At 65.8% G+C, this 107785-nt stretch carries 103 protein-coding genes and 1 pseudogene; 50 read left to right on the top strand and 54 right to left on the bottom strand.

Annotated features, from left to right (window positions below):
• A pseudogene (locus C563_RS0117620) lies at positions 1-269 on the bottom strand (L-talarate/galactarate dehydratase); the annotation flags it as partial.
• Positions 270-419: 150 nt separating this feature from the next.
• Here C563_RS0117620 and C563_RS0117615 point away from each other — a divergent pair.
• A complete protein-coding gene (locus tag C563_RS0117615; RefSeq protein ID WP_018763396.1) occupies positions 420-1349 on the top strand; it encodes an NADP-dependent oxidoreductase in 930 nt (309 codons plus the stop codon).
• Positions 1350-1364: 15 nt separating this feature from the next.
• On the opposite strand, the gene C563_RS0117610 is transcribed toward C563_RS0117615, so the two are convergent.
• Positions 1365-2075, bottom strand: a complete 711-nt coding sequence (locus C563_RS0117610) for a TetR/AcrR family transcriptional regulator (RefSeq protein ID WP_231369923.1) — start codon at positions 2073-2075, stop codon at positions 1365-1367.
• A 138-nt stretch (positions 2076-2213) separates the two neighbouring features.
• Between C563_RS0117610 and C563_RS0117605 the strand changes: the two genes are divergently transcribed.
• Both C563_RS0117605 and C563_RS0117600 read left to right on the top strand, forming a co-directional pair.
• Complete coding sequence (locus tag C563_RS0117605) at positions 2214-3605, top strand: flavin monoamine oxidase family protein (protein ID WP_018763394.1); 1392 nt, start codon at positions 2214-2216, stop codon at positions 3603-3605.
• 66 nt (positions 3606-3671) lie between these two features.
• Positions 3672-4154 carry a pyridoxamine 5'-phosphate oxidase family protein gene (locus tag C563_RS0117600; RefSeq protein WP_018763393.1) on the top strand — a complete coding sequence of 161 codons (483 nt, stop codon included), beginning with the start codon at positions 3672-3674 and terminating at the stop codon, positions 4152-4154.
• A 21-nt stretch (positions 4155-4175) separates the two neighbouring features.
• On the opposite strand, the gene C563_RS0117595 is transcribed toward C563_RS0117600, so the two are convergent.
• Complete coding sequence (locus tag C563_RS0117595) at positions 4176-4784, bottom strand: DUF6919 domain-containing protein (RefSeq protein ID WP_018763392.1); 609 nt, start codon at positions 4782-4784, stop codon at positions 4176-4178.
• Positions 4785-4844: 60 nt separating this feature from the next.
• Positions 4845-5486 carry a hypothetical protein gene (locus C563_RS0117590; protein WP_231369922.1) on the bottom strand — a complete coding sequence of 214 codons (642 nt, stop codon included), beginning with the start codon at positions 5484-5486 and terminating at the stop codon, positions 4845-4847.
• A gap of 154 nt (positions 5487-5640) precedes the next feature.
• On the opposite strand from C563_RS0117590, the gene C563_RS0117585 reads away from it, so the two are divergent.
• Complete coding sequence (locus C563_RS0117585) at positions 5641-6021, top strand: VOC family protein (protein ID WP_018763390.1); 381 nt, start codon at positions 5641-5643, stop codon at positions 6019-6021.
• A 3-nt stretch (positions 6022-6024) separates the two neighbouring features.
• Here the strand turns inward: C563_RS0117585 and C563_RS0117580 are convergent, their stop codons facing one another.
• Complete coding sequence (locus tag C563_RS0117580) at positions 6025-6429, bottom strand: DUF5997 family protein (protein ID WP_026265045.1); 405 nt, start codon at positions 6427-6429, stop codon at positions 6025-6027.
• Between C563_RS0117580 and C563_RS0117575 the strand changes: the two genes are divergently transcribed.
• Both C563_RS0117575 and C563_RS0117570 read left to right on the top strand, forming a co-directional pair.
• The gene (locus tag C563_RS0117575) at positions 6392-7213 is read left to right on the top strand and encodes a LysR substrate-binding domain-containing protein (protein ID WP_018763388.1); all 822 of its coding nucleotides are present in this window, start codon (positions 6392-6394) and stop codon (positions 7211-7213) included. The two genes, C563_RS0117580 and C563_RS0117575, sit on opposite strands and share 38 nt — an antisense overlap.
• Positions 7214-7341: 128 nt before the next feature.
• Positions 7342-7875, top strand: coding sequence for a MarR family winged helix-turn-helix transcriptional regulator (locus tag C563_RS0117570; RefSeq protein WP_018763387.1), 534 nt, complete (start codon positions 7342-7344; stop codon positions 7873-7875).
• A 46-nt stretch (positions 7876-7921) separates the two neighbouring features.
• Here C563_RS0117570 and C563_RS0117565 read toward each other — a convergent pair whose 3' ends face one another.
• The 9 genes from C563_RS0117565 to C563_RS0117525 form a co-directional block, all read right to left on the bottom strand.
• Complete coding sequence (locus C563_RS0117565; protein ID WP_018763386.1) at positions 7922-8260, bottom strand: hypothetical protein; 339 nt, start codon at positions 8258-8260, stop codon at positions 7922-7924.
• Positions 8261-8269: 9 nt separating this feature from the next.
• Positions 8270-9520 carry a D-arabinono-1,4-lactone oxidase gene (locus tag C563_RS0117560; protein ID WP_018763385.1) on the bottom strand — a complete coding sequence of 417 codons (1251 nt, stop codon included), beginning with the start codon at positions 9518-9520 and terminating at the stop codon, positions 8270-8272.
• Between the two features lie 59 nt (positions 9521-9579).
• Positions 9580-10428, bottom strand: coding sequence for a pentapeptide repeat-containing protein (locus tag C563_RS0117555; protein ID WP_018763384.1), 849 nt, complete (start codon positions 10426-10428; stop codon positions 9580-9582).
• A gap of 183 nt (positions 10429-10611) precedes the next feature.
• Positions 10612-12384 (bottom strand): amidase, encoded by a 1773-nt coding sequence (locus tag C563_RS0117550; protein WP_018763383.1) that lies wholly within the window; start codon positions 12382-12384, stop codon positions 10612-10614.
• Positions 12381-13481 (bottom strand): agmatine deiminase family protein, encoded by a 1101-nt coding sequence (locus C563_RS0117545; protein ID WP_018763382.1) that lies wholly within the window; start codon positions 13479-13481, stop codon positions 12381-12383. Before C563_RS0117545 ends, C563_RS0117550 begins: the two co-directional genes overlap by 4 nt.
• Before the next feature lie 49 nt (positions 13482-13530).
• A complete protein-coding gene (locus C563_RS0117540) occupies positions 13531-14241 on the bottom strand; it encodes an alpha/beta fold hydrolase (protein WP_018763381.1) in 711 nt (236 codons plus the stop codon).
• Between the two features lie 44 nt (positions 14242-14285).
• Positions 14286-15449 (bottom strand): ribosome small subunit-dependent GTPase A, encoded by a 1164-nt coding sequence (rsgA, locus tag C563_RS0117535; protein WP_018763380.1) that lies wholly within the window; start codon positions 15447-15449, stop codon positions 14286-14288.
• Between the two features lie 287 nt (positions 15450-15736).
• Entirely contained in the window at positions 15737-16777 is a 1041-nt protein-coding gene (locus C563_RS0117530; protein ID WP_018763379.1) for a hemolysin family protein, read from the bottom strand.
• Entirely contained in the window at positions 16770-18131 is a 1362-nt protein-coding gene (locus tag C563_RS0117525; RefSeq protein ID WP_018763378.1) for a hemolysin family protein, read from the bottom strand. Before C563_RS0117525 ends, C563_RS0117530 begins: the two co-directional genes overlap by 8 nt.
• A gap of 247 nt (positions 18132-18378) precedes the next feature.
• Between C563_RS0117525 and C563_RS0117520 the strand changes: the two genes are divergently transcribed.
• Positions 18379-19530, top strand: a complete 1152-nt coding sequence (locus C563_RS0117520; RefSeq protein ID WP_026265040.1) for a GGDEF domain-containing protein — start codon at positions 18379-18381, stop codon at positions 19528-19530.
• A gap of 24 nt (positions 19531-19554) precedes the next feature.
• Here the strand turns inward: C563_RS0117520 and C563_RS0117515 are convergent, their stop codons facing one another.
• The 7 genes from C563_RS0117515 to C563_RS0117485 all read right to left on the bottom strand — a co-directional run bounded on the left by C563_RS0117515 (position 19555) and on the right by C563_RS0117485 (position 26782).
• A complete protein-coding gene (locus tag C563_RS0117515; RefSeq protein ID WP_018763376.1) occupies positions 19555-20670 on the bottom strand; it encodes a Gfo/Idh/MocA family protein in 1116 nt (371 codons plus the stop codon).
• On the bottom strand, positions 20655-21353 hold the full coding sequence (locus C563_RS0117510) for a ThuA domain-containing protein (RefSeq protein ID WP_018763375.1): 699 nt from the start codon (positions 21351-21353) through the stop codon (positions 20655-20657). Before C563_RS0117510 ends, C563_RS0117515 begins: the two co-directional genes overlap by 16 nt.
• A gap of 50 nt (positions 21354-21403) precedes the next feature.
• Positions 21404-22408: a sugar phosphate isomerase/epimerase family protein gene (locus C563_RS0117505; RefSeq protein WP_018763374.1), complete on the bottom strand. Its 1005-nt coding sequence runs from the start codon at positions 22406-22408 to the stop codon at positions 21404-21406.
• Positions 22409-22443: 35 nt separating this feature from the next.
• A complete protein-coding gene (locus C563_RS0117500; protein ID WP_018763373.1) occupies positions 22444-23634 on the bottom strand; it encodes a Gfo/Idh/MocA family protein in 1191 nt (396 codons plus the stop codon).
• Positions 23635-23648: 14 nt separating this feature from the next.
• Positions 23649-24461, bottom strand: coding sequence for a carbohydrate ABC transporter permease (locus tag C563_RS0117495; protein WP_018763372.1), 813 nt, complete (start codon positions 24459-24461; stop codon positions 23649-23651).
• A gap of 92 nt (positions 24462-24553) precedes the next feature.
• Positions 24554-25456, bottom strand: a complete 903-nt coding sequence (locus C563_RS0117490) for a carbohydrate ABC transporter permease (RefSeq protein WP_018763371.1) — start codon at positions 25454-25456, stop codon at positions 24554-24556.
• A 6-nt stretch (positions 25457-25462) separates the two neighbouring features.
• Positions 25463-26782: an extracellular solute-binding protein gene (locus C563_RS0117485; RefSeq protein ID WP_018763370.1), complete on the bottom strand. Its 1320-nt coding sequence runs from the start codon at positions 26780-26782 to the stop codon at positions 25463-25465.
• 294 nt (positions 26783-27076) lie between these two features.
• On the opposite strand from C563_RS0117485, the gene C563_RS0117480 reads away from it, so the two are divergent.
• Positions 27077-28117, top strand: coding sequence for a LacI family DNA-binding transcriptional regulator (locus tag C563_RS0117480; RefSeq protein WP_026265037.1), 1041 nt, complete (start codon positions 27077-27079; stop codon positions 28115-28117).
• A 100-nt stretch (positions 28118-28217) separates the two neighbouring features.
• Here the strand turns inward: C563_RS0117480 and C563_RS0117475 are convergent, their stop codons facing one another.
• From C563_RS0117475 to C563_RS0117450, 6 genes are all read right to left on the bottom strand, one after another.
• Complete coding sequence (locus C563_RS0117475; RefSeq protein WP_018763368.1) at positions 28218-29078, bottom strand: phosphogluconate dehydrogenase C-terminal domain-containing protein; 861 nt, start codon at positions 29076-29078, stop codon at positions 28218-28220.
• 1 nt (position 29079) lies between these two features.
• Entirely contained in the window at positions 29080-29880 is an 801-nt protein-coding gene (locus C563_RS0117470; RefSeq protein WP_018763367.1) for a sugar phosphate isomerase/epimerase family protein, read from the bottom strand.
• Positions 29877-30689, bottom strand: a complete 813-nt coding sequence (locus C563_RS0117465; protein ID WP_018763366.1) for a triose-phosphate isomerase family protein — start codon at positions 30687-30689, stop codon at positions 29877-29879. The genes C563_RS0117470 and C563_RS0117465 overlap by 4 nt, the downstream gene beginning before the upstream one ends.
• Positions 30673-31143 carry a ribose-5-phosphate isomerase gene (locus C563_RS0117460; RefSeq protein ID WP_018763365.1) on the bottom strand — a complete coding sequence of 157 codons (471 nt, stop codon included), beginning with the start codon at positions 31141-31143 and terminating at the stop codon, positions 30673-30675. The genes C563_RS0117465 and C563_RS0117460 overlap by 17 nt, the downstream gene beginning before the upstream one ends.
• Complete coding sequence (locus tag C563_RS0117455) at positions 31140-32882, bottom strand: dihydroxyacetone kinase family protein (protein ID WP_018763364.1); 1743 nt, start codon at positions 32880-32882, stop codon at positions 31140-31142. The genes C563_RS0117460 and C563_RS0117455 overlap by 4 nt, the downstream gene beginning before the upstream one ends.
• 93 nt (positions 32883-32975) lie before the next feature.
• Positions 32976-34340: an MFS transporter gene (locus C563_RS0117450; RefSeq protein ID WP_018763363.1), complete on the bottom strand. Its 1365-nt coding sequence runs from the start codon at positions 34338-34340 to the stop codon at positions 32976-32978.
• Positions 34341-34568: 228 nt separating this feature from the next.
• Between C563_RS0117450 and C563_RS0117445 the strand changes: the two genes are divergently transcribed.
• Positions 34569-35312 (top strand): FadR/GntR family transcriptional regulator, encoded by a 744-nt coding sequence (locus C563_RS0117445; protein WP_018763362.1) that lies wholly within the window; start codon positions 34569-34571, stop codon positions 35310-35312.
• Between the two features lie 9 nt (positions 35313-35321).
• Here the strand turns inward: C563_RS0117445 and C563_RS0117440 are convergent, their stop codons facing one another.
• A complete protein-coding gene (locus C563_RS0117440; RefSeq protein ID WP_018763361.1) occupies positions 35322-35726 on the bottom strand; it encodes a DUF1003 domain-containing protein in 405 nt (134 codons plus the stop codon).
• A 3-nt stretch (positions 35727-35729) separates the two neighbouring features.
• A complete protein-coding gene (locus C563_RS0117435; protein ID WP_018763360.1) occupies positions 35730-36839 on the bottom strand; it encodes a LacI family DNA-binding transcriptional regulator in 1110 nt (369 codons plus the stop codon).
• 172 nt (positions 36840-37011) lie between these two features.
• On the opposite strand from C563_RS0117435, the gene C563_RS0117430 reads away from it, so the two are divergent.
• The 5 genes from C563_RS0117430 to C563_RS0117410 all read left to right on the top strand — a co-directional run bounded on the left by C563_RS0117430 (position 37012) and on the right by C563_RS0117410 (position 41791).
• Complete coding sequence (locus C563_RS0117430) at positions 37012-37869, top strand: ABC transporter substrate-binding protein (RefSeq protein WP_018763359.1); 858 nt, start codon at positions 37012-37014, stop codon at positions 37867-37869.
• Between the two features lie 109 nt (positions 37870-37978).
• Positions 37979-38767, top strand: a complete 789-nt coding sequence (locus tag C563_RS0117425) for an amino acid ABC transporter permease (RefSeq protein ID WP_018763358.1) — start codon at positions 37979-37981, stop codon at positions 38765-38767.
• Entirely contained in the window at positions 38764-39546 is a 783-nt protein-coding gene (locus C563_RS0117420; RefSeq protein WP_018763357.1) for an amino acid ABC transporter ATP-binding protein, read from the top strand. The genes C563_RS0117425 and C563_RS0117420 overlap by 4 nt, the downstream gene beginning before the upstream one ends.
• Entirely contained in the window at positions 39546-40589 is a 1044-nt protein-coding gene (locus C563_RS0117415; protein WP_018763356.1) for a Gfo/Idh/MocA family protein, read from the top strand. The genes C563_RS0117420 and C563_RS0117415 overlap by 1 nt, the downstream gene beginning before the upstream one ends.
• 80 nt (positions 40590-40669) lie before the next feature.
• Positions 40670-41791: an NAD(P)/FAD-dependent oxidoreductase gene (locus tag C563_RS0117410; protein ID WP_018763355.1), complete on the top strand. Its 1122-nt coding sequence runs from the start codon at positions 40670-40672 to the stop codon at positions 41789-41791.
• An 80-nt stretch (positions 41792-41871) separates the two neighbouring features.
• On the opposite strand, the gene C563_RS0117405 is transcribed toward C563_RS0117410, so the two are convergent.
• On the bottom strand, positions 41872-43371 hold the full coding sequence (locus tag C563_RS0117405; RefSeq protein WP_018763354.1) for a SulP family inorganic anion transporter: 1500 nt from the start codon (positions 43369-43371) through the stop codon (positions 41872-41874).
• Between the two features lie 184 nt (positions 43372-43555).
• On the opposite strand from C563_RS0117405, the gene C563_RS0117400 reads away from it, so the two are divergent.
• Positions 43556-43978, top strand: a complete 423-nt coding sequence (locus tag C563_RS0117400) for a MerR family transcriptional regulator (protein ID WP_018763353.1) — start codon at positions 43556-43558, stop codon at positions 43976-43978.
• A gap of 86 nt (positions 43979-44064) precedes the next feature.
• On the top strand, positions 44065-45681 hold the full coding sequence (gene mptB / locus C563_RS0117395; protein ID WP_018763352.1) for a polyprenol phosphomannose-dependent alpha 1,6 mannosyltransferase MptB: 1617 nt from the start codon (positions 44065-44067) through the stop codon (positions 45679-45681).
• Here mptB and C563_RS0117390 read toward each other — a convergent pair.
• Together C563_RS0117390 and C563_RS0117385 are read right to left on the bottom strand one after the other, a co-directional pair.
• Complete coding sequence (locus C563_RS0117390; protein WP_018763351.1) at positions 45678-46934, bottom strand: glycosyltransferase 87 family protein; 1257 nt, start codon at positions 46932-46934, stop codon at positions 45678-45680. The two genes, mptB and C563_RS0117390, sit on opposite strands and share 4 nt — an antisense overlap.
• 28 nt (positions 46935-46962) lie before the next feature.
• Positions 46963-48306, bottom strand: coding sequence for a glycosyltransferase family 87 protein (locus C563_RS0117385; RefSeq protein ID WP_018763350.1), 1344 nt, complete (start codon positions 48304-48306; stop codon positions 46963-46965).
• A 305-nt stretch (positions 48307-48611) separates the two neighbouring features.
• On the opposite strand from C563_RS0117385, the gene C563_RS0117380 reads away from it, so the two are divergent.
• From C563_RS0117380 to C563_RS0117370, 3 genes are all read left to right on the top strand, one after another.
• Positions 48612-48815 (top strand): hypothetical protein, encoded by a 204-nt coding sequence (locus C563_RS0117380; RefSeq protein WP_018763349.1) that lies wholly within the window; start codon positions 48612-48614, stop codon positions 48813-48815.
• Positions 48816-48949: 134 nt separating this feature from the next.
• Positions 48950-49822, top strand: coding sequence for an NAD(P)-dependent oxidoreductase (locus C563_RS0117375; protein ID WP_026265030.1), 873 nt, complete (start codon positions 48950-48952; stop codon positions 49820-49822).
• A 200-nt stretch (positions 49823-50022) separates the two neighbouring features.
• Positions 50023-51393, top strand: a complete 1371-nt coding sequence (locus C563_RS0117370) for an MFS transporter (RefSeq protein ID WP_026265028.1) — start codon at positions 50023-50025, stop codon at positions 51391-51393.
• A gap of 126 nt (positions 51394-51519) precedes the next feature.
• Here the strand turns inward: C563_RS0117370 and C563_RS0117365 are convergent, their stop codons facing one another.
• Entirely contained in the window at positions 51520-52320 is an 801-nt protein-coding gene (locus C563_RS0117365) for an IclR family transcriptional regulator (protein WP_018763346.1), read from the bottom strand.
• Positions 52321-52440: 120 nt separating this feature from the next.
• Between C563_RS0117365 and C563_RS0117360 the strand changes: the two genes are divergently transcribed.
• The 8 genes from C563_RS0117360 (at position 52441) to C563_RS0117325 (ending at position 59641) form a co-directional block, all read left to right on the top strand.
• Positions 52441-52944 carry a tripartite tricarboxylate transporter TctB family protein gene (locus C563_RS0117360; protein WP_018763345.1) on the top strand — a complete coding sequence of 168 codons (504 nt, stop codon included), beginning with the start codon at positions 52441-52443 and terminating at the stop codon, positions 52942-52944.
• Between the two features lie 2 nt (positions 52945-52946).
• Positions 52947-54449 carry a tripartite tricarboxylate transporter permease gene (locus C563_RS0117355; RefSeq protein WP_018763344.1) on the top strand — a complete coding sequence of 501 codons (1503 nt, stop codon included), beginning with the start codon at positions 52947-52949 and terminating at the stop codon, positions 54447-54449.
• Positions 54450-54497: 48 nt separating this feature from the next.
• Positions 54498-55505 (top strand): tripartite tricarboxylate transporter substrate binding protein, encoded by a 1008-nt coding sequence (locus tag C563_RS0117350; protein ID WP_018763343.1) that lies wholly within the window; start codon positions 54498-54500, stop codon positions 55503-55505.
• A 23-nt stretch (positions 55506-55528) separates the two neighbouring features.
• On the top strand, positions 55529-56155 hold the full coding sequence (locus tag C563_RS0117345; RefSeq protein WP_018763342.1) for a methyltransferase: 627 nt from the start codon (positions 55529-55531) through the stop codon (positions 56153-56155).
• A gap of 45 nt (positions 56156-56200) precedes the next feature.
• Positions 56201-56980, top strand: a complete 780-nt coding sequence (locus C563_RS0117340; RefSeq protein ID WP_018763341.1) for an NAD(P)-dependent oxidoreductase — start codon at positions 56201-56203, stop codon at positions 56978-56980.
• 79 nt (positions 56981-57059) lie between these two features.
• Complete coding sequence (locus C563_RS0117335; RefSeq protein ID WP_018763340.1) at positions 57060-58397, top strand: TRAP transporter large permease subunit; 1338 nt, start codon at positions 57060-57062, stop codon at positions 58395-58397.
• 9 nt (positions 58398-58406) lie between these two features.
• Positions 58407-58664, top strand: coding sequence for a hypothetical protein (locus C563_RS0117330; protein WP_018763339.1), 258 nt, complete (start codon positions 58407-58409; stop codon positions 58662-58664).
• Positions 58661-59641 (top strand): cyclase family protein, encoded by a 981-nt coding sequence (locus C563_RS0117325; RefSeq protein WP_018763338.1) that lies wholly within the window; start codon positions 58661-58663, stop codon positions 59639-59641. Before C563_RS0117330 ends, C563_RS0117325 begins: the two co-directional genes overlap by 4 nt.
• A gap of 131 nt (positions 59642-59772) precedes the next feature.
• Here the strand turns inward: C563_RS0117325 and C563_RS0117320 are convergent, their stop codons facing one another.
• Complete coding sequence (locus C563_RS0117320; protein WP_018763337.1) at positions 59773-60345, bottom strand: MOSC domain-containing protein; 573 nt, start codon at positions 60343-60345, stop codon at positions 59773-59775.
• 56 nt (positions 60346-60401) lie between these two features.
• Between C563_RS0117320 and C563_RS21575 the strand changes: the two genes are divergently transcribed.
• Positions 60402-61373, top strand: a complete 972-nt coding sequence (locus C563_RS21575) for an alpha/beta hydrolase (RefSeq protein WP_018763336.1) — start codon at positions 60402-60404, stop codon at positions 61371-61373.
• An 82-nt stretch (positions 61374-61455) separates the two neighbouring features.
• Here the strand turns inward: C563_RS21575 and C563_RS0117310 are convergent, their stop codons facing one another.
• The 3 genes from C563_RS0117310 to C563_RS0117300 form a co-directional block, all read right to left on the bottom strand.
• Entirely contained in the window at positions 61456-63846 is a 2391-nt protein-coding gene (locus C563_RS0117310; protein WP_018763335.1) for an excinuclease ABC subunit UvrA, read from the bottom strand.
• A 92-nt stretch (positions 63847-63938) separates the two neighbouring features.
• Entirely contained in the window at positions 63939-64358 is a 420-nt protein-coding gene (locus tag C563_RS0117305) for a VOC family protein (RefSeq protein WP_018763334.1), read from the bottom strand.
• Positions 64355-64804 (bottom strand): helix-turn-helix transcriptional regulator, encoded by a 450-nt coding sequence (locus C563_RS0117300; RefSeq protein ID WP_026265025.1) that lies wholly within the window; start codon positions 64802-64804, stop codon positions 64355-64357. The genes C563_RS0117305 and C563_RS0117300 overlap by 4 nt, the downstream gene beginning before the upstream one ends.
• A 258-nt stretch (positions 64805-65062) precedes the next feature.
• Here C563_RS0117300 and C563_RS0117295 point away from each other — a divergent pair, with 258 nt between their 5' ends.
• The 6 genes from C563_RS0117295 to C563_RS0117270 all read left to right on the top strand — a co-directional run bounded on the left by C563_RS0117295 (position 65063) and on the right by C563_RS0117270 (position 74413).
• Positions 65063-65449: a CBU_0592 family membrane protein gene (locus C563_RS0117295; RefSeq protein ID WP_018763332.1), complete on the top strand. Its 387-nt coding sequence runs from the start codon at positions 65063-65065 to the stop codon at positions 65447-65449.
• A gap of 93 nt (positions 65450-65542) precedes the next feature.
• Positions 65543-68860, top strand: coding sequence for a DUF5107 domain-containing protein (locus tag C563_RS0117290; protein WP_043424391.1), 3318 nt, complete (start codon positions 65543-65545; stop codon positions 68858-68860).
• The gene (locus C563_RS0117285; RefSeq protein ID WP_018763330.1) at positions 68857-70173 is read left to right on the top strand and encodes a cellulase-like family protein; all 1317 of its coding nucleotides are present in this window, start codon (positions 68857-68859) and stop codon (positions 70171-70173) included. Before C563_RS0117290 ends, C563_RS0117285 begins: the two co-directional genes overlap by 4 nt.
• A gap of 10 nt (positions 70174-70183) precedes the next feature.
• Positions 70184-72520, top strand: coding sequence for a beta-galactosidase (locus C563_RS0117280; RefSeq protein WP_018763329.1), 2337 nt, complete (start codon positions 70184-70186; stop codon positions 72518-72520).
• Between the two features lie 30 nt (positions 72521-72550).
• Positions 72551-73438 (top strand): helix-turn-helix transcriptional regulator, encoded by an 888-nt coding sequence (locus tag C563_RS0117275; protein WP_231369921.1) that lies wholly within the window; start codon positions 72551-72553, stop codon positions 73436-73438.
• An 87-nt stretch (positions 73439-73525) separates the two neighbouring features.
• Positions 73526-74413, top strand: coding sequence for an SDR family oxidoreductase (locus tag C563_RS0117270; RefSeq protein ID WP_018763327.1), 888 nt, complete (start codon positions 73526-73528; stop codon positions 74411-74413).
• A 25-nt stretch (positions 74414-74438) separates the two neighbouring features.
• Here C563_RS0117270 and C563_RS21570 read toward each other — a convergent pair whose 3' ends face one another.
• The 4 genes from C563_RS21570 to C563_RS21560 form a co-directional block, all read right to left on the bottom strand.
• Positions 74439-74969 carry a YbhB/YbcL family Raf kinase inhibitor-like protein gene (locus tag C563_RS21570; RefSeq protein WP_018763326.1) on the bottom strand — a complete coding sequence of 177 codons (531 nt, stop codon included), beginning with the start codon at positions 74967-74969 and terminating at the stop codon, positions 74439-74441.
• Positions 74970-75351: 382 nt separating this feature from the next.
• Positions 75352-75729: a cyclophilin-like fold protein gene (locus tag C563_RS21565; RefSeq protein ID WP_018763325.1), complete on the bottom strand. Its 378-nt coding sequence runs from the start codon at positions 75727-75729 to the stop codon at positions 75352-75354.
• 25 nt (positions 75730-75754) lie between these two features.
• Positions 75755-76657, bottom strand: a complete 903-nt coding sequence (locus C563_RS0117255) for a helix-turn-helix transcriptional regulator (protein WP_018763324.1) — start codon at positions 76655-76657, stop codon at positions 75755-75757.
• A gap of 65 nt (positions 76658-76722) precedes the next feature.
• Entirely contained in the window at positions 76723-78063 is a 1341-nt protein-coding gene (locus C563_RS21560; RefSeq protein ID WP_081624206.1) for an MFS transporter, read from the bottom strand.
• Positions 78064-78332: 269 nt separating this feature from the next.
• Between C563_RS21560 and C563_RS0117245 the strand changes: the two genes are divergently transcribed.
• A complete protein-coding gene (locus tag C563_RS0117245; protein WP_018763322.1) occupies positions 78333-78998 on the top strand; it encodes an SDR family NAD(P)-dependent oxidoreductase in 666 nt (221 codons plus the stop codon).
• 208 nt (positions 78999-79206) lie between these two features.
• On the top strand, positions 79207-80163 hold the full coding sequence (locus tag C563_RS0117240) for an aldo/keto reductase (protein ID WP_196803366.1): 957 nt from the start codon (positions 79207-79209) through the stop codon (positions 80161-80163).
• A gap of 103 nt (positions 80164-80266) precedes the next feature.
• Here C563_RS0117240 and C563_RS0117235 read toward each other — a convergent pair whose 3' ends face one another.
• From C563_RS0117235 to C563_RS0117215, 5 genes are all read right to left on the bottom strand, one after another.
• Entirely contained in the window at positions 80267-81037 is a 771-nt protein-coding gene (locus C563_RS0117235; protein WP_018763320.1) for an SDR family NAD(P)-dependent oxidoreductase, read from the bottom strand.
• 211 nt (positions 81038-81248) lie between these two features.
• Positions 81249-81743 (bottom strand): DUF6644 family protein, encoded by a 495-nt coding sequence (locus C563_RS0117230; protein ID WP_018763319.1) that lies wholly within the window; start codon positions 81741-81743, stop codon positions 81249-81251.
• On the bottom strand, positions 81736-82500 hold the full coding sequence (locus C563_RS21555; RefSeq protein ID WP_018763318.1) for a hypothetical protein: 765 nt from the start codon (positions 82498-82500) through the stop codon (positions 81736-81738). The genes C563_RS0117230 and C563_RS21555 overlap by 8 nt, the downstream gene beginning before the upstream one ends.
• An 11-nt stretch (positions 82501-82511) precedes the next feature.
• Positions 82512-83378 carry an SDR family NAD(P)-dependent oxidoreductase gene (locus tag C563_RS21550; protein WP_196803365.1) on the bottom strand — a complete coding sequence of 289 codons (867 nt, stop codon included), beginning with the start codon at positions 83376-83378 and terminating at the stop codon, positions 82512-82514.
• A 213-nt stretch (positions 83379-83591) separates the two neighbouring features.
• A complete protein-coding gene (locus tag C563_RS0117215) occupies positions 83592-84158 on the bottom strand; it encodes a cyclophilin-like fold protein (RefSeq protein ID WP_018763316.1) in 567 nt (188 codons plus the stop codon).
• Between the two features lie 235 nt (positions 84159-84393).
• Here C563_RS0117215 and C563_RS0117210 point away from each other — a divergent pair, with 235 nt between their 5' ends.
• The 6 genes from C563_RS0117210 (at position 84394) to C563_RS0117185 (ending at position 91108) form a co-directional block, all read left to right on the top strand.
• Positions 84394-85512 (top strand): alpha/beta hydrolase, encoded by a 1119-nt coding sequence (locus tag C563_RS0117210; RefSeq protein WP_018763315.1) that lies wholly within the window; start codon positions 84394-84396, stop codon positions 85510-85512.
• 87 nt (positions 85513-85599) lie between these two features.
• A complete protein-coding gene (locus C563_RS0117205; RefSeq protein ID WP_018763314.1) occupies positions 85600-86457 on the top strand; it encodes an aldo/keto reductase in 858 nt (285 codons plus the stop codon).
• Positions 86458-87375: 918 nt separating this feature from the next.
• Positions 87376-88263: an aldo/keto reductase gene (locus tag C563_RS0117200; protein ID WP_018763313.1), complete on the top strand. Its 888-nt coding sequence runs from the start codon at positions 87376-87378 to the stop codon at positions 88261-88263.
• Positions 88264-88265: 2 nt separating this feature from the next.
• Positions 88266-89165 (top strand): helix-turn-helix transcriptional regulator, encoded by a 900-nt coding sequence (locus C563_RS0117195; protein WP_018763312.1) that lies wholly within the window; start codon positions 88266-88268, stop codon positions 89163-89165.
• Positions 89166-89242: 77 nt separating this feature from the next.
• Positions 89243-90094: an aldo/keto reductase gene (locus C563_RS0117190; protein WP_018763311.1), complete on the top strand. Its 852-nt coding sequence runs from the start codon at positions 89243-89245 to the stop codon at positions 90092-90094.
• Between the two features lie 27 nt (positions 90095-90121).
• Complete coding sequence (locus C563_RS0117185; protein ID WP_018763310.1) at positions 90122-91108, top strand: aldo/keto reductase; 987 nt, start codon at positions 90122-90124, stop codon at positions 91106-91108.
• Between the two features lie 395 nt (positions 91109-91503).
• On the opposite strand, the gene C563_RS0117175 is transcribed toward C563_RS0117185, so the two are convergent.
• Positions 91504-92418, bottom strand: coding sequence for an AraC family transcriptional regulator (locus tag C563_RS0117175; RefSeq protein WP_018763308.1), 915 nt, complete (start codon positions 92416-92418; stop codon positions 91504-91506).
• A gap of 269 nt (positions 92419-92687) precedes the next feature.
• Between C563_RS0117175 and C563_RS0117170 the strand changes: the two genes are divergently transcribed.
• From C563_RS0117170 to C563_RS0117140, 7 genes are all read left to right on the top strand, one after another.
• Positions 92688-94037, top strand: a complete 1350-nt coding sequence (locus tag C563_RS0117170; RefSeq protein WP_018763307.1) for an ABC transporter substrate-binding protein — start codon at positions 92688-92690, stop codon at positions 94035-94037.
• 61 nt (positions 94038-94098) lie between these two features.
• The gene (locus C563_RS0117165) at positions 94099-95067 is read left to right on the top strand and encodes a carbohydrate ABC transporter permease (RefSeq protein WP_018763306.1); all 969 of its coding nucleotides are present in this window, start codon (positions 94099-94101) and stop codon (positions 95065-95067) included.
• A complete protein-coding gene (locus C563_RS0117160) occupies positions 95064-95999 on the top strand; it encodes a carbohydrate ABC transporter permease (RefSeq protein WP_018763305.1) in 936 nt (311 codons plus the stop codon). The genes C563_RS0117165 and C563_RS0117160 overlap by 4 nt, the downstream gene beginning before the upstream one ends.
• Positions 96000-96037: 38 nt before the next feature.
• Positions 96038-97099, top strand: a complete 1062-nt coding sequence (locus C563_RS0117155) for an NAD(P)-dependent alcohol dehydrogenase (RefSeq protein ID WP_018763304.1) — start codon at positions 96038-96040, stop codon at positions 97097-97099.
• Positions 97100-97144: 45 nt separating this feature from the next.
• On the top strand, positions 97145-98146 hold the full coding sequence (locus tag C563_RS0117150; protein WP_018763303.1) for a carbohydrate kinase family protein: 1002 nt from the start codon (positions 97145-97147) through the stop codon (positions 98144-98146).
• Positions 98147-98189: 43 nt separating this feature from the next.
• On the top strand, positions 98190-99632 hold the full coding sequence (locus tag C563_RS0117145) for a mannitol dehydrogenase family protein (protein WP_051083573.1): 1443 nt from the start codon (positions 98190-98192) through the stop codon (positions 99630-99632).
• Positions 99633-99637: 5 nt separating this feature from the next.
• Positions 99638-100207, top strand: a complete 570-nt coding sequence (locus C563_RS0117140; protein ID WP_018763301.1) for a hypothetical protein — start codon at positions 99638-99640, stop codon at positions 100205-100207.
• Between the two features lie 352 nt (positions 100208-100559).
• On the opposite strand, the gene C563_RS21955 is transcribed toward C563_RS0117140, so the two are convergent.
• From C563_RS21955 to C563_RS0117115, 6 genes are all read right to left on the bottom strand, one after another.
• Entirely contained in the window at positions 100560-100919 is a 360-nt protein-coding gene (locus C563_RS21955; protein WP_155845210.1) for a hypothetical protein, read from the bottom strand.
• Between the two features lies 1 nt (position 100920).
• Positions 100921-101148 carry a hypothetical protein gene (locus C563_RS22500; protein ID WP_155845209.1) on the bottom strand — a complete coding sequence of 76 codons (228 nt, stop codon included), beginning with the start codon at positions 101146-101148 and terminating at the stop codon, positions 100921-100923.
• 759 nt (positions 101149-101907) lie between these two features.
• Positions 101908-102894 carry a ketopantoate reductase family protein gene (locus C563_RS0117130; RefSeq protein ID WP_018763300.1) on the bottom strand — a complete coding sequence of 329 codons (987 nt, stop codon included), beginning with the start codon at positions 102892-102894 and terminating at the stop codon, positions 101908-101910.
• A 28-nt stretch (positions 102895-102922) separates the two neighbouring features.
• Positions 102923-103714 (bottom strand): HpcH/HpaI aldolase family protein, encoded by a 792-nt coding sequence (locus C563_RS0117125; RefSeq protein ID WP_018763299.1) that lies wholly within the window; start codon positions 103712-103714, stop codon positions 102923-102925.
• 30 nt (positions 103715-103744) lie between these two features.
• Positions 103745-105196, bottom strand: coding sequence for an aldehyde dehydrogenase family protein (locus tag C563_RS0117120; RefSeq protein WP_018763298.1), 1452 nt, complete (start codon positions 105194-105196; stop codon positions 103745-103747).
• Positions 105197-105236: 40 nt separating this feature from the next.
• Positions 105237-106061 (bottom strand): SDR family NAD(P)-dependent oxidoreductase, encoded by an 825-nt coding sequence (locus tag C563_RS0117115; RefSeq protein WP_018763297.1) that lies wholly within the window; start codon positions 106059-106061, stop codon positions 105237-105239.
• A 354-nt stretch (positions 106062-106415) separates the two neighbouring features.
• Here C563_RS0117115 and C563_RS0117110 point away from each other — a divergent pair, with 354 nt between their 5' ends.
• Positions 106416-107255: a hypothetical protein gene (locus tag C563_RS0117110; protein ID WP_018763296.1), complete on the top strand. Its 840-nt coding sequence runs from the start codon at positions 106416-106418 to the stop codon at positions 107253-107255.
• 180 nt (positions 107256-107435) lie between these two features.
• Here the strand turns inward: C563_RS0117110 and C563_RS0117105 are convergent.
• Positions 107436-107785 (bottom strand): IclR family transcriptional regulator domain-containing protein (locus C563_RS0117105; protein ID WP_018763295.1); only part of this gene is annotated, 350 nt, incomplete at its 5' end.

The raw sequence follows: 107785 nt of genomic DNA, 5'->3' as shown, positions 1-107785 counted from the left end.
ATCCTGGCGATGTCGTTGGGGTCCTCGCCGATCAGGCCCTCGGCGACCTCTTTGGCGTGGGCGTACTGTGCCGGTCCGCCGGCCCGTTTGGAGTAGCTGAAGCCGATGCCCGAATGCCCGAGTTCGGTGGTGATCTCGGCGAACAGGAAGACCACCTCGGTCATGGGCTTCTGCCGGCCGGTAAAGACTTTGGCGTCGCTGATGGGGACAGTGAGCGGCAGGCGTGCGGTGGACAGCTTGACGTGCCGGATCAGATCGACAGTACTCATTGATACTCCTAGGGGCGTGACTGGGCTCCATCGCCCACCTCTTTAGGATATAAGTTGATAACTTGTATTACAAGTTTGGGCTTTTGTTGTACTCACCACTCCGGGATCGCGGCAGGAATAGCGCCGGGCTGCGGTGCTGTTGACCCAGGCATGAAAGCAATTACCTACAGCGAATACGGCAGCCCCGACGTCCTTGAGCTCACCGAGCAGCCCATGCCGAAGGTGGGTCCGGGAATGGTCCTGGTCAAGGTGAAGGCGGCTGCAGTCAATCCGGTGGACTGGAAGATCATGGCGGGTTACCTGGATGCGGCCATGGACCTGCAGTTCCCGGCGATCCCGGGATGGGATGTGGCAGGCGTGGTGGAGTCGGTGGGAATCGATTCCCGGCAGTTCAAACCCGGCGACGAAGTGATCGCCTACGGGCGCAAGGACTACGTCCACGGCGGCAGCTTCGCCGAATACATTGCCTTGCCCGAAAGGCTCTTGGCGCGGAAACCCGCCGCCCTTGACTGGAACGGGTCCGCAGGCCTTCCGCTGGCGGGCTTGACTGCCTACCAGGTGCTGAACCGCCTTGGCCTCAGCGCAGGCGAGACCGTACTGATCCATGGCGGCGCCGGCGGCGTGGGATCCCTGGGCATCCAGATTGCCGTGGCGCTGGGCGCCGAAGTCATTGCGACGGCGTCGGAAAAGAACCACGATTTCCTCCGCTCCCTGGGCGCGCACCCCGTCACGTATGGTGACGGTCTTGCCGACCGGGTCCGGTCCCTGCGGCCCGGCGGGGTGGACGTGGTTGCCGATTTTGTCGGCGGCAACCTGGCGGCCACCCTCGACGTGCTTGCAGAAGGCGGACGGCATGCTTCGATCGCCGACAGTGACGTTGAAGAGCATGGCGGCACCTGGATGTGGGTCAGCCCTGTCGGCGCCCAGCTTCAGGAACTGGCGGACCTGGTGGATGAAAGGAAGATGCGGGTGGAGGTTGCCGAGGTGTTTCCCCTGGCCCGGGCCGCGGACGCATTCCGGCTCAACATGGAGGGGCATACCCGGGGCAAGATCGTGGTGACGGTGGATCACACAGTCTGAGTCCGCAACTGCCCGTTATTTCCTGATTGCGCCGAATCCTGCAATCAGCGCCTCGAGTCCGAGGCGGAAGGCGGTGTCGGCCGGGCGGCCGCGTTCCTGCCCGGCCGAGGCCTCCTGCCCTGATGCCGAATGTCTCACGGCCGCCGTGAAATAGGGCGTGGATTCCGCCATTGAACCGGCGTCGAAAATGTCCTCGGGCGCCGTGACGTCGTAGGCGGAGCCGAAGATAAAGGACTCCAGTGCCACGATGGAGGGTACGATCCGGTCCTGGGGAAAGCCGGCGTCCGAAAATCCCTTGCTGACGGTCTCGTACATGGCGAGGGTCTGCGGGGCATCCGTCACAGGCAGGACGGCGATGACGGGAATCAGCGGGGTGTGTTCTGCAAAGACATCCCGGTAGCTCCAGGCCCAGGTGCGCACGGCGTCTTCCCAGCTGCTGCCGCCGAATCCGGAGACATCCACCAAGGACATCAGATGGTCCTCCACCAGGAGCAGCACGTCGTGCTTGGACGCCACGTGGTTGTAGAGGGCGGACGGCGCAACGTCCAACACCTTGGCGAGGGCGGCCATGGTCAGCCCGTCATAGCCTTTGCGGCTGACCAGCTTCAGCGCGGCCGAGGTAATCCCCGCTTTGTCCAAGACCGCCGCCGACGGCCTGCCCGCCCGCCTCTTCTGCGCGCCCCCGCTGGTGGCGGCGCGTCCCTGTGCGGCTGATAGTGCCGGCATTCCTGCCCTTTCGTCGGTGGTCTCCAGCATTATTCCATCCGGGACTTCCGCTCCCGGATGCCACCGGTTATAGTTCTACTAAATGAATGCCATTCATTTAGTGGTTTCCATCACTAGGGAAGCCGAAGAGAGGACATCATGCTGAACCTGAACCGCGACGTCGTGGTCGTTGGAGCCGGGCCGTCCGGACTCACCGCCGCCCGTGAACTGAAGAAGGCCGGCCTCACCGTCGCCGTACTTGAGGCCCGCGACCGCGTGGGCGGCCGCACCTGGACGGACACCGTGGACGGCGCCATGCTCGAGATTGGCGGCCAGTGGGTTTCCCCGGACCAGACCGCCCTCCTGGAACTCCTCCGGGAACTGAACCTGGAGACCTACCCGCGCTACCGCGACGGCGAGTCCATCTACATCGGCGCGGACGGCACCCCCGTGCGCTACACCGGCGACTCCTTCCCCGTGGACGCGGACACCGCCGTCGAAATGGACCGCCTGGTGGCCCTCCTGGACGGCCTGGCCGCCGAGATTGGCGCCACGGAACCGTGGGCCCACCCGAAGGCCCGCGAACTGGACACCATTTCCTTCCATCACTGGCTGCGGCAACACTCGGCCAACGAGGAAGCCTGCAAGAACATTGGCCTCTTCATCGCGGGCGGCATGCTCACCAAGCCGGCCCACGCCTTCTCCGCCCTGCAGGCGGTCCTGATGGCCGCCTCCGCCGGCTCGTTCACCCACCTGACGGACGAGGACTTCATCCTCGACCGGCGCGTGGTGGGCGGGATGCAGCAGGTTTCGCTGCTTCAGGCGCAGGAACTGGGCGACGACGTCGTCCTGGACTCCCCGGTGCGCACCATCAACTGGGAGCAGGATGCCGACGGCGGCTACCGGGTCGCCGTCGAGTCTGACCGCGCTACCGTCAACGCCCGGTTTGTGGTCATGGCCGTGCCGCCCAACCTCTATTCCCGAGTCTCGTTCAACCCGCCGTTGCCGCGCCGCCAGCACCAGATGCACCAGCACCAGTCCCTGGGCCTGGTCATCAAGGTCCACGCCGTCTACGCCACTCCTTTCTGGCGGGACAAGGGACTTTCGGGTACCGGCTTTGGGGCGGATGCTTTGGTGCAGGAGGTCTATGACAACACCAACTACGGAGATTCCCGCGGCACGTTGGTGGGCTTCGTCTCGGATGAGAAGGCGGACGCCGTCTTTGAGCTCAGCGCCGACGCCCGGAAGAAGGCCATCCTGGAATCCATTGCCGGCTTCCTTGGCGACGAAGCCCTGGCTCCGGAGGTTTACTACGAGTCCGACTGGGGCTCGGAGGAGTGGACCCGGGGCGCCTACGCTGCCAGCTACGACCTGGGCGGCCTGCACCGTTACGGCAAGGACCAGCTGGCACCCGTGGGTCCTATCTACTGGTCCTCGTCCGACCTGGCCGCGGAAGGCTACCAGCACGTCGACGGTGCCGTCCGCATGGGGCGCCTGACCGCCGCGCGCATCGCCGAGGTGGCGAAGGTTCCGGTTGCCGCCGGCTGGTAAATAAGCATGCTTACTAATAGGCTGGCGGCGGGGAGCGTCCCCGACTTCAGACGAACGAGGTGAGGCATGACTGACGCGCAGAGCATCAGCAAGGTTACTGAGATCATCAACGATGCCAAGATCGGGATGGTCACCACCATCAACGAAGAAGGCGCCCTCGTCAGCCGGCCGCTGGCAGTCCAGGAGGTCATGGACGACGGCGATATGTGGTTCTTCACCGGCCTGGGCACCTCGCAGGTGGCGCACGTCCGGGCAGATCCGCGCGTCAACGTCGCCTTTGGCAAGAACACCGAATGGGTTTCCGTTGCCGGAACCGCCGAGGTGGTCACGGACCGGGCCAAGATCCACGAAATGTGGAACCAGGTGGTCGAGGCGTGGTTCCCCGACGGTCCGGACACCCCCGAAGTGTGCCTGCTCCGGGTCGAATCGGACTCCGCGGAGTACTGGACCAGCCCGGGTGGCACTGCGGCCACCGTGCTGCAGTGGGTGAAGTCTAAGGTCACCAACAGTCGGATGAGTGTTGGCGAGAGCGGAACCGTGGAGCTTTAGCAGAACCAGGGGGCGGAGCGGCTACGGCTGCTCCGCCCTTTTCAACGCCTGCAGGACTGCCGGCAGCAGCACGTCATTGCGGCCCCACAGCGGATCCAGGATCTCCACGTACCAGGAGTCCGCGAGGAGCAGGGCCAGGGCATCGTTGGTTTCCACGGCCCAGTCCCGGATCTGTTCCTCTTCCACCGGGTTTTCGCTGGAGCCGAGGACCGTGGTCACTTCCGATCCGGCGATGGTCACGGGGATGGCTGCGCTGCTGGCCTCGCCAGGCGCGTGCGCCACCGTCACCAGTTCGGTGCGGGTGGACAGCGCCAGCAGTTCACCAGCGGTGGCCGCACTGCAGAAGCCCGTGACGTATTCGCGTTGCGCCGCCGCACCGTCCCGGATGCCCGGTTGGGATTCCTTGGTGAAGAGGCCGTGCCGGTTCAGCTCTGCCAAGGCCCCGGCGATGGGCCTGGTCTCGTCGTCGGAGCCCGGGGCAAAGTGTCCGGGCTGGTAGGAACTACCGCCCTCCAGCCACCGGGCCGTCAGTTCCCCGGCGGCCTCAAGGGTAGTGGCTTGGCGCCAGACTCCACGGTCCTCCAACAGCCGGCCGAACTTGTCACGGACGGGCACTTCCTCAGGCTTCATCTTCGGATGCTATCGCCGGGGCGGCGGCCCGATCCACCGCCCCCGACACAGCAGTTAACCTCAGCCGGCCTGGTCGGCCGGCTGGCGGGATGGAATTCCGGCCGCCCGTTCGGCCGCCCGTTCGGCCGCCCGTTCGGCCGCCGCCAGGGTCGCCGCCAGGCTCCCGACGGCGTCCGGGTACGTCGCGTGCGCGGCAGTGCGCAGCTGGTCCGCCGTGCGCATCGCCTTGATCAGGGCGGAGGTCTCCGGCAGGCGCACGTCCGTCAGGGCGGGGTAGTCGATCATGCTGGCCGGATCGAGCTCATAGCGGCGCCAGCGGAGCAAAAGCTCGTCATGCCGAGCCGTCGCCGCCTGATGGGCAGAGAGCTGCCGGCGGTGCTCACGGCGGCCCGCATGCCAGGCCAGGTACCGGGGGGTGGCGTGGTGGGCGGCAATTCCCGCGGCCACCGCCGCGCCCGCCATGACAAGCCCGGACCAGGGGGACACCATCGCAGGGATGATCAACGCCGGAAGTGCAACGCACGAGCCCAGGAAAAGGTCCCAGAACAGCTGGTCCGGCACCTCGGCGGCGCGGCCCTTGGGTCCCAGTGCCCGGCGTCGTACGGCAAAAACTGTGGCGGCCACGCTGGCAACCAGGACCGGACCACACAACAGGACCGCCCACGCACCTTGATGCAGTCCCTGGAACAGGAATTGGTCCATGGCTGACATTGTGCACCTCCAGCGCCCGCAGGCCCCGGCCGGAACGCCCGGGCTGGTCATTCCATTGCATCGTCTTCCGGGCACCGCGTCAATGGCGTCAGGGAATGGCCACAGGGGGTACTGCAAAGCATCGGGAGGTGGGTAGCGTGGACCCATGCGTATCAAAATGTGCAGCATCCATGTCCAGGATCCCGCAGCGGCCCATGCCTTCTACACGGGGACCCTGGGCTTTGACACGCTCATGGCCATGCCTGAGTACAACCTCTACATCATCAAGGACCCCGGCGCGGACGACAGTTCCACGGGGTTGCTCCTGGAGCCCAGCGACAACCCGATCGGCGCGGACTACATGAACGCCGTGCGCGAAGCGGGCCTGCCCGCCATCGTCTTCGGCGTCCCGGACGTCCAGGCCGAATTCGAACGGCTGACGGCGGCCGGCGTCAGCTTCAAGACGCCGCCCACCACGGATCCCTTCGGCACCAGTGCCGTGTTCGACGACGGCTGCGGCAACTACATCCAGATCCACCAGGACTGAGGGCTACTCCGCCTTCGCGCGGTCCTTCTTGGCCTGCTTTTTCGCCGCCTCTTCCTTGACCCGCTGGGCCTCGGCGCGGACGGCAGCGTGCGTGGAACGCTCGGTGACCAGCCATTGTGGCGGTGCCTGCAGCAGGGCGGTGATTTCCGCCGTCGTAAGCGCTTCCTCCACGCCGCCGCGGGCAAGGCCGCTGATGGACACGTTCAGCTTCTGTGCCACCACCGGGCGGGGGTGCGGGCCGTTGCGGCGGAGCTCGGCGAGCCACTCCGGCGGGTTGGCCTGGAGCTCGGCGAATTCCTCGCGGGTGATGGTTGAATCCTGGAACTCCTGCGGCGCAGCAGGCAGGTAGATGCCAAGTTTCTTGGCAACGGTGGCCGGCTTCATGGACTGGGAGTTTGCAGAGGTCATGCTTCAAGGGTATCCGGGCGGCGGGTACTGTGAAGACGTGCCCGCCGACAATACCCCTGCCCCTGACGCCCCGGACGCCGTTGCCGGCGCAGAGCCGCGGATGCTTCGCATCTCCTACGTGGCAGGAGTGACGCCCGGTAAGTGGATCCGCCGGTGGGAGGAGCGGATGCAGGATATTCCGCTGCGCGCATCCATGGTTGACGACGGCGACCAGCTGGAGGTGCTTCGCGACGGCAGGGCGGACATGGCCTTTGTCCGGCTTCCGGTGGACCGGAACGGCCTCAATGTCATCCCGCTGTATGAGGAGCAGCCCGTGGTGGTGGCCCCCAAAGGCCACGAGATCTCCGTGTTCGAGGAAGTGGCGCTTGCCGACCTGGAAGAGGAATCGATCCTGGATGTGGCTTCATTGGGTGGACCGGAGGCGGCGCTCCAGGTGGTTGCCACCGGCGCCGGGCTGGTGATCCTCCCCATGCCGGTGGCGCGCCACCTCAACGTCAAAGACACGGTGGCGCGGCGGCTGACCGGGTTGGACGGGACGGAAATCGGGCTGGCCTGGCCTGTTGACGCCACGGACGAGGTCCTTGAAGAGTTCATCGGCATCGTCCGCGGGCGCACTGCCCACAGTTCGCGGCAGCCCTCTGCCCAGCCGGTCAAGGAAAAGAAGGGTCCCAAACCGGACCGGCGGGGAACCGGCACCAAAAAAGCCCCGAAAGTGGCCCAGCGCTATGCTCCCAACCCGGACAAGGGCCGTGGCAGGGGATCGCGGAAAAAGGGCAAAAGATAATCATTCACGGGTCCGTCGCGGCCAAATAATAAGTCTACTTGCGAATATGTTGCTAAGCATGCTTATTGTAGGAGGGTAGCGACGCGGGGTGACCAGCACCTTGCCACCTGCAGGAAGGCCGCGGCCCGATGACCAGCAACCTCGATCCTGATGCCCGGAGCAGTTACCGCCTGATCGCGTTGGCGGCGCGCCTGATCCAGCGGCGCCAGGACGATGCCTTGGCCCACCTTGGCCTCACCCGTGCCGCCGTCATTGCCCTGGAAGGGTTGACGGAGGGTCCGCTGAACCAGGAACAACTTGCCGAGGAAATCCGGGTCCAGAGCCAGACGCTGGGCCGGGTCCTCCTGCGGCTCGAAGCCGCCGGCCTGATTACCCGGACCCGCCAGGTCACGGACCGCCGGCAACTAAAGGTGGAACTGACGGATGCGGGCAGTGCCGCGGTCGAAGCCGCACGGGAAGCGGAGGTCAACGCCTACCCGCGCGACTCCGATATTTCGTGGAAAGCCCTCCGCGAGGAGCTGACGAAGTTCGTCCACGCGGTCCCGCCGGGCCATGACTCCGGAGTGGTCCCCTTCGCGCCGCCCGAACACCGTGCGGGGCACCGCGGCCAGGCCAGCCGTGCCGGCGGCATGCGCGGCTGGGACCAGCCCCGGCAGAACTGATCACACGCGGGGAGCGTGCCGAACGTCCGCGGAACCCTCGTGCTGGTCAGGCCGGGCAGGCGTCCTTGAGGGCCTTGACCGAGTCCGCCGGCACCTGGTCCCCGGATGCAGCCACGTCGCCGAGCGGCGTCGTGATTTCCGCCGGGACCCCGGCCTCCCGGGCCGCGGACACCAACCCTGCCAGCGCTTTCTTATCGTCCACGCTAACAAGTCCGTCCTGGACCCTGGCGCAGATCTGCTTGGTGACCTCCTGGGCAACGGCGGAGGCGGCCTGGGAAGCGGCGGCGCTGGCCGCGTTGCCGGCCGCGTCCCCTGCCGCGGCGCATCCGGTCAACAATAAAGCTGCGGACAGGACGGCGGTGAGGGCTGCGTGGCGGCGGATCATGGTTCCAGACTACCGGCGGGCGGGAACCCCCAGGATGCCGTCCAGCAGCCCATTCCGGAATTTGCCCTCCGGATCGTGCCCGGCGGCGAAGGCCCGGAAGTCTGCGAAGCGCGGATAGAGCTTCTCCCAGTCGTAAGCGTCCGCGGAAAACAGCTTTCCCCAGTGCGGCCTCGCCCCGAAGGGCCGCAGGGCTTCTTCAAGGACCGGAAGGAAAGCCTCCACCTCGGGTTGCATCGGCTTCCAGGTAAAGTGCAAGGCCACGCTCGGCTGCCGGAAGAACGGGCTGAGCCAAAACTCATCGGCGGCGCCGGTGCGGATCTCCGAGACAAAGAGCAGGGGTGCGAGCTCGTCCGCGAGGGCCCGGACCGCCTGGAGGGCCGCGGGGGCCTGCCCGATGGGCAGGATGAACTCGCTTTGCAGCTCGTCCCCGTTGCTCGGCGTGAATTCATGGCGGAAATGCGGCAGACGGTCCAGCCAGGGCCCGGGCTGGTCCAGCTGGAGGGTGCAGTTCTCGGCAGACATGTCCGGCAGTGGATGGCGCGGGCGCTGGGCCGGTGTGGCGCCGTACAGGTTGGCCAGCGGCTCTTCCCCGTCAAGGGCTTTGAGCCAGACCTGGTTGACGGTGTCACCGGCATAGTCCGTAAAGAGGCTGACGCTGTAGGCGCTGGACACGATGGCGGTGAAGTCCTCCAGCGCGGCATCCCACGGAAGGTCTTCCAGGACGCGCTGGCGCATGCTGAAGCTTGGCCGTACCGCCAGTTCCAGCCCGGTGACGATGCCGAGGGCACCCATGCCCACCACGCTGGCCAGGAAGTCGTCCCCGTCCTTCCGGGACAGCGTGACCTGCTCGCCCGAGGCCCGAACCATGTCGATCGATTCCACGGCGCCGGCCAGTGCGGGGTTGTTGACGCCGGAACCGTGGGTGCCGGTCTGCACCGCGCCGGCTACCGAGATGTGCGGCAGTGATGCCATGTTGTGGATGGCAAGGCCGGCCTCTTCCAGCTTCCGGCACAGGGCACCGTAGCTCACCCCGCCGCTGACCCGGACCGTTGAACGGTCCGCACCCACCTCCACCTGCTGGGGGAGTGCATCGAGGAGGACGTGCATGCCGTCCGTGTCGCCGACGCTGTTGAATGAGTGCCGTGACCCCAAGGCCTTCACCCGCGTCGATCCGGCGACGATAGCAGCCAGTTCGCTGACCGATTCCGGCCGCCGGACATCAGCGGAGGAGTATTGGAGGTTTCCTGCCCAGTTCTTCATTGAGTGGCTTTCGCTTGGTGTTGGGGTCATCCCACTGTCAGCGCTAACAAAGTGGGCTGTCAAGGCACTTCCGGTGTGCGGGCGGCGGCCCGCCAGTGTCCGGGCCGTCCGATACCCGCCGGGAGGCTCGTGGCCGCGCTGCCCCGCGCCGCGGCAACCTGCGCCTGGGTGAGGAACAGCGCTCCCGCCAGGTCGGCGTCGTCCAGCCTTGCATCCCGCAGGTCGGCGCCCAGCAGGTCCACAGCCGTCAGGTCCGTGCCGCGCAGGTCGGCGGCGATCAGGCAGGCCCCGCGCAGGTCCGCACCGCTCAGCTGCCAGCCGCGGAGGTCGGCGCCTGCCAGGTCGGCACTTGGAGCCAGGTGGACAACGCGCGGATCGGAGTCGAAGTAACCTGCGCGGACCTCCTCGCTGACCTCCCGCAGAACCGCGCCAACACTCTCATGGAGGGACCCGACGTCGGCTGCAAGGACCGTTTCGAGGCTTCCACCGGCGATTCTCTGTACGAGGCTGTGTACCTGGCCCACCTCCCGTGCCGTTTCCGGGCTGTAAGCAAGCGACTCCGCCCGGTCCAGTTGCCAGAGCATTTCGTGGAGCTGCCGCAGGACCTTGAAGGCGGTAAACATGTCCTTGGCCGACCGGGGGTCCTCCCGCCAGCTGGTCCCTCCGAAGAGCCGCTGGCTGACGGCCTGGCCGGCACCGAAGCAGTCAAAGGCCGTGCAGCCCGCGAACCCGCGGGCGCGCAGGCTGCGGTGGATGGTGCAGGAGAAGTCGCCTGCCAGGTTGGGGCACGGGGTGGCTGGCGGCTTGTCGATGGCAAAGTCCGCGGAGCGGGTGAATCCGAAGGCGGTGCAACACAGTGCAAAGCACTGGGTGCAGTCAGGTGTGAGGCGTGGGGTGGTGGGTTCCATGGGGGCTCCCTGGGGTGGTTCCGATAAGGGTGCGGAAAGGAAGGGAACCCGGGTTCGGGTTCCCCTCCGGGACGCACGGAATCACCGTTCCTGTACGGAAGGACAAGAACTGCCGGCAGCGGGATGTCACTGGGAATGCATGAAAGTCACTGCGACCAGAATAGCCACTGCGGGCCTGCTCCGTCAGGAGGTCCCTGTATCTCCTGCCTGCGTGGTGCGCGGCGGCGGGACGCGGCGGCTGCCGGTGGTTTCGAAGGCCGCGGCCAGCTGGAGCAGGTCCGTGTCGCTGTACGCTTTGCCGGCGATGGTCAGGCCCACGGGCATGGCAAGGTCAGCCGCGACTCCCATCGGGACCGTGACCGTGGGGATGCCCAGGTGCCGGGGGACCAGGTTTCCGTTGGCCACCCACACGCCGTTGCGCCACGCGATGTCTGCGGAAGCCTCGTTGCTGTCGGCATCGGCGGGTGCAACGTCGGCAGCTGCCGGGAACACCACGGCATCCAGTCCCAGCCGGTCCATCCATTCCTCCAGGTCGACGCGCCGGGTTTCCTCCAGCCCCGCCAATCCTTCGGGCAGGTGCGGAATATCGGCCAGGACTGGAACGCCGTACTCCCGGATCCAGGCGGGATAGTCGCTGATGTCGTCATCGAACCCGTCGTAGCGGTCCGGCAGCGAACCTTCAGGGGCTGGGAAGATGGCGGAGCCGTCCACGTCAGACAGGCGGTTCAGCCGCGGATCACCGTTGGCATCAAGGAAGTCATTCCACGCCCAGGCTGACAGGTCCACGATCTCCCGCCGCAGATACTCCGGGGACACGAATCCCCGCGTGGCGATGGTGGGCGCGCCCGGCCGGTCCCCTTCGTAGTTGGACACCACGGGGAAGTCCACTTCGATGACCTCCGCACCTGCGGCCTCGAGGTCCTGCCGGGCTGCGTTCCAGAGGTCCAGCACCGAGTCCCGGGTATTGATCCGCTGCCCCGTGGGACCACCGATGCCCGGATGGTCCGACGTCCCGGCGTCGGGATCGGCGTTGATGTACATCCGGGGGATACCCAGCCGCTTGCCCGCGAGGACGCCGGCTGCTGCGGAAGCGTCCGGCACGGCCAGCTCAACGTACGACGGCGGGCGGACACTTGATGCCTTGGGTACCGGCACCCACGGCTGGACGCGCCAGAAATCCCCGCGTGCCTCGGCGTCGTCCGCCACCACGACGTCCAGGACTTCGAGCAGGTCGGCCATGGTCCGGGCGTGCGGAACCACCACGTCCATGGTGGGCACCAGGGGCCAGTTTCCGCGGACGGAAATGACCCCGCGCGAGGGGGTATAGGCACACAGGGCGTTGTTGGACGCCGGGGCGCGACCGGAGGACCAGGTCTCTTCCGCGAGGCCGAACGCCGCGAAACTGGCGGCGGTGGCGGTCCCGGAGCCGTTGGACGAACCTGACGCGAAGGCGGCCGTGAGGTAGTCCGCGTTGTATGGGCTTTCTGCCCGGCCGTAGACCCCGCGCTGCATCCCGCCGTTGGCCATGGGAGGCATGTTGGTAAGCCCGATCAGGACTGCGCCGCCGGCCCGGAGCCGTTCAATGGTGAAGGCGTCGCGCTGCGCCACCAGGTCCTTGAACGCCGGGGAACCGGCGGCCACGGTGAGGCCGCGGACCTGGTAACTGTCCTTGGCCGTGTAGGGGATGCCGTCCAGCGGGCCCAGCGTGAAGCCGGCCGCCCGGCGCCGATCGGACGCCTGCGCCTCGGCCACCGCCGCAGGGTTCATGACCACCATGGCATTTAGACATATGCCTGATGAGTCATATTTTCGGATCCGCTCCAGGTACAGCTCCACCAGCTCCTCGCTGGTGACCTCGCCGGACTCGAGCGCCGCACGCAGCCGGCTGATGCCGGCCTCGACGACGTTGAACGGGCGGGCTGCGGGCGCGGACTTTTGCTCCTCGACCAGTTTCACGCGGCCTCCTCCCTCGGGGCAGGCTGCTGCTGGGTGATGCAGTGAATGCCGCCGCCGAAGGCGAAGATGTCGCGGGCGTCCACCAGTTCCACAGTTCGGCCCGGGTACGCGCGCTCGAGGATGCCTGCGGCGATGGCGTCGTTGGGATCATCGAAGCTGCACAGCACCACCACGTCGTTAGCCACGTAGTGGTTGATGTAGGACCAGTCCACCCAACCTTCGTCGTCCTTGAGGGTTGTGGGCGCGGGAACGTCGATAATGCGCAGCGGCCGGCCCTGGGCGTCCATTTGGCCGGACAGGACCGCCTTCAGTTGGAGATAGACGGCGTGATCCGGGTGTGCGGGGTCGTCTTGGCGGTGAAGCAGGATGGTGCCGGGTCCAGCGAAGGTTGCCACGATGTCCACATGGCCGCGGGTGCCGAATTCGTCGTAATCGCGCGTGAGTCCGCGCGGCAGCCAGATGGCCTTGCTGGTCCCCAGGGCCGCGGAAACCTCCGCTTCCACGGAGTCCTTGGTGGCGCCGGGGTTGCGGCCGGGATCAAGCTGGACGGTCTCGGTCAGCAACACTGTCCCCTCACCGTCCACGTGGAATCCGCCGCCCTCGTTCACCAGTGGACTTGTCCGGACGGGGACGCCGGTTGTGGCGGCGACGGCCTTTGCCACTGCTTCGTCGTTGCCCCAGGCTGCCCATTCCTGGGCGCCCCAACCGTTGAAGATCCAGTCCACGGCGGCCACTGATCCGTCCGGTTGGTGTACGAAGGTGGGTCCGCTGTCCCGAAGCCAGGCGTCATCGAGGGGGACCTCCACGATGTCGATGCCCGTGCCGAGCCATTCCCGTGCGGCCGTGGCGTCCCGGGGATCGGCCACCACGGTGACCGGCTCGTACCTGGCAATGGTCTGTGCCACCCTGGTCCACGCGGCGCGGGCGCGGTCAAGGGTGGGGCTGCCTGTTGGACCGAAGGTTTCGTTGGGTGGCGGAAATGCCATCCAGGTGCGCTGGTGGGCCTCCCACTCGGCGGGCATCCCGGTGGTGGCGGAGGGCGAAACGTGGTTGGGGGCGGCGGTGGCCCCAACGGCGGTCGAATAAATGAATGACATTCATTTATTATGGAGAGGCGGATGTGTCGTGCGCAAGGGTTACGCCGATTCAGTCCATGCCTGACCGGTCAACTGCCGCCAGGATGGCACGTGCCAGTTCCGCCGGCTTGGTGAATTGCGGCCAGTGGCCGGTGGGCAGGTCGACATAGTCGACGTCGTGGACCCGCGCCAGCTCGGCGACGAACGGACTGCCGGCCGCGATCCACTCCCTGAGCAGGGCCGCGGGAAACTCGCACGCAATCACAGTGGCGGGCACGGCGTAGCGGCGCTCGTCATGCAGGTGCTGCCTGCCGTAGGCCACGCCCCGCGGTTCGGGAATGGCGCGTGCGCGGAAGGCCCGGCGGAGCCCGTCGTCCAGGTCCACCAGGTCGGCGTCATCGAAGCTTTCCCAAGGCGGAAGGGGAATGTCGTCACCCTCGGCGGGCAGTTCGTCATTGATCACACCCCCTTCGCCCAGTGGGCCGCTGTCCACGTAGATGGCGCGCTCCACCTTGTCCGGCCGTGCGTCAACGGCCCCGTGGATGATGGCGCCACCTCCCGAATGCCCCACCAGGACCACCTTGCCGCCGATGGCATCGACGGCCTGGACCACGGCGTCTATGTGGTCCTGCAGCCCTATTCCGGCCCGGCTGGAGTCCACCGATTCCAGTCCGGGCAGGGTCAGGGGGTGGGGGCGGTGGCCCGCTGCCTCCAGGGCAGGTGTCACCTCCGCCCAGGATGAAGCGTCCAACCAGAATCCGGGTACCAGGATGATGTCCATGACCGCACCCTACCCCCCACCCCCTGCGCCGGAGCAAGGGGCCGCTACCGCTTCCGGTTCCGGCCCTTCCCGGCGTTCCGGCTGCCGCGTTCGAAGGCCTCGCGCTCTGCGGAGCGCTGCGACTTTCCCGCGGAGACCACCTTCTGCTGCCACTCCCGGTGGTAAGCGCGCTGGGCGGCAACGTCGGAGCGGCGGGCCAGGGCTGCGAGTTCACGCTGCATCCTCAGGTACGAATTCCAGCGCCGTTCCTCCAGGACGCCCCCGTCAATCGCTTCCCGGACTGCGCAACCGGGCTCAGTTCCGTGCGCGCAGTCCGCAAACCGGCAGCCCGCGGCCAGTTCCTCCACGTCGCCGAACATCCCGCCCACGCCTTCGCCGGCGTCGAACAGCCCGAAACCCCGCACGCCGGGTGTGTCCATCAGCACCGTGCCGTTGGACAGCGGCACCAGTTCGCGGGCGGTGGTGGTGTGCTTGCCCTTGAAATCGCCGGACCTCACGGCACCGGTCTCTTGGACTTCCTGCCCCGCCAAGGCGTTGATCAAGGTGGACTTGCCGGCTCCGGACGGACCCAGGAGCACAATGGTGCCTCCGGCCGGAATGCGGCCCATCAATTCGTCGATGCCGTCGCCGTTCTCGGCAGAGGTGGTCACCACGTCCACGCCCGCCGCCTGAAGGACCACCTTCCCGACGACGTCGTCCGCCACCTGCGCAAGGTCAGCCTTGGTGATGATCACCAGGGGAGTGGCGCCCGAGTCCCATACCGCCACCAGGGTCCGCTCCAGCCGGTTGTGGGTGAGCGGCCGGTCCACGGGCACCACCACGCCAACGGTGTCCATGTTGGCGGCAAGGACCTGCTCGGCGGACGAGTCCTCGAAGGCACGTTTGCGGCTGAGCTCGGACCGGCGGGGCAGGATGGCCAGGATCTGGCGCCCGCCGGCGCGGTTGGGGCCGATCCAGACCCAGTCACCGGTGACGGGCTGGTCGCCGGTGAGCGGGTAGGGAAGGTGGAGCAGCCCGTCGGCGACGGCGACCAGCAGCAGCGTTCGGTCCACGCGCACCACCCGCCCGGCGCTGGTGGCCTCGGGGTTGGGATGTGCGGCGAAATGGCGGGCGACGGCGGGCGTGTAGCCGTAGGCGAAAGGGCCCTCGGCCGTTGAAGGGTTGTTGATGCCAGGGTTGTCCAGGGCGTTGCCTGAAGGAATATGCACGTTGGTGTCCTCGGAAAGGTTCCCGGAGCAGGCGCGAGGTACCGGTCAGGAATCTCAGGAATGGCGCGTGCAACGGGAAAGGATGGTTGATGGTGTTGATGCGGGGCGCTCACGGCGCGCGGCAGTTGCAGTCATCAAAGCCACCTCCTCTCCCTCGTGCGGGTCCCGTCACCCTGCCGGGAACGGCAGGATGGGGCCGGGACCCACTTTAGTGGCCACCGGCGTCGGGCACCAGAGCCTGGACCACAAGGGGGGCGGACTCCCGTGGATCCACCCCCTTCCGGCCGCTAGGCGCTGGTGGCGTCCTGGACCTCGCCCACCAGCTCCTCGATGATGTCTTCGAGGAAGAGCATCCCTGTGGTCCTGCCGCCGGCGTCGAACACCCGGGCCACGTGGGCCCCCGTCCGGCGCATGGCGGCCAGCGCATCCTCAAGGTCGGCGCCGGCAAAGGCCGAGGCGAGGCGCCGGATCCGCTTGGCCGGCACCGGCTGGTGGAACTTCCCGGCCGTGGTCAGGTCCATGACGTCCTTCAGGTGGAGGTAGCCGCCAGGTTCCCCGGCCGGGTTGGTCAGGATGTACCGGGAGTAGCCGTGCCCGGCTACGGCCAGCTGGATATCAGCAGGCGTGGCCGACTCCGGCAGCAGCACCATCTCCGCCATGGGGACCTGGACATCTGCCACGGTCTTGGCCGTGAATTCGAAGGCGTTGCTCAGGGTGCCACTGGTGTCAGCCAGCATCCCGTCCCTGGTGGACTGCTCCACGATGGTGGCGACCTCGTCCAGCGTGTAAGCGCTGGTGGCCTCATCCTTGGGTTCCACCCGGAAGAGCCGGAGGACGGCATTGGCAATCCCGTTCAGCGACCAGATCACCGGTTTGAATACCCGGGCCACCAGGACCAACGGGGGAGCGAGCAACAGGGCCGCCCGGGTGGGTACCGAGAAGGAGATGTTCTTGGGCACCATTTCCCCCACCACCACATGCAGGAACGTCACCAGCAGCAGCGCCACAACGAACGCGATGATGCTGATCGCCTCATAGGACAGGGATGTCAGGCCCAGCGGGATTTCCAGGAGGTGGTGGATGGCGGGCTCGGAGACGTTCAGGATGACCAGCGAGCAGACAGTGATGCCCAACTGGCTGGTGGCCAGCATGAGGGTGGCATGCTCCATGGCCCAGAGGGTGGTTTTGGCCGCCTTGCTCCCCGCCTCCGCCTTGGGCTCAATCTGGGACCGGCGTGCGGAAATGACGGCAAACTCGGCACCGACGAAGAAGCCGTTCACCAGCAGGAGCACGGCCAGCCAGATGATGCCGGGAAGGTAGTCACTCATGGGCCAGCTCCTGGGTCAGGTTGTCGATGATCCGGTCATGCGGGCTCCGCGGCGGTTCGGCGGCCCCGGCGGGAGTGAAGCGGAGCCGCTCCACGTGCATCCCCGCCACGCGCTCCACACGGAGGGTGCCGCCGTCGACCGCCACTTCGTCGCCCAGCTCCGGCAGCCGGTCCAGCTGGTCCGTGACGAACCCGCCAACTGTGTCGTACTCCTCCCCGTCCGGAACCTCGATGCCGGTGCGGTCCAGCAGTTCATCGGGGCGCAGCGCCGCGTCGAACGTGACGGACCGGCCAACCCGGACCACACCCGCCCGTGCGCGGTCGTGTTCATCCTCGAGTTCGCCCACTATCTCTTCCACCAGGTCCTCGAGCGTGACGATTCCGGCGGTACCGCCGTACTCGTCGGAGACGATGGCCACCTGGAGCCCCTGCCGGCGGAGGAGGCCCAGGAGGGTGTCCACGCCCATCGACTCCGGGACCCTGAGCGGTTCAACCATCAGCCCCGCCGCGGTGGTCCCGGCGCGCTGGTCCAGGGGCAGCGCGAACGCCTGCTTGACGTGCAGGAGGCCCAGCACCTCGTCCCGGTCGCGGCCGATCACGGGAAAGCGGGAGTAGCCGGTGGCCGTGGCAAGGGCCACAATGTCCTCGGCGGTGTCACCGGACGCGACAGCCGCCATGCGCACGCGCGGAGTCATCACGTCCGCTGCGCTGTACTCCGAAAAACGCAGGGTGCGGCGCAACAGGGTGGCGTGGTCAAGGTCCAAGACCCCTTCGACGGCGGAGCGGCGCACCAGGGAGCTCAGCTCCTCGGCGCTGCGCGCACCGGAGAGCTCCTCCTTCGGTTCGATCCCGAACCCCCGGATGATCCGGTTGGCTGTGTTGTTGAAGAGCAGGATCACCGGCTTGAACACAGCCGTGAACAGGGCCTGGAACGGGACCACCACCTTGGCGGTAGCCAGCGGCAGTGCCAGGGCGAAGTTCTTCGGGACGAGCTCGCCCACCACCATCGAAAAGACCGTGGCCAGGAAGATCCCGGCAACGGAGCCAACGGCGGGAACCACCGCATCGGGAACGCCCAGCGAGGTGAGCGGCGCGCTGAGCAGCCGGCTGATGGCCGGTTCAAAGGTGTAGCCGGTGAGGAGGGTGGTCAGCGTGATGCCCAGCTGCGCACCGGAAAGGTGGGTTGAGGTGATCCGCAGCGCTTTGATGGTGGGGCCCAGCCGCTTCTCGCCGCGGGCCTGTCGGGACTCGAGGTCATGCCGGTCAAGGTTCACCAGGGCGAACTCGGAGGCGACGAAGAAGCCGGTACCGACGGTCAGGACCAGGCCGATGCCCAGCATGATCCATTCATACATTGGGGCGCCCCTCTCCTGTGGTGGCCGGTGGTCCGGTCAGGCGGCAGAGGGGCAAAGGCATGTGTGAAGGAGGGTCGTCCATAACCGGTTCAACTCCGCTCCCGCCGGCGAAGTTCCCCGCGGGGTTCCAGATCCCGTCCAGTGCGGGGTTCCGCGCTTAATCATGGTGCGGGGTTCTTCTGCCAGGCGCGGCGGGGTGTGATACTTGCTGCGGCAGCATTCGGGCTTTTGGGGGGACTTCCTGCATATGGTTCTGGACACCGCAACCCTGCGCATCGCGTTTGGCCTGATGGCCCTGGCGCTGGTGGTCCTCTTCTACTTTTCCGCATACCGGGTGACGCGCTCGCCGTACAGCGGCTGGTGGTGCGTTGCCCTGGTGTTCTTCCTGGCGGGGTCGGGCTGCTTCCTGCTGAACGGCACCCCCCACCAGGTTTGGGCCAATCCGCTGGGTAACGCGGTGCTGGTGTACGGTGCGGTGGCGGTCTGGGCCGGGGCACGTTCCCTGCGGACTGCGCCGCCGCCGAAGTGGGCCTTCACGGGCATCCCGCTGGTCACGCTGGTTGCCTCCGTGCTGGACCACCCGGCCACCAACACATGGTCCGGTGGCGCCGTGTTCCTCGCCGCCATGAGCGCCACCATCGGGCTGGCATCCCATGAGCTGTGGCGCCTGGAACCCGGCTACTCGAGGGTCCGCATTCCCATGGCCGTGGCTGCTGGAGGGCTGTCCGTTTTCTACTTGTTCCGGTGGGTGGCCTTCCTCCTGGACGGCCAGGACGGTCCAGTGTTCGTCACGGTCTTCGGGTCCGCCGTGACCACCATGGTGACCATGGTGCTGCTGGTGGTGGTCTCCTTCAGCATGGCAGCACTGAGCAGCGAACAGCAGACGCGTGCCCTCCGCGTGGTGGCCACCCGCGATGACCTCACCGGGCTCCTGAACCGCAAGGCGTTCCTGGACCTTGCTGCCGAGCAGCTCGCAGACCGCGCCATCACCCGCGGATCCGGGGCGTTGATCCTTGCCGACCTGGACCATTTCAAGACGGTCAACGACACCTACGGGCACGCTGCCGGGGACTTCGCCCTGAAGGCCTTCGCTGACGCCTGCGTAGCCACCGTGCGTTCCACGGACTTGACCGGGAGGTACGGCGGGGAGGAGTTCGTCATCCTGGTTCCCGGGGCCAGCGCCGAGCGGGCGGAGGCAATCGCGGAGGAGATCAGCAGGCGGCTGGCCGACGCTGCCGCGCCGGGCGGACTGGAGCTGCCCACGGCCAGTTACGGGATTTCCGTCTACGACGCCGGCACCTCCAGCGTGGACCGCCTCATCGCTTCAGCCGATGCCGCCCTCTACCGGGCCAAATCGCTGGGCAGGAACCGCGCCGCCCGCAGCGACGAGATGCTGTAGGGCGGCGCGGCTCCCGACTGCCGGTCAGAGCGGCTGGAGGGCGTCCGCCTGGCCGGCAAGGAGCGTCAGGGCCACGGCTTCAGGCCGGTCCACGGTGCTCTGGATGGCCACGGAGGTGCCCTTGCGGGCCGAATCGAGGATGGATTCCATGACTTCCAGGACGTGGTAGGCCAGGGCACCTCCCGCGCGCGGTTCCTTGCCCTGCGGGGTGGAAGCCAGGTCAGCGATGCCGAACCCGCGTCCGGAGTCGATGTAGCCTGCGGAGGCGGGAAGTGTTTCCCAGTCCTCGGCGCCCAGGGAGAACAGCTGGACGTCGCCGTCGAAGTGGTTGGGGTCCGGCACCACCAGGGATCCGCGTTCGCCGTGGATTTCGATGTTCGGGGACTTGGACTTCACGGCGTCGAAGCTCATGAACAGGGTGGAAAGTGCACCCGAGGCGTGGACCAGGACGCCCGTGACGTGGGAGTCGATGTTAACGGCTACCTGCTCGCCCTGCCGCGGTCCGGACCCGATGGTTCGTTGGTTCCGGGTATGGCTGGCGGCACCCACCACGGACACCACCGGTCCCAGCAGCGTCACCAAGGCCGTGACGTAGTAGGGCCCCATGTCCAGGAGGGGCCCGCCGCCGGGCTGGTAGTAGAAGTCCGGGTTTGGGTGCCAGCGTTCGTGCCCCGGAGTTGCCATGGTGGCGGTGGCCGAGATGGGTGCGCCGATCAGGCCGTCGTCGATCGCTTTGCGGGCGGTTTGGATCCCGGTGCCCAGCACGGTGTCAGGGGCGCAGCCGACGGCGACACCGGCCTCGCGTGCCGCATCCAGCACCTGGCCTGCTTCCTCGGTTGTGGCTGCCAGCGGCTTTTCGCCGTAGACGCTCTTGCCGGCGGCGATCGCCTTTAGCGCAACGTCAGCATGCGCGGCGGGGATGGTCAGGTTCAGGACCAGTTCGACGTCGTCCGCGGCAAGGAGTTCCTCCACGGAGATGGCGCGGACGCCCTCGTAACCGTCCGCAACGGCCTGCGCACGCGCCGGGTCGAGGTCCGCGACGGCGACCAGCCGGATCTGGTCCAACCGGCGGAAAGTGGTGAGGTACTGGGCGATGATGGCTCCGCAGCCAATGATCCCTACGTTCAACGGCTTGCCCACAGCAGGCCCCTTTCGATGATGGTGCGTACGTTCCGGTCCTGCAGGATTTCCACCCGGTGCCCGGGCGTGCAGACGAAGATCCGGCCCTTGCCCCACTGGCGGGTCCAGATGGCGGGGGAGGTGACTTCGCGGTGCCAGGGGTCCCACTCGCGGACTTTTTGGGTGGTGGTGGCGAGGACGTCGATGTAGTCGTCCGAGAGGACCCAGTACTGCTCGGTCTCCAGGTCGAAGTCCTGGATGCCCCGGGTGATGGGGTGTTCGGCCGCCGCGGGCAGCATATTGACGGTATAGGGCACATAGTTGTCCGACTGCTCGCCGATGCACTCATCCGGGTGTTTGCCTGGGTGGCAGGCGAACTGGCCGCCGATCAGGTGCAGGTAGTCGGAGGTGTTCCGGTAGGAATCGGCGATTCCACCGTGCCAGCCGGCCAGGCCGGTGCCGTTCTCCACGGCGGCCCGCAGTCCGGCGAACTCGTCCTTTTCGATGGTGGACATGGTCATGCACTGCACGATCAGGTCCACCCCGGCCATGTACGCGGCGTCGGCGTAGACCTTGGGGGATTCCTCCACCCGGACGTCATAGCCGTTGTCTTTGAGATAGGGAATGAAGAGCTCGGTGGCCTCGTAGGGCTGGTGGCCGTCCCAGCCGCCCCGGACCACCAGTGCATGCTTGCGTTCTGTCATTGGATTTCCTTTGTTTGGCTACCGGCCTCGCGGGCCGGAAGGAGCAGGGATCAGCGGCTCGCGAAGGCGGCGTCGAAAGCGGCTGCGGGCGGGGCAATGCGTGCCAGTTCCCGGACCATGGCAAGGGCCTGCGGGGCGCCGATGAGGCGGTCCATTCCAGCATCCTCCCATTCGATGCTGGTGGGACCCTCGTAGCCAATGGCGTTCAGTGTCCGGAAGATGCGGTTCCACTGCACGTCACCGTGTCCTGCCGTGACGAAGTCCCAGCCCCGGCGGGGGTCCGCCCAGGCGAGGTGTGAACCCAGCCTGCCGTTGCGCCCATCCAGCTGCCGGACGGACTCCTTCACATGCACATGGAAGATCCTGTCCGCGAAGTCCTGAAGGAACATCACGGGATCCAGGTCCTGCCAGATGAAGTGGGAGGGATCGAAGTTCAGCCCAAAATTTTCCCTGTGGCCAATAGCTTCAAGGGTCCGCTTCGTGGTCCAGTAGTCGTAGGCGATCTCGGACGGGTGGACCTCCAGGGCGAACCGGACTCCCACGTCGTCGAAGACGTCCAGGATGGGGTTCCACCGGTCCGCGAAGTCCTGGTAGCCGGCGTCGACCATTGCCTGCGTGGCGGGCGGGAACATGGCGACGGCCTTCCAGATGGAGGAACCGGTGAACCCCGTCACGGTCTTGACGCCAAGCCGTGCGGCCGCCCGGGCGGTGTCCTTCATGGATTCCGCTGCCCGGCGGCGCACCCCTTCAGGCTCACCGTTGCCCCAGACCTCCGCCGAGAGGATGCCTTGGTGGCGCTCATCGATGGGGTCGTCGCAGACGGCCTGGCCGGTCAGGTGGTTGGCGATGGCGAACACCTGGAGGTTGTTTTTCTCCAGGATGTCCAGCCGGCCCTGGAGGTAGTTGTCGTCCTCCGCTGCCCGGCGGGGGTCCAGGTGGTCGCCCCAGCAGGCGATTTCCAGCCCGTCAAAACCCCACTCGCCGGCAAGCCGGGCCACTTCCTCGAAGGGCAGGTCGGCCCATTGGCCGGTGAACAGCGTGATTGGTCGTGTCATTGGGTGTTCCTTGGGTTCTTGGAGCTGTGGATCGCTCAGACTTTTTGCCATTGGCTCGAATTCGCGGCGCTGGACTCCACGGCAGCAAGGACCCGCTGTACCTGCAGGGCATCCGCGAAGGACGGTTCAGGCTGCCGGCCTTCGCCGATGGCGGTGACGAGGTCCACCACCTGGTGGGTGAAGCCGTGTTCGTACCCGAGGCCGTGCCCGGTGGGCCACCAGTTTCCGACGTACGGGTGCTCGGGCTCGGTGACGAAGATCCGGCGGAATCCTGCGTCGGGCGATTCAGCCGCGTCGTAGAAGGAGAGGACGTTCATCTCCTCGAAGTCAAAGGCGAGGGAACCTTTGGTGCCGTTGATCTCCAGCCGCATGGCGTTCTTCCGGCCCAGGGCGTACCGCGTAGCTTCAAACACGCCGATCGCGCCCGCGGAGGCGCCGCCGTCGAACCTTGCGCTGAAGATGGCCGCATCATCGACGGTGACACTCCCGCGCGGGGCCTCGCTGCTGACGTCGCCGTGGCCGCCCAGGCCCACCAGGTCGCCTGCCAGCGGACGTTCGGGGACGAAGGTTTCCAGCAGTGCCGAGACCCCGCTGATGTTTTGCCCCGTGACCCACTGGGCGGCGTCGATGCTGTGCGCACCGATGTCGCCCAGGGACCCGGATCCGGACTTGGCCTTGTCCAGCCGCCAGGTCATGGGGGCGTTGGCGTCGGCGAGCCAGTCCTGCAGGTATTGGGCCCGGACGTGCCGGAGGTCGCCGATCCGTCCCTGCTCCACGAAGCGCTTGGCCAGTGCCAGGGCCGGGGTGCGTCGGTAGCTGAAGCCGCACATGGAGAGGACGCCGTGCTTCGCGGCAGTCTCCGCGGCCAGTGTCATTCGTTCGGCTTCTTCCACGGAGTTGGCCAGCGGCTTTTCGCACAGCACGTGCTTGCCGGCTTCGAGGGCCGCGATGGCGATCTCCGCGTGGGTGTTGCCGGGCGTGCAGATGTCGATGAGGTCGATGTCGTCGCGTTCGATCAGGCGCCGCCAGTCGGTCTCCACGGAGTCCCAGCCCAGCTTGTCTGCGGCCGCCTGGACGCCGTTGGCATTCCGCCCGGCCACTGCGGTGAGCTGTGGCTGCAGCGGCAGGTCGAAGAACCGTGGCGCGGTGCGCCAGGCGTGGGAGTGGGCGGCACCCATGAAGGCGTAGCCCACCATGCCCACCCGGAGGGGTTTGGCGATGCTCATGGCATCGGTCCTTTCTACTTGCTGAAGCCGGCGGTCAGGCCGCTGAGCAGCTGCCGGCGGGCGATGACGTACACCACGAGGAGTGGAAGGGTGGCCAGCACGACGGAGGCAAGAATGGCGGGGATGTTCACGCTGAACTCGCCTTGGAAGGTCCACAGCGACAGGGGCAGCACCCTGGTGGCGGGACTCTGCGTCAGGATCAGTGGGAAGAGGAAGCCATTCCAGACGTGGAGGGCGTTGTAGATGCCCACGGTGATGACGGCGGGCTTGGTCATGGGAAGCGCAAGCCGCCACATCATGGCCCAGTCCGAGCAACCATCCAGACGCATCGACTCAAACAGCTCATTGGGGACGTCCCGCATGAAGTTGGAGAGGATGAGGACGCTGACCGGGATGGCAAAGGCCACGGACGGCAGGATCAGCGCCAGCAACGTGTCGTACATGTGGGCCTTGGTGATCATCCAGTAGATGGGGATGATCGTGGCGTGCAGCGGGATGGCCAGGCCCAGGAGGAAAAGGTTGTTCGTCAGGCTCAGGAACTTTCCCCGTCCGCGGACGATGGCGTACGCGGCCATGAAGGAGACCAGCAGCGCCGGCAGCACCGTGCCCAGCGTGACGATCAGGCTGTTGGCGAAGTACCTGGCGAAGTTGTTGTCCAGCACCAGCTTGTAGTTATCCAGCGTAGGTTCCGTTGCCGGCAGCATCGGGTTGGACGTGAAGAACCCCGCCTGGTTCTTGAAGCTGGTGATCACCACGTAATAGATGGGCACGATGATGACGGCGAGCCAAAGCCAGCCGCCCAAGCCGCCCAGGAGGTTCGGCCGCATCCGGCCTGGCCCCTTGGACCTGACAGCTGGTTTTTCCGCGATGGTTCGGGTGGCCGGCGAAGGGGGAATCGGGAGTTGTGTCGTGGACGCCATCAGGCACCTTCCAATTGGCTCGCGTTGCGGTTCTTTCCGCCCAGGCGCTGGAGCAGGAGCGCCAGTCCCAGGCCGATGACGATCAGCATGACGCCGAGGGCGCTCGCCGCGCCCATGTCATTGGCCTTGAAGCCGGTGAGGTACATATGCAGCGGAAGGAGCCGGGTGCTGTAGCCCGGTCCGCCGCCGGTCAGCACGAAGATCAGGTCGAAGTAGGCCAGGCTGCCCACCACCATCAGGGTGGAGGAGGTGATGATGGTGTACTTCAGCTGCGGCAGGGTGATGTTCCAGAACTGGCGCAACCGGCCTGCGCCGTCGATTTCAGCTGCCTCATAGAGCGAGGCCGGGATCTGGCGCACGCCGCCTTGGTAGATCAGTGTGTGGAACGGGACAAACTGCCAGGCAATAACGAAGACGACCACGAAGAGGACCAGATCCGAGTTGCCCAGCCAGTCTTGGGCGAGGATGGGCAGGTTGAATCCGGGGCCCAGGCCGAAGTTGGGATCGAGCAGGGCTTTGAAGGCGATGGCAACGGCCGCGGACGACAGCAGCAATGGCAGGAAGTAGAGGACGGCAAGGGCCGCCCGGTACTTTTGGCCGCCGGCGGTGAAGACCCCCAGCAGCAGGCTGACGGGGGCCTGGACGATGAACGAGAAGAACATGACTTTGGCAGTCACGACCAGCGCGTTGCCCGTTACCGGATCGGTCAGTACCGTCGTCCAGCTGGCCAGGCCCTGCAGCTTGATCTCGCCCAGTCCGTTCCAGCTTGTGAAGCTGAGGAAGACAACGCCGATCAGCGGGATGACGGCAAAGGCGAGGAAGAAGACCAGCGCCGGGACCGCGAGCCACCCCGAGGGGCCCGAGTCACGGACCCCCCGGTTGGTAGAACCAAGAACCGCCATGGCCGCTTACTTTCCTATCGTGGCGTTCATGGTGCTGATGAACTGGTCCGGGCTGATCTTCTGCAGGAAGATCTGGTCCAGGTTCGACAGCATGGCGTCTCCCTGGGCCGGGCTGAGCGCCTGGTCCCAGGAGAGCGTGAAGCTGGGGGCGTTCTTGGCCAGGCCATAGACGAAGGTCAGGAAATCCTTGTCCGGCGAGGCGGCCAGCTTGTCTTCAATTCCCTTGACCACCGGCACAGCGCCGGAACTGATGAGGGCGTCGGTATTCGCGTCGGTGAACATGCCGTCCTTGACATAGTCCAAGGCGGCCTTCTTCTGGGCGTCAGTCGCCTTGGCTGAAATGGACCAGAAGTTGGAGGGATTTCCGACGACGTTCGCCGGGTCTCCCTTGCCGCCGGAGACGGTGGGGAAGGTGGTGTAGCCAAGCTTCCCGCTCTTGACGAAGTCCGCGGCGTCCTTCTTCATGCCCTGGTAGATCCAGCCGCCCTGCAGGATCATGGCTGCCTTGCCCGTGTACATCAGGGCCTGGTCCGCGTTGCTGTCGGCAGCCACTGAAGAGAAGCCGTTGATGAACCCGCCGGCACCGGCCAGCTCCTGGATCTTCGTGAGCGCTTCCTTCACGGCAGGATCAGACCAGGCACCAGGCTTGTTGGCGGCGATATTGGCGAAGACTTCAGGGCCGCCGATGCGCTCCACGAGGTACTCGAGCCACATAAGGTCCGGCCACTTCGATTGGCCGCCCAGGGAGAAGGGAGCGATGCCGGCCTGCTTGAACTTCGGCACCAGGGCCATCAAGTCGTCCCAGGTCTTGGGCGGCTGGGCACCGACCTTGTCGAAGACGTCTTTGTTGAAGTAGAGGACGACCGGCTGGACGTTGTTGTTCGGCAACGCGTAGGTCTTGCCGTTTACTTCGCCGTTCTTGAGCACCGATGGAAGGTAGCGGTCCTTGACCTGCGGGTTGTCCTTGACGAACGTGGACAGGTCATCCACCTGGCTGGCATCGACGTACGATTTCAGCACCCCGCCGCCCCAGCCGTAGACGAACGTGGGTCCTTCACCGGCGCCGATGGCCGTGCGGACCTTCGTCTTATACGCGTCGTTGGCGAAGAAATCGAGCTTGATCGACTTGTCCGGATTTGCCTGGTTCCAATCGTCCACCGATTTCTGCAGTACAGGCTGGTTGCCGCCGGTCAGGCCCCACATGCTGGCCGAGTCGCTGCTGACGCTGGAACCTGCCGGTCCTGAAGAACCGCAGGCGGCGAGGCTGACTGCCAGTCCTGCCGCAGTGATTGCCACGGCTGCCGAACGCAACTTTCGAAATGTCATGTCGTTTCCGTTCATCCTCCGGGCTCAACGCTGGGTCCCGGTAACGTATGAAGCAGGCATTGCCTCGGCTCCGAGGCGGATCACCCACATCGATTCGGTTGATGGTCGCACCGACAATAGCTCGAAATATTTCGAAAACTTGCGGTCGGTTGTCAAAATGTATCGGTGAGCCGCATCACAGTCAAGGGCCACGCGCAGCCTCTTTTTGCATTCTTACAGGGACTTCATTGACCCCTCGGGTTATTAGGTGCAAGATTGCCGTAGTCGAAATGTTTCGAAGGATGGGATGGTCCCTTGGTAAGGACTGAGCGCACGCAAAAGGCGACTCTGGCGGCAGTTGCCTTGCAGGCAGGGGTTTCGACTCCCACGGTTTCGAAGGTGGTCAACGGCCGTGAGGACGTGGCACCGGATACCCGGGCCCGGATCCTCCGGGCACTTGAACAAGCCGGATACCAGTCGCCGGTGCAGCGGCGTACCGCCACCAGGACAGGCACGGTGATCGAAGTGGTGGTGGATGTCCTCACATCCGCCTATACTTCCGAAGTCCTGGCGGGAGTACTGAACTTCGCCGCAGCCGAGGACGTCGAGGTCATGCTGAGCGTTACGGGCCCCACGGCACCCTCCGCCCAAAGCGCTGAACGCCGGGCCCAGCGCATGGTCGACGATGGCAGGGCGGGAATGATCGTGGTGACCTCGGCCTTCAGCGAGGCGCAGCTGCATGCCTTCCGGCGGCGCCACATTCCCGTCGTCGTCATCGATCCGCTCAATCCGCCGCCGGCGGACGTGGTCAGCATCGGTGCCACGAACTGGGCCGGGGGGAAGGCCGCCACCGAGCACCTCCTGGACCTGGGCCACCGGCGCATTGCCTACATCGGCGGAATCGAGCGGGCGGAGTGCAATCAGGCCCGGTTGCACGGCTACATGGCGGCCTTGACGGCCCACGGCGTGCCCGTGGATCCCCAATACATCGTCACCGGCGGCAGGTTCCGCCGGGACAGCGGAGTTGCCGGCCTGAAGGCACTGCTCCGCCTCGAAAACCGCCCCACGGCCATCTTCGCCGGAAGCGACAGCATTGCCCTGGGGGTTCTGGCCGAAGCTGCACACCACGGCCTCCGGGTCCCCGGGGACATCAGCCTCATCGGGTTCGACGGCACCATCCAGGGTGAAGAGTCCGTGCCGGCGTTGACGTCCGTGGCCCAACCGCTGGAGGAGATGGGCCGGGCTGCCCTGCGGTCGCTGCTGCGGCAAGCACGCGGTGAGGTCCTGGATTCGCACCGCGTGGAACTGGCCACGCAGGTGATCGTCCGGGAATCCACTGCACCTCCCGCGGACTGACGGCAAGCCCGGGGCCTGGCCCGGTCCAGGATTTAAACGACGGGCGGCCGCCCACCCGGCCGAAAAGACCGGGGTGGCAGCCGCCGTGCGGGTGGGATTCCTAGCGTTTGACGGCTTCGAGCTTGAGCATCTTGGCGATGACGCCGTCGAGTTCGGAGTCGTCGAAGATCTTCTTCCAGTCGTCATTGATGATGGTGTCCTTGCCGTACTGGATGGCGATTTCGCAGGCTTCCGAGAAGGGGTTGGACCCGCGCAGGGCGTTGGTCAGGGCGATCTGGACGTGGCCGAACAACATGGCCTTGGCCGCCTCCTCCGGCACGCCGGCCGTGTGGACGGTCTCGTGCAGCGCCTCGTTGAGCAGCGTACCGATCATGCAGGCCACGGTTTCCACCAGGGTGGGCTCCAGGATGGCAAGCTGCTTGACGGTGACCCAGTGCACGTCGATGACCGGCGCGTAGATGGTGCGGATGACGGCTTCCGCGGAGTCGCGGGTGGCTGCCGGCGCGTCGTCGTCGATGGCGGCGACGACGTTCTGGGGGGCGCCCTCGCCGCCGAAGGTGTCGGCCCATTCCTCCTTGGTGGTGCGCTCCAGGAACACCGACGGGTGGCACGGGTGCGCCACTGCCTGGACGACGTCGTCGCGCTTGGCCAGCAGGCCCGCGTAAGCGGCAGCGGGGTCAAGGGTGAGCAGGATGGCGCCGGCCTTCATCTGCGGCACCACACCTTCGGAGACGATGCCCAGGACGGTGTCGGGGACGGCGAGGATCACCACGTCGGCGCCCTTGACGGCGTCGTCCGTGGCGGTGATCTGGCGGCCTTCGGCCTGGACGCGTTCCTGGCCGGCGGGGGAGTTCTCGCTGTAGAAGACGGTGTGGCCGGACTTCTGGAGGTTGCGGGAAACGCGCATCCCCATCTTGCCTCCGGCTCCGATGACGGCGACGGTCAAAGTTTCTGCTGACATTTCACTTGCTCCTTAGGAATTCGATGCTGTGCCGGGTCCACTGGTTTTCGAGCCGGATGGTGTCCGCCTCGGTGTCCTGCCAGGGCAGCCAGTGTTCGACGATCTGGTTGATGTTTCTTTCGTGCGGCCGGATTTTTTCGACCATGTACGCGTAGTCGAGCAGGCCTTCGCCAAGCGGCGCGCCGGAGTAGGTGAAGCCCACCCATCCGTCCTTGCGGCTGAAGGCAAAGTCCTTGATGTGCATGTTCAGGACGTAGGGGGCGACGGCGTCAATGACCTCGCGGGGCATTTCCAGCGCTGCGACGGTGTTGGCGGGGTCGCTGCAGATCCCCAGGTACGGGCTGTCCACGCCGCGGATCACGTCCAGGATGCGGGCGGTGGGGACCTGTTCGTAGGTTTCCACTGCGATCTTCACCCCGGCATCCTCGAATTCCGGCAGCACGTCCTTGAAGATCGCCACCGCTTCCTCCGTGGTGGGGCTGTGGCCGGGGGCGTTGACCATGGTGCGCAGAAGCGGCGAGCCGAGGATGCCGGCGACGTGCAGGAACCTTCGCAGGTGGTCCGGTCGGATGCCCTTGGTGCCCAGCTCCAGGGAGATTCCCAGCCTGTCCGCGGTGTCCCGCACGGCTCGGAGTTCCGTGTCAGCCATGGCCTCCAGGGGTGCGTAGTCGCAAACCTGGAACAGGTCCACGCCCAGCTCCGCGGTCCGCTCCAGGACATCATGAAGGCTCAGTGGCTGGGAGACCTTGGCCGAGAGCTGCCAGTAGAAGGCGTAACTGCTCAGCCCAATCCGTGAGGTCATGCCGGCACCGCCATCGTTTGCAGCCGCGCCGCGGCTTCGTCAAGGACGGCCTTCAGTGCTGTGGGGTCATGGGCGAAGCGGCCCAGGAACAGGCCGGCGACGGCGGGACCGAGTTGGGTGATCAGGCCCGGCCCGGCGCTGCCGCCATAGATGACGCGGCTGTCTTCCTGCCCCGGGAGGCTGCGCAGGTGCTCGTCCAGGCCCGAAATGACGGCGTTGATATACCCGGGCGTGGCCGGCTCCGGAGCGCCGATGGCCCACTGCGGCTCGTATGCCACGATGGTCCTGGCGGCCGCTGCCAGCGATGACGCGCGTTTGAGGATGCCATCGATTTCCGCCGTGCACTGGGCGATGGCTTCCTCAACGGATCCGCGGTGCAGTTCCCCGACGCACAGGACGGGGGTCAGGCCGTTGCGGTAGGCCGCGGCGGTCTTCAGTCCGATCACGCGCTGGTCCTCGTCAAAGATCCGGCGGCGTTCAGCGTGGCCCACCTCGGCGTACCGGCCGCCGAGTTCAGCTACTGTTTTGCCGCCGACTTCGCCGGTGAACGCGCCTTCGTCTTCCCAGAAGACGTCCTGCGCTCCGGTGGCAGCACCTGCCGGACCGAGGATCCGTGCCGCTTCCGGGAGCGCCGGGAGGATGGGCAGGACGAAGAGTTCGATGTCGCCGCTTTGCACCGCGGGGTGGGCGAAGGCGATGGATGCGATATCGCGACAGTAGTCCACCGAGCGGGCGTAGCCGAAGTACATCTTCAGGCTGACGCCGATAATGGCCGTGGGTCCGGTGCGGGGCTTAGCAGGAAGTGACACCTTCGTAGTCCTTAATCAGGGAAACTTTCTCTGCCGAGGCGGAGGTTTCGTCGAAGGTGTAGGTGAGCCATTCCCTGGCGAGCCGCCGGGCGAGTTCAAGTCCGACGACGCGCTGGCCGAAGGTCAGGACCTGGGCGTTATTGCTCAGCACGGACCGTTCAACCGAGAAGGAGTCGTGGGCGGTCACCGCGCGGACCCCCGGGACCTTGTTCGCTGCGATGGCGACGCCGAGTCCGGTTCCGCAGACCAGCAGCGCGCGGTCGGCCTGTCCTGCGGCGATGAGTTCCGCTGCCGCGATGGCGACGGAGGGATAAGGGGTGTGGCTGGTGGCGTCCACGCCCACGTCGGTGACGGACTCGACCAGGTCGGAGGCCTCGAGGTCGGCCTTGAGGGCTTCCTTGTAGTCGAAACCGGCGTCGTCGGCTCCGATGACCAGGCGCAGTTTAGCGCTCATGCGTTCTCCTTGATGGTGGTGTTCCGGCTGAGGGTGTTGTGGATGGCCCGCACGATCAGGGCCATGGAGACGGCGCCCGCGTCCGGGGTGCCGAGGCTCTTCTCCGCGTGCGGACGTGCCCGGCCCATCAGCGGCAGCAGGTGGGCGGTGTCCTCGGCGGCCTGCTGCGCGGCGGTGGCGGCAGCGTCCCAGGCTCCGGACAGCGGCTTTCCGCTGTCCACGCCGGCGGTGAGGGCATCCCGGAAGGGAACCAGCACGTCCACCAGCGTCTTGTCGCCCACCTTGGCCTTGCCGAAGTCCATGATGGCTGCGGCGGCGCCGGCCACTCCGGTGGCGACAGCACCGGCGTCGGGAGCTTTGTCATCGCCCACAGCGTCACCGACGGCGCGCAGGGCCATGCCCCACAGGGCGCCGGAGGTGCCGCCGGCCTTGTCCGCCCAGGCGTCTGCGGCGAAGTAGAGGGTGGTGGCAGCCCCGGCGCCGCGGGCGACGGCGTCTGCCGCCGCCTTCACGGCGGCCCCGACGCCCCGCTCCATGCCGATGCCGTGGTCGCCGTCGCCGGCGACCGCATCGATGCGGCCCAGTTCGCCTGCGTTGGCGTCCACCACGTCCTTGGCCGCGCCGAGCGCTGCGAGGACACGGACGGCCCCGGCACGGGACGCGGGAGTCGCCTCGGGAATGGGAAGTTCGACGTCGGCCACCTCGTCGACGGTCTCTTCCAGCGCTTCGGCTGTGACGGCACCGCGGCGGAAGGCCGGGGCGTCGGCAGGGGCGTTCCAGAGGGCTTCGAGTTCGTCGTCGAGCCAGAAGAGCGTCAGGGACGTGCCGGCCATGTCGAAGCTGGTGACCAACTCGCCCACCTGCGGATCCACTGCCTGCAGGCCGGCCTCGGCGAGGAGTTGCGCCACGCGGCGGTAGACCACGAACAGCTCCTCGTACTTCACGCTGCCCAAGCCGTTCAGGATGGGGACCACGCGTGCACCCTTGGGGTCCACGCCCTCCGGCACCTCGGTCAGGAGCTTGGCGACGAGGAGTCCGGCGAGCTCATCCGCCGTCGGAATCGCCGTTTCGTCGATGCCCGGCTCTCCGTGGATGCCCATGCCGACGGCCATGCGGCCCTCGGGGACAGAGAACAGGGGCTGGGTGGCTCCCGGCAGGGTGCATCCGCTGAAGGCCACCCCGAAGGAACGGGTGCGGTGGTTGGCGCGTTCGGCGATTTCCACCACCGCGTCCATTCCGTAGCGCGCTTCCGCGGCGGCGGCCGCCACCTTGAACACGGTCAGGTCCCCGGCAATGCCGCGGCGCTTGGTGTGCTCTTCGACCGGGGCGGAAGAGACGTCGTCGGTGACGGCGATGCTGCGGCAATCGATGCCTTCCCGGCGCAGCTTCTCCCGGGCCTGGGTGAAGTGCAGGACGTCGCCTGCGTAGTTGCCGTAGCCCAAGAGCACCGCGGCGCCGTTGTTGGCCGCCTTGGCCACGTTGTAAATCTGTTGTGCCGACGGCGACGCGAACAGGTTGCCCATCGCGGCGCCGTGCGCCAGGCCCTGGCCCACCAGGCCCGCGAATGCGGGATAGTGGCCGGAGCCCCCGCCGATCACCAGTGCCACCGTGTCCGGGGTGCGCTTGGTGCTGCGGACCACGCCACCCGAAACGCGTTTGACCCAGCGTCCGTGGGAGGCGACGAAGCCCTCGATCATTTCGTCAGCGAAGGCTGAAGGTTCGTTGAAGAGGCGGGTCATGGGAAAGCTCCTGGGCCTGGCTGGGGGGACGATCTGGTTCGGGGGTGGGATGGTGCGGGGGCATCCGCGGATGAGGCGGATGCCCCCGGGCTGCTACGGTTCGGCGTGCTGTGCGGCGCCGGCGGGATCCAGTGCCTCGGTGCGGACGCCCTCGCTGGCACGGCCGGAGCGGCTGAGGGCCACCATCAGGACGGCGGACAGCAGCATGAACCCGCCCACGACGAACATCGGCACGGTGTAGTCGCCTGTCCAGTCCTTGAGCCAGCCGGTGATGTAGCCGGCGCTGAAGCCTGCCAGGTTGCCCACGGTGTTGATCAGGGCGATGCCCGCTGCCGCTGCCGCGCCGGTCAGGAACTGGGTGGGAACCGTCCAGAAGTTGGGGAGTGCCGCGAAGATGGCCATGGCCGTGATGGTGATGACGGCGATGGTGGCTGCCGGGCTTCCCGCAAAGAGTGCCAGCGGGATGCTCAGTCCACCCACCAGTGCCGGAACCGCAATGTGCCAGGTCTTGACGCCGCGCTTGGTGGCGTCCTTTGACCAGAAGTAGAGGGCGAAGGCTGCCGGCAGGTACGGGATGGCAGTGATCAGGCCCTTCTGGAGGACGTCAAATTTGGTGCCGTAAATGCCTTCGAAGCCGGAGATGATGGTGGGCAGGAAGAAGCCGAGGGCGTACAGGCCGTAGATGAAGCCGAAGTAGATCAGGGAGAGCATCCAGACGCGGCCGTTGCCGAACACGGTGCGGACGCTGACGTGCTTGTTGCCGGCGGCCGTTTCGTGCTTTTCCTTTTCCAGGGCGCCCGTCAGCCAGGTCTTTTCCTCGGCGGAGAGCCACTTGGCCTTCGCAGGGGAATCGGCCAGGTAGAACCAGGAAATGATGCCGATCAGGATGGCGGGAACGGCCACGCCGAGGAACATGACGCGCCAGCCTTCAAGGCCGAAGAGGCCGTGCTGCTGGATCAAGAGGCCTGCCAGCGGGGCGCCGACCACGGTGGTGAGCGGCTGGGCCAGGTAGAACAAGGCCAGGATCTTGCTGCGGTGCCGTGCGGGAACCCAGAGGCTCAGGAAGAGGATGGCGCCGGGGAAGAAGCCGGCCTCGGCCACACCCAGGATGAAGCGCAGGATGTAGAGCTGTTCAACGTTGGCCACCCAGGTGAACAGCAGGGAGACGATGCCCCAGCTGACCATGATGCGGGCCAGCCAGCGGCGGGCGCCGAACTTGTGGAGCGCCAGGTTGGAGGGGACTTCAAGCAGGATGTAGCCGATGAAGAACACGCCCGAGGCGAAACCGAACTGGGCGGCGTTCAGCGCCAGGTCCTTGTTCATGCCGTTGGGGCCGGCGAAAGAGATGGCGGTGCGGTCGAGGTAGTTGATGAAGAACATCAGTGCGACGAACGGGACAAGCCGGATCGCCACTTTCCTGATTGCGGATTTTTCGACCACCGATTGTGTGGTGTCCACATTGACTCCTAGATGTTGGTGCCCCGGCCGCATCCGTCACTGGAGGCGTGGGGTTGTCTCAGATACGCGCGGACTGGGAGGCGCCGCGGTGCGTGAAGCTGTGAGTTCCACCATAGGACCGAAATGTAAATTGGTCAACCGGTTGACGAGTTGGAGTCAGTACATTGCGGTCATCATGCGGACCCTCCCTGCAGTCGGGCGTGGTCAACCAGTTGTTACGCTTGGGAGGTGTCCGTAGAATCCGCCGCCTCGACGGCCAAGATCAGTGCCGCCCTGGGCTCTCTGGGGCAGGGTTCAGTAGTGTCGGAAGTGGCCGAGCGCCTGCTGGCCTTCTTTACGAGTGGCGACATTGCACCGGGAACCAGGCTGCCTGCCGAGCGCACGCTGGCCGCCTCCCTTGGCGTGGGCCGGTCTGCGGTGCGTGAGGCCCTCGCCGCGCTGGAAATCCTGGGCATCGTGGTGGTCCGGCCGGGGTCCGGAACCTACCTTCGGGACGGTGTCTCGGAGCTTCTGCCCCGCACCCTGAGCTGGGGCATGATGTTGGGCGCCCCACGCACGCGCGAGCTCGTGGAACTGCGCAGCGGACTGGAAGTGCAGGCTGCCCAGCTGGCCGCGGAGCGCATTACGGATGAAGCGCTGGCACGGATGCGCGACAATCTGGACACCATGGCCCGCACCTTGGATGACCTCGGCGCCTTCGTCGAGGCGGACGCAGCCTTCCACCGCGAAATCGCTGCGGCTTCAGGCAACCAGGTTCTCCAGGAACTCCTGCAAAGTATCCGCTCGCTGCTGCGGATCTGGGTGGACCGGGCCCTCACTGATGAGGGCCATGCTGCGGCCGCCCTCAAGGAGCATGCCAGGATCCACGAAGCCTTGGCGGCCCGCGATGCCGACGCCGTGACCGCCACCATGCGCTCGCACATGCAGACAGCGTCCCGGCGCCTGCTGGCAGGATACGACGCCGCCCAGTAGGGCGCCGCCCTATCTGGCAGCCGCCTTCTTCAATTCCTGCAGGATTTCCAGCTGGACCCGGTTCATGGAGATCAGCAGCTCGATCTCCTTTTTTGCCTCGACATTGGTGTCGTAGTCGTGTTGGGCCATGGCTGCGGCAATGGCGTCCTGCCGCTTGGCGGCGATGAGCAAAATGGCGCCCTGCAGTCCGGCGAGCATGGAAAGCAGGAGGTTCAGCAGGATGTAGGGGTACGGGTCCCAGGCGTTGGCGGCAAGTGCCACGGTATTGATGGCGGCCCAGATGAGCATGAAGCCGATGAAGCTGCCAACGAAGGGCCAGCTTCCCATCCCGTTGCGCATGATGTCAGCGGCACGCTGGCCCTTGCTCAGGGAAGCTTTGTGTTTCTCGTGCCAGGTCTTCTGTTGGAGGCTCATGGCTCAGGGTAGACCCAGTCCGGACGGTTGCAGGTCGGCCCGGTCCCCTCCCGTCTGGAGCGGTCCCACCGATCCGCGCCGCACCAAGGTGGCAGTAAACTGTGCCGGAGCGGCGGAGGGTAGGCCCTCTATCTGGCGGATGAGCGCCTTGGCCGCTGCAACGCCCATGTTGTAGACGGGCTGGGCAATAACGGTAAGGGGTGGGCTCACGAGCCTGGTCCAGGCGAAGTCGTCATACATGAGGAACGAAACATCGGCCGGAATGGACAGGCCCAGTTCCTGGATGGCCTCGACCACACTGAGGGCGATCAGGCCATCCGATGCCACCACGGCTGTGGCGCGGTTGGGGTCCCGCAGTACTTCGCGGGTGATGCTGCGGATGGAGTCTTCGTCGCCCGCATTCAACCTGACAAGGTCTTCCGGGAAGGGCAGTCCCGCAGCAAGGAAAGCCTGCCGCATCCCCTCAATGCGGTCCGCAATCTGGGAGGACTCCAAGGTCATGCCCGGCGTATAGGGCGAGTCGGTCCGCAGCGTGGAAATAAAGGCGATGCGCCGGTGCCCTGCCTCGAGAAGATATTGTGTGGCCTCCAAGGAAATCCTCACCATGTCCACGGCCATGGTCTCCACCTCAAGGTCACCGGCGGTGCGGTCGATGAACACCAGGGGGCGTCCGGACCGGTGGACATCCTGCAGGTGTTCGGTGTCCACGGATGACGCCGGGGCGACGATAAGGCCGTCCACCCGCTTGTCCAGCAAAACCCGCACCGCGTCGACTTCTGCGGCCCGGTCCTCATCAGTGTTGACCAGGATGACGTTGTAGCCGGCTTTTTTGGCCGTGTCCGTAATGCCCCGCGTGGCAAGCCCAAAATGCGGGTTTTCGATGTCACCCACCACCACGCCGATGGTGTGCGATTTGCCGGTGTTCATGCTGCGGGCCAGCTCGTTGGGCCGGTAGGAAAGCGCTTCGGCGGCCGCGAGGACGCGCTCGCGGACGTCGTCGCTGACAGCGCCGTAATTGCCCAGTGCCCGCGCGGCCTGCGCCTTGGAGACCTGCGCAGCTTTTGCGACGTCGGCAACGGTTACGTCCCGCCGTCGTGCTCCATCACCGTTCATCTTCACCTTTCGAGGGGGTGTTGACGCCCCCTGTGACTTCAGCTACATTTCTATCCATCGATGTGAGTCCGGTCTCAATCTTATGGTGTGAGACCGGACTCAACAAGACCATCGGCGACTTTCTTCGGCGGCCCTGACAGCACCGCCTTCCCACCAACGATTGGACAACGCTGTGAAGAAAAAGAACCTCCGACCTGCCGGATTTGCCGCAGCAGCCCTGGCCGCGGTCCTGGCACTTTCCGGCTGCGGCTCCACCTCGGCCGCCTCCACCACCGAAAACAACCCCTACGGACTGATCCAGCCCGGCACCATCCGGGTGGCAAGCCTCGGTGACTCAAAGCCGTACACGTTCGCCGATGCCTCCGGAAACTTCACCGGCTTCGACGTCGAACTCTTCAAGGACGTGGCCCACCGGGCCGGTGTGGACAACGTAGTCTTCACCGGGCAGGACTTCTCGGGCCTCCTCGCCGCTGTGGCCAACGGACAGTTTGACGCCGGTGTCGCCGCCATCGGCATCACCGACAAGCGGAAAGAAACCGTGGACTTCTCGGACGGTTACCTGGCCGGCTACCTCACGGTCATCACCACCAAGACCTCCGGCATCACCAGCGCCGACGGGCTGGCCGGCAAACGCCTGGGCGTGGTCCAGGGAACCCTGCAGGAAGCCTATGCGGTAAACAACTTCACCTCGGCCAGCCTGGTCCGCTTCCCTGACAACAACACCGCCATCGCCGCCGTGAACAGCGGAACCGTGGACGCGCACTTCCTGGACTATGAGGCCGCCAAGGCCTATGAGGAGCAGCACGGCCTGGTCAGCGCCGCGGACATCCCGTCCTTCGACGCCCCAGCCGGGTTCGCAGTGGCCAAGGGCAAGACGGCCTTCAAGGAAGCCCTGAACAAGGGCCTGGCCGCAGCCATGGAAGACGGCACCTGGAAGAAGCTCTACCAGAAGTGGTTCCCGGGCTCACCGATGCCCGAGCAGTACCTGCCCAAGGCTGAGCAGGCCGCATCACCCTCGCCAAGCAAGTAAGCCCCAAGCATCATTTGCCGGGCTGGCAGGCCTTCGGGCCACCTGGCCGGGCGGGCCGCCTTACGCGGCCTGCCCGGCACCTCCCCTTCATCTACGTCTGAGAGCAACCATGGACTGGCTCAACACCATCATCCGTACCTTCTTTGACTTCGGCGCTATGGCCGAGGTCCTGCCCCAACTCCTGGCGGTCGGCCTGCTGAACACGCTGATCATCTCCATTGCCGCCACCGTCCTTGGCACGGTGCTGGGAATGGTGGTGGCCGTCATGGGCATTTCAGCGTCCAAGTGGCTGCGCGTCCCGGCCAGGATCTACACGGACCTTTTCCGCGGCCTGCCCGCCATCCTCACCATCCTGCTGATTGGCCAGGGCTTTGCCCGCCTGAGCCAGTCGATCTTCGGCCCGTCCCCCTACCCGCTGGGAATCATCGCGCTGAGCCTCATCGCCAGCGCCTACATTGGGGAGATCTTCCGCGCCGGGATCCTCAGCGTGGACAAGGGCCAAGGCGAGGCCTGCCGTGCCCTGGGCATGAGTGACGCCAAGTCCATGGCCCTGGTGGTGGTGCCCCAAGGTGTCCGCCGGGTCCTCCCGGCGCTGGTGAACCAGTTCATCGCAATCGTCAAGGACTCCTCCCTGGTGTACTTCCTGGGCCTGCTGGTCACCGAACGCGAACTCTTCCGGGTGGGCCAGGACGCCGCCGTGCTGTCCGGGAACCTTTCACCCCTGGTGGCCGCCGGCCTCCTCTACTTGGTGATCACCGTCCCGCTGACGCACCTGGTGAACCACTTCGACAACAAGTTCCGCACCGGCCGCCGCCGCGCCGCACCACCCACCAGCGGACTGAAGGAAGTCAAGGAACTCGACGCGGCCTCGCCGCTCACAGCCGGGAGCAACACATGAACACCCCCGCCCCCACCACCATGAATACCGCCACCCCTGAGGCGCAGTCGTTCCGCGGCTCAAGCCTGGAACTGCGCAACCTCACCATGGCGTACGGCGACATCGAGGTACTGCGCAACGTCAGCCTCACCGTGGCGCCGGGCACAACCACCTGCGTCATCGGCCCCTCGGGATCCGGCAAATCCACCTTGCTGCGCGGCGTCAACCGGCTGCACGAACCTAAAAGCGGAAACGTCCTGCTCGCGGGCGACAGCACCCTGACCGTCAACCCGGACACCCTCCGCACCCGCATCGGCATGGTGTTCCAGCACTTCAACCTCTTCCCAGACCACACTGCCGAGGAAAACGTGGCACTCGCCCTCTGGAGTGTCAAAGGCATGCCCAAGGCCCAGGCCATGGAACGCGCCCGCCAACGGCTCGCCGAGGTTGGCCTCGCCGAACGTGCCGACCACCGCCCCCGTGACCTCTCCGGCGGCCAGCAACAACGAGTCGCCATCGCCCGCGCCCTGGCCATGGAACCCGAAGTGATGCTCTTCGACGAGGCCACCAGCGCCCTGGACCCCGAACTGGTCAAAGGCGTCCTGAACCTCATGGCCGGCCTGGGCCGCCGCGGCATGACCATGCTCGTCGTCACCCACGAAATGGGCTTCGCCCGGAAAGTGGCAGACCAAGTGGTCTTCATGGATGAAGGCGAAGTGGTGGAGGCCGGGACGCCCGCACAACTCTTCGACAACCCCCGCAGCGAACGCCTCCAGCGCTTCCTTTCCGAGGTGCTCTGATGGGTGCGGTTGCAGCGGCACCCATCCGGACCGCCGTCGTCGGCTTTGGAATCTCCGGCAAGGTCTTCCACGCGCCCCTGGTCGCGGCCAACCCGGACTTCTCGCTGGACGTCATCGTCACGGCCCAGCCGGACCGTGCGGCGGAGGCGGCACGCCTCTATCCGCAGGCACGGATTGCCGGCACCCCGGAGGAGCTGTTCGCCCTGGCAGCGGACCTGGACCTCGTCATCCTGGGAACCCCGCCGCACACGCACTACGGCCTGGCCGCGACAGCCATCGCCCACGGCCTGCACGTGGTGGTGGACAAGCCTTTCGTCCCCACCTCCGCCTTGGGCGCGGAGCTGATCAGCAGGGCGGCCGACGGCGGGGTGCAGCTGACGGTGTTCCAGAACCGCCGGTGGGATGCAGACTTCCTCACCCTCCAGAAAGTGTTGGCGTCCGGAGGCCTTGGCAGGATCACCAGCTTCGAATCGCGGTTCGAATGGTGGCGGCCCGAAGGCTTCGGCAACTGGCGTGACACGGTGTCCCTTTCCGAGGGCGGCGGCATCCTGCACGACCTCGGCGCGCACCTGATCGACCAGGCCATCCACCTTTTCGGCCCGGTGGAACGGAGCTACGGCGAAACTGCCAATCGCGGTCCGCATCCGGACGCGGCGGATACCGAAGCCTTCGTGTCGTTGCTGCACGCCTCCGGCGTCCGCACGCGGCTCTGGATGAACGGCATGGCCGCCCAGGCCGGGCCGCGGTTCCACGTCCTCGGTTCCCGCGCCGGCTACACCAAGTGGGGCCTGGACGGACAGGAACCTGCCCTCGCTGCCGGGATGCCGCCGTCGGACCCCGCCTATGGCGTGGAACCCCAGGAGCGTTGGGGGCTCCTGGGGGTGGACGGGGCAACCGCGCCGGTCCCCGCCGAACGCGGCGCCTACCCGCAGTTCTACGTCCGGCTGGCCGCCGCCCTGCGCGGGAACGGGCCACTGCCCGTGGATCCCGCCGAACCGCTTGAGGTGTTGAAGGTCATCGAGGGCATCCACGCCCTGGCCTAACGCCACACCTAATTTCCCCTGCTTTTCCTGACGCATCGTCAGCGTCTTCCGCAACCACGAATTCCACAGAAAGGGACACCATGTCCTCTCTTCCAGCCACCAAGCGCGTTGCTGTCATCGGCGGCGGCATCCTCGGGGTATCCACCGCAGTGCACCTGCTCCGCGAGGGAGCGTCCGTGATCCTGCTGACCGAGCGCGGGCTCGCCAGCGAGGCCAGCGGCCGTTCGCTGTCCTGGCTCAACTCCGCCGGCGAACGGTCCACCCCGTACCACCAGCTGCGGGTGGCCGGTGTTGACCGCTACCGTACCCTCTTCGCCTCGGACACCAGCCGCGACTGGCTGCAGTTTGGCGGCGGCCTGATGTGGAATGCTGCCGGGCAGGGCGAGGCCACCGCGGGCCGGCACGCCTACGAAAAGTCCATCGGCTACGACTCCCGGCTTCTCGCCCCCAGCCATATCGCAGCCACCACCCCCGGCATTGATGCGGACGCCGTGCCGGAGAATGCCATCTTCAATCCCGGCGAGGGCTGGGTGAGCCTGCCGGACCTGATCGACTTCCTCATGGAGGAGTTCCACGCCCGCGGCGGCGAATTGGTCCTGAACGCCGGAAAAGCCACCGTCATGGTGGAAGGCGGCCGCACCTCCGGCGTGGAGACAGCGTCGGGCGGGACATACCCGGCCGACGCCGTGCTGGTGGCTTGCGGTGCAGCGACGCCCGCCGTCGTCGAACCCCTGGGAGTGCACATCCCGAACGGCTCTCCCGTGTCCATGCTGGTGGTGACCAAGCAGGTGCAGCACGATGTGGCCGCGGTGATGAACACCCCGCGCGCAGCCTTGCGGCCCAACCCGGGCGGGACGTTTGCCCTGGACCACGACTGGTACGAGGAACGCATTACCGAGCACGCGGACGGCTCCTTCAGCATGCCCGATGAGGTGGTCCAGGAACTGGCCGATGAGGCATCGAAGCTTGTTGCCGGCAATCCGGAACTCAAGCCCGCCTCCTGGAAGATGGGCTACAAGCCCATTCCCGGGGACGGCGAACCCGTCCTCGGCGAACTGGGCCAGGTGCCCGGATGCTTCGTTGCATTCACGCACTCCGGCGCCACGCTGGGACTCATTGCCGGTGAGCTCCTGGCCGGGGAAATCCTGACCGGCAGGAAGCACCCCATGCTGGCCACCTTCCGGCCGGGACGCTTCTCCTAGGCCGGGTCCAAGGGGCGGGGCCGTGCTGAGTGCGGCTCCGCCCCTTTGCCTGTGCCTGCCGGACCGGATGCCGTCCGGAATCAGGCGCCCAAATGCCCCGTGAGGCGGCGGTGGAACCCGGTGCTGCGCTCGTCCAGGCCTTCGATTGCCACTTCGGCGCCATGATCCGCGTACTTCGTCTCGATCGAGTCCAGGGCGGCAACGGTTGAAGCGTCCCAGATTTGGGCCCGGCTAAGGTCGATGGTCACGGAGGCGGGGTCGTCGGCGTAGGCGAAGTGCTCCACGAGGTCATTGCTGCTGCCGAAGAACAATGGCCCCACCACCTCGTAGCGGACGCTCCCGCCGTCGACCGCCAAGGTCCGCTCAACGGTGATGACGTGGGCCACGCGGCGTGCGAACAGCACCATCGCGAGGATGACGCCCACCAGAACCCCGTACGCGAGATTTCCGGTCAAAACCACGACGGCGACCGTGACACCCATGACGAGCGTCTCGGGGACCGGCATCCGCTTCAGCGTGGACGGTTTGACGCTGTGCCAGTCCACAGTGGTCACGGCGACCACCATCATCACGGCCGCCAGTGCCACCATGGGGATCTGTCCCATGATCGAGCTGAGCCCCGTCACCAGGGCCAAAAGGAAGATCCCCGCCACGAACGTCGAAATGCGGGTGCGGGCCTGCCCGGTCTTTACGTTAAGGACGGTCTGGCCGATCATGGCGCAGCCGGCGATGCCGCCATAGAGGCCGGCGAAGATGTTCGAGACGCCCAGGGCCCAGGACTCGCGGCCCTTGTGCGACGGGGTGTCCGTGATGTCGTCCACGAGTTTTGCGGTGAGGAGCGTTTCCATGAGCCCCACGAACGCCACGCTCAGCGCGGTGGGCAGGATCAGCTGGAAGGTCTCAACACTCACCGGAAACAGGAACGGGGTGATCCCGGGCATCTTGCCGGTGAGCGGGCCCTCGTCCGCGACGTTTGGAACAGCGAGGCCCGCGATGATGGCGATGGCGGTGACGACGACGATCGCCACCAGCGGCGACGGGACCGCCCTGGTGAAGCGCGGGAGGATGAAGATGATCGCGAACGTCAGGCCGAACAGGACGTAGGCGAGCCAGGGGACATTGAGGACGTGCGGCACCTGTGCCATGAAGATCAGCACGCCCAGGGCGTTGACGAAGCCGATCATCACCGAACGCGGGATGAACCGCATCAGCCGGGCCAGTCCGGCCAGGCCGAAGACGATCTGGATGACGCCGGCGAGGAGCACCGTGGGCAGGACATACTCGACGCCGTGCTCGTGGACCAGCGGCGCGATCACCAATGCCACGGAGCCCGCCGCCGCCGTCACCACGCCCGGCCGGCCGCCGAGGACCGACATGGTCAGGGCCAGCACGATGGAGGCCACCAGGCTGACCATTGGATCGACACCGGCGACGATCGAAAACGATATGACTTCAGGGACCAGGGCAAGGGTGGTCACCATGCCTGCAAGGACCTCGCGGGAAAGCTGCCGCGGGGAGCGCAGCGCGGTCAGGACCGTGACCGGCTTCCGAAGAAGGCGGGGATTGTCGGCGATGGACAAGGGGCGGCTCCAGGGACGTGGGCCCTCAGGGGAGGGTGGGTGGTCAACGTTTTGCGCGCCACGGTGCGCACGGGTCCAGCCCGGTCATGGAAGACAATGGGGATGGAGAGAGAATGCGCCGGGAACTCTCGGCTGCATCTGCAACACTACCCTAACGTGAGGGTTGAGCCGGATTGGTGACGTGATGGTGAACGAAATGACCGCTGAAGAAGTGGTGGCCACGATGCATATCGGGGAACTGGCCGACCGTTCCCAAATGTCGTTACGGACCATCCGCCACTACGACGAGGTTGGGCTGCTCAAACCGTCGGGGCGCACCGAAGGCGGGTTCCGCCTGTACACCGAGCGTGACTTCACGCGCCTGCTCCTGATCCGCCGGATGAAGCCACTGGGGTTCACTCTCGAGGCCATGTCCGGCCTCTTGCGGGTCATCGACGCGCTGGAGGCGGCCGAACCGGGCGTGGAGGACGCAAGTGTCAGGTCCGAACTGAACGAATTCATCGAGGAGGCTGCCCGGCGCCGGGCCAAGCTGGAGGAACAACTTGGCATGGCCGACGAATTCCTTGCGCTGCTTCGTGCCCGGCAGGATGGCCCGGGGCAGCAATAAGCATGGCTGATAAAATGGCCGGGTTGCAGGGCGGCCTTGAAGCTGGTTGAGCCAGGGCCGTAACAAGGTAGGGGACCACACACATCATGACGGCAGGCGGGTCGCACCTCAGGACATCGGACAGCCGGCCGGGCGAACCGGCCGACGCTTCCGTGCCTGCCAAGGGCCGCGCCTACCTGGCAACCATTGAAGGTTTCATCGGCGCCCTGATGATGTTCGTCGGTTCGATCGGCACGGGCTGGATTGCCAACGGCTCGCCCATGATCCGCCAGCCCGTGGTGATCGCGCTCCGCACCGAGGGGTGGGGAGTGGCGGTCTCCACCGTCCTGTTGACCGCCGGGGCCATGCTGCTGATGCGCTCCTGGCTCCGGCTGGGCCAGCGGCTGGGGGACTGGGGCCATTCGTCGCTGCGGTCCGTGGTGGTGGCCATCTCCGCCTGGTCGTTGCCCTTGCTGTTCTGTGTCCCGGTCTTCTCCCGCGACGTCTACGCCTACACGGGCCAGGGCCGGCTGGTGATGGAAGGCCAAAACCCCTACGAGGTTGGCATCTCCACCCTCAACAACTGGTTTGCGCTTGGCGCCGACCCCGCCTGGGCGGAAAACCGGACACCCTACGGCCCCTACTTCCTGTGGCTGGCCCGCGGGGTGGTGGGACTGACCGGTGCCCAACCGGACGCATCCGTCCTGCTGTTCCGCCTGCTGGCCGGCGTCGGTGTGCTGCTCTGCGTCATCTACGTGCCCAAGCTCGCCGAGCTGCACGGCATCAACGGGGCGCGCGCACTCTGGGTCTCCGTGGCCAACCCGCTGTTCCTCATCAGCTTCATCGCCAGCGCGCACAACGACGCGCTCATGGTGGGGCTCGCCGTCGCCGGCGTGTACCTGGCCGCCACCCGCCGCTACCTCCTCGGCATCCTCCTGGTGACCGCTTCAATCGGCATCAAGCCCATCACGGTGCTGCTGCTGCCGTTCATCGGCCTGATGTGGGCCGGCCCGGGCGCCACCTGGCCGCGCAAGTTCCTCATGTGGGCGGCCACGGCGGGCATCAGTTTTGGCGTCCTGGCCCTGAGTGGCATCCCGTTCAACCTGGGCATCGGCTGGACCTGGGCCATCATGGACCCCACCCCCGGCTATACGGGCTATTCGCCCTCCGGCTTCCTGGGCCAGCAGGTGGAGATGCTGGCCAACGCCCTGGGGCTGCCGGGCGGAACCTTGGCCACCCTGCTGCGGACCGGCATGAAGTGGGCGGCCATCGGCCTGGTCCTGCTGCTGATGTTCCGCGGCGACTACTCTCGGGCGGTGCGGCGGATGGCCCTGGCGTTCACCGCCGTCGTGATGCTTTCCCCCATCATCCAGCCGTGGTACATCCTGTGGTTCCTGCCGTTCCTGGCCGTCACCGGCATCCGGGACGACTGGCAGATCCGCTCGCTGTACGTGGGCGTGACGTTCTTCGTGGTGTTCGGCGCCCAGGACCAGCTTTCGGTCTGGTCCTTCGTGGAGCTGCCCATCGACGCCTCGTCCCTGGCATTCTTCACCGCCCTGGCCTTCACGTTCTACCTGCTGGTCCTGGATGTCCACACCCGGAAACTGCTGATCGAAGGCAGGCCGCTGGATGTGGCTCGGCGGGCGTGGACGTGGGCGGTGGAACGCCGGGCTGCGCGACGGGCGGAAGCCCGCGCCGCCGTCGACCGCTCCGAGGCGCCCTAGGCTCCTGCCGGTACCTGCGCGGCGGTTTTCCGGCCCAGCTCCGCGGTGCGCTTCACCGACCACCACAGCAGCACCACCAGGAGCACGTTGCGGGTGGTGAGGATGGCCGCCATGACCGGGTGGGCGTGGATGAGCGGCGTGTAGAACAGCGGGTAGATCACGAAGGTGGTCATGGCGATGCCCATCAGCAACGCTGCCGGGACCTTCCAACGATCCCAGTCGTGGGTGAGGCCGGCGATGATCACCGGTGCCAGCCAGATGATGAACTGCGGGGAGCCCACCTTGTTGAAGACGATGAACGCGGTGACCATCATCAGGGCGCCTTCGAGGAACAGTTCTTCCCGCTCGGCGCCGCGCCGCAGGGCACGGACCAGCAGGATGGCAGCGCCAAGGGCGGCGAGGATAAGCAGTGGCTGCATCAGGAACGCGGCCACGTCGGCCCCCGGCCCGTAGACCTCGGTGGAGTTGATGGCGGTGTTGTCCGCCATTTTCGAGCCGGCAATGTGGAAGACGCTGAGCCACACCCAGGGGGTGGAGAACGTGGCCTCGAGCTGCATGCCGCGCTCGCCCTGGTTGGTGAGGAAGTCCATGATGTGCGGCAGGCCGCCGGTCAGCCAGGTTCCCAGGCCGACGACGGCGGTCACGGCGGCGCCGGCGAGCACCACCTGGACACGCTTGTGGCTGGCGATCACGATGGGCACCAGCACGGCTGCGGGCCACACCTTGATCCAGGTGGCGATGCTGAGCAGGACGCCTGCCACCACGGGCCGTTCCGCCACATAGAGCAGCGCGATCAGGACGATCGGGGCGGTGATTCCTTCCACCCGGGCAAAGCTGAGGTATCCCATGAAGACCGTGAAGAACAGCCACCACCAGGCCGGGGCAACACCGGTGACGGTCCGCGGTCCGCGGGTCAGGTAGAGCAGTCCGACGGCGTTCAGCGCCGTGATGATCAGGAACCAGACCAGCAGGTAGGGGCCGGGCCCGGCGATGTTGGCAAGGAAGATGGGGATCTGCGCCAGCACCGGGTAGACCCAGGGGCTGATCTTCCCGGTCAGGTCCGCCGGGTTGTAGCCGGCCATCGCCCACTGCCGGTACTGCTCTGTGTCGCTGAACGTATTGCCGTTCAGGAAGAAGGACGCCATCCAGCCCAGGAAATACAGGTGCACGACGGCGAAGCCCCACCAGACGCTGGACGGGCGGGCGAACCAGTCCACCACCGTGGCCGGGAGGACTTTGCTGCGGACCGTCACCAGGCGGTCAAAGAACCTCGTGGAAATCTCAGGTCTCCTTGAGCGCGGGGGCGGGTGCTGCGGTCTTCCTGCCCAAGGAGTACAGGCGCCGGACGCTCCACAGGAACAGGACCACGAGCAGGACGTTGCGGATGGTCAGGACCAGGGCCATCCACGGGTTGTTGTGGCTGAGGGCGTCGTAGAACAGCGGGTAGATGAAGTACGTGGCCACGGCGATGGCGATCAGCATCGCCGCCGGGACGCGCCATTCGCGCCAGCTGTGCGCCAGGCCGACGGCGACGGCAGGTCCCAGCCACACCATGAACTGCGGGGAGCCCACCTTGTTAAAGACCACGAAGGCGGCGGCCAGGGCGAGGGCGCCGGCGAGAAGCAGTTCGGTGCGGTCAACGCCGCCGGCCACCTTGTGCTGCTTGCCGTTGTGCAGCGCCCAGAACGCAAGGCCTGCCACCAGCAGCGCGGCCAGGACCAGGAGTGGTTGCATCAGGAAGGACATGGTGGCGGTGCCCGGGCCGTCCACCTGCATGGAGTTGATGTCCGTGTTCATGTACATCCGGGAACCGCCCGCGTTCAGGACGGACAGCCAGAGCCAAGGCGTGGTGAAGGTGGCCTCAAGCTGCATGCCACGGTCGCCCTGCTGCGTGAGGAAGTTCAGGAGCTTGGAAACGCTGCCCAAGGCGGCCGCCAGCGCCACGACGCCCGCCGTCGTCGCGATTCCTGCCAGCACCACCAGCAGGCGGTTCTTTACCACCGCGAAGAGGGCCAGCATGATGGCTGCCGGCCACACCTTCACCCAGGTGCCGATGGCCAGCAGGACCGAGGCCACGAACGGGCGCTGGACCCCGTACGCCAGGGCTACCAGGACCAGCGGGGCGGTGAGTCCGTCCACGCGGGCGAATCCCAGCCAGCCCATCAGGAACGTGAAGGCCAGCCACCACCAGCCGGCGGGGATGGCGTTGGTGTTGCGGCCCCGCTCCGTGAGTTTCAGCAGCGCCCAGCCGTTGAGGAGCGTGGTCATGAGAACCCAGAGGAAGAAGAACGGACCCGGTCCCGCCACGCCCGCTATGGCCATGGGGATCAAGGCCAGGATGGGGTAGACCCAGGGGCTGGGGCCGCCGGAGAGGTTCGCGTCGTTGAAGCCGGCCATGGCCCACTCGCGGTAAATGAAGGTGTCGCTGAAGGCCTCGCCGCGCAGGGACAAGGATGCGCCGAACACCAGGAAGACCAGGTGCACCACAATGAAGCCGCCCAGCAGCCCGCGCCCGCTGTTCAACGCCGTACGCACCCTCGCGGGGAGGATGACGTCGCGGATCCGGGTGAGGTTGCCGAAGAGAGCGTCGGTGGAAATGGCGGATTCCTTGTCAGGTCGTTGCACTGTCAGCGGCGGCGCAAAATGGCTCGGGTCATGCCCCGAAGCGGGTCTCATGGAGATTGGAGGCCTTGGATTTCGGATTCCAGTCCCGTTCAACTCTAATTCACGGCGCATCTCCGCCAATAATTGTCAGGACAATCCAGGGACTCCACGCGCCTGACCTGCGGCCTTTATCTAAAGTTGCTGGCACTTATTTGCTCAGGCACCATGGTGCGAGGCACGTGAGTGCCTACCGCCTATGCAGCCAGGGGGAGCGCAGGGCGTCGAATGACCACCCCAACCCCACGAAAGACATAAGGCGCCATTCAATGAACTTCCCCCTGACCCTGACCGTGTCCGACCGCCAGAGCATGGACAGCGAACTCGACGCCGCCGTCGCTGCCGCCAAGGCCCACGCCCTCACCGGCAAGCGGCACGGTATCCTCGTCACCCGGCACGGCGTGGACAAATTCACCGTTGCCCTCAGCGAGGCGGTCCCCTTCGGCCTCACCCGGGAACACCAGGCCTGGTAGCCGCTTCTTTGCCGCCAATCCAGCGGCGCCGCTCCCGTTTGTGACGCGCGTTCTCCCGCGTTTGGGCTCATCCCGGCATGGGTACCTGCTGTTCGTCTGCCCTGAGAGCAGGGCAGGGTCAGGAGAATAGACGCATGGATAACTCGATGAGCGTGGCGGTGCTGGGGACCGGAATCATGGGAGCGGCCATGGCGCGCAACCTCCTCCGGGCCGGCCACAAGGTGTCGGTGTGGAACCGGGATCCGGCCAAAACTGAGCCGCTCGCCGCCGAAGGTGCCCTGCGGGCGGCCAGCCCCGCCGACGCGGTGGAAGCCGCCGACGTTGTCCTCACCATGGTGTACGACGCCGCCGCGGTGGCGCAGGTCATGCGGCAGGCGGCGCCCGGCATCCGCGCCGGCACGGCCTGGATCCAGTCCACCACCGTGGGAGTGCAGGACGTTCCCGCTCTCGCCGCCTTGGCCGCCGACCTCGGCCTGGACCTGGTGGAAGCACCTGTCTCCGGCACCCGCGCCCCCGCCGAGGCGGGCCAACTGCTGGTCCTCGCCGCCGGCCCCGAAGCCATCCGCCCCCGCGTAGCGCCGGTCCTCGATGCCATCGGCGCCCGCACCCTCTGGACCGGCGAGGACCCCGCCAAGGGTTCGGCCGCCCGGCTCAAGCTGGTGGTCAACAGCTGGGTCATTGCCGCCTCCAACGCCGCGGGCGAGGTGGTTGCGCTTGCCCAGGCGCTGGGCGTGGATCCCGGGCAGTTCCTCAACGTGCTCGACGGCGGTCCGCTGGACCTCCCCTACCTGCGCACCAAGATGGGACTCATCCTTGACGACGGGCTGGAGCCGGCGTCCTTCGCCGTGGACACCGCCCGCAAGGACGCCCACCTCATTGTCGATGCCGCCGCGGCCGAAGGCCTGAAACTCGATGGAGCCGAGGCGGCTGCCGCCCGGCTGGACCGGGTGGCGGACCAGGGCCGCGCCAAGCAGGACATGGCGGCCGCTTATCACGCCAGCAGGTAGCAGGGGCTCCTTTCCAGGGCGCCCCAGCCCGTCGGGATAGCGCTTGCCGTTGACGTTATCCGCGTCACCTTCTATATTGGATGAATCGATTCAAGAGTTGCCGCTCCTGCCCCGATCCGGCTCCGGCGCAGCACACCAAACCCTGAATCCTGCCCACCAGCGGTTCCGGTTCCTTGCCAATGAAGACGAAGGACAAGCACATGAGCACCACCCCCACCCGCGCGCCCCTCACCAGCCAAGGGGCTGGAGCCGGCATTCGGGACCCCAGGAAGGCCGCGATGAGCGGCTGGATCGGAAGCGCCCTCGAGTACTACGACTTTGCGCTGTACTCCCTGGCGGCAACCCTGGTCTTCCCCACCATCTTCTTCCCGTCCGGGAACCCCACCGTCGCCATCATCGCCTCCCTGGCCACCTACGCCGTCGGCTACGTCTCCCGTCCCATCGGCGCCGTGGTGCTCGGCGCCTATGGTGACCGGCACGGCCGCAAGAAAGTGCTCGTGTTCGCGATGCTGCTCATGGGCTTCGCGACGTTCGCTGTTGGCCTGCTCCCCACGTACGGCCAGGTGGGCCTCCTGGCGCCCGCTCTGCTGGTGATCCTCCGGCTCATCCAGGGTTTCGCCGTTGCCGGCGAACTGGGCGGTGCCAGCGCCATGATCGTGGAGCATTCCCCTGACGCAAAGCGCGGGTTCTTCGCCAGCTTCAGCCTCCAGGGCACCCAGGTGGGCTCGATCCTGGCCACCGCCGTCCTCCTCCCGCTCGCCGCCCTCCTCCCGGCGGACCAGTTCAGCTCCTGGGGCTGGCGCATCCCGTTCCTGCTCAGCGCCGTCGTCATCCTGGCCGGGTACCTGATCCGCCGCCGCGTGACCGAACCCCCTGCGTACGCCGCGCAGTCCGGAGCGGCCCCGGCCAAGCAGCGCTTCCCGCTCATCGAACTCCTCCGCACCCGCCCCGGCGTCCTGGTCCGCTGCGTCGCCATGACGTTCACCAACGTGATCGGCATGGCCACCCTGATCTTCGGCGTCTCCTACGCCACCCAGAAGGGCTACGGCAACGGCTTCTCCAGCAGCGAGTTCCTGTGGGTGACCCTGGTAGCCAACATTGCTGCCGTCATCACCATCCCGTTTTTCGGTGCACTGTCCGACCGGATCGGCCGGCGGATGCTCATGGCGGCCGGCGGGGTCATTGGCGGCGTACTGGTCACCGGGTACCTGTGGGCGATCCAGCAGGGCAGCCTGCCGCTGGTCTTCGTGTGCGTCGTGATCGTGCAGGGCATCTTCTTCCAGATGTGGAACGCCACCTTCGCCACGTTCTTCCAGGAGCAGTTCCCCATGCGGATCCGGGTCACCGGCTTCGCCGTCTCGCAGAACATCGGGCTGATGATCGCTTCATTCTTCCCGAGCATCTTTACCGCGATCGCTCCTCCCGGTTCCACCAACGTGCCGCTCACCATCGGCCTGACCACGCTGGGGATCTGCCTGGTGTCCGCGGTGGCCACCCTGATGTCCTCGGACACGAAAGGCAAGTCGCTTGAGGACCTCGAGGGCCTGAAGGAAGCGCGCCCAGGCACCTGACGGCAACGGACGACGGCGGGAGGTCGCCGGGTCGGCCGCCACACCAAATGCCCGGCAGGGGGACCCCAACCGGGCATTTGGCGTCTCACGGGATGGTTTCCTGGCGGTCCGACGTCCCGGGCCCGCTCAGTAGACCGAGCCCTCCAGGAGCTCGGAGAGCCGGCCTGCGGCGCGGCGCAGCTCCGGGACCCCGGCCTTCAGCGTGGCCTCGCTGGCCGCTTCCACCGGGCTGGTGAGGGACATGGATTCGGTTGGCCGGCCCGTCCGGTTGGGAACGGCCATGGCCACGGACAGGACGCCGGTGGCACGCTCGTCGGCGGAGAACGCGTAGTCGGTTCCGGGTTCAGGGAGCCGCGCGCGCAGTTCCTCTGCCGTCAGGTCGGCGTCTTCCTGGCCGGCTGCAACAGCTGCCGCCACCGCCTGCTGAAGTTCGTCATCGGACGCGGATGCCAGCAGGATCTTTCCTGCGGCGCCGAGGGTCAGGGGCAGCCGCTTGCCCAGCGGGAGATCGTAGCGGAGGGGCGCCTCGCCGTCGACGCGGGCCACCAGGATGCGCTCGAAGCCGAGCCGTGAGTACAGCGACGCTGTCAGCCCGGTTTGCGATGCGACCTGCTGCAGGACGGGGCGGGCAGCGACCACCAGGGGATCGTTCTCCAGGAAGCTCCGTGCGGCGGGCAGGACGGCGGGGCCGATCCGGTAGGACTTGTCCGTCTGGCTCACCATTCCGAAATCCTGCAGCACCCGCAGGATCCGCAGCGTGGTGGGCAGGCTCATGCCGCAATTCCGTGCCAGATCACTGAGCCGCTGCGGCCGCTCGGCCCGCTGCAGCTCGGCGAAGACCTCCATGGCCCTGGAAAGGGAGCGCATGTTCGAGGACTTGGGGCCCTCTTCTGCCGGGCCGGCCGTGGTGGAAGTCGTGGTCGCCATTCTTTCATTCTATGTAAGTTCTTTGCGCTTGACAGTCCTTGTGTCTCCTGTCACTATTTCTCAGTACGCAATATAGTTTCATTCTATGAAACGCAATGACGCGCTGTGAAAAGGAAACTCATGACAACGGAGTCAGTCACGACGAAAACGGGGAGCACCATTCGGGTTGCCCGCGGTGTGCTGGCGGGGATCGGCGCCGTCGCCGCCGTCGGCATCTATGTCCTGGTCAGCTCGGTGAGCCTGGGGCTCTGGACGTCCCTGGGCCCCGGTGCCGGCCTGTTCCCCTTCGCCATGGGGGCTCTCCTGGTGGCGATGTCGGCCATCTGGCTCCTCCAGGAACTCCGCCGGCCCAGCGCCAAGGGCGAGGGCGTGGACAAAGGGGTGGTCATCTCCATCGTGGCCAGCCTGGTCATCCTGGCAGCGGTCATGGACCTGCTGGGCTTCCAGCTGAGCATGTTCGCGTTCCTGCTCTACCACCTTAAAATCCGCGGACGCCGGGCATGGGTGCCCTCATTGATCATCGCCCTGGCGGGAAGCGTCGGTGCCTTCTACGCCTTCAACTACGGCCTGAACGTGGCCCTTCCCGTATCGGCATTTACTCCGCTGAACCTGATCGGACTCTAGGCATGGAAACCCTCAACGAACTGCTCGGCGGATTTGCCACCGCCATGACCTGGCAAAACCTGCTGTTTGCCTTCCTTGGCTGCCTGCTTGGCACCATTATCGGCGTCCTGCCCGGCGTCGGCCCCGTGGCAGGGGTGGCACTGCTCATCCCTCTGACGCTCAACCTCGACCCCGCGGGGTCCATCATCATGCTGTGTGCCATCTTCTACGGAACCCAGTACGGCGGCACCATCACCAGCGTCCTGCTGAACACTCCCGGCGAAGCCTCCTCCGCCATCACCACCATCGACGGTTATGCAATGACAAAAATGGGAAGGGCCGGAGCGGCACTGACGCTGGCCGCCGTCGGTTCCTTCATCGGCGGCACCATCGCAACAGTCGGCCTGGTGGCCGCAGCCAAGCCGCTTGGTGAGATGGGCCTGCTGGTGGGGCCGCCCGAATTCTTCGCGCTCATGGTGGTGGGCATCTCGCTGCTGGTCGCCCTGGCGGGAAAGTCCATGGTCAAGGCACTGATCTCCGGCGCCCTGGGCCTGCTGATCTCCATGGTGGGCATCGATCCCGTGGCCGGAGCACCGCGCTTCACCTTCGGGATCGACAACCTGATGGACGGGGTCAGCTTCGTTGCCGTCATCGTCGGCGTCTTCGGGCTCTCCGAAATCCTCTCCTTCCGCCGGAACGAGCCCACCCCGGTGGTGCATGCCCCCGGTTTCCGGCAGCTGTTCCCGTCGCGGACGGAATGGCGCCGCAGTGCACCCGCCATGGCCCGCGGCACCGGCGTCGGCTTCGGCCTGGGCCTCATTCCCGGCATGACCGGGTCCGTGTCCTCGCTCCTTTCCTACGCTACGGAGAAAAGGTTCTCCCGGTTCCGCCACGAGCTCGGCAAGGGGGCCGTCGAAGGCGTCGCCGGTCCGGAGACCGCCAACAACGCCCACGCCAACGCTGCCCTCATCCCGCTGTTTACCCTTGGCATTCCCGCTTCGCCCACCATCGCCGTGCTGATGGGCGCGTTCCTGCAGCAGGGCCTCACCCCGGGACCCAGCCTGTTCACGGATCACTCGGAGATCGCCTGGGCCATCATCGCCAGCCTCTTCATCGGCAACGTCCTCCTGCTGCTGCTGAACGTCCCGCTCGTGGGGCTGTGGACTTCCATCCTCCGCGTGCCCACCCCCATCCTGACGGCCGTGATCCTCGTGTTCATGGTCATCGGGGCCTACACCATCAACTTCAGCGTCTTCGATGTCTATGTCATGATCGGCTTCGGCCTCCTTGGCCTGGCACTGCGGAACCTCGACATCCCCCTGGCTCCGATGGTGCTCACCCTGGTGCTCGGGCCGCTGATGGAACGCTCCCTGCGCGAATCGCTGGAAATCTCCCAGGGCGACTTCACCGTCTTCACCAGCCGTCCCATCTCCGCCGTCCTGATCGGCATCGGCCTGCTCATCATCTGCAGTCCGCTGCTCAAACTCCGCAAGCCCAAGGCCCTCATGGAGGACCCGGAGGCCTGACTCCACACCCGCAATCCCTGCACCCGCACCCTTCAAAGGAGAAGAACCATGTCACGCAAAAAGATTTTCGCAGCCGTCGCAGCTGCGTCCCTGCTCGCCCTCACCGGCTGCGGCGCCAACGCCGGAGCCAGCAATTCCGGTGCGGCCGCCGGCGACTTTCCCAAGAAGGGCAAGTCCATTGACCTGATCGTGGCCTTCTCGTCGGGCGGTGCCGTGGACACCGCCGCCCGGCTCATCCAGCCGGTCCTCGAAAAGGAACTCGGCACCAACGTTGAGGTCATCAACAAGCCAGGTGCCGGCGGCCAGATCGGCTACACGGCGCTGACCGGTGCCAAGCCGGACGGCTACACCATCGGTGCCACCGGGTCCCCCTCGGTGGTGGTCTCACCCCTGGACCCGGCCCGCGGCGCCAAGTACACCAGGGACAGCTTCCAGCCGCTGGGCCGGCAGGTGATCGACCCCACCGTTATCGCCGTCCAGCCGGACAGCCCGTACAAGTCCCTGAAAGAGCTGCTCGAGGCGGTCAAGGCCAAGCCGAAGTCACTCACCGCCAGCACCACCGGCATCCAGACCGGCGAACACTTCGCCCTGGCCCAGATCCAGGAAAGCACCGGCTCGGAGTTCGCGCCGGTCCACTTCTCCGAGGGCGCCTCGCAGGCCACCACCGCGTTCCTGGGCAAGCATGTTGACGTCCTGGTGGCCAATGTCAGCGACGTGAACGACCTCAGCAAGCAGGGCAAGGCACGCGTGCTGGGTGTCATGTCCGGGGACCGCGCCCCCTCACTGCCGGAGATCCCCACATTCAAAGAGTCCGGCTACGACCTGACCGCGGGGACTGCCCGCGGCTACTCCGCTCCCGCCGGGCTCCCCGCTGACGTGGCCAGGAAGCTCGAAGCCGCCATCGAGAAGGCCATCGAAGACCCGGCAGTGGTGCAGAAGATGAAGGACCTGGGCCTGCAGACCAGCTACCTCAACGGCACCGACTACCAGCAGTTCTGGGCAGGCCAGGAAGACGACTTCAAGAAGGTCCTTCCGCTGGTCCAGAAAAAAGACTGATCCGCACCTCTAAGGAATCGACCATGACAACTCCAGCCATCGACACCACCGCCGACTTCGCCCGCCCCGACCAAGGCATCGTGGACCGGCTCGCCAAGCTGCCCGCCGCCAACATCGGCGACGCCATGGACCGGCTCGGCGTCGCGGACTCCGCCATCCAGGCCGTCTGGCCCGGGGCGAAGCTCGCCGGACCGGCGTTCACCGTGTGGACCCGGCCCGGCGACAACAAGGGCATCCACGCAGCGCTGCAGCTGGCCCGTCCCGGAGACGTCATCGTGGTCGCCGGCGGCGCAGATGAATCCCGCGCCCTCCTTGGTGAACTGATCGGTGAGCGCGCCATCAACCTCGGCGTCGCGGGCTTCGTGCTGGACGGAGCAGCGCGCGACGCCGAGGCGCTGGGCGAGATCGGCATGCCCGTCTTCGCCCGGGCTACTTCGCCCGCCGGCCCCTACAAGGATGGCCCCTTCAGGCTGGGGACCGCCGTCGCCTTCGGCGGCGTCCCCGTCCTGCCCGGCGATGTCATCGTTGGTGACTCCGACGGCGTGGTGGTCATCCCCCGGGACCAGGCCGCCGTCGTCGCCGACGCGGCCGAGGCCGTGTTCGCTGATGAAACCGGCCGGCGCCAGGCAATCGTCGCCGCCCGCAACTGAAATGCCACACCACCAAGATCGTCACGAGAAAGAACTGAGCAAACCATGACAGCGTGCACCGTCATTGGCCTCGGCGAAGCCGGAGCCACCTACGCCGCAGCGCTCGCAGCTGCGGGCCACCAGGTCAGCGGGTTCGATCCCGTTGCCGCCACTACCCCGGAAGGTGTTTCCCGGGCGGCAACGGCGGCCGAGGCCTGTGCCGGGGCTGAGATCGTCCTGGTGATGACCGGAGCCGCCGCTGCGCGCAGCGTGGCACAGGAATGCCTGCCGGTCCTGGGTGACGGCAGCGTCTACGCCGATTTCACATCATCTTCCCCGGGCGTCATGCAGGAACTCGGACAGCTGCCCAGCAAAGCCCGCTTTGCCGACGTCGCCATCCTTGGACCCGTCTCCGCCCTGGGGGAAAAGACCCCGCTCATGGTGAGCGGTCCTGGCGCCCAGGCCGTTGCGGAACTGCTGCGACCGCTCGGCGTGCAGGTGGAAATCGCCGACGGCGAGCCCGGTGCAGCGATGGCCCACAAACTGCTCCGCAGCGTGCTCATGAAGGGCCTGGCGTCCGTGGTGGTCGAAGCGGTCCAGGCCGGCCACGCGGCAGGCCTGGAGGAGTGGATACGCGGCCAGATCGCGAACCAGCTGGCGGGGGACGGCCAGGCCGTCATCGACAGGTTCCTCACGGGAACCGTCAAGCATGCCGTCCGCCGCTCCAAGGAGATGCAGGACACCGCCAGCTATCTCTCAGACCTCGGTGTCCCGGCCGAGATGACCACCGCCTCCGCCGCCGCCCTCGCCCGGATGGCGCAGGCCACGGAACCGGCCTTGCGCTGACCGCACAGCAGGGCACAATCAAGAACGGGAAATACGTGATGTCAACAGCAACCGGCATTCCGCCGACAGGAGCAGCAGCATGATCGGCATTTGGGCACTTGGCGCCTACCTTGCCGTCATCCTGCTCTGGACGACGGCGATCAAGCGCAGCGTGGGGGAAGCCATGATCTTGGGCTTCCTGGTAGTGCTGCCGTTCACCGGAGCCGCCGCGGCACAGGTTGGTTGGTCAGCGCTTTCCTCGGCAGCGACCGACGAAATTGTGTACGCCACCATGGCGTTCGTCTTCATGGGTTACCTGCTGGACAAGGGCGGCGTCCTGGACCGGCTGATCGACCTGTTGAACTCCGTGATCGGCGGAGTCAAGGGCGGTCCGGCCTGGGTCTCCACCGTGGCCTCGGCAGGCCTGGGCGGAGTGGTCCACAACCAGGCCGCCATCGCCGCAACGGTAGGCTCCGTGACCATCCCCTGGATGGAAAAATCCAAGCTCGACAAGCCGGCTGCCGCAACCCTCGTGGCCGGGAACGCCGGGATGGGCATCACCTTCCCGTTCAGCGCCTCCATGTTCGTCCTCGTCGGCTCGGCCACGGTGGGGCCCCTGCTGGACATCAACGCGTTGGTCCTTCCCCTGCTGTTCGGCGGCCTGTGGTGCTTCCTGCACCGGCTCATCGTCACGTGGCTGCTCATCAGGAAGAGCGGAATGGCGTCGCTCGACGCCGCCCACCGCCTGTCTGTCCGGACCGCGTTCGGCCAGGGATGGGCCACGCTCCTGCTGTTCGTCGTCGTCGCCATCCCCCTGGCAGTCACCTCCGGGTTCCTCACCCCGGCCCTCTCCGACTGGACCGGCGGCGACGTCAGCAAGTCCGTCAGCGTGATCGTCTGGATCCCGGTGGTCCTCCTCATCACGGGCGCGCTGCTGGGCAGGAAGCAGCTGCCCCGCACCGGCCGGGACTGGGGAACCTTGCTGCAGGGCTCGGCCCCACGGTTCGGCATCGTCGGCGTCACGGTGCTCTTCGCTTTCGCCGGCGCCAACGCGCTCGCCGCCACCGGCCTGCCCAAGCAAATGACCGCCCTGCTGAACGGGCTGAACCTGCCACTGTGGCTGCTTGCCATCCTGATCGGACTGATCGTCATCGCCGTTGCAGCCCCCCTGTCCGCCACCGCCACGATGGCCGCCGTGGGAACGGTGGGCGTGGCTGCCCTTGTGGCGGCCGGGGTGCCTGCCACCACTGCCGCCGTCGCCGTCCTCATTTTCTCCTCCTGCGAGGCCGCGGTGCCGCCCGGTGGTGCACCGCTCTATGTGGCCTGCGGCATCGCGGACGTCAACCCCATCAAGACCTTCGCCCGCTTGCTCACCCACTATGCGCTGCCCCTGCTGGTCATCGGCGTGCTGATCATTCTCGGCATCCTGCCCATCTAAGGAACCACCATGAACACACCCCGAAGGTTCATCCAGACCGTCTTCACCCTCACCCTTGGCGTCCTCCTGGCAGGCGGCGTCCTGTTCGTTGCCGGGCAGGCCGCGGGCCTGGTGGCCGGGCAAAACGCCTGGCTCGAGTTCTTCAACACCTACGTCAAGCCGCCCGTGTGCATTGCCGCATCGGTGTGCGCCGTGGCCGGGTTCCTGCTCAGCTACCAGCGCCCCCGGAAACAGGCCGAACAGCAGCAGGAAGCCACCACCCGATGACGGCACCTGGAACCTTTCCCACCTTCGCGGAGCTCCTGGCGAGGGAGGGCAACCTGGCGGGTGCATCGTGGGGCCTGTTCCCCGAACCGGGCAGGGGCACGCCGTCCTTCATCACGCCGGCTGCCCTTCTCGAGGCCAGGAACAGCATCCGGTCCGGGACCGTGTTCGGGCTGGACTATCCCGCAGATGCCTTTGACCCGGGGATGTCGCTCAAACGCAGCGCGCCCCGGCATACCATTTACTCCTCCCACCCTGCCCACCGGGACGACTACCTGGACGGGTATTACCTCCAGGGGTCGACGCAGATTGACGGGCTCCGGCACCGTCGCGCAGATGACGTTGGCTTCTACAACGGCGTCCCGGACCACCGGATCACCGAGGGCACGCCGGACCTTGGCATCCAGGAATGGGCGGAGCACCCCATCGCCGGGCGGGGAGTCCTGGTGGATCTCGACGGTTTCCGGAAAAGCGTGGGGGAGCCCATCGACCATGCAGGCGGGGAACCGCTGGGCCTTGACCTGCTTCAGGCAGCCATGGAGTCCCAGTCCCTGACCACCCGTCCCGGCGACATCCTCCTGCTCCACACCGGGTGGTGCGAATGGTTCCTCGCGCTGGACCCGGAAGAGAAACAGCGCCTCCGTGAGAGCCGGAAGGCAACAGGCGTGGCGCAGTCGCAGGAGTTCGTGGCCTGGGCCTGGGACAGCCGGTTCGCCGTCGTCGCCGCCGACAACTTCGCCGTCGAATGCCTCCCCGCCGTCCCGGACAGTCCCTACCGGGAGTCCGCCTTCAACGACCACGGCATGATGCACCAGCAGCTCCTGGCCAAGCTCGGCATGCCGCTCGGGGAGCTGTGGCGGCTCGGCCCCCTGGCGCGGCACATGCGCAGCACGGCCACGTGGGATGCGTTCATCAGCATCAAGCCGCTGAACATCACCGGCGGCACCGGCTCCCCGGCCAACGCCACCGCCATCATGTGAGCTGAGGCCGCACCCGCGTCACGCGGGGCACGCTTTCAGGCAGCGGACGACGGCGGTGGGCCGGGTTTCCGGGGCTTCCCCGCCGATGGCGGGCCGAAAGCGTGCCGTGCGTGACGCCGTCGTACGCGTTACTAGGGAAGCCGCGAGGGCCGCAGGAAACTCGACTCCCCGGCCCGGCCCGGATCCAGCGGCACCGGACTGGCCAGCACGGCAGGGCCCCGGTGCAGGAACCCGCCGGTCAGGGCGCGGCACCGGATGCCGCCGCGGCCCCGCATGGCCGGGTGGGCGCCCGGGGCGAGCATCCCGTCCATCCACGCGCAGGGCTGGGCATGCCTGCCGCCATGGAACTCCACCACGTCCCCGCCGGACTCCAGGGCAAAATCGTGGCCCAGCAGCGGCGCCAGCTGCGCCCCGCGGAGCACCACGTTCCGCCGGGTCAGCAGGGGATCGAACGGCTGCGAGCCCAGCTCGGCGGCGATCGCCTCGAGGGATTCGACGGCGAACAGGGTCACCGCTGCGTCCATGTGGGCGGCCTTGCCGAAGAACCGGTCACCCACGATGCCCTTCCCGGCCACCACCTCAGCCTGCGCAGCATCTTCGGTCGGAACATCGGCGGCACCGTCCCGGGCGCGGCCGAAGTAGGCGTGCGCGGGGGACACCAGCAGGTGCAGGATCTCGACGTCGTACCGGAAGCTTTCAGCCATACCGCCAGCGTATGCCGTTCCCCGCAATCCGGCCGCCCGGTGGAAAGATCAGACCCATGGATACCTCACCAACCGCAGCCCGGGTTCTGCCCGCCAGGCACAGGACCGTCCTCTTCTGGGCGTCGGTGGCCTGTGCCGCCGCCCTCCTCCTGGTTCCCGCGTGGATGCTTGCCGGCAATCCCGCAGTCCTGGGCGGACACCCCCTGCTGCCGGGCATCCTGCTGGTGGCGGCTGCGGCCGGCGTCGTCTGGGCCATCCTGCTGTGGGTGCGCCGCGATGTTCCGCGGCCCCGCTCCCGTGTCCGGGCCGTCGGCGCCTGGGCGGGCAGGATCGCCGTGCTGGCGCTCGCCGCCGGCCTGGCCTGGCTAAGCCCCTTTGCCTACCAGCCGGGCCAGGCAGCGGAGGCGGGCCCGACGTCGGACCTCGCCGTCACCGAGTCAGCCACCGCCATCACCATGTCACCGGAGGGCAGGACTGCCACCAAGGGGTTGGTTTTCTACCCGGGTGCCCGGGTGGACGCCAAGGCGTACCAGGACATCCTGGCCCCCGCCGTGGGGGCCGGATACCGGGTGGTCATCCTGAAGGAACCGCTGGGGCTCAGCCTGCTGGACGGAAGCCAGGCCAGGAGCGCCATGGCCGACAACCCGGACATCAGGACCTGGGCGGTGGGCGGCCACTCACTTGGTGGGGTATCAGCATCGTCCTTCGCCCTGGCCAACACCGATGTCAGCGGGCTGGTTCTCTACGCTTCCTACCCGATCGAATCCCTGCGCGGGCGGACCGGCCTGTCCGTCCTGTCCGTTTCCGGCAGCCAGGACGGACTCAGCACCCCCGCCAAGATCCAGGCATCCCGGGACCTCCTCCCCGTGGATACGGAGTTCGCCGCGGTCCAGGGCGGGGTGCACGCGTTCTTTGGCGACTACGGGGCGCAGCCCGGTGACGGCGAACCCGGCATCAGCCGGCAGGCAGCGGAGCAGCAGATCGCTGCAGCTACCGTGTCCTTCCTGGGGCAGCTCCAGCGGAGCTAGGTTTCGACAGACTCAACCACCGGCAGGCGCAACCGCCGGCAGGCGCAACCGCCGGCGGGTGCAACCGCCGGCACCGCCCGGATCAAGCTCCGACGTAGGCCGCCAGGTGCTGCCCGGTGAGCGTGGCCCGGCCGGCGACCAGATCCGCCGGCGTACCCTCAAAAACGATCGAGCCGCCGTCGTGCCCGGCTCCCGGGCCGATGTCGATGATCCAGTCCGCGTGCGCCATGACCGCCTGGTGGTGCTCGATGACGATGACGGATTTCCCGGAGCCGACCAGCCGGTCCAGCAGGCCAAGGAGCTGTTCGACGTCGGCCAGGTGCAGGCCGACGGTGGGCTCGTCCAGGATGTAGATCTCCCCGGCCTCGGCCATCTGCGAGGCGAGCTTGAGCCGCTGGCGCTCGCCGCCGGACAACGTGGTCAGTGGCTGGCCCAGGGTGATGTAGCCCAGCCCGACGTCGGCAAGCCGCTCCAGGACCTTGTGCGCCGCGGGCGTTTTGGCCTCGCCGTCGGCAAAGCACGCCAGCGCCGCGTCCACGGACAGGTCCAGGACGTCGGCGATATTCTTCCCGCCCAGGGTGTACTCCAGGACGGCGGCCTGGAACCGGTGGCCCTCACATTCCTCGCAGGTGGACTCCACCGTGGCCATGACGCCGAGTTCGGTGAAGATCACGCCGGCGCCATTACAGGTGGGGCAGGCGCCCTCGGAGTTTGAGCTGAACAGCGCAGGCTTGACCCCGTTGGCTTTGGCGAAGGCTTTGCGGATGGGTTCCAGCAGCCCGGTGTAGGTGGCCGGATTGCTGCGCCGGGACCCCTTGATGGCGCCCTGGTCAATGACGATCACCCCGTCACGCTTCGCCAATGAGCCGTGGATCAGCGAGCTCTTGCCGGACCCCGCCACGCCCGTCACCACGCACAGCACCCCCAGCGGCACGTCGACGTCCACGTCGCGCAGGTTGTTGGTGGAGGCGCCGCGCACCTCCAGCGCGCCGCGGGCCGCCCGGACCGAGTCCTTCAGCCGGGACTTGTCACCCAGGTGCCGCCCGGTGATGGTGCCGCTGGCACGCAACCCGTCGACGTCGCCCTCGTAGACGATCTCACCACCGCCGGCACCGGCGCCCGGACCGAGGTCGACGACGTGGTCGGCGATCGCGATCATCTCCGGTTTGTGCTCCACCACCAGGACGGTGTTGCCTTTGTCCCGCAGCTGCAGCAGGAGCGTGTTCATCCGCTCGATGTCGTGCGGGTGCAGGCCGATACTTGGCTCGTCGAAGACATAGGTGACGTCGGTGAGGGACGAGCCCAGGTGCCGGATCATCTTGGTCCGCTGCGCTTCGCCGCCGGACAGGGTGCCGGCCGGACGGTCCAGTGACAGGTAGCCCAGGCCGATCTCCGCGAAGGAATCCAGGAGGTCCCGCAGCCCGGCCAGCAGCGGGCGCACCGTGGGCTCGTCCAGGCCGCGGATCCACTGCGCGAGGTCGCTGATCTGCATGGTGCACAGGTCCGCGATGTTCTTGCCGTTGATCCGCGAGTCGAGCACCTCCGGCGTGAGGCGCGTGCCGCCGCAGTCCGGGCAGGTGGCGAACGTGACCGCCCGTTCCACGAACCGCTTCACGTGCGGCTGCATGGCCTCCACGTCCTTGGACAGCATGGACTTCTGGATCTTGGGGATGATGCCTTCGAAGGTGAGGTTGACGCCCTCCACCTTGATCTTGGTGGGCTCGGCGTACAGCATCGTGTCCAGCTGTTTCGCCGTGAACGTCGCGATCGGTTTGTCCATGGGCAGGCTCATGCCCTCGAACAGCCGGCCGTACCAGCCGTCCATGGAGTAGCCGGGGACGGTGAGGGCGCCCTCGGCCAGGGACTTCGAATCGTCGTACAGGGCGGTCCGGTCGATGTCGCTGACGTTGCCCATGCCCTCGCACCTCGGGCACATGCCGCCGAGGTAGGTCACCTGGCGGACCACGTTCTTTTCCACCCGGCCGCCCTTTTCGGTGCTCATGACGCCGCTGGCCTTGCGGGTGGGCACGTTGAAGGAGAAGGCGGTGGGCGGCCCGACGTAGGGCTGGCCCAGCCGGCTGAACAGGATCCGCAGCATGGCGTTGGCATCCGTGGCGGTGCCCACGGTGGACCGCGGGTTGGCGCCCATCCGCTCCTGGTCCACGATGATCGCCGTCGTGAGCCCCTCCAGCCGGTCCACATCAGGCCGGGCCAGGCTGGGCATGAAGCCTTGGACGAACGCACTGTAGGTCTCGTTGATCATGCGCTGCGATTCGGCGGCGATGGTGGCGAACACCAGGGAGCTCTTGCCCGAGCCGGATACTCCCGTGAACGCGGTGAGCCGCCGCTTGGGCAGCTCAAGGCTGACGTCCTTGAGGTTGTTTTCCCGTGCGCCCTGGACCCGGATGATGTCGTGGCTGTCGGCCAGATGCATTCCGGTGTGCGCGGCGTCGGTGCTGGTGTCGGTGCTCAAGGTGTCCCCCTGTGTCCTGGGCGGCACTGCGGGGAGGCTGCGCTGGCAGCCTCCCGCGGCGTCGTCCGTTTTATACGTTGCTGGTTATATGCCTAAGGCTGCTGGTTGATGCGCACGGTGTTGCCGGCCGGGTCGCGGAAGGCGCAGTCGCGGACTCCGTAGGGCTGGTCGATGGGTTCCTGCACGACGTCGGCCCCGGCGGCCTCCACCTTGGCGAACGCCGCGTCCACGTCCGGAGACGAGAGGACGATCGTGGCGTAGGTGCCTTTGGCCATCATTTCGGCGATGGTGCGGCGCTCGTCGTCGGTGATGCCGGGGTCCACCGCCGGCGGATGCAGGACGATGGAGACGTCCTTCTGGCCGGCCGGCCCCACGGTGATCCACCGCATGGTCCCCCGGCCAACGTCGTTGCGGATTTCGAAGCCCAGGGCGTCGCGGTAGAACGCCAGCGAGGCGTCGGGATCGGTGGCGGGAAGGAAGGTTGAGGAAATGTTGATGTCCATGGCAGTCATGCTAGTAACGGCTCAGGGTCGGGCGCTTCTCGATTCCTGACCGGTCTGGTGACCTGCTTCGCCACGCAGGCGGGGATCCCCGCCGTCGAGTTCGCTGCCTCCTGCTTGTAGACGCTGGGCGGCATCCCCACCAGTTCGCTGAAGCGGGTGCTGAAGGTCCCCAGCGAGGAACAGCCGACGGCGAAGCACACGTCCGTCACGCTGAGGTCCCCCATGCGGAGAAGCGCCATGGCGCGTTCAATGCGGCGGGTCATGAGGTAGCTGTACGGGGATTCCCCGTAGGCGAGCTTGAACCGGCGGCTGAAGTGGCCCGCGGACATGTGCACGTCCCTGGCGAGGGATTCAACGTCCAGCGGCTGCGCGTACTCCCGGTCCATCCGGTCCTTGACGCGGCGGAGTTGGGTGAGTTCCCGGAGGTAGGGATCGGCGGCTGGACTGCTGGTCACAGCTCCGATCGTGCTACGCCGCGGGGGTCTTGTCCACCCTCTTCGGCGGCGGGGAACCGGGCGTCAAAAGTGCTCCGGGGTGCGGGGTATGATTATGCCGCCGGCCAGCGTATGAGGTCCTCGCCCGAACAGGGCTTGAGGCAACGCAGAGCTGGATGTGAGCGGTCCCGCGGGTCCGGCACGCGGCGAAACCAAACCTTGATTCACCATCTTGAGCCCTGCCCGGATACTGCGCAGGCACCACCTTGGAAGGACGCCATGGAACTGCTGTGGGAAATTGCCGGCTGGGCAGGCGCGGTTGCGATACTCAGTGCGTACCTGGCCGTTTCCATGGGCTGGCTGAAGGCAGGCAAGGGCTTCCAGACGGCCAACCTGTTCGGTTCCGTTGCCTTCATCATTAACGGAACCCTGCACGGGGCCTGGCCGTCCGTCGTCACGAACGTGGCCTGGTTCCTGATCTCCGCGGTGGCGCTGGTCCGGATGCGGCAGGAAGACCCGGCCCCCTCCCTCGAACCGGCGCAGGTCCAGTACCCGGGGGTTCCGGACGGCACCGGCCAGCTCGCTGTGGTGGAAGCCCTTACCGGGTCCCTGCCGGTCATGCCGTCGGTCCATCCCGCCGGGGACGGGCCGCGGCTGGCGCTTTAGGCTCATCGGGGCCAACGCCGCGTACACGATCGTCCATATAATCGCGCGTTTTTGCCATGGCCACCGCCTAGGGCGCCTTCATAGCCTTGGGGGGTGACCAACGAACTTACCCCGCCGGGCAGGATTGTGCTGCCCGATGCGCCGCGGGACCAGCAGGACATCCTGGATGCAGGCGGCGTGGCCTGCTGGAGCGAACCCGTCCTTATCGACACCTACACCCCAGGGGAGCCGGACCGGTATCCGTTGTTCCTTGACCGGCGGGTGTACCAGGGATCCAGCGGCAAGGTGTACCCCATGCCGTTCATCGACAGCATCGAACCGGACAAGAAGCCCAGGCTGTGGCAGGCCATCCACCTGGAAAACCGGTACGTCCGCCTGATGCTGCTGCCCGAAATCGGCGGCCGCATCCACGTGGGATATGACAAGACCGCAGGCTATGACTTCTTCTACCGGAACAACGTGATCAAGCCCGGGCTGGTGGGACTGGCCGGGCCCTGGATCTCCGGCGGAGTGGAATTCAACTGGCCCCAGCACCACCGGCCCGGCACGTTCCTGCCGGTGGAAACCGCCGTGGAGCCTGCCGGCGACGGCAGCGTCACCGCCTGGCACACGGACCTGGACCCGTTGCAGCGGATGCGCGGAACCCATGGCGTCCGCCTCCGGCCAGGCAGCTCCCTCATCGAGGTGGAGGCCCGGCTCTACAACCGTACGGACGAGCCCCAAACCTTCCTGTGGTGGGCGAACGCCGCCGCCCGCGTGCACGGGAACTACCAGTCCTTCTTCCCCACCGACGTGTCCCACGTGGCGGACCATGCACGCCGCGCCATCACGGCCTTCCCCCGCGCCGACCGGCCCTACTACGGCGTGGACTACCCCGCGCTCGCCGGACAGCATGGAACCCCGGATGCCGACCGGCTCGATTTCTACGCCAACATCCCCGTCCCCACGTCCTACATGGTCACAGACACGGCTGACAGCTTCTTCGGCGGATACGACCACGACGCCAAGGCCGGCTTCGTGCATTGGGCGGACCGCAGCATTGCACCCGGCAAGAAACAGTGGACGTGGGGGAACGGTTCCGTGGGCAAGGCCTGGGACAAGCACCTAACGGACGACGACGGCCCGTACGTCGAGTTGATGGCCGGCGTCTTCACCGACAACCAGCCGGACTTCAGCTACCTCGCTCCTGGCGAGACGCGCACCTTCAGCCAGTACTGGTACCCCATCCGGCACATCGGCCCGGCGCACCAGGCGAACCTGGAGGCCGCCGTCGCGCTTACCCTTGACGACGCCGGCCGGACCGCCACGGTGGGTGTTGCCGGCACGGGCCATACGGAAAATGCCACGGTGGTCCTGGCCCTGCATGGCGAAACCCTCCACACGTGGACCGCCGGACTATCCCCGGACCGGCCCTTCACCGCCACGGTTCAGCTGCCCGCCCCGGCCGAGGAAACGGACCTGGCCCTCAGCGTCATGGAAGGCGCCAGGGAACTCATCTCCTGGACCCCACGGCAGCCAACGGACCGTCCCGCAGAGCCCTGGGCAGCCACCGAACCAGCGCCTCCGCGGGAGATCGAAAGCGCTGACGAGCTCCATGTCACCGCAACCCACCTGGCCCAAAACCGGCACCCCACCAGGAGGCCCCAGCCCTACCTTGAGGAGATGCTCCGCCGGGATCCAGGGGATTCCCGCGCCGCCACCGCCCTTGCTGCCACCCAGTATCGGACCGGGGCCTATGCCGGGGCCCGGAAGCTCCTTGAAACCGCCCTGGACCGGCTGACCGGCCGCAACCTGAACCCTCCCAGCGGGGAGGCAAGCTACCGGCTGGGCCTGGTCCTGGAACGAACGGGCCGGCTCGCTGAGGCCCGTGAACGCTTCGGGAAGGCCGCCTGGGACAGGGCCTGGGCGCACCCTGCCCGCCTCGCCTTGGCCCGGTTGGCACTCCGGGAAGGTGAGCCGGCCACCGGGCTCCGTCATGCCGATGCCGCGCTGGCCCTGGAATCAACCAGCCCGGAAGCCAGGCATCTCCGGTACCTGGCCCTGGAAAACTTGGGCCGCAGGGCTGACAGCGCCCGGCTGCTGCAGGACATCCTGGCCGCGGATCCACTCGATCCCGTGGCCCTCTCGCTCGCCGGATCCCTTGACGTCGCAGACCCCAAGACCGGCCTGGCCGTCGCCTGCTGGCTGGCCCGCGCAGGCCAGTGGCAGCGCGCCCTGGACCTGACCGAAAGCGCGCCGCCCGCGGGTGCTGACCCGGCCTTCGGCAACCCCGCGCCCATCCGCCACTACTTGCGCGCCGGATGGCTGGAAGAACTGCTGGACCCGCAGGAGGCTGCCGCGCATCGGGCAAAGGCGCGGCGGGCGGACACTACCCATGCTTTCCCGTACGGCCTGGACGAGTTCGATGCGCTGCACCGGGCCCTCGAAGCCGACCCGCGTGATCCCGTGGCGCACGGGCTGCTGGGTTGCTGGCTGCTTGACGCGGAACGGACCAAGGATGCGCTGGGCCACCTGCAGAAAGCGATGATCCACGGGTCCACCGATCCCGTGGTGTGGCGCAATGCTGCGCTGGCCACGGTTAATACCGGTGGCGACCCCGCCGCCGCTGATGCGTATTTTGCCCGGGCCCTGGAACTAAGCCCGGATGACGCGCGGCTCGTCTTCGAACGGTCCGTCCTGTCGGAACTCCGCGGGCTGCCCGCCGGGGAGCGGCTCGCCGCCATCGAACAGCATGGACCGGCCGTCCTGGCGCGGGACGATCTTGCTGTTCTCTACGCCAACCTGCTGACCGACGCGGGGCGGCCGCAGGAGGCCCTGGCACTCCTTGGATCCCGCACGTTCCAGCCCTTCGAGGGGGGTGAGGGCCTGGTGCTCGCGGCATACGACCGGGCAGCGGTGCAGCATGCGCGGACGTTGATGGAGCAGGACCCGACGGCGGCCGCCACCTTGCTGCGCACGGGCATCGAAGCGCCCGCGAACCTGGGCGAAGGCCGGCATCCCCGGGACAGCATGGCTGAACGCTTCGTGGCGCTCGGCGATGCGCTGGAACGTGCCGGGGACGCTCAGGCCGCGGTGGAGGCCTGGACTCGACCCTGCCGGCAGGCCGGCCCCCTGGCCGTTGACCCCGGCCCGGCCGGCCCGGCCGACTACTGGCGCGGCGTTGCCATGTCCCGCCTGGGCAGGGGTGGAGACGCCGAAGGCGTATGGCGCCGGCTGGAGGAACGGGCCGACGAACTGGAAGCCGCTCCCGCCGCGCCCGACTATTTCGCAACATCCCTCCCTGAACTGTTGCTGTTCGCCACCGACACCGCTGCATCCCGTCGCACCGCGGCTGCGTCACTGCGGGAGTTGGCCGGGCAGGGCCGCCTGCTCACCGGCAGCCCGAAGCTGGAAGGAGTGTCAACCCAATGACTGAAGCACCCCGCTACCTCGGGTCCGGCACGGTGCACGGCGACACGTGCTCCCTGACGGGCGCACCGCCGTCGCACCTTCCGCCCCGCCTGGCCATCAGCCTCTGGGACTTCTCCTGGTATACCCGCGCCGAGGCCGGCGGACCCTTCGCGGACCTGGACGCCGCCTGCGCACGGGCCGCCGGGCTCGGATACAACGCCGTCCGCATCTGCGCCGCACCGCTGCTGCTCCAGGGCGGGCTGGGGCTGGAGGCGCTCGCGGAGGACCTGGCGATCGAAGGACTGGGAACGGCGCCCGACGGCGGGATATACGGCAGGGGGACCCGCTGGTATGACGTTCCCGGCGGGTACAGGATCAACCTGCGGGCCCGGCTCCTGGACCTGTTCGAGGCCGCCGCACGGCACGGGCTGGTGGTGATCCTGGCTAGCTGGGAGTACCAGCAGTCACCCGCCTTCGCAGAATCGCCGGAATGGTTCGAAGCCATTGACGCCGTCCCGCTGGAAGACCGGTACCGTGCCCTGGCCGACGCCTGGGACCGGCTGATCGGCGAGGTGTCGGATGCCGGGCACCGGGACCGCATCGCCCTGGTGGAACTGCACAACGAGGTGGACTTCTCCATCCTCCCGCCGCTCGCCAACGGCAGTAGTGAGGTGGAGCGGCTGCGCTCGCTGCATCCGGACCTGTTGATCACGGCCAGCTACGGCAAGCCGCCGCACCTTGCCATGCATACCCTGCCGGAGGGCCTGGGCGCGGCGCAGTTCCACGTGTACAGCTACGGCGTGCTGGACGCCCTGCAGCAGCAGATCGACATCCGTTCCGAAGGGAGCGGCGGGTTTCCCAACCGGGCACTGCGGGCTTTGCTGAAGCCTGGCGCACCCTCGGTCGCGGAGTATGGCCGCCTGGCGGAATGGAAGTACCGCGCCACCGTGGTCACCGGCCAGATGCTCTACGGCTACGACTGGCTCGATCCCGATGCCTGGGACACCTGGCTGTACAACGAATACGGGCCCTACCGGGAAGTGATGCGGCGCGAGATTGAATCGCGGGTGACCGCCATCGCCGCATGGGCCCGCTGGAAGGACGTTCCCGCGGTGGTGGGCGAGGGCTGGATCGGCTACACACCGCTGCTGGGCACCTTCGAGGAGGGGCCGGTGGGCCGCGACCTCGCCGAACACGCCATCCGCACCGCCCTGGAGCACGGCGTGTGGGGCATGGTGCTGTGCTCCAACGCTGCGCCGCACCACCCCCTGTGGGCCGACGAAGACTGGCAGCGCCGCATGAACCACCTGATCCGTACCGCACCCGTGACCTGAAAGATCCGCCATGCCCTCCCCGAACACGGCCCTTGACCTCCTGACCGCCACCCACCGGCCGCACGGCAATGCCTTGCTGCGGCCGGCCATGAGCAACACCGAGGATCCGCACGGCAGGTGGCGGGTCACCAACCACTACCTGGAGTGTGGCGGACGCCCGGCCATCCCGGTCTCCGGGGAAATCCACTTCAGCCGGCTGCCCAGGAACCGCTGGGAGGACAGGCTCCGCCTGATGAAAGCCGGCGGTATCACCGTAGTGGCCTGCTACGTCTTCTGGATCCACCACGAGCCGGTGGAAGGTGATCCGCGCTTTGACGGCAACCTCGATGTTGCGGCGTTCGTCCGGCTCTGTGCCGCGCTGGACCTGGACGTCGTCCTGCGCATCGGGCCCTGGGCCCACGGCGAGGTCCGCAACGGCGGCTTTCCGGACTGGGTGCAGGCGGCCCCCGTCCGCCACCGCACCAATGATCCCGCCTACCTGGCCATGGTGGAGCGCTGGTACAACCGGCTGGGGGGCGAACTGCGCGGCTTGTGCGGGCCGGACAGCAACGTGATCGGCATCCAGTTGGAAAACGAGCTCTACGACCAGCCGGCCCATCTTTCCCGGTTGAAGGAGCTGGCCCGGGCGGCCGGGCTCGGCGCCCCCCTCTGGACCGCGACCGCGTGGGGCGGGGCGGACCTGCCCGGGGCCGAGGTGCTGCCGGTCTTCGGCGGTTACGGGGACGGATTCTGGGTGGATGCCGGCGCGCCGTGGGATCCGACGTTCCGCCAGCACTACTTCTTCAGCCACCAGTGGGACGATCCCGGCATCGGGGCCGACCTCCGCGAACACCTGTCCGGAAACGAGGCCGCGCCGCCCCGGTCCACCTCCGACCTTTATCCGGCGGCCACCTGCGAGCTGACCGGCGGCATGGCCACGGCCTATCAACGCCGGCCATGGCCAGCGGGCAAGGACGTGGCGGCCGTGTCCAACAACAAGATCGGCAGCGGCTCCGGCTGGCAGGGCTATTACATGTTCGCCGGCGGGACGAACCCCGCGGCCGGCCTGCAGGAGACCCAGGCGACTGGCTACCCGAACGACCTCCCGGAGTTCGACTACGACTTCCATGCGCCCATCGGTGCATCCGGCAGGCTGGCGCCGGGCTTTGCCCTGCTGCGCCGGCAGCACGCGTTCCTCGCCGCGTTCGGGGACCTCCTGGCGCCGATGCCGTCCACCCTGCCGGACCGGGAGCCGTCCGGCGTGGAGGACTCGGAGACGCTGCGCTGGGCGTTGCGCTCCGACGGGACGTCCGGTTTTGTGTTCCTTACCTGGCACCAGCCGCATATACCGCTTCCGGCATATAGTGGTGCGCAGTTCCGCCTGGGTCTGGCAGATGGGCCTGTGACGGTTCCGGACGTGCCCGTAGACATCCCCGCAGGCACCATCGCCGCCTGGCCGGTGAACCTGGAGGTTGGGGGCGTCCGGTTGCTCTGGGCCACCGCCTCCGCGCTGACAGTGCTCGATTCCGGGGGACCGCCGACACTGGTGCTCGCCGCGGAAGCGGGCATCGAACCGCGGCTGTGCCTGCCGGAGGGGACGGTCCTGGAAGGCGAGGCTGCTCCGCTGGGCGGGAATGCCTGGGCTGTCCGGCCGTCCCTGGCTCCGGTGACGGCGACGTGTTCCGGGGGTGCCTTGAAGATCCTGGTCCTCCCTGCTTCCTCGGCAGACCAGGCGTGGGTGCTGGAGACGCCGCGCGGCCGGGAGCTGGTGCTGTCCGCCGAACCGGTCTGGATGGACGCCGGCGGCTTGCTGGCGGGCCGCTCGCTGGGCGCGCCCTCGGTCCAGCGGTATGCAAGCGAAACCGGGCGGTTTGAGGCTGTATCTGCCGCAGTGCAGTTGAGGGCACCTGCCCGCCGCGACGTTCCCCTGGTGCCGGTCCGCGCTGCGGCCGCCATTCCGGCGTCCTTCGGCTCGCTGGCGGGCCGGGCTGCCGCGCCGGGCCCGGAAGCGATAGCGGAGCTCTCCGCGGAGTACAGGCTTGAACTTCCGACGACGGACCCCGCCACCGGCGGTGCGTCCACCGAGTTGGAGGTCACCTGGGCGGGTGACGTTGCCCGGCTGCTCGTGGACGGCCGTGTGGTGGCCGACCGCTTCTGGGACGGATCGGAGTGGGTCATCGACACCGGCGATGCCGGCATCCGCGCCGGCTCGGAGGTCTTGCTCCAGGTCCTGCCGCTTTCCAAGGGTGCCGCGGTGGGGCTGCCCGCCGCGGCCCAGCGCCTGCGGGACGCCACATCGGGGGACTTGCTTGCCGTTGAAAGGGTGCAGCTGGTGTGCTGGTCCGATTGGCGGGAAGACCTGGGCTGAGCCCTCCCGCCGTCGTAGGATGGACGTTTCGTGACGGAGGGGATGAAGGTGGAACGGGCGCATGGATTCCAGAACCAGCGGCTGGTTGTGGTTCCCCGGCCCTTGGTCCGTGAAGCCCTCAACCGTCCCATCACCCGGCGCCTGGTAGTCACTGACGCAGGATTGTTTCCCGCCGCCGCGGACCATGGCCGCTACCGGCCGCGGGGCGCGGAGGAAACCATCGTCATCCTGTGTGTTGACGGGCGCGGGTGGGTGGAAACCGCCGGTGTGCGGACCGACGTCGGCAAGGGGACCGCCGTCGTCCTTCCCGGCGGTAATGGCGAGGCCCACGCGTATGGTGCCGCCGGGGATGATCCATGGACGATCTGGTGGTGCCACGTCCGCGGAACGGATGCGGCGGAGCTGGTTGAGAGCGCCGGAGTCCGGCCCGGGCGGTGCATTGTTCCGGTGGTGGCGGCAGACCGGCTGACGGCGATGCTGGATGAGATCGTCAGCGCCCTGGAGAAGGACCAGTCACCCGCCCGCCTGGTGGCCACGGCGGGAATGGCGTGGAAGCTGCTGGCCATGTTGGCCGTGGACCGCCGGGTTCCGGAGAAGGGGACGCCGCTGCAGCAGGCCATGAACTACCTGGAGGAGCGGGCGGACGGTGCCATCCGGCTGGCTGACCTGGCTGCGCTGGTGGGTGTCTCGTCGTCGCACCTAAGCAAGCTGTTCCGGGAGGCGACCGGCGGGGGAGTGCTGGCACACCACACGGCCCTGAAAATGGCGCGGGCGCGGCACCTGCTGGATACCACGGGCCTGACTATCGCGCAGGTGGGCCGCGAGGTGGGGCTGCAGGACCAGTTCTACTTCTCCCGCCAGTTCCGCCGGCTGCACGGCGTCAGCCCCAGCGCGTACCGGGCGGAGCGGAAGGGGTAAGGCAGCCTGCACCTTGCTGGATCCGGGGACGCCGGAGAAACTGAAGGCATCCAATGGCCCAAGCACCAGCAGCACCAAGGAGCGCCCGTGAGCGATCAGAACGTTGACCCGTCACCTACGCCGGCCAAGGGTGTGGTGCTGATTACCGGAACGTCCACGGGCATAGGCCTTGCCACCGCGGTGGAGGCCGCGCGGGCAGGCTGGACGGTCATTGCCACCATGCGCGACCTGCAGCGCGCGGACGCGCTTCGGGCCGCGGCCGATGAGGCCGGAGTATCCCTGGACATTCGTCGGCTTGACGTTACGGACACGGCGGACATCGACCGTGAGATTGCGTATTGCATCAGTTCCTACGGCCGGCTGGACGTGCTGGTCAACAACGCCGGAAGTGCGGCGGTGGGTACGGTGGAAATGCTGGGTCTGGAAGATTTCCGCAGCGCCATGGAGGTCAACTTCTTTGGCGTGGTGGCCTTGACCCGCGCCGCCCTGCCGCACCTGCGTGAGAGCGGCGGACGTGTCGTTACCATCAGTTCGGTGGGCGGGATAGTGGGCCAGCCCTTCAACGAAGCCTATTGCGCCGCCAAATTCGCCGTTGAGGGATTCCTGGAAAGCCTGCAGCCCGTGGCCAAGACCGTTGGCGTCGGGGTGCACGTCATTGAACCCGGTGCCGTGTCCAGCAATTTCGTGGCGAACGCCGGGATCGATGTCCCGGCCCTGCTGGAAACGGCCGGCTCCTACACCCCTGCCATCTCGGCCTACCTGGAACGAACCAGCACACAGTTCGCCAGCAGCAGCGCGCAGCAACCGGCGGATGTCGCGGCGGTGGTGCTGTCCACCATGGAAGGCGCTGAGCCGGCCTTCCGGATCCAGACCTCGTCCTGGGCGCACGACTTCGTGGCCACCAAACTGGCCGACCTGGACGGCAGCCGGGTCACCGGGCTGACTGCGGGCTGGGTGGCTGCCCCACAGGAGTGACCTGTTTCGTTCGCCAGGCCGCCTGCTAGGGCTGTTCGAAGGTTGCCACTATCCGGGCCCGCGCTATTGCGTGGGTAAAGAGGTTGAAGCCGAGGTTGGCAGGACTGGCATCGGCCGGGATGTCCAGGTGTTCGACGTCAACGGCGTGAACGACGACGTGATAGTGGTGCACGCCGTGGCCGGGTGGGGGAGCAGCCCCCACAAAACCGCGCATGCCGGCGTCGTTGGCCAACTGCACGGCGCCGGCTGGCAGCCCGGAATCTGCCGCACCCGAGGGCAAGGACGTGGTGGATACCGGAAGATTAAACGCCGCCCAGTGCCAGAACCCGCTGCCGGTGGGAGCGTCGGGATCGAATACGGTGACCGCGAAGCTGCGGGTTTCCGGCGGGAATCCTTCCCAGGCGAGCTGGGGGGACTGGTCTTTGCCTCCCTCTATTCCCATTTTGCCGCTCGCTTGCGCAACCGGAAGCTTCTCGCCGTCGGAAATGTCTGTGCTGGACAGCGTGAACTCGGGAAGTTGAGGCAGGCGGGAATAGGGGTCCTGTTCGAGATTCATGTGTCTCCTGTCGCACTCATTCAGTGGTGTTTCATCAGTATGCTTAGTACCCTGCGATAGGGCAAGCTGCAAAGCCCCGAACCGGGGTTCCGCCGGCGCGATCTTCAGCCGTTCGCGCCGTGCCGGCGGCGCCGGGGACCTGAGGAGGGGACCCGATACAGCAGGCACTGAATTGCCTGGACGGGGATTCTGGTGGGTGACCTGCCCGCGTTGGTGAGGGTGTGCCTTGGTAATTCGTCAGGTTGAGGGCTAAGACCTTGCTTACGACGTGTCAGGAAGTGCCGTAAGTGACTCTATTCTGACGGGTTTATCTCGGCTGCCTGACGTCAGGTTGGGGTGTGGCAGGCTGGACAGTACCCCGCACGGGCGAGGTTCGCCGGCCTCAACGCGTTCTTCGCGTAGTTGCCTTCTCGTCCGTGGAGATCACGATCCGCGTTCCGTCGGGAAGGGCCCGGAGCCGGTCGGGCGATTGGTCGAATCGGCCGATTCGTACCAGTCCGGGCCAGCGGCCAGGGTTGGCGTAGTAAAGGACGAGGGAGGTCCCCGGCGCGTAATAGCCGATCTCGCCGGCCTGAGGTTCGTCTGCTCGCGGCACGCCACTGATGTCTAGGGCTCGAGGCAGCCGCGTCAATTTTTCTTGGTCGTGGAAGTCATCGAACGCGGCATCAAGGGGGAGTAGCTCGGCGATCTGGTCGGCTACGGGGTTGTCGTAAAGCTCTCCGGCGACGATGTGGTCGCCGACGCGCATGGTGATTTTCATACCGGTGGTTCCTCGTTCTGGGCAGTCAGCTGCCAGTCTCGGTGCGCTGCTTGTCGACATCGATCATTTTAGTGTCGCTGTCCTCGCTGGCCGCCCAGGACGCGAGCAGCCGCATCCGATCGGCCGAGTCCGTGCCCGGCTCGGCGCAATAGATGGTCAGGGTCAGGCCGGGCTCGGCTTCCATTTCCATACCTTCGAAAGCCAAGGTCATCTGGCCGACCACTGAGTGGTGGAAGGTCTTGAACCCGGTGCCGTGATGGCGGACATCGTGTGCGCTCCACAGCCGGCGGAATTCCTTACTGCGCGTCGAGAGCTCCCCGATGAGGTCGTGTAGTTCCTTGTTGTGGGGGTCGCGGCCCGCTTCAGTGCGCAGAATGGACGCGGTGATTTGGGCGAAGGAATCCCAGTCCGGGTAGAACGCGTACGAGCGTTCGTCCAGGAATGTGAACCGGGCGATGTTCGGTGGTTGGCCGGGCATGTCGTATGCGTCTTTGTAGAACGCACGGCCCAGGGTATTGGCCGCGAGCAAGTCCATCCGGCCGTTGCGGACGAACGCTGGACCGGCGGTCACACTGTCAAGGATCCACTGCAGACTTGGGTGCGGCATCCAGCCCTTTGTGCTCCGCCGCCGCGGAGGCCGCGCCACCGGGCTTGCGGCGTGGGCGAGGTCGAACAGATGCGCGCGCTCGGCGTCGTCAAGCAGCAGCGCCTTGGCGATCGCGTGCAGTACTTCCGGTGAGGCGCCGCTGATCGCGCCTCGCTCCAGCTTGGTGTAGTACTCCACACTCACCCCCGCGAGGACCGCGACTTCGGTACGGCGGAGGCCGGCTACCCGTCGGTTCGTGCCCGTGGGCAGGCCGACGTCCTTGGGGTCGACCTTCGCCCGGCGGGAAGTGAGGAATTCGCGTACCTCCGACCTATTGTCCATAGGTTTAAGGCTAAACCGGACGCCTTGGCCCAGGGAGTCCCTATCGGTACCCCTGTCCCACGAGGTTACCGGCGGGAGTCGGCCTCGGTAAGGACATGAGAGATCGCCTCGCCTCGCGTTGCGCCAATCGGGGGGTCGCCAAGTTCTTGACGGGGTGGTCTGGCGTTGAGCTCAACCGATTGGCCCTGCACGCGTCTGTCTGCGGAGGCGACGAGCTCTGCGTGGTGTCGGTCCTTGAGGACCATGGCGGTTAGCGGGAGGAAGTACAGCACGGCGATGGCGGCACCGACGAGCACTGGCCCGGTGGCTCCGAGCATGGACTCGAGTGCAAAGCCGGCAATCCAGGAACCGACTGCGGTGCCTACGTTGAATGATGAGGTGGCAAGCGCGGAGGCCAGCGTGGGCGCTCCGTCGGCGTAGCCAACGGCCTTGCCGATGAGAATCGGGTTAGTCGACATACCAAACAGTCCCAGAAGGAATACCAGCAGCACGGTGGCGACCGCAGAGTGGGAGAACAGTGCCAAGCAAACAAGGACCAGGAAAGTCGCCGCGGCGGAAATGAACAGGACCTCGTACGGGCGGTGTGCACCGAAGCGGCCGCCGAGGTTAGAGCCGATGAGAGCGCCGAGTCCATAAATGAACAGCACCATCGGTACCGCCGAGGCGGCCATGCCGCTGTTCTGCATAAGGAGTGGGGAGATGAAGCTGTAGGCGGCCAAGGAGGATCCGCACACGATGGCTGCACCGCAGAGGACCAGCCAGATGCGCACATCGCTCAGCCCAGCGATTTCGGTCCTGACCGAGGGTGCCGGGCCTCCGGCGGGGTCGATGGGTATCTGCTTGAAGATTAGGGGCATGGCAATCACTGCGAGGACAGCCAATGCCCAAAAGGGTCCGCGCCAGCCGATGCCTTGGCCTGCAAACGCGCCGAGGGGTACGCCAACGACGTTGGCGAGCATGCCGCCGCCGAGAACGGTGCCCAGGGCACGCGAGCTGAGCCTCGGGCCGACGGCCTTCGCCGCCACCACAGCTGCGACTGCCCAGAACGCGCCGGTTGCCAGCGCGGTAACGAATCTCATGCCGAGGATGAGGGGGAAGCTCGAGGTGAGGGCGACGATCACGTGGCCGATTGCGAATACGACGAGGGCCAATGAGAGTGCGAGGCGGCGCTGAAGCTTGAGCATCGCGATGGCCATCAGCGGGGTTCCGATGATCATGCCGATCGCGAACACTGTGATCATCAGTCCGGCGTCGGTGATGCGGACGCCAATGTCGGCGGCGATATCAGGAAGGATGCCAGCGACGATGAATTCGGTGGTCCCCATCAGAAAGACCCCGACGGCGAGAACGTAGATCAGCAGGGGCAGACGGGGCGCGTTGGGGGATGGTCTGGAAGTTTTTGGCATAGCGGAAACTTCATCTTTCGGATCGATGACGGGATTTGGGCGGCCCCAATGTGGTGACAAGCGTGCCCAACTATCCAAGAGACCACGTCTTCTTCGCGGGAGGGAGTCCCGGTTGAGGGAGGTACTCGGAGGGACTCCCTCCCGCGATTGGAGCTACCTAGTGTTGAGGCGTGGGCGGGTGGCTGTGCCGCGGCCAAGACCCGGTTCGACGGCTGGCGCGCTTGAGCTGCTGACTCCACAACCTTTGAAGCCTGACGGAAGGAATCCTCATGAGTACCATCGCGATCGTCGGAGCCGGCCCTGGCTTGGGGCGGGCGACGGCACACCGCTTCGGCCGCGAAGGGTATTCCGTCGCCTTGATCTCCCGGACCCAGGCCAACGTCGAGCTGCTCGCCGCCGGACTGGCCGCTGAGGGCATCGCTGCCCGCGGCTACACAGCCAACGTCCGTGACCCCGAAGCCCTCCGAGCAGCTTTAGACGCTGCGGTGGCTGACCTTGGCCCGATCGAAATCCTGCAGTACAGCCCCGTCCCGGCCAACGACTTCATGAAGCCTGTGCTGGAAACCACTGCTGAGGACCTAGTGGGCCCCGTCGAGCAGTCCGTGTACGGGCCGGTGGCCGCTGTCCAGCACCTCCTGCCTGGCCTGCGCGAGCTCGGCTGCGGGACGATCCTGTTCATCAACGGCTCCAGCGCTGTGTTTCCGAACGGCAACGTGACCGGCACGTCGGTCGCATTCGCCGGGGAAAGCGCCTACGCCCGGATGATCCACCACGCCCTCGCCCCCGAGGGCATCCACGTCGCCCAACTGATCATCCCCCGCGGGATCGGCGGCGGCGAGCCCGACCACGAGCCCGATGCCTTGGCTGAGCGGATCTTCTCTCTGCACCGCGATCGTGGTCGTTTCCGATCCTTCGTCGGTGAAGAGAGCGCATGAGGGCGTCCTCCGCGGGTCATCGCAGAGCCAACTGCCTCGACGGACGGGTACTGTCGCCACGGTTCCGTACGCAGGCCGCCCACGGGCGCCCGGAGCGCTGACTTCCAGCGGGAGCTGCTTGACGCCCTCGCCACCATCCGCTCGTGCCCCGCCCTATGCTGGCACGACCGCCTGAGCGCTTCCGCGCATCTCACCGCCCACGAGAGGAATGCCCTTGAAGACCGTCCCCTTCGGAACCACTAACCTGAAGGTGCCCAATGTGGTTGCAGGAATGATGCGTATCGCCGGTGACTCCGACGACCAGATCCGAGCCCTCTACGCGGCCTCCCGGGAAGCTGGTATCGACTTCTTCGACCATGCCGACCTGTATGGGTTTAACCACCCAGGCGGCGGCTTTCACCGGTGCGAGCAGCGCTTCGCCCAGGCCCTGCGCCTTAGCCCGTCCGAGCGCGAGGAGATTGCCCTCCAAACCAAGACCAGCATCGTTGACGCCCCGTGGGGCTATGACCAGTCCTACGAGCACATCGTGTCCTCAGTCGAGGACTCGTTGAAGGCGCTAGGCACGGACTACTTGGACGTGCTGCTGCTCCACCGCCCCGATTCTCTAGTGGAGCCTGAGGAGGTCGCCCGAGCCTTCGATCACCTCGAAGAGAGCGGGAAGGTGCGCGCCTTCGGCGTGTCCAACCACACGCCCCGGCAGATCGACCTGCTGAGGACCGCGGTAAGCCAGCCGATCGTGGCGAATCAGGTTCAGTTGTCGATCACGCACTCCACTATCATCGCCCAAGGACTGTCCTCGAATATGGCGGACCAAGGCGACTCGGTAACCCGTGACGGGGGCGGGTTGGTCGACTATGCCCGGATTAACGGGATCACTCTGCAGGCCTGGTCGCCGTTTCAGAAGGGTTTCCAGGATGGGGTTTTCCTCAACTCACCGGACTATCCCGAGCTGAATGCCGAACTCAACCGCCTCGCGAGCAAGTATCAGGTGACGCCCACGGCGATCGCCGTCGCATGGATCACCCGGCATCCTGCGGGCATGCAGGTCGTGCTCGGTACCACCAAGCCGCGGCGCGTGGCCGAAGCTGCGGCGGGGTCCGATATAGCGCTGATGCGCAGCGAGTGGTACGGGCTGATCAAAGCGGCGGGACATAACGTCCCTTGAGCGTAGACGCGCCGCTACTAGCGCCGAAGCTACGAGATACAGAGGTGATGAAGGCCCCGAGTCCGGCGGTCTCGGGGCCCTTCATCACCCATTTCTGGGATGGTCACTGCGCGGTGTGGCCGGCGTCGACGGGTAGAGCCGCGCCGGTGACGTAGCTGGCGGCGTCCGAGCATAGCCACAGGACTGCGGCGGCTATTTCATCGGGGCGGCCGAGCCGCCCCAGCGGGACGCCGGCTGCGGCCGCATCCCGGTCGAGCTCACCACCAGCGGCCATCCGGGCGACCATCGGTGTTTCGATGGTGCCTGGGCAGACGGCGTTCACACGCACCCCGTGCTTGCCGTATTGGAGTGCGACGGATTTGGTCTGGCCGAGCACGCCGTGCTTGGTGGCGTGGTAGGTGGTGCGGCCGTTGCCGCCGACGAGGCCGCCGAGGGACGAGCAGTTGACGATCGCCCCGGAGCCCTGGTGGCGCATTTGCTTCAGCTCATGCTTCATTGAGGCCCAGACGCCCTTGAGGTTGACCGCGACGATCTTATCGAAGGCCTCCTCGGTCTCGTCGGCGGAGTCGACCGGGGGCAGCATGATGCCGGCATTATTGAATGCCATGTCGAGGCTCCCGAAGGCCTCAACGGTGGTGCGGACGGCGGAGGCGACTTGGTCCTCATCGGTGACGTCGCACGCGATCGCGATTGCCTTGAGTCCCCCGAGGGTCAGCTCCTCGGCGAGGGCGTTTGCTGAGTCGGCGTCGCGGTCGACGATCGCGACGTTGGCGCCGGCCTCGGCGAAGGCGCGGACGGTTGCCTCTCCCATGCCGGCGCTGCCTCCAGTGACGAATGCGGTCTTGCCGGTGAAGTCGTAGGTAAGTTCTGGCACTTTTCTCTCCTTGTAGTGAATGGATGGGCCTCAAATAAACGAAGCAGTAGCACTGCGGACGGCCAGCTTCAAGTCGGATGGTCGAGGACACCCACGCCGATGACGGCGCCTGCGGCTAGACGACCGGCTCTGCTACGAGCGGACCTTGCGGGTGGACGGGCCGGCACGCTCCGGGGTAGCTTTGCGCCCCAACTGTCGGTTGGAATAACGGTCAGATGTAGGCCAGGAATCGCCCGGCGAAGATCACGCCGGTCCACGTCGTCATTGATACGACTGCTGAGACGCGGGCGGCGACCGGCGTCGGCGCAACGTCCGCCCACTCGTCGACTCGCCGGTAGACGCCGCGGTGGAATACGAGGACGTTCAAGCCTGCTAGGAGCAGTAGTCCGAGCTTCCACGGTGCAGCTCCTGAGCCTGCGACTCCGACGGCCTGGGCACTGAACAACAGGATGCCTGTCACGACGGCGGTGGCCAGTCCGAGGTGGGAGACGGGCAGGAGATAGTGTGCTGCCCTCGTGACGGGAACCTGCGAGCGTCCAACGCCCAGAAGCCGGAGGTCGAAAGCAAAGGCCGGCCCGACGAGGACCGCTACCCCCAGAATGTGGAGGCTCTCGAGCGTCGCGTACATAAAGGGAGTGGAACGTACGGCATCACCGAGTGTGGAGTCCTGTAGCCAACCGAGAATTGCGTCAAGCCATTCAGGCATTCGGGGTCCGTTCATCCTGGCGGGTACGGCGGCGCAGGTAGAACACGCCACCCACGACCGCGGCCGCGAGGACCCCACCGAACACCGTCCATACAACCAATGTCTCTGCGCCACTGTCATTAAGGACGTCGGCATCGTTGGCCGGAGAAGCTATCTCGGCGGGATCCTCTGCCGCGGACGGCCCACCGACTGACTGCCCGCCGGAAGGAGCATCGCTTGGCAGCGGCGCCCTGACCGGGAGCGTGTTTCCAATTACCTGGTTGACGGGCGCGTTGTTGTTTCCGAACCAGAATACGACCGGACGGAAGAGACCGTCATCGGTGCTGTTGATGTATCCGACGCCTTGGAAGCGCTCTCCGACCTCCAGGGATCTGCCCAACCCGTTGCTGTTTGACCACCATGGCGGGGCGATGATGACCTCGAGTTCGTTGTGGGGGCCGCGGTACGCTGATGCGGCTTTGACGCGGCTGCTGTCCTCCGGTCCTGACAGTTGCTCGGGGATAGGCAGATCGGGCGTGCTGGCTGGGAGCTGGGCATCGAGTGTCACGTCGAAAAGCGAATGCGGATCGCCCCAGCTTCCCCCAGACGATACGTTGCCAGCGACGTAGACCAGATTGTTGGTCTCGAAGCCGTCCCAGCCGTGGTGCGCTGCGGCCGGTGACACCGGGGCCAGAGACATGACGACGGCTGTGAGGAGAGCCGCCGCGGCCAGAATGCCACGTCGGAGTGGCCTGTCAGTGTGGAATGAGACGGTCATCGTCGATCCTCTCAGGCTGTCGGCTCTCGCCTGGCGGCCTTGTGGTCGGGGGGTAGATTTGCTGCCGGGAACGAGACGCCTGTCTGTTCGGCGTAGGCGGCAAAGAGGCTGTCCTGCGCTTGGGTGTCGTGAACGAGCTTGTTGACGCGGGCCTCAACCCGCTGGTGGAACAGGAATTCGCCGGTGACGTCGCTGCCGGGTTCGGTCCCCTCGGCTAGCCAGACCTGGGTCATGTAGCCGTCGCGAAGGCTGTCGGGTGTGCTGGTGTTTCCGTTGTGGAAGCCCATGCGCGTTGGGATCCAGCCGGGGGCGACGGCGTTTATCTGCCGGTCCGGCCAGAAGCGGGCCGCGGCGGTGGCGATCATCGCCATGTGGAGCTTGCTGTCGCCGTAGCTGATCCCGCTGCCGGAGCGCACTTCGTCGAGTTTCAGGTCTCCGGAGAGGTGGAGGTCGGAGGTGAGGTAGATCAGCTGCCGTGGCGGGGTCACGAGCGCGGTCAGGAGATAGGGGGAGAGGGAGTTGGAGTTGAGCAGCTCCACGTCCTGAAGCCCATACTCGCCGGCGTTGTGGATGATGACGTCGAATGCGCCGATGGAGTTGATCTGCTGGGCCAGCGCTCTGGTCTGGTCGAGGTCGAGCAGATCGCCGGTCACGACGTCGTCAATACCCGGCAGGTCCTGTCGCACATCGGCGGCGCGCTGCTCGTTCCGGGCGTGCACGACGACCGTGTGCCGGCGCTTGAGGAGATAGGCCGCGGTCAGCTGACCGGCACCGGCGGTGGAGCCGGTGATGAGGATGCGCTTGCTGCTGCCATCGAACGGGTGGACGTTCTCGTCTATCCACGCCAGCTCGTCGGCGACCTGTCTGGTGTTGTACACGCCCGCACCGTATGGGCCCCCGTGGGCACGGGCGGTGTCTCCTGAGGTCTCCGTGCGATCGGCGATGGGACCCGTCTGCGCAGGCGCCACGGTCTCCTGCGTGGTAGCGCTGCTGCAGGAAGCCAATGCAGCTGCGCTTAGCGCCGCTCCGGTCAGCAGGAGGCCACGTCTGGTCAGCGAAGTCGGGTGGAGCTTCATTCTCTTTCCTTTTGTTCAGCCTGCGACGGTAATGGTGACCTGCTGCCCGTCCAGCAGTTTGATTTGGTCGATGTCCGCGGTTTTTCCAACCCTGACCAGGTCATTCAAGAAGGCGTTGCCGTCGGTGTTGTAGAAGAATCCGAGGTTGCGCCATGGCTTGTAGGAGAAGAGATCCCCGACCTGTGGATCCAAGCCCTCGGCGTTGGTGAAGTCCCACTCCCCTGTCGGAGTGGCGACCTTCTCCTTGCTGCCGTAGTCGGAGAACGCCAAGGTCATCGGCAACATCGCGAGGAACGACCGAGTCGTGGGGTTGTCCTCGTCAATGACGACCTTGACTACGGTGTTGCCGCCTGAAAAGTGCACGACCGTCCCTGCGACTCCCTGGTCCGCTGGCGGGGACTGCGATGCCCCGGGGGAGTGCGGTGCGGAGAATGGCGCTCCGGTCGGCTCGACGCTCCGGCCGGGCGAGGCATCCTTGGTTTGGGTGGGGGACGGGCGCTCGGCCGGCTGCGCGGCGCCGCATCCGGAGAGAAGCAGCGCAGAGGCGATCACAGCACCGCCGGCCGTCGTGGGCAGTCGCATCGTGGAGGCCTTCCGGGTCGGTCCTTGGAGTACTCCCTCAATACAACAGGGGGAAGCGATCGTCTGGGAGTCCCTGTTGTGAGGGGTACTGAGAGGGACTCCCGGTGCGGTGATCGGCAAGGTTCGATGGACTGGAAGCTATACGGCCGGGAAGGATCTGTTCCTCCGGGCTGGACGGAGGGCTGCTCGACGACGCCTCGGCGCGTCGACGTCCACGAACCCAGAAAGGCGGACCATGACCCCGACAGAATCCCGTGACCCGATCGGCGCCGAGCAGGCCGGGCGTGGATTGCAGCGCCGTCACCTACTGAAGCTGACCGGAGCCGCCGTGGCGACCGGGACGCTCGCAGCGGCCGGCGGCACTGCCGCCCACGCCGAGGCCGAGGCCGAGCCACAATGGAACAACCAGTGGGACAAGACGTTCCCGCGCAGCAAGGACGTGGACCACCAGAAGGTCTCGTTCAAGAACCGCTACGGCATTGAGCTGGTGGCCGACCGGTACAGCCCTAAGGGACTTCGCGGCCGAGCCCGGGCGCTGGTCGTCGGGCACCCGTTCGGCGGCGTCAAGGAGCAGACCTCCGGCCTGTACGCGCAAACGATGGCCGAGCATGGCTTTGTTACGCTCGCGTTCGACGCCTCCTACAACGGCGAGAGCGGCGGCACCCCACGTAACATCGCCTCCCTCGAAGCCTTTGTTGAGGACTTCAGCGCAGCGGTGGACTACCTCGGCACACGTCGGGATATTGACCGTGACCGGATTGGTGTGATTGGCGTGTGCGCCAGCGGCGGGTTCTCACTGGCCGCCGCGCAGGTCGACCCGCGGCTGAAGGCCGTTGCCACGGTAAGCATGTACGACATGGGACGCGCCTACCGCGATGGACTCGGCTACGCCCCGATTTCCGGTGAGGTGAACACCATTTCCGAGCGCCACAAGGCCCTGGCCGAGGCCGCCGAGCAGCGATGGACCGAGTTCGCGGGCGGTGACGTACGCTACGGCGCAGGGGACGCGGTTCCGTTGAAGCCCTCACAGCAGGCCGCAGCCGACGAGTTCGCGAAATACTACACCACTCCGCGCGGTCAGCATCCGCGCTCCCACCCGCTGAGCCTGACCAGTCTCGGAGCGATCACGGCCTTCATGCCGCTGGCACAGGTGGAATTGACCGCCCCGCGACCGCTGCTGCTCGTTGCCGGCGAGAAGGCCCATTCCCGCTACTACACGGAGGACGCCTACCAGCGGGCCCCGGAGCCGAAGGACCTGCACATCGTGCCCGGCGCAGGCCACGTGGATCTCTACGACAGGACTGACCTGATCCCGTGGGACAGGCTGGCCACATTCTTTGATGAGCACCTGTAAACCGTCGCGCCCCCGCTGACGCGCACAGTATGGTCACGGTAAATGCCCCAGGCCACTGGGACCCGAACCGATGAGAGAAGTGGACGTATGAATACTTTGAACGAAACGTATACATTGTCGAACGGGGTTTCGATCCCCAAGCTGGGCCTGGGAACCTGGTTTATCGAAAACGAAGTGGCTGCCGACGCGGTCCGCGCCGCTGTCGGGTTCGGCTACCGAAATATCGATACAGCGCAGGCATATGGCAACGAACGCGGCGTCGGTGAGGGCGTCAAGTCCAGCGTCGTGCCGCGCGAGGAGATTTTCGTTTCTACGAAGCTGGCGGCGGAGATCAAGGACTACGACCAGGCACTCGCCGCCATCGACGGTTCACTTCGGAAGCTCGGCCTCGACTATATCGACCTGATGCTGATCCACAGCCCGCAGCCGTGGGACGACTTTCGCGGCGGGGACTACGCCGATGGTAACCGCCAAGCCTGGCGCGCGTTGGAGGATGCCTATCAAGCCGGCAAACTGCGCTCGATCGGCGTGTCAAACTTCTTGCGACCAGACCTGGAGAACATTCTGTCGGAAGCGAGGGTCAGCCCGCAGGTGAACCAGCTTCTCGTGCACGCGGGCAACACGCCCTCCGAGCTCTTGTCCTATTGCGGGGACAAAGGGATCCTCGTCGAGGCCTACTCGCCAATCGCGCATGGCGCCCTTTTCAAGAACGCCTCTGTACAAGCTCTGGCGAAGAAATACGGGGTGTCCGTTCCCCAACTGTGCATTCGCTATACACTGCAGCTGGGCACCGTGTCGCTGCCCAAGACCGGAAACCCGGAACACATGCGGACCAACGCGGAAGTCAACTTCGAAATATCGACCCCGGACATGGACTTGCTTCGGGGCCTGCGTGACGTGGACTACGGCAAGCACAGCTCCTTTCCCGTATATAGAGGAAATTAGGCCTCACCCAAACGCTTGAGGAAGTCCTGTTAGCAGGGGTTCCCTCGGTGACACCACCCGCGTTCGAAGCCTTTCGCCGGAAACGGTAAACGCCGCGGGCGGCAGTTCTCGCCGCCGTCTCTGGCCCACTACCTCTTCGCCGCGACCCTGGTTCAAGGCGGAGACGGCGGCATCGGGCTCGCTCTCGTGCTGCTGGCCCACTTCAGGGGCTTCCCCGGCTGGTCGGCTGAAGTCTTCGCCGCCTCGATTGCCGTACCCCACCTGCTGGGCCGTTCGTCGCCAGACGGTTGGTCCAGCCACTGACGGGCGAAAGGTCATCCCTGACGCCGCCGTTCTGCGCGGGTCTGCTGCTGGGGGCGGCTGCCTTGCTCTTGTCGCCCGGTGCCTTCCGGCCGGCCGTGCTCTTGGTTGCTCCGGTATCTTCGGGCCCAGCTCACCGGCGGGAGTCTTCTCCGGAATTTCGGCCGGACTAAAACGGACAAGCGCGATTGCGGAAATTATGAGCCAATCGATATCCGTTCCCACCGATGGCCATGCGTCGTGGGATGCGGCGCTTACGATGACTGCGCAAGCGCCCAGGAGTTCAGCTATTTGGAAGGCCCTGCCCGTCCCCAGCAGTTCATGGACACGGCCAGATACGCCATGTGTCCAAAGAGGAAAGGACGGGTTTACAAGCCGATGCGAGGACCTGGTGGTAGCACATTCAGGGGCGCTTGGGGATTAGCGCTTTCCTTCTTGGGCTGCCGCCTGCAATCCCAGGAGGCTCACACTCAAGTCTGCAGCAAGCCAAGGCTGCAGTCGTCAGACAGCAATGCGTTTCGTGGCGGTCACGGGGTGGTCTGGCAGACCACTGTTCATCCCGCCCTTCCGGGAGGCCGTGGCAGCGGGTTGACTTGATGGTGGAACGAGAGGATCGACATGACAGAGAAAGCGATCACCCTGAACAACGGGGTGGAGATGCCCGCTTTGGGACTCGGGGTATTGCAGAGCGAGGGCGGCGAGGCGACAGCGGCGGTGTCAACGGCGCTGCAGGCGGGTTACCGGTTGATCGATACTGCGGCGGCTTACTTCAACGAGCGCGAAGTCGGTCAGGGCATTCGTGACTCGGGAGTGGACCGCGCGGACTTGTTCCTGACGACGAAACTGTGGATGACTGATTATGGCTTCGATAGTGCACTGCGCGCTTTCGAAACCAGTACCACTAAGCTTGGCGTGGACTATCTCGACCTGTACCTGCTGCACTGGCCCTGGCCTGAAAATTTCAATCAGACCATTGCGGCCTACAGGGCAGCCGAACGTCTGCTCGCCGAGGGGCGGGTACGGGCGATCGGGGTAGCGAACTTCAAGCCCGATCACTTGCGGACGCTCGTGAAGGAGGCGGATGTCGTGCCGGCGGTAAATCAGGTCGAGCTGCACCCGAATTTCCAGCAGCCAGACCAAGTCGCCCTGCAAGGGGAACTCGGCATAGTGACACAGGCATGGTCGCCGATCGGCGGCGTGTACGGCTGGGCAGGTGAGAACGGTGCTGTCCCTCCGCTGCAGAACGAGACAATCCGGATGATCGCCGAGGCCCGAGGAAAGACGCCCGCTCAGGTGATCTTGCGCTGGCATCTGCAGGAGGGGCGCAGCGCCATCCCTAAGTCCGTGACGCCCGAGCGGATCGTAGAGAACTTCGAGGTGTTCGACTTCGCGCTTACTGCCGATGACATGGCATCTATCGACGCGCTGGACACCGGTCGGCGAGGTGCCATAGATCCGGACCATGCAACTCCTGCGGTTATCGATCTCACCATCGACGCTGCCTGAAAATGTCTTTTCAAGAGGAGATCAGCAGCTTTCTCACCTCGCGGCGGGCACGGATCAGCCCCGAGCAGGCGGGTGTGCCGGTTTTCGCAGGCATCAGGCGCGTCCCCGGCCTCCGCAGGGAAGAAGTCGCCCATCTGGCGGGCGTCAGCACGGACTACTATTCGAAGCTCGAGCGAGGAAATACGCGGGGCGCTTCCCGCGAGGTCCTCGATGCTATCGCTCGCGCCCTGCAGTTGGACGACACCGAGCGCGAGCATCTGATGAATCTTGTGGAAGTCGGCACGTCCCCGCTTCGACGAAAAACCCGTCCCAAGAGCCGGTTGGTGGTTGCCCCGGGAACCCAGGCGGTGCTCGACGCCATGGCTGTGCCCGCCGTAGTGCAGAACTCTCGGTTGGACTTCGTCGCGACAAACCGCTTAGGGGCCGCCTTGTATGGTCTGCAGTATCCGGCCAAAAGCGGCCAGTTGTTCAACGCCGCGCGGTTTCAATTCCTCGACAGCCGAGCCCAGGACTTTTTTGTGGATTTTGAGCGGGCTAAAAGGAATGTGGTCGCACTGCTTCATCAGGCAGCTGGGCGGGACCCGTTTGATGAGGAACTCATCAGGCTCGTCGGCCAGCTTTCCACACAGAGTCCTGAGTTCCGGGCGCTATGGGCATCCCACGACGTCATCCGCTACCAGCGCGGCACCAAAAGATATCGGCACCCTAGCGTGGGTGACCTTGAATTCGGCTACGAGTCCTTCGACCTCACCACCGAACCCGGCCTCACCATGCTCGTTTACACGATCGAACCAAATTCTCCCACGGCAGAACGGATGGCGCTTCTCGGCTCTTGGGCCAAGACCAGCGTAGCCGCAGACCCAGACCCCGCGATGCACACCGCCCCGAACGCCCCATCCTGATGACGTTCCTTACCGAAGGACCCATGAACAATCCAATGACACCGAACAACCCACTGACACTAAACAACTGCGTACGCATGCCTGCCTTGGGCTTCGGCGTCTTCCAGAGTGCACCGGAAGAAACCGCAGTTGCAGTCGAAACAGCCCTCACCGCCGGCTACCGGCATATTGACACGGCCGCAGGCTACGGAAATGAACGCGAGGTCGGCGAGGGCATCCGCCGCTCCGGCCTTGACCGGGACGAAGTTTTCATCGAGACCAAGGTCTGGGTCAGCGACTACGGCTACGACCAGACACTGCACGCCTTCGAGAAAAGCGCGACGAAGCTCGGGGTCACGCAGATCGACCTGCTCATCCTGCACCAGCCCATGCCACAACACTTCGAGCGCACCCTCTCAGCGTACCGGGCCCTAGAGCAGCTCCTCGCAGACGGGAAGGTGAGGTCCATTGGCGTCAGCAACTTCATGCCGCATCATTTGACAGCATTGCGCGAGCAAACCCATGTGGTCCCAGCGGTCAACCAAGTGGAACTGCACCCGTACTTCACCCAGCCTGCGGTGCAGCGTGCCAATACCGAGCTGGGCATTGTCACGCAGGCGTGGTCACCGATCGGCGGCATCACCTTCTACCCGGGATGGGGAGAAAACCGCGCGAGCGTTTTGGACGACACGACCATTGGCCGTATCGCCGAGGCGCACGCAAAAACGCCGGCCCAGGTCATGCTGCGCTGGCACCTTCAACAGGGCCGGTCCGTGATTCCCAAGTCGACCAACGCTCAGCGGATCGCGCAGAACATTGATGTCTTTGACTTCACCCTCAGCGATGCAGAACTGGATGCCATCGACGCGCTTGACCGCGGTGTGCGCGGCGGACCCGATCCTGACGACGTGGACCCCTCAACGTGGGACCTGGAAATCCCGGAGCCCTGATCTGCGACTTCGAGGAAGGGAAATACTATGCACACACGCACGCTCGGCCGCGGCCTCGAAGTGTCCGCAGTCGGTTTGGGCTGTATGGGGATGTCTCAAGGCTACGGGCCCCACCCCGGGGACCGCGCCGAAATGGTCCGTGTCCTGCGGTCCGCCCTGGACTCGGGCGTTACATTCTTCGATACCGCCGAGGTTTACGGCCCCTACGCCAATGAGGAACTCGTCGGGGAAGCCTTGGAACCCGTGCGTGACCAAGTGGTGATCGCGACGAAGTTCGGATGGCAGATCGAGAGCGGCAAAAGCACCGGCCTTAATAGCCGTCCCGAGCAGATCCGCCGGGTCGCCGAGGGATCGCTCACCCGCCTGCGCACCGATGTCATCGACCTCTTCTACCAGCATCGCGTCGACCCCGCAGTGCCCATTGAGGACGTCGCCGGGACGGTCGGAGAACTGGTCCAGGAAGGAAAGGTCAGGCATTTCGGTCTTTCGGAGGCGTCGGCGGCGACCATTCGCCGCGCGCACGCGACGTTTCCGGTCACTGCGGTGCAAAGCGAGTACTCATTGTGGACGCGCGACCCAGAGCCGGAGGTGCTACCCACATTGCGGGAACTGGGAATCGGGTTCGTTCCGTTCAGCCCGCTCGGCAAGGGCTTTCTCACCGGCACGGTTGGGACCACGACAACGTTTGGCGCGGGAGACATCCGCGCCAGCATTCCTCGGTTCGAGCAACAGAACCGAACCGCCAACAGGGCTCTCGTCGAATTCCTTGATGATCTTGCCCGCAGCAGGGAATCCACTCCAGGGCAGATCGCCCTCGCATGGCTGCTCGCCCAGAATCCGTCCATCGTCCCGATCCCCGGAACCCGTCGGACCCCTCGTATCGAAGAGAATGCGTCCTCAACGACGGTGGCACTGTCAGCCGACAACCTTCACGATCTCGACTCCCTCGCACGACGCCTCGGCGTCGCCGGTGAACGATATAACCCCCATCACCTCGCACTCGTGGGACGCTAGCTGTACTAAACCGATTGGTTGGTGACACGGCTGGCAGGTGAGGCGCCGTAGAGTACGGTGTGGAGCCTGCGCTGATCGTACTCGTCGATGATGTCCGTTAGCAGAATTTCCATTCGGCTCTTGGACTGTAGGCCGTGGCGCAGCCCTATTCTTCTTGCAGGATGAGGTTGAACCGCCCCACTTTGCCGTCGGTTGGGGCCGGTAGGGGCAGGAGTGCTTGTGCGTGATCCCGGCTTCGGCCATGACTGCGACGAAATCACGGGAGCGGCAACAGACGCCATTACCGGTCAGCGTGCGCCCAGGATGCCGGGCAGCGTGAAAACCCAAGCCGCGCCTCGTCACGCCAGGACTGCCCGTGGGCAACGTATTGCCGGGGCAAGGCGCAAGCCTGACCATCACTTAGTGACGCGCCGGCGATAGTTCCGCGGGGTTTCCCCGAGGTCGTTAAGGAAGTGCCTGTTGAAGTTTGAGAGATTAGTAAAGCCGACCTCGTAGCAGATGTCGGAGATTGGCTTGTCTGTGCGTTCCAGCAGGCGCCGCGCGTGGGCCAGGCGCAGTTTGCGGACCAAATCGCTGAAGTTCTGGCCGGTGGCGCGCCTGAAGTACTTCGAGAAGGATGCTTCCTGCATACCAACCATGGCCGCGGCTTCGGATAGTTTTACGTTGCCAGCATGGTTGGTGAAGACATACTCGAGGACGAGGTCGACGACCGCGGCCGCCCGCCCGTCAAGTTGGGGTCTGAACCATTCTTCCGCGAGGTAACGGCGCTCGTGTTCCGGTGCGCTGGCAAGGATATTGAACAGCGAAAACAGGTGCTGGAGGCGGGCGAGACCCGTGGTGGCGCCCATAGCTTCGATTTCTTCGGCCGCCTCCTTGGCCGAGGTCCCGAAGAACTCAATTCCCCGTGCGGATTGCTCCAACAGCGGTTTGACCTCGGCCAGTTCTGGCACCAATGAAGCGGCCTGCTCGACCCAGTTGCCATCGAATTGAATGACGGCATCCCGGTTTTCCAACGCAATGCCGGGCTCAAGGTCGCTGACCCAGTCGTGGGGGAGACCGGAACCGATGATGGAGACGTGGCCGGCTTCGAAGGTTCCGATGTAATCACCGACGATGAATTTACCGGTGCCCTTACGGATGAGATGGATTTCGTACTCAGGATGGTAATTCCATCGTGCGATCGGGCTGGGGTAGCTGTGCTGGTGCCACCGGACCGAGTGGTTTGGATCCGGCGGGATTATTTCCCTGTTGGCACGAATGCCCAGCAGTCTCTCGGCTAAACGGGCCGTAGCCTCATCGGTGCTGGTCACTATTTTCTCCGTAAATCAAGTTCCCGAGTACGGGAGCGAGCGCTGCATCCAGCCGCTCTCCCAGACTAGCCGCCCATACGCGCCTACGTGTCAGATTTGTATCAGAAAATAGCAACTAGGACGCTAGTTGTGTTCTGGGCCACGGCCTAATCTTGAGGAACATCAGCGGGACCGAACCTCTTGGAGCCATCACCCGCTTCAGTTTCGCTCTCTGGCATAGCAGCCGGCGCGGTAACTGTGCACCCCCATGAAGAACAAAGGAGTCCTTAATGCGCTCAAAAATGCGCGCTGCTTCGCTTGCGGCCGGTGCTTTGTGCATCGCCATTTCCGCTTCGGCCTGTTCAGGTGCCGGCGGTGGATCCTCTGCCGGTGACCAGAACAGCATCAACGTCCTGATGGTCAACAACCCCCAGATGGAGGACCTGCAGAAGCTCACTGCGGACAACTTCACCAAGGACACTGGGATCAAGGTCAACTACACCGTGCTTCCTGAGAACGATGTCCGGGCCAAGATCAGCCAGGAGTTCTCCAGCCAGGCCGGGCAATACGACGTCGCGTCCCTCTCCAACTACGAGATCCCGTTCTACTCCGCCAACAATTGGCTGGCACCCTTGGACAATGTGGCCAAGGACAGCGAGTTCAACCAGAGCGACATCCTCCCCGCGTACACCGCTTCCCTCACCGGCAAAGACGGCAAACTCTACGGCGAACCCTTCTATGGGGAGTCCTCCTTCCTGATGTACCGGAAGGACATTTTCGATTCCAAGGGCCTCACCATGCCTGAAAAGCCGACGTGGGATCAGGTGGCGGACCTCGCGGCGAAGGCAGATGGCGCCGCCGCGGGCATGAAGGGCATCTGCCTGCGCGGCCAGCCCGGCTGGGGCCAGGTCTTCGCACCGCTCACCACCGTGGTTAACACCTTCGGCGGCACTTGGTTCGACAAGGACTGGAACGCCAAGGTCAACGCACCGGAGTTCACCGCCGCCACCGAGTTCTACACCAAACTGGTCCGCGAGCACGGAGAGGCAGGCGCAGCACAGGCAGGGTTCACCGAGTGCCTGAACAGCATGAGCCAGAGCAAGGTGGCCATGTGGTACGACGCAACCTCGGCCGCAGGCGCTCTGGAAGCTGACGGATCGCCGGTCAAGGGCAAGATCGGTTACGTCCAGGCGCCGGTAAAGGAGACCAAGTCCTCCGGCTGGCTGTGGACGTGGTCATGGGGCGTCCAAGCGGCGTCCAAGAAGCAGGATGCTGCCGGCAAGTTCATCGCGTGGGCCAGCTCGAAGAAGTACGAGGAACTGGTTGCCTCGAAGCTGGGTTGGGCCAAGGTTCCTTCCGGCAAGCGGAGCTCCACCTATGAGAACGCCGACTTCCAGAAGGCCGCTCCGTTCTTCCAGGCTGAACGGACTGCCATCCAGAACGCGGATCCGAAGAACCCTGGTGTGCAGGAACGTCCCGTTGTGGGCATCCAGTTCGTCGGTATCCCCGAGTTCGCCGATCTCGGAACCACTGTTTCTCAGGGCGTGAGCTCTGCTATCGCCGGCCAAGGCTCTGTCGCGGATGCGCTGGCCAAGGGCCAGGAAGCCGCCCAGAAAATCGGCGACAAGTACAAGAAGTAACAACCCACCAACCGGTCCTGTGGTCCACCCTCCGGTGGGCCACAGGACCGCAGGAGCCGTCATGACAACAGCAACAGCGCGCGTTTCCCGCACCGGGCACAGCGCCACCAAACCTTCCAAAAACGCCAGGTCCCGCGAACGTGCCCTGGCGTGGGCCCGGCGTGCGCCGCTGCTGCCGGCCCTGGTCTTCCTGATCGTGGTCACCCAGCTTCCGTTCGTGGTGACGCTGATTATCTCGTTCCTGAACTGGAACAGCCTCCGCCCGGACCAGACCGGGTTCGCCGGGTTTGAAAACTACATCCAGGTCCTCACCAACGCCGACCTGCGCCAGGCCATCTTCACCACCATCGTCCTGACCGTCTCGGTGGTCCTGGCCAGCCTGCTCATCGGGCTGGGCCTGGCGCTGCTGCTGGACAAGAAGTTCATCGGCCGCGGACTGGCCCGGACACTGCTCATTGCCCCGTTCCTGGTGGTCCCCGTGGCCGCGGCCCTGGTCTGGAAGCACGCGCTGCTCAACCCCACGTACGGCCTCATCAACGGTATCCTGACCTGGATCTGGTCCCTCTTCGGCAGCAGCAACCCCCCGCAGCCGGACCTGCTCTCACAGGCGCCCCTTACCGCCGTCGTCCTGTCCCTGGTCTGGCAGTGGACCCCTTTCATGATGCTCATCCTGCTCGCCGGCCTGCAGTCCCGGCCCATGGACACCGTGGAAGCTGCGCAAATGGACGGCGCCTCGCCCTGGGACATCTTCCGGCACCTGACGCTGCCGCACCTGCGCCAGTACCTGGAACTGGGTGGCCTGCTCGGCGCCATCTACATCGTGCAGAACTTCGACGCCGTCTTCACCCTCACCTCCGGCGGGCTCGGCACGGCAAACCTGCCGTACGCCATCTACCAGACGTTCTACTTCGCCAATGAATACGGCCTGGCCTCAGCCGCCGGCGTCGTGGTGGTCATCGGCACCATCATCGTGGCCACCTTCGCACTCCGCACCGTCTTTTCGCTCTTCAAGAAAGAGGCAGCACGATGAGCACCCTCAGCCCTGCCGCACCCCGCAACACGCCCGCAGGTCCCACCGCGCTGGACACCGGAACCCGTCGCCGGGGGCTCGGCCGGTTCGGAGGCAAATCCCGGATGGATCCCACCCGCAACAGCACCGCCGCCGGCATCGCTGCCTGGCTCCTGGCACTGCTGTTCGCAGCACCTGTCCTCTGGATGATCCTGACCTCCTTCCACTCGGAGACCGACGCCGCCACCAACCCGCCCTCCATCGCTGCGAACCTCAACCTGGATGCCTATCAGGAATTCTTCGGAGCGAGCTCCGGTGTCAGCCCGTGGCCGCCGCTGATCAACTCCGCCATGGCCTCGGTCCTGTCCACGGTTCTGGTCCTGCTCCTGTCCATACCCGCCGCGTACGCCCTGTCCATCCGCCCGGTGAAGAAGTGGACGGACGTGATGTTCTTCTTCCTCTCCACCAAGATGATGCCCGTGGTGGCGGCGATCCTGCCGCTCTACCTCTTCGCCAAGAGCGTCGGGGCGCTGGACAACATCTGGTTCCTGATCCTGATGTACACCTCCATGAACCTGCCCATCGCCGTATGGATGATGCGCTCCTTCCTCGCCGAGGTGCCCGTCGAAATGCTGGAGGCCGCCCAGATTGACGGCGCCAACCTCCTGCTGACCCTGCGCAAGATCATCGCGCCGGTCGCGATGCCCGGCATCGCCGCCACCGCCCTGATCTGCTTCATCTTCAGCTGGAACGAACTGCTCCTGGCCCGCGTCCTCACCGGCGTGGTCGCAGGAACCGCCCCGGTCTTCCTCACCGGCTTCGTCTCCAGCCAAGGCCTCTTCCTCGCCAAAGTCTGCGCCGCCGCCGTCGTCATCTCGCTCCCGGTGCTGTTCGCCGGCTTCGCCGCCCAAGACAAACTTGTCCAGGGCCTCTCCCTCGGCGCGGTCAAGTAACGCACACCACCCCCTCGATACCCGGAGGAATACTTCACATGACAACACCCACAAGCCAGACCCAGCCCGTCGAAGCGTCAGCACTTCCGCAGACGATGCGCGCCAACATCCTGAAGAGCCAGGGCGAGATGGCCATGGAGACCCTCCCCCTCCCGCAGATCGACGCCGACCAGGTCCTGGTGCAGGTCGCCGCCGTCGGCGTCTGCGGCAGCGACGTCCACTACTACGAGCACGGCCGGATCGGCCCCTACGTCGTGGACCACCCGCTGATCCTGGGCCACGAGCTCTCCGGCCGGATCACCGCCGTCGGAAGCGCCGTCGACCCGGCCCGCGTTGGCAGCCGCGTCGCCGTCGAACCCCAACGGCCCTGCCGCACCTGCAAGCAGTGCAAGGCCGGCCGCTACAACCTGTGCCCGGACATCAAGTTCTACGCCACCCCGCCCGTGGACGGCGCGTTCGCCGAATACGTCACCATCCAGTCCGACTTCGCCTACGACATTCCGGACAGCGTCAGCGACGAGGCGGCCGCCTTGATTGAACCGTTGTCCGTGGGTCTGTGGGCCTGCGAGCGCGCGGAAATCCGGCCCGGCAGCCGGGTGCTGATCGCCGGCGCCGGCCCCATCGGCATCATCGCCGCCCAGGCGGCACGGGCGTTCGGCGCCACCGAGATTTACATCTCCGACATCGCCGAGGACCGGCTCGCCTTTGCCCTCCAGCACGGGGCGACGCACGCGCTGAACGCGAAGACGGACAGCGTGGAGGGGCTTGACGTCGACGCCTTCATCGATGCCTCCGGCGCTCCGCAGGCGGTCCGTTCCGGGATCAAGGCCGTGGCGCCGGCCGGCCGGGTGATCCTGGTGGGCCTGGGGGCCGACGACGTCGAGCTACCCGTTTCCTATATCCAGAACCGCGAAATCTGGCTCTCCGGGGTCTTCCGCTACACCAACACCTGGCCACTGGCGATCCAGCTGATCGCCGACGGAAAGGTGGATCTGGACATCCTGGTCACCGGAAAGTTCCCCCTCGCCGAGTCCGAAGCGGCGCTGAAGGCGGGAAAGCAGCCCGGCCAGCTCAAAGCCGTGGTTTACCCGGGCCGATAGCGTCCAACTCCTGGCCCGAAAAGAAGAAACTGCGAGGAAGCAGCCATGACCGACACCAGCCCCACCCCTATCCAGCTTTCCGGTGAAGGACGCGTCACCGTCACCGTCATCGGCGAGTCACTGGTCGACATCATCAGCGAAGCCGGATACGCAGCCCCCACCCGCGTGCACCCTGGCGGAAGCCCCTTGAACGTAGCCGTGGGAGTGTCACGATTGAACTCTGCCGTCAATTTGGTGACGCACTACGATGATGACCGGTACGGCCTGATGATCGAAGAGCACCTCCAATCCAACGGCGTCACGGTCATCAGGGGCGGCAGTGCACCGACGTCCCGGGCCACTGCAACGCTGGCCGCTGACGGCGCTGCCACGTATGAGTTTGACATCAGTTGGGACCTCTCGGGCGCGACGCTTCCGGCTCTGGCCGCAGTCGAGACGTCCCATCATGTCCATACGGGATCAATCGCAGCCTTGCTCGCGCCGGGTGATCAGGCAGTCCTCGGTCTTCTGGGCGCAGCGGGGAAGCGGGCGACCATCAGTTTCGACCCGAACTGCCGGCCCTCCATCAGTCCCGACGTGGGTGCGGCAAGAAGGCAGGCGGAGCGCTTCACCGCCGTCAGCGATCTCGTTAAGGCCAGCGATGAGGACTTGGCCTGGCTGTACCCGGACCGCACGCCGGAGGAGAGCCTTCGCACCTGGCTGGACCTGGGACCGTCAATGGCCGTCCTGACCAGGGGCCCGGACGGCCCCATCCTGATCACCCGGACGGAACGGGTAGAGATGACAGCCGAAGCGGTCACCGTAGCCGACACTGTAGGGGCGGGCGACTCCTTTATGGCCGCCCTCATCGCAGGCCTTGCCCAGCTTGAAGCACTCGGGGCAGCGGGAAGGCAACGACTGCAGATGTTGGGCGCCGGTGAGCTCCATGCTCTTGTCGCTTACGCCAACCGGGCCGCGGCAATCACCTGTTCCAGGCCAGGTGCCAACCCACCCCACATGGATGAGCTCGGACCGCTGTCCGCCATAGCTTCAGCGAAAGGCCGGTGACGACGTGCAGGACCTAAACAACAAGACCATCGCTGCCGCGCCCATGTCATTGACGACGCCCCAGTATGACAGGACGGCGCTCACTTCCGGGATAGTCCACTTCGGCGTGGGAGGCTTCCACCGCGCGCATCAAGCCATGTACCTGGACCGGCTGATGAACGCCGGCCACGCCCTGGAGTGGGCCATCACCGGGATTGGAGTGCTTCCCGCCGATGCCCGCATGAAGCAGGTCATGGACAAACAGGACTGCCTCTACACCCTTACGGTCAAGAATCCTGACGGCAGCCGGGACAGCCGCGTCATCGGCTCCATCATCGAGTACCTCTACGCACCCGAAGACCCGGAGGCCGTTATCGAGAAGATGGCATCGGCGCCAATCCGCATCGTCTCCCTTACTGTCACCGAGGGCGGTTACAACTTCCACCACCTCACGGGTGAATTCAACGCGGAAAATCCCGATGTGATCCACGACCTGAAACCTGGCGCTGCACCACGAACTGTCTTCGGTCTGGTCACCGAAGCCCTGGCCCGCAGGCGGGCCCGCGGCCTGGAGCCGTTCACCGTCATGTCGTGCGACAACATTCAGGGCAACGGCGACGTTGCCCGAAAGATGTTCGCTGCATTCGCGACGCTCAAAAACCCGGAGATGGGTGCCTGGATCACCGGACATGTGCCTTTCCCGAACAGCATGGTGGACCGCATCACCCCGGCCACCGCTGACTCAGACCGCAGCGCAATCGCCGAAGAATTCGGGTCCAACGATGAGTGGCCTGTTGTCTGCGAGCCTTTTGAGCAATGGGTCCTCGAAGACCACTTCAGCCTGGGCCGCCCGCCGTTCGACCAGGCCGGCGTCCAGCTCGTGCGGGACGTCGAACCCTATGAACTAATGAAGCTGAGGCTTCTGAACGCCAGCCATCAGGGAATGTGCTACTTCGGTTACCTTGCCGGATACCGCTACGCCCATGAAGCGGCACGAGACCCGATAATCGCACAGTTCCTGCTCGACTATATGGACAAGGAGGCAAGCCCAACGCTCCACCCTGTCCCCGGCGTTGACCTTGAGGCCTATAAGCACACACTGATCGAGCGGTTCTCCAACGAACACGTCCGGGACACCCTGGCAAGGCTGTGCGCTGAGAGCTCTGACAGGATTCCCAAATGGCTGCTTCCAGTCATCCGCGAAAATCTTGAACAAGGCGGCGACATTCATCGCTCCGCTGCCATCGTCGCCAGTTGGGCCCGCTACGCCGAGGGTGTGGATGAGCAAGGCCACCCGATCGACGTCGTGGACAGGCTCAAAGAGCCACTGATGGCAGCAGCTGCGATGCAGTACGACGACCCACTGGCATTTGTCTCCAACCCAGACATCTTCGGTGCCCTGAAAACCGACAAACGCTTCGCAGCGGCGTACACGCAGGCCCTCCACGACCTTCACTCGGGAGGCGCCCGGGCCGCTTTGGAACATCTGACCTTGCCGGCCAAGTAGATGCCATGCCCACCGAACTACGGACCCCATTGCCGTGGCTGCTCGCCGCGGCCTCATTGCTGATTCTGCCTTGCATCCTGGCCTTGTTCTTGGATCTTCAACCAGGCACCCGAATCACGGATCACCTGCCCACAGCAATTTCCGTTCTGATCACTGGTCTCGCGCTGATGTTTTCCCCTCGGCAGGGCGACACAACGAAAGTTGGAGTGCCGGAAGACCATCAGGAGTCCTTGGCGTATGGGATCCGCACAGGAACGCTGCCTATAGCCAGTCTCTTCAGTGACTGGCGGAGTGAACTCGCAAACCGGATGACGGCCTACTCCTCGACCCTGCGCATCCTGCCAACCGCGACGGCTGGAGCTACCGCATTGGACCTATACGCCGCACTCATCGACCCCACTGGAGGCCTCTTCTTCCTTGTGTCCGCAGCCGCTACCCTGGCATTAGGGCTGGGAACCTACGCTCTTTCAGCCCTTAGGCTCACAAACACCCGCATTCTGGAAGACAAGCTAAGCCGCCAGATCCGCCTGCTCGAAGTGACAACCAGTCGTAGGCCCGGGGAATCACGGGGCTAGGTCCTTTGGGAGGTTCATGCCGAATGCGCCGAGGACTCCCACGATTCAGAGAACTATGACCAAGTCTGGGCGCTGGCGAACGTAGCCCAGGGTCTCGATCACCTGGCGTTTGTTTCGCCTTTCTGGCAGCGCCGGCGTCAGGTCAGCGGCGCGGATCCCCACAAGGAGAGCAGGACGGCCGCGAAGGTGGCCGCGTTTAGCAGGAAGACCGCTGCGGTGCATGCCCCCATGAGCGCCAGGCGATAGCGGGTCCGGTGAGTTGGGCCGTGTTGATACGGAGTTCAATGAATCGGCGTTGGCAATGTGTTCTCGGCTCACCAGTTCCGACACGGAGGCGAGGCGGACTGAACCATCAATCGCGCTGGCGCATCCCAGGAATAGGACGGCTGCAAGACTTGCCAAAGTTGCGACGCACTGTCCTCCCGAGAAGGCCACTGCCAGGGCGCAGACCAAGGCTGTCTGGGTCCACCTGGATCATTCGTTTCGAAAAGGTTGGCAAGGACTCCGCCAGAGGGCCCACGGAACAGAAATCGGGAGGAACTGCATTGCCGGTGGTGATGCCGACAGCGGTGTCGGAGTGGTCCGTGAGGACGGTCAGGACGAGCCAGTCCTGTGCCAGTGTCTGCATCCAGGCGCCGATGCTGGACACGAGCTCCACTCCGGCCCACGCCGGGTAGTGGCGGTTCTCGATGGGCCGGAACATGGCGATCATTTCACGCGCAATTGCTGCGTGCTGGGGGCGGCGTGGCGGAGGATGAGGCTTCATCTGCGCTTAGCCCGGCCACCCGTTGGGCCAGGCGGGTGGTGGGCTGTTCGCGGGCTTCGGTGAGGAGCGCCTTACCGGCACGGGTGACCCCCACATGCATCCACCGTCTGTCGTCGGGGTGGACTGTCCTGGTGGCGAAGCCCTGATCTAGGAGGGCGTTGACTTTACAGGTCATTGAGGCGCCTTCACGTCCTTTTCCTTCGGCTGGCTTGCGAAGAGCCTGCGGGCCGTTCTGCGGACGGGCCGGGACCGCCTTTGACGACGTCACCGGCCGTCTCGGCGCTGAGCCCCAAGTGCGTACGCCTCCCCGCAGTCAGGGTGGCGAATTGGAAGAGTATTCCGTTTGAGGCGCTCCTTTTCGGAGAACCCTTCATGTTGTCACGGGATGATGCGGGGAGGGTCGCGGGGTCCGTTCGCCGGTGATCGCTGCGTCCGCGCCATTCAATGTGGATGCCGGAACCTCCCCGTTACGAGAAGGGAGGCTCCGGCGGCTATGGGGGACCTGCGGAAGGGGACAGACTGCCCAAAGGCTGCACCAGGCAGTCTCAGAAGCTGTCGCCTGTCCTGCGAATGGTAATTCCTTCTCTGCAGTCAAAGGCCCGACGAATATCGCCTGATTCAGGAAGTACCCATACGACACGCAGGTCCTCGGTTAGGACATCGACTGTGGCTTCATATGAGATCTGCGCAGCTTCTGAGACCACGACGCGATCACCTGGTCGCAGGTTCCCCCAGTTCTCCTGCGCGGTCTGTTCCTTTGGCAAGGTACAAGTGTCCTTTTCGGTGGAGTGAGGGCTTCGTTGGTCCGCGGTCCTCTTCATGACGCCTCAAAAGCCAGCACGCCCTGACGGCCTCGAATGACCTCTTTGGTGGGGGCTGACCGGAGGACCGGCACTACGTCTCCGGGCACGCTCGAGCCGATGCACATGTCACGTCATCTGCCGGTGTCGTGATACTGGCCTGCGGCACGCGCGCGTTGGGTGGCGAGTTCGATCATCAGGTCGAGGTTGGGGGTTGGGACCTCCACCAGTTCTGCAAGGTCAAGGGGAACACGGAACATGGCGTCTATTTCCATGGGCCGACCAGCCAGCAAGTCCTGGGCGATGCTCTGCAGGTGGCCGGACTTCGCCAGCTTACTCAAGCCTTCGTAGGGATCGCCCGGATCGCAGCCCAAGGCACGGGCGATGGCCGCGCCCTCAGCAGCCATCGCTTTGGCGGTGCCGGCAACGGCGGCCTTGTCCAGGACATCTTTCATTGGTGAGGCTGTGAGGACCGCCAGTGAACCCCCGATCAGGTTCATGAGCAGTTTGGCCCACACGGCGTCACGGATCTTCGGCGTCACGGTGACTTCCAGGCCGCTGGGGTTCAGGAGGGACGCCAGTTCGTCGAGCCTCGGATCCGCATTGCCGTCGGGCCGTCCAATGATCAGCCGGTTAACGGCATTCGCGGCGCGAATTACCCCTGGTGCGATTACGCTGCAGGCGGTGTAGGCCACGGCGCCCACAGCGCGCTCTGGGCCGATGCGGTCCCACAGCGTGCTCTCGGGATCCAGCCGTCGAAGACGGGTGTTGTCCAGGTCTCCGCCGTGTGAGTGGAAGTACCACCAGGGGATGCCGTTCATGACGAACAGCACCAAGCTGTCCTTGTGGAGCAGGGAATTTATATCCTTGGTGATGGTCGGCAGAGACGGGGCTTTGACCGCGACGATGACAATGTCCTGGGGCTCCAAATCGTCCGGCCGGTCGGTGGCGACCGGGTGCGAGACCAGCACTCCGTCACGGGTTTCCACACGCAGCCCCTGTTCGCGGATCGCGGCCAGCTGATCACCGCGAGCGATCAGCGAGACCTCGGCTTGGCTTCCGGCCAGCCGCCCGGCGATGTGGCCGCCCACCGCTCCTGCTCCGTATACGCAGATTTTCATATGTGCTTCCTGTCCTGTGATAAATCGGTCATTCGAACTGCTGGCGCTTCTGTGCTGCGGCGGTGCTGAGGAAAGAGATGTCGTTGCCGGTGGAAACAAAGCCGGCACCGAGATCCAGGTATTGACGGATAAGATCCGGCCGCCCGCCCAAGCCGCCGACACCAACGAACTTTCCGTTCGCCTGGCAGGCTTTGATCACCTGAAGGTATGCCTCGTGCACCCGGGGGTGGTCGAGTTGCCCCGGGACGCCCAGCTCGACGCTGAGGTCACTGGCACCAACGAGGAGCATGTCCACACCGTCGACCGCGGCGATGTCTTCCACCGCGTCAAGACCGGCCTGGGACTCGATCATTGGTACCACCATGGAGGCTTGATCGAGCTCACGGACGAGTTGATCGGCGGGGAGAGCCCGGTAGTGCAGTTGGGGCGCGGCCCCAGCCAAGGACCTCCCACCCACGGGAGCGTGCTTGACAGCGCGAACCAAGGTGCGGGCCTCCTCGGCGGACTCCACGCCGGGGACGATGATTCCCATGGCCCCGGAATCCATGACCCTGGCAATGAAAGATGGGTCCAGGCCGGGGACGCGGACTAGGGGAGTGACGCCCAGGGAATTGCAGGCCATACAGATTTGACCCGCGGCCTCCAGGGAGAAACTGCTGTGTTCCAGGTCAATGTAGACGGAGTCGAACCCCGCGGTGTGGGCGATGGAGGCGATGTCGACAGTGCGTACCAGTCGAACGGTCATGGAGTACACCCGCTCGCCTTTGGATAACTTCTCTTTGGCACGATTGCGCAGCAGGGGTGTGGCTTCGGTGTTCATATTCTGTGTCTCCTGGTCGAGTCGGATGTTTCAGCCGAACAGAGCCGGTAATGCTTTTGCTTCGTCCTCGAACCCGTACACGGACTTGATCTCGAGATATTCTTCAAGCCCGAACCTGCCCATCGAGCGGCCGATTCCGGACTGCTTGTATCCCCCCATGGGCGTGTACGAATCCGTGGCCGCGCCGTTGTAGCTGACACGTCCGGCCCGCAGCGCGTTTACGACGCGCCGGGCATTCGTCCGATCGCCGCCGAAGACATAGCCACCTAGCCCGTAGGGCGAATCGTTAGCGATCCGGACGGCCTCGTCCTCGTCACGGTAGGGCATGACGGCCAGGACGGGTCCGAAGATCTCCTCCCGGGCGATGGTCATATCGGGGCTAACCCCGGTGAACACTGTCGGTTTCACAAAATAGCCCTGGTCCATCCCCTCAGGGCGCTCAAGCCCACCGGTAACGAGGTTGGCGCCTTCATTGATGCCGGTCTGAATGAAGTCTCGGATCGATTTGCATTGTTCGGCACTGACGACCGGACCCATGGTGGTCAAGCTGTCCAGAGGGTCACCCAAGTGATAGCGCTGTGCCTCATCGACGAGGAAGGCCGCTACCTGCTCCATCTGGCTTTCGTGCACGAGCATGCGGGCAGGGGCATGGCAGGACTGACCGGCATTGAAGAAGGCGCGTTGGATGTTCCACCGCGCGGCCTTTTCAAGGTCGGCGTCGGGCAGCACAATGTTGGCTGATTTGCCACCGAGTTCCAGTGAGACGCGTTTCACGGTGTCTGCTGCGGCGGCTCCGACCTGCCGGCCGGCGGCGGTGGAACCGGTGAAAGAGATCATGTCGACCTCGGGATGGCGGGAGAGGGCGTCGCCCACGGCGCGGCCGGTTCCGTTCACTAGGTTGAACACGCCCGCCGGCACTCCCGCCTCGTGCAGCACCTGAGCCAGAAGTGTGCCGCTCGCGGCGGAGTTCATGCTGGGTTTGGCGATGATGGTGCAGCCCGCAGCCAGGCCGTAGATGATCTTGATGACGCCGGTCTGGATTGGCCAGTTCCACGGGGAGATCAGCGCGCAAACGCCGATCGGCTCGCGACGGACAATGGCACCGCCGATACGGGACTCAAAGGGGTACTCGCGCAGGATATCGCGGGCCACCCTCATATGCTCGACCGGACCGGTGACCTGGGCGCGGTTGCTGACCGGAATGCCGACCTCACGCGCGATTAATCGGGAGAACTCGTCGCTGTGCGACTCGTAGACGTCGACGACGCGGTCGATAAGCGAGATCCGCTCGTCCACCGAGGCGGTGGAAAAGCTCTTAAACGCCTGCCGGGCCGCGGCAACCGCGCGGTCCACATCCGCTGCGCTTCCCAGACTGACCCGGGCAAAAGGCTCCTCGCGGGTGGGGTCGATGAGCTCCACCTCGCGCGGGTCCGTCGGGTCAGTCCATTGGCCGTTTATGTAAAGGTGCGGGTACTGCTCCATGCTGGAGGTCTCCTCAGGCTTGTGGGGCTTGTCCGGTGGGTTAGCTGCTGTGGGTGTAGCCGCCGTCGCAGGCGATGGTCTGGCCGGTGATGAACGCGGAAGCCGGCGTAGCGAGGAAGAACATGATGCCGACCAGGTCGGTGGGGACCATTCCGCGGGGGATGCACTGCTGCGACGCAGCGCGCTCACGGACCTCGATGGTGGGGTTGACTGTACGCTCAACTTCCGTGGCGATCATGCCCGGTCGTACACAGTTGACGGTAATCCCGTCGCCGCCCAGCTCCCGCGCCAACGCATTGGTCATGCCGATCAATGCTGACTTGGAGGTGACGTAGTGAAGGTAGTTGCCGATGCCACGGGTGACCGAGTCGGATGAGATGTTGATGATGCGTCCGAAGCCTGCCGCGCGCATATGGGCAGCGACTGCCCGAACGCACAGGTAGCTCCCGGTGACGTTGACCTTAAGCACCTGTTCCCACTGTTCCATGGGGATCTGATCGAACGGCCCCTTCTCGATAGTCGCGAAGATCGAGGCGTTGTTGATCAGCACATCGATCCGGCCGCACTTTTCCATCACCGTCTCGACCATCGACGTAACGGACGTCTCGTCCGAGACGTCTACCTTGACGGCAAAACCGGTTCCACCGGCGTCATGGATCTCCTTGACCACTGCCTGGGCCTTGTCGAAGTTCAGGTCGGCGACCACGGAAAAGGCTCCGGCGGCGGCGAACTGGCGCGCGAGTTCTCGGCCGATGCCTTGGGCGGCGCCGGTGATAAGCACCACCCGTTCTTGGACGCTGAGGTCCCGTGCCGACGCCGGAACGCCGGAGTCCTGTGGAGTGTGTGTCAGGGTTGTCGTCGTCATAGTCGATCCTCGTGGCGTTGCGTGTCGTTGTGGGTGTGCAGACACTGATGGAGGGGCGGACCCTCCCGGCCGACTGCACCAAAGCCTCTCCGTGGTCCCCTCCAGGCGCCGGCGATAAAGGTTTTCCCATGATCTGGGGATCATTAGCATCGCGGGCCTCCCGATAAGGCGGCCGTCAAGGTGAGGCAGCAGGGCGGCCCCCTGCTTTCTATATAGACAATATCCTGCCATATGGGATAATGTCAATAAAGCGGTCGGTCCTTCGCCGAGGTAAATGACAGCCGGCGATTCGGATTCCGCACCCCCTTCGGCTTTTTGCCGCAGGATGTATCCACTTTGTAAGGAGTAGGGAAGATGCGCGTAAGCAAAGCAGCAGAAACGGGCAGCGAAGCAGTTGGATCCATGCGTGAGGGAGTACTGGAGCAGAAGCACCTGCTGGTAGGTGAAGACGGTTCGCCTAATAATTACGACCTCAATATGGGCCAGACCGGCGGTGGCGGTTGGCGGACTCCCCGCCATCGGCACACCTTTGACCAGATCCGCTATGTCATTCAGGGGCAACTGCCATATACCGAGAATGACGTCCTGGAAGAGGGGTGGGTGGGGTACTTCCCCGAGAGTGTCTACTATGGCCCCCAGGAGCGCGCCGAGGGCCTTCGGACCCTGGTCCTGCAGTGCGGCGGCGCGAGTGGCCAGGGCTACCTGTCCGCTGCCCAGCGCGAGGCCACTAACGCCGAACTGGAAAAGACCGGCGAATTCAAAAAGGGCAAGTACCACTACACTGACGCCAACGGCGACGAGCAGGTTATGGACGGCTCCCAGGCGATCTTCGAGCGTGCAACGGGCGGCGAGCTTGCATTCGCAACCCCGCGGTATGAGGACGTCATCGCGATGAATCCTGCAGCCTACGACTGGCTACCCCAAGGTGACGAGGGTGTTTGGGAAAAGTGGCTGGGCAGTTTCACTGAACGCAACCTGCGCACCGGGTTCCTGCGCCTGGATGCCGGCGCGGTCTACCAGGCGGGTCAGCATCCCTCCATCGAAGTCCTGTTCCAGCTCAACGGCCAGGTCACTTCGGGCGGCGAGAAGTACGGCCCCGAAACCGCGTATGAATTTCTCGCCCACGAAGGCCCTGTTCCCGTCGAAGCCATCGAGCCAACCGAGTTCCTGCGTGTAGTGCTGCACACGTTCTAAGCCGCTACGGGCCAACACGGTGAACGTGTTGGCCCGTGGGGCTCGCCCACGCGGCCAGGCCGCTGACGACAGCCCTTTCCCAGCAAGTCAACACGCCGCTTGGAGTGGCCAGCCATGCGACGCATATGGACTGCGAGGGTTCCGGGTGACTGAGGACAGGCGGCATGAGTTCATTTGGCTTCATGACCGGTGCTGGTTCTCCAGCAGGCGGCTTGATATGGTCGCCGCTGCCTGCTTGACGGCCAGTGCGGCCTGCTGGACATCGACGTCGCGCCGGACTTTCTCGTCCCAGGCGACGCCCACACTGCCGAGGGCCGTCTTATGATCGGTGAGGACGGGGGCCGCGACGCCGTAGACCCCGGGGTTGAATTCTCCCATGGTTAACAGGTAGCCGTCCTTTTTGATTTCCCCGAGGCTTTTGCGGAATTCGCTCCACGTACTGCCCAGCCCGGCGCTCTCGATTTCCGTACTGTACCGCGGGTAGATGGCTTTCAGACGGTGATGTGGAAGGTAGGCCAGGATGACCTTTG

This window comes from Arthrobacter sp. 135MFCol5.1 (assembly GCF_000374865.1).
Lineage (GTDB): Bacteria > Actinomycetota > Actinomycetes > Actinomycetales > Micrococcaceae > Arthrobacter.
The sequence above is the reverse complement of the archived record's forward strand: the minus strand, read 5'-3'. Positions and strand labels throughout refer to the sequence as shown.

What these genes read in the sequence shown, in the direction of transcription:
- C563_RS0117155 (WP_018763304.1), top strand. Translation starts at nt 96,038, where the DNA reads ATGACAACACCCACAAGCCAGACCCAGCCCGTCGAAGCGTCAGCACTT.
- C563_RS0117510 (WP_018763375.1), bottom strand. Translation starts at nt 21,353, where the DNA reads ATGACAGAACGCAAGCATGCACTGGTGGTCCGGGGCGGCTGGGACGGC.
- C563_RS0117590 (WP_231369922.1), bottom strand. Translation starts at nt 5,486, where the DNA reads ATGGACCAATTCCTGTTCCAGGGACTGCATCAAGGTGCGTGGGCGGTC.
- C563_RS0117530 (WP_018763379.1), bottom strand. Translation starts at nt 16,777, where the DNA reads ATGAGTGACTACCTTCCCGGCATCATCTGGCTGGCCGTGCTCCTGCTG.
- C563_RS0117470 (WP_018763367.1), bottom strand. Translation starts at nt 29,880, where the DNA reads ATGACCTCACGGATTGGGCTGAGCAGTTACGCCTTCTACTGGCAGCTC.
- C563_RS21955 (WP_155845210.1), bottom strand. Translation starts at nt 100,919, where the DNA reads ATGATCGCCATGTTCCGGCCCATCGAGAACCGCCACTACCCGGCGTGG.
- C563_RS21555 (WP_018763318.1), bottom strand. Translation starts at nt 82,500, where the DNA reads ATGACCGTCTCATTCCACACTGACAGGCCACTCCGACGTGGCATTCTG.
- C563_RS0117350 (WP_018763343.1), top strand. Translation starts at nt 54,498, where the DNA reads ATGTCACGCAAAAAGATTTTCGCAGCCGTCGCAGCTGCGTCCCTGCTC.
- C563_RS21560 (WP_081624206.1), bottom strand. Translation starts at nt 78,063, where the DNA reads ATGCCAAAAACTTCCAGACCATCCCCCAACGCGCCCCGTCTGCCCCTG.
- C563_RS0117120 (WP_018763298.1), bottom strand. Translation starts at nt 105,196, where the DNA reads ATGGAGCAGTACCCGCACCTTTACATAAACGGCCAATGGACTGACCCG.
- C563_RS0117500 (WP_018763373.1), bottom strand. Translation starts at nt 23,634, where the DNA reads ATGAGCATCGCCAAACCCCTCCGGGTGGGCATGGTGGGCTACGCCTTC.
- C563_RS0117505 (WP_018763374.1), bottom strand. Translation starts at nt 22,408, where the DNA reads ATGACACGACCAATCACGCTGTTCACCGGCCAATGGGCCGACCTGCCC.
- C563_RS0117160 (WP_018763305.1), top strand. Translation starts at nt 95,064, where the DNA reads ATGAGCACCCTCAGCCCTGCCGCACCCCGCAACACGCCCGCAGGTCCC.
- C563_RS0117495 (WP_018763372.1), bottom strand. Translation starts at nt 24,461, where the DNA reads ATGCGGCCGAACCTCCTGGGCGGCTTGGGCGGCTGGCTTTGGCTCGCC.
- C563_RS0117320 (WP_018763337.1), bottom strand. Translation starts at nt 60,345, where the DNA reads ATGGCTGAAAGCTTCCGGTACGACGTCGAGATCCTGCACCTGCTGGTG.
- C563_RS0117520 (WP_026265040.1), top strand. Translation starts at nt 18,379, where the DNA reads ATGGTTCTGGACACCGCAACCCTGCGCATCGCGTTTGGCCTGATGGCC.
- C563_RS0117525 (WP_018763378.1), bottom strand. Translation starts at nt 18,131, where the DNA reads ATGTATGAATGGATCATGCTGGGCATCGGCCTGGTCCTGACCGTCGGT.
- mptB (WP_018763352.1), top strand. Translation starts at nt 44,065, where the DNA reads ATGACGGCAGGCGGGTCGCACCTCAGGACATCGGACAGCCGGCCGGGC.
- C563_RS22500 (WP_155845209.1), bottom strand. Translation starts at nt 101,148, where the DNA reads ATGACCTGTAAAGTCAACGCCCTCCTAGATCAGGGCTTCGCCACCAGG.
- C563_RS0117585 (WP_018763390.1), top strand. Translation starts at nt 5,641, where the DNA reads ATGCGTATCAAAATGTGCAGCATCCATGTCCAGGATCCCGCAGCGGCC.
- C563_RS0117140 (WP_018763301.1), top strand. Translation starts at nt 99,638, where the DNA reads ATGCCCACCGAACTACGGACCCCATTGCCGTGGCTGCTCGCCGCGGCC.
- C563_RS0117570 (WP_018763387.1), top strand. Translation starts at nt 7,342, where the DNA reads ATGACCAGCAACCTCGATCCTGATGCCCGGAGCAGTTACCGCCTGATC.
- C563_RS0117460 (WP_018763365.1), bottom strand. Translation starts at nt 31,143, where the DNA reads ATGAGCGCTAAACTGCGCCTGGTCATCGGAGCCGACGACGCCGGTTTC.
- C563_RS0117295 (WP_018763332.1), top strand. Translation starts at nt 65,063, where the DNA reads ATGGAACTGCTGTGGGAAATTGCCGGCTGGGCAGGCGCGGTTGCGATA.
- C563_RS0117125 (WP_018763299.1), bottom strand. Translation starts at nt 103,714, where the DNA reads ATGAACACCGAAGCCACACCCCTGCTGCGCAATCGTGCCAAAGAGAAG.
- C563_RS0117425 (WP_018763358.1), top strand. Translation starts at nt 37,979, where the DNA reads ATGGACTGGCTCAACACCATCATCCGTACCTTCTTTGACTTCGGCGCT.
- C563_RS0117380 (WP_018763349.1), top strand. Translation starts at nt 48,612, where the DNA reads ATGAACTTCCCCCTGACCCTGACCGTGTCCGACCGCCAGAGCATGGAC.
- C563_RS0117615 (WP_018763396.1), top strand. Translation starts at nt 420, where the DNA reads ATGAAAGCAATTACCTACAGCGAATACGGCAGCCCCGACGTCCTTGAG.
- C563_RS0117325 (WP_018763338.1), top strand. Translation starts at nt 58,661, where the DNA reads ATGACGGCACCTGGAACCTTTCCCACCTTCGCGGAGCTCCTGGCGAGG.
- C563_RS0117200 (WP_018763313.1), top strand. Translation starts at nt 87,376, where the DNA reads ATGACAGAGAAAGCGATCACCCTGAACAACGGGGTGGAGATGCCCGCT.
- C563_RS0117215 (WP_018763316.1), bottom strand. Translation starts at nt 84,158, where the DNA reads ATGCGACTGCCCACGACGGCCGGCGGTGCTGTGATCGCCTCTGCGCTG.
- C563_RS0117165 (WP_018763306.1), top strand. Translation starts at nt 94,099, where the DNA reads ATGACAACAGCAACAGCGCGCGTTTCCCGCACCGGGCACAGCGCCACC.
- C563_RS0117435 (WP_018763360.1), bottom strand. Translation starts at nt 36,839, where the DNA reads ATGAACGGTGATGGAGCACGACGGCGGGACGTAACCGTTGCCGACGTC.
- C563_RS0117170 (WP_018763307.1), top strand. Translation starts at nt 92,688, where the DNA reads ATGCGCTCAAAAATGCGCGCTGCTTCGCTTGCGGCCGGTGCTTTGTGC.
- C563_RS0117600 (WP_018763393.1), top strand. Translation starts at nt 3,672, where the DNA reads ATGACTGACGCGCAGAGCATCAGCAAGGTTACTGAGATCATCAACGAT.
- C563_RS0117365 (WP_018763346.1), bottom strand. Translation starts at nt 52,320, where the DNA reads ATGGCGACCACGACTTCCACCACGGCCGGCCCGGCAGAAGAGGGCCCC.
- C563_RS0117280 (WP_018763329.1), top strand. Translation starts at nt 70,184, where the DNA reads ATGCCCTCCCCGAACACGGCCCTTGACCTCCTGACCGCCACCCACCGG.
- C563_RS0117150 (WP_018763303.1), top strand. Translation starts at nt 97,145, where the DNA reads ATGACCGACACCAGCCCCACCCCTATCCAGCTTTCCGGTGAAGGACGC.
- C563_RS0117440 (WP_018763361.1), bottom strand. Translation starts at nt 35,726, where the DNA reads ATGAGCCTCCAACAGAAGACCTGGCACGAGAAACACAAAGCTTCCCTG.
- C563_RS0117560 (WP_018763385.1), bottom strand. Translation starts at nt 9,520, where the DNA reads ATGAAGAACTGGGCAGGAAACCTCCAATACTCCTCCGCTGATGTCCGG.
- C563_RS0117305 (WP_018763334.1), bottom strand. Translation starts at nt 64,358, where the DNA reads ATGACTGCCATGGACATCAACATTTCCTCAACCTTCCTTCCCGCCACC.
- C563_RS0117420 (WP_018763357.1), top strand. Translation starts at nt 38,764, where the DNA reads ATGAACACCCCCGCCCCCACCACCATGAATACCGCCACCCCTGAGGCG.
- C563_RS0117210 (WP_018763315.1), top strand. Translation starts at nt 84,394, where the DNA reads ATGACCCCGACAGAATCCCGTGACCCGATCGGCGCCGAGCAGGCCGGG.
- C563_RS21575 (WP_018763336.1), top strand. Translation starts at nt 60,402, where the DNA reads ATGGATACCTCACCAACCGCAGCCCGGGTTCTGCCCGCCAGGCACAGG.
- C563_RS0117490 (WP_018763371.1), bottom strand. Translation starts at nt 25,456, where the DNA reads ATGGCGGTTCTTGGTTCTACCAACCGGGGGGTCCGTGACTCGGGCCCC.
- C563_RS0117245 (WP_018763322.1), top strand. Translation starts at nt 78,333, where the DNA reads ATGAGTACCATCGCGATCGTCGGAGCCGGCCCTGGCTTGGGGCGGGCG.
- C563_RS0117355 (WP_018763344.1), top strand. Translation starts at nt 52,947, where the DNA reads ATGGAAACCCTCAACGAACTGCTCGGCGGATTTGCCACCGCCATGACC.
- C563_RS0117375 (WP_026265030.1), top strand. Translation starts at nt 48,950, where the DNA reads ATGGATAACTCGATGAGCGTGGCGGTGCTGGGGACCGGAATCATGGGA.
- C563_RS0117255 (WP_018763324.1), bottom strand. Translation starts at nt 76,657, where the DNA reads ATGGACAATAGGTCGGAGGTACGCGAATTCCTCACTTCCCGCCGGGCG.
- C563_RS0117285 (WP_018763330.1), top strand. Translation starts at nt 68,857, where the DNA reads ATGACTGAAGCACCCCGCTACCTCGGGTCCGGCACGGTGCACGGCGAC.
- C563_RS0117360 (WP_018763345.1), top strand. Translation starts at nt 52,441, where the DNA reads ATGACAACGGAGTCAGTCACGACGAAAACGGGGAGCACCATTCGGGTT.
- C563_RS0117110 (WP_018763296.1), top strand. Translation starts at nt 106,416, where the DNA reads ATGCGCGTAAGCAAAGCAGCAGAAACGGGCAGCGAAGCAGTTGGATCC.
- C563_RS0117545 (WP_018763382.1), bottom strand. Translation starts at nt 13,481, where the DNA reads ATGTCATTCATTTATTCGACCGCCGTTGGGGCCACCGCCGCCCCCAAC.
- C563_RS0117185 (WP_018763310.1), top strand. Translation starts at nt 90,122, where the DNA reads ATGCACACACGCACGCTCGGCCGCGGCCTCGAAGTGTCCGCAGTCGGT.
- C563_RS0117485 (WP_018763370.1), bottom strand. Translation starts at nt 26,782, where the DNA reads ATGACATTTCGAAAGTTGCGTTCGGCAGCCGTGGCAATCACTGCGGCA.
- C563_RS0117145 (WP_051083573.1), top strand. Translation starts at nt 98,190, where the DNA reads ATGTCATTGACGACGCCCCAGTATGACAGGACGGCGCTCACTTCCGGG.
- C563_RS0117580 (WP_026265045.1), bottom strand. Translation starts at nt 6,429, where the DNA reads ATGACCTCTGCAAACTCCCAGTCCATGAAGCCGGCCACCGTTGCCAAG.
- C563_RS0117400 (WP_018763353.1), top strand. Translation starts at nt 43,556, where the DNA reads ATGGTGAACGAAATGACCGCTGAAGAAGTGGTGGCCACGATGCATATC.
- C563_RS0117240 (WP_196803366.1), top strand. Translation starts at nt 79,207, where the DNA reads ATGCCCTTGAAGACCGTCCCCTTCGGAACCACTAACCTGAAGGTGCCC.
- C563_RS0117130 (WP_018763300.1), bottom strand. Translation starts at nt 102,894, where the DNA reads ATGAAAATCTGCGTATACGGAGCAGGAGCGGTGGGCGGCCACATCGCC.
- C563_RS0117555 (WP_018763384.1), bottom strand. Translation starts at nt 10,428, where the DNA reads ATGGAACCCACCACCCCACGCCTCACACCTGACTGCACCCAGTGCTTT.
- C563_RS0117370 (WP_026265028.1), top strand. Translation starts at nt 50,023, where the DNA reads ATGAGCACCACCCCCACCCGCGCGCCCCTCACCAGCCAAGGGGCTGGA.
- C563_RS0117415 (WP_018763356.1), top strand. Translation starts at nt 39,546, where the DNA reads ATGGGTGCGGTTGCAGCGGCACCCATCCGGACCGCCGTCGTCGGCTTT.
- C563_RS0117230 (WP_018763319.1), bottom strand. Translation starts at nt 81,743, where the DNA reads ATGCCTGAATGGCTTGACGCAATTCTCGGTTGGCTACAGGACTCCACA.
- C563_RS0117195 (WP_018763312.1), top strand. Translation starts at nt 88,266, where the DNA reads ATGTCTTTTCAAGAGGAGATCAGCAGCTTTCTCACCTCGCGGCGGGCA.
- C563_RS0117205 (WP_018763314.1), top strand. Translation starts at nt 85,600, where the DNA reads ATGAATACTTTGAACGAAACGTATACATTGTCGAACGGGGTTTCGATC.
- C563_RS0117475 (WP_018763368.1), bottom strand. Translation starts at nt 29,078, where the DNA reads ATGTCAGCAGAAACTTTGACCGTCGCCGTCATCGGAGCCGGAGGCAAG.
- C563_RS0117115 (WP_018763297.1), bottom strand. Translation starts at nt 106,061, where the DNA reads ATGACGACGACAACCCTGACACACACTCCACAGGACTCCGGCGTTCCG.
- C563_RS21565 (WP_018763325.1), bottom strand. Translation starts at nt 75,729, where the DNA reads ATGAAAATCACCATGCGCGTCGGCGACCACATCGTCGCCGGAGAGCTT.
- C563_RS0117190 (WP_018763311.1), top strand. Translation starts at nt 89,243, where the DNA reads ATGCCTGCCTTGGGCTTCGGCGTCTTCCAGAGTGCACCGGAAGAAACC.
- C563_RS0117610 (WP_231369923.1), bottom strand. Translation starts at nt 2,075, where the DNA reads ATGCCGGCACTATCAGCCGCACAGGGACGCGCCGCCACCAGCGGGGGC.
- C563_RS0117410 (WP_018763355.1), top strand. Translation starts at nt 40,670, where the DNA reads ATGTCCTCTCTTCCAGCCACCAAGCGCGTTGCTGTCATCGGCGGCGGC.
- C563_RS0117335 (WP_018763340.1), top strand. Translation starts at nt 57,060, where the DNA reads ATGATCGGCATTTGGGCACTTGGCGCCTACCTTGCCGTCATCCTGCTC.
- C563_RS0117540 (WP_018763381.1), bottom strand. Translation starts at nt 14,241, where the DNA reads ATGGACATCATCCTGGTACCCGGATTCTGGTTGGACGCTTCATCCTGG.
- C563_RS0117565 (WP_018763386.1), bottom strand. Translation starts at nt 8,260, where the DNA reads ATGATCCGCCGCCACGCAGCCCTCACCGCCGTCCTGTCCGCAGCTTTA.
- C563_RS0117340 (WP_018763341.1), top strand. Translation starts at nt 56,201, where the DNA reads ATGACAGCGTGCACCGTCATTGGCCTCGGCGAAGCCGGAGCCACCTAC.
- C563_RS0117455 (WP_018763364.1), bottom strand. Translation starts at nt 32,882, where the DNA reads ATGACCCGCCTCTTCAACGAACCTTCAGCCTTCGCTGACGAAATGATC.
- C563_RS21570 (WP_018763326.1), bottom strand. Translation starts at nt 74,969, where the DNA reads ATGAATCTCGAACAGGACCCCTATTCCCGCCTGCCTCAACTTCCCGAG.
- C563_RS0117345 (WP_018763342.1), top strand. Translation starts at nt 55,529, where the DNA reads ATGACAACTCCAGCCATCGACACCACCGCCGACTTCGCCCGCCCCGAC.
- C563_RS0117595 (WP_018763392.1), bottom strand. Translation starts at nt 4,784, where the DNA reads ATGAAGCCTGAGGAAGTGCCCGTCCGTGACAAGTTCGGCCGGCTGTTG.
- C563_RS0117605 (WP_018763394.1), top strand. Translation starts at nt 2,214, where the DNA reads ATGCTGAACCTGAACCGCGACGTCGTGGTCGTTGGAGCCGGGCCGTCC.
- C563_RS0117330 (WP_018763339.1), top strand. Translation starts at nt 58,407, where the DNA reads ATGAACACACCCCGAAGGTTCATCCAGACCGTCTTCACCCTCACCCTT.